The 112,073-nt window shown below is 71.1% G+C and carries 109 protein-coding genes and 1 tRNA gene (1 of these 110 cut by a window edge); 54 read left to right on the top strand and 56 right to left on the bottom strand.

The window, feature by feature from the left end; genetic code table 11:
* The first annotated feature begins 2 nt into the window (after nt 1-2).
* The 8 genes from FHY05_RS04560 to FHY05_RS04525 are packed head-to-tail and all read left to right on the top strand — an operon-like array spanning nt 3 to nt 6,873.
* Nucleotides 3-2,210, top strand: a complete 2,208-nt coding sequence (locus FHY05_RS04560; RefSeq protein WP_183943212.1) for a chemotaxis protein CheA — start codon at nt 3-5, stop codon at nt 2,208-2,210.
* On the top strand, nt 2,207-3,076 hold the full coding sequence (locus tag FHY05_RS04555) for a protein-glutamate O-methyltransferase CheR (RefSeq protein ID WP_183943211.1): 870 nt from the start codon (nt 2,207-2,209) through the stop codon (nt 3,074-3,076). The genes FHY05_RS04560 and FHY05_RS04555 overlap by 4 nt, the downstream gene beginning before the upstream one ends.
* On the top strand, nt 3,073-4,092 hold the full coding sequence (locus FHY05_RS04550; RefSeq protein ID WP_183943210.1) for a chemotaxis response regulator protein-glutamate methylesterase: 1,020 nt from the start codon (nt 3,073-3,075) through the stop codon (nt 4,090-4,092). Before FHY05_RS04555 ends, FHY05_RS04550 begins: the two co-directional genes overlap by 4 nt.
* Nucleotides 4,089-4,643, top strand: a complete 555-nt coding sequence (locus FHY05_RS04545; RefSeq protein WP_183943209.1) for a chemotaxis protein CheD — start codon at nt 4,089-4,091, stop codon at nt 4,641-4,643. Before FHY05_RS04550 ends, FHY05_RS04545 begins: the two co-directional genes overlap by 4 nt.
* Nucleotides 4,644-4,672: 29 nt before the next feature.
* Nucleotides 4,673-5,047, top strand: coding sequence for a response regulator (locus tag FHY05_RS04540; protein WP_183943208.1), 375 nt, complete (start codon nt 4,673-4,675; stop codon nt 5,045-5,047).
* A 40-nt stretch (nt 5,048-5,087) separates the two neighbouring features.
* Nucleotides 5,088-5,528, top strand: a complete 441-nt coding sequence (locus FHY05_RS04535; RefSeq protein WP_183943207.1) for a chemotaxis protein CheW — start codon at nt 5,088-5,090, stop codon at nt 5,526-5,528.
* A gap of 47 nt (nt 5,529-5,575) precedes the next feature.
* On the top strand, nt 5,576-6,577 hold the full coding sequence (locus FHY05_RS04530; RefSeq protein WP_183943206.1) for a chemotaxis protein CheB: 1,002 nt from the start codon (nt 5,576-5,578) through the stop codon (nt 6,575-6,577).
* Nucleotides 6,574-6,873, top strand: a complete 300-nt coding sequence (locus FHY05_RS04525) for a hypothetical protein (RefSeq protein ID WP_183943205.1) — start codon at nt 6,574-6,576, stop codon at nt 6,871-6,873. Before FHY05_RS04530 ends, FHY05_RS04525 begins: the two co-directional genes overlap by 4 nt.
* A gap of 146 nt (nt 6,874-7,019) precedes the next feature.
* On the opposite strand, the gene FHY05_RS04520 is transcribed toward FHY05_RS04525, so the two are convergent.
* Genes FHY05_RS04520 through modA form a run of 3 tightly spaced genes read right to left on the bottom strand, consistent with a single transcriptional unit; the run spans nt 7,020 to nt 9,050 of the window.
* Nucleotides 7,020-7,625: an ATP-binding cassette domain-containing protein gene (locus FHY05_RS04520; RefSeq protein ID WP_183943204.1), complete on the bottom strand. Its 606-nt coding sequence runs from the start codon at nt 7,623-7,625 to the stop codon at nt 7,020-7,022.
* Entirely contained in the window at nt 7,615-8,298 is a 684-nt protein-coding gene (modB, locus tag FHY05_RS04515; protein ID WP_183943203.1) for a molybdate ABC transporter permease subunit, read from the bottom strand. The genes FHY05_RS04520 and modB overlap by 11 nt, the downstream gene beginning before the upstream one ends.
* Nucleotides 8,295-9,050: a molybdate ABC transporter substrate-binding protein gene (modA, locus tag FHY05_RS04510; RefSeq protein WP_183943202.1), complete on the bottom strand. Its 756-nt coding sequence runs from the start codon at nt 9,048-9,050 to the stop codon at nt 8,295-8,297. The genes modB and modA overlap by 4 nt, the downstream gene beginning before the upstream one ends.
* Before the next feature lie 118 nt (nt 9,051-9,168).
* Here modA and FHY05_RS04505 point away from each other — a divergent pair, with 118 nt between their 5' ends.
* On the top strand, nt 9,169-9,417 hold the full coding sequence (locus FHY05_RS04505) for a KTSC domain-containing protein (protein WP_183943201.1): 249 nt from the start codon (nt 9,169-9,171) through the stop codon (nt 9,415-9,417).
* 3 nt (nt 9,418-9,420) lie between these two features.
* Here FHY05_RS04505 and lepA read toward each other — a convergent pair whose 3' ends face one another.
* The 3 genes from lepA to pnuC form a co-directional block, all read right to left on the bottom strand.
* Nucleotides 9,421-11,232, bottom strand: a complete 1,812-nt coding sequence (gene lepA, locus FHY05_RS04500; protein WP_183943200.1) for a translation elongation factor 4 — start codon at nt 11,230-11,232, stop codon at nt 9,421-9,423.
* 63 nt (nt 11,233-11,295) lie between these two features.
* Nucleotides 11,296-11,811, bottom strand: coding sequence for an AAA family ATPase (locus FHY05_RS04495; RefSeq protein WP_183943199.1), 516 nt, complete (start codon nt 11,809-11,811; stop codon nt 11,296-11,298).
* Entirely contained in the window at nt 11,808-12,389 is a 582-nt protein-coding gene (gene pnuC / locus FHY05_RS04490) for a nicotinamide riboside transporter PnuC (RefSeq protein WP_183943198.1), read from the bottom strand. Before pnuC ends, FHY05_RS04495 begins: the two co-directional genes overlap by 4 nt.
* Before the next feature lie 159 nt (nt 12,390-12,548).
* On the opposite strand from pnuC, the gene FHY05_RS04485 reads away from it, so the two are divergent.
* The 4 genes from FHY05_RS04485 to FHY05_RS04475 all read left to right on the top strand — a co-directional run bounded on the left by FHY05_RS04485 (nt 12,549) and on the right by FHY05_RS04475 (nt 14,574).
* Nucleotides 12,549-12,625, top strand: a tRNA-Pro gene (locus FHY05_RS04485).
* A gap of 121 nt (nt 12,626-12,746) precedes the next feature.
* The gene (locus FHY05_RS22400; protein WP_260181213.1) at nt 12,747-12,878 is read left to right on the top strand and encodes a hypothetical protein; all 132 of its coding nucleotides are present in this window, start codon (nt 12,747-12,749) and stop codon (nt 12,876-12,878) included.
* Between the two features lie 118 nt (nt 12,879-12,996).
* Nucleotides 12,997-13,134 carry a hypothetical protein gene (locus FHY05_RS04480; protein WP_183943197.1) on the top strand — a complete coding sequence of 46 codons (138 nt, stop codon included), beginning with the start codon at nt 12,997-12,999 and terminating at the stop codon, nt 13,132-13,134.
* Nucleotides 13,135-13,452: 318 nt separating this feature from the next.
* Nucleotides 13,453-14,574, top strand: a complete 1,122-nt coding sequence (locus FHY05_RS04475; RefSeq protein ID WP_183943196.1) for an NADH:flavin oxidoreductase/NADH oxidase — start codon at nt 13,453-13,455, stop codon at nt 14,572-14,574.
* A gap of 30 nt (nt 14,575-14,604) precedes the next feature.
* On the opposite strand, the gene FHY05_RS04470 is transcribed toward FHY05_RS04475, so the two are convergent.
* Together FHY05_RS04470 and FHY05_RS04465 are read right to left on the bottom strand one after the other, a co-directional pair.
* On the bottom strand, nt 14,605-15,606 hold the full coding sequence (locus tag FHY05_RS04470) for a Gfo/Idh/MocA family protein (protein WP_260181212.1): 1,002 nt from the start codon (nt 15,604-15,606) through the stop codon (nt 14,605-14,607).
* A complete protein-coding gene (locus FHY05_RS04465; RefSeq protein WP_221191003.1) occupies nt 15,599-16,558 on the bottom strand; it encodes a zinc-binding dehydrogenase in 960 nt (319 codons plus the stop codon). Before FHY05_RS04465 ends, FHY05_RS04470 begins: the two co-directional genes overlap by 8 nt.
* A 35-nt stretch (nt 16,559-16,593) precedes the next feature.
* Here FHY05_RS04465 and FHY05_RS04460 point away from each other — a divergent pair, with 35 nt between their 5' ends.
* Nucleotides 16,594-17,103 (top strand): DUF1003 domain-containing protein, encoded by a 510-nt coding sequence (locus FHY05_RS04460; protein ID WP_183943195.1) that lies wholly within the window; start codon nt 16,594-16,596, stop codon nt 17,101-17,103.
* On the opposite strand, the gene FHY05_RS04455 is transcribed toward FHY05_RS04460, so the two are convergent.
* The 6 genes from FHY05_RS04455 to FHY05_RS04430 all read right to left on the bottom strand — a co-directional run bounded on the left by FHY05_RS04455 (nt 17,078) and on the right by FHY05_RS04430 (nt 22,126).
* Entirely contained in the window at nt 17,078-17,995 is a 918-nt protein-coding gene (locus FHY05_RS04455) for a glycosyl hydrolase (protein WP_183943194.1), read from the bottom strand. The genes FHY05_RS04460 and FHY05_RS04455 overlap by 26 nt on opposite strands.
* Before the next feature lie 13 nt (nt 17,996-18,008).
* Nucleotides 18,009-18,800 (bottom strand): TIGR04290 family methyltransferase, encoded by a 792-nt coding sequence (locus FHY05_RS04450; RefSeq protein WP_183943193.1) that lies wholly within the window; start codon nt 18,798-18,800, stop codon nt 18,009-18,011.
* Nucleotides 18,801-18,855: 55 nt separating this feature from the next.
* Nucleotides 18,856-20,046, bottom strand: coding sequence for a tetratricopeptide repeat protein (locus FHY05_RS22770; protein WP_183943192.1), 1,191 nt, complete (start codon nt 20,044-20,046; stop codon nt 18,856-18,858).
* Entirely contained in the window at nt 20,043-20,429 is a 387-nt protein-coding gene (locus FHY05_RS04440; RefSeq protein WP_183943191.1) for a hypothetical protein, read from the bottom strand. Before FHY05_RS04440 ends, FHY05_RS22770 begins: the two co-directional genes overlap by 4 nt.
* Nucleotides 20,429-21,139, bottom strand: coding sequence for a ParA family protein (locus FHY05_RS04435; RefSeq protein ID WP_183943190.1), 711 nt, complete (start codon nt 21,137-21,139; stop codon nt 20,429-20,431). The genes FHY05_RS04440 and FHY05_RS04435 overlap by 1 nt, the downstream gene beginning before the upstream one ends.
* A gap of 324 nt (nt 21,140-21,463) precedes the next feature.
* Nucleotides 21,464-22,126, bottom strand: a complete 663-nt coding sequence (locus FHY05_RS04430; RefSeq protein WP_183943189.1) for an epoxyqueuosine reductase QueH — start codon at nt 22,124-22,126, stop codon at nt 21,464-21,466.
* A 62-nt stretch (nt 22,127-22,188) separates the two neighbouring features.
* Here FHY05_RS04430 and dinB point away from each other — a divergent pair, with 62 nt between their 5' ends.
* Both dinB and FHY05_RS04420 read left to right on the top strand, forming a co-directional pair.
* A complete protein-coding gene (gene dinB / locus FHY05_RS04425) occupies nt 22,189-23,274 on the top strand; it encodes a DNA polymerase IV (protein WP_409321612.1) in 1,086 nt (361 codons plus the stop codon).
* A 343-nt stretch (nt 23,275-23,617) separates the two neighbouring features.
* Nucleotides 23,618-24,427: a shikimate 5-dehydrogenase gene (locus FHY05_RS04420; protein WP_183943188.1), complete on the top strand. Its 810-nt coding sequence runs from the start codon at nt 23,618-23,620 to the stop codon at nt 24,425-24,427.
* Nucleotides 24,428-24,739: 312 nt separating this feature from the next.
* Here FHY05_RS04420 and FHY05_RS04415 read toward each other — a convergent pair whose 3' ends face one another.
* Together FHY05_RS04415 and FHY05_RS04410 are read right to left on the bottom strand one after the other, a co-directional pair.
* The gene (locus FHY05_RS04415; RefSeq protein ID WP_183943187.1) at nt 24,740-25,168 is read right to left on the bottom strand and encodes a hypothetical protein; all 429 of its coding nucleotides are present in this window, start codon (nt 25,166-25,168) and stop codon (nt 24,740-24,742) included.
* 18 nt (nt 25,169-25,186) lie between these two features.
* Nucleotides 25,187-25,921, bottom strand: coding sequence for an OmpA family protein (locus FHY05_RS04410; protein ID WP_183943186.1), 735 nt, complete (start codon nt 25,919-25,921; stop codon nt 25,187-25,189).
* A gap of 4 nt (nt 25,922-25,925) precedes the next feature.
* Here FHY05_RS04410 and FHY05_RS04405 point away from each other — a divergent pair, with 4 nt between their 5' ends.
* Both FHY05_RS04405 and FHY05_RS04400 read left to right on the top strand, forming a co-directional pair.
* The gene (locus FHY05_RS04405) at nt 25,926-26,234 is read left to right on the top strand and encodes a hypothetical protein (RefSeq protein ID WP_183943185.1); all 309 of its coding nucleotides are present in this window, start codon (nt 25,926-25,928) and stop codon (nt 26,232-26,234) included.
* Nucleotides 26,235-26,246: 12 nt separating this feature from the next.
* Nucleotides 26,247-27,011 (top strand): flagellar hook assembly protein FlgD, encoded by a 765-nt coding sequence (locus tag FHY05_RS04400; RefSeq protein ID WP_183943184.1) that lies wholly within the window; start codon nt 26,247-26,249, stop codon nt 27,009-27,011.
* Between the two features lie 184 nt (nt 27,012-27,195).
* Here FHY05_RS04400 and FHY05_RS04395 read toward each other — a convergent pair whose 3' ends face one another.
* Nucleotides 27,196-27,372: a hypothetical protein gene (locus FHY05_RS04395; protein WP_183943183.1), complete on the bottom strand. Its 177-nt coding sequence runs from the start codon at nt 27,370-27,372 to the stop codon at nt 27,196-27,198.
* A gap of 189 nt (nt 27,373-27,561) precedes the next feature.
* On the opposite strand from FHY05_RS04395, the gene FHY05_RS04390 reads away from it, so the two are divergent.
* The gene (locus FHY05_RS04390) at nt 27,562-27,753 is read left to right on the top strand and encodes a hypothetical protein (RefSeq protein WP_183943182.1); all 192 of its coding nucleotides are present in this window, start codon (nt 27,562-27,564) and stop codon (nt 27,751-27,753) included.
* 82 nt (nt 27,754-27,835) lie between these two features.
* Here the strand turns inward: FHY05_RS04390 and FHY05_RS04385 are convergent, their stop codons facing one another.
* The 3 genes from FHY05_RS04385 to FHY05_RS04375 form a co-directional block, all read right to left on the bottom strand.
* Complete coding sequence (locus FHY05_RS04385; protein ID WP_183943181.1) at nt 27,836-28,294, bottom strand: hypothetical protein; 459 nt, start codon at nt 28,292-28,294, stop codon at nt 27,836-27,838.
* A gap of 5 nt (nt 28,295-28,299) precedes the next feature.
* Nucleotides 28,300-29,703 carry a nitronate monooxygenase gene (locus tag FHY05_RS04380; protein WP_183943180.1) on the bottom strand — a complete coding sequence of 468 codons (1,404 nt, stop codon included), beginning with the start codon at nt 29,701-29,703 and terminating at the stop codon, nt 28,300-28,302.
* 76 nt (nt 29,704-29,779) lie between these two features.
* Nucleotides 29,780-30,916, bottom strand: coding sequence for a glycosyltransferase (locus FHY05_RS04375; RefSeq protein ID WP_183943179.1), 1,137 nt, complete (start codon nt 30,914-30,916; stop codon nt 29,780-29,782).
* 133 nt (nt 30,917-31,049) lie between these two features.
* On the opposite strand from FHY05_RS04375, the gene FHY05_RS04370 reads away from it, so the two are divergent.
* Nucleotides 31,050-31,292 carry a hypothetical protein gene (locus FHY05_RS04370; RefSeq protein WP_183943178.1) on the top strand — a complete coding sequence of 81 codons (243 nt, stop codon included), beginning with the start codon at nt 31,050-31,052 and terminating at the stop codon, nt 31,290-31,292.
* A gap of 47 nt (nt 31,293-31,339) precedes the next feature.
* Here the strand turns inward: FHY05_RS04370 and FHY05_RS04365 are convergent, their stop codons facing one another.
* The 3 genes from FHY05_RS04365 to FHY05_RS04355 are packed head-to-tail and all read right to left on the bottom strand — an operon-like array spanning nt 31,340 to nt 34,150.
* Entirely contained in the window at nt 31,340-32,473 is a 1,134-nt protein-coding gene (locus tag FHY05_RS04365; protein ID WP_183943177.1) for a glycosidase, read from the bottom strand.
* A gap of 5 nt (nt 32,474-32,478) precedes the next feature.
* Complete coding sequence (locus tag FHY05_RS04360; RefSeq protein WP_183943176.1) at nt 32,479-33,234, bottom strand: SDR family oxidoreductase; 756 nt, start codon at nt 33,232-33,234, stop codon at nt 32,479-32,481.
* 40 nt (nt 33,235-33,274) lie between these two features.
* Nucleotides 33,275-34,150, bottom strand: a complete 876-nt coding sequence (locus FHY05_RS04355; protein WP_183943175.1) for an alpha/beta fold hydrolase — start codon at nt 34,148-34,150, stop codon at nt 33,275-33,277.
* Nucleotides 34,151-34,187: 37 nt separating this feature from the next.
* Here FHY05_RS04355 and FHY05_RS04350 point away from each other — a divergent pair, with 37 nt between their 5' ends.
* From FHY05_RS04350 to FHY05_RS04310, 9 genes are all read left to right on the top strand, one after another.
* Nucleotides 34,188-35,546: a protein adenylyltransferase SelO family protein gene (locus FHY05_RS04350; RefSeq protein ID WP_183943174.1), complete on the top strand. Its 1,359-nt coding sequence runs from the start codon at nt 34,188-34,190 to the stop codon at nt 35,544-35,546.
* A 287-nt stretch (nt 35,547-35,833) separates the two neighbouring features.
* The gene (gene astD, locus FHY05_RS04345; protein ID WP_183943173.1) at nt 35,834-37,243 is read left to right on the top strand and encodes a succinylglutamate-semialdehyde dehydrogenase; all 1,410 of its coding nucleotides are present in this window, start codon (nt 35,834-35,836) and stop codon (nt 37,241-37,243) included.
* A gap of 67 nt (nt 37,244-37,310) precedes the next feature.
* Nucleotides 37,311-38,252: a DUF808 domain-containing protein gene (locus FHY05_RS04340; RefSeq protein WP_183943172.1), complete on the top strand. Its 942-nt coding sequence runs from the start codon at nt 37,311-37,313 to the stop codon at nt 38,250-38,252.
* 61 nt (nt 38,253-38,313) lie between these two features.
* Nucleotides 38,314-38,802 carry an RNA pyrophosphohydrolase gene (locus FHY05_RS04335; protein WP_183943171.1) on the top strand — a complete coding sequence of 163 codons (489 nt, stop codon included), beginning with the start codon at nt 38,314-38,316 and terminating at the stop codon, nt 38,800-38,802.
* A gap of 44 nt (nt 38,803-38,846) precedes the next feature.
* Complete coding sequence (locus FHY05_RS04330) at nt 38,847-40,049, top strand: hydrolase (RefSeq protein WP_183943170.1); 1,203 nt, start codon at nt 38,847-38,849, stop codon at nt 40,047-40,049.
* Nucleotides 40,046-41,077 carry an arginine N-succinyltransferase gene (locus FHY05_RS04325; RefSeq protein WP_183943169.1) on the top strand — a complete coding sequence of 344 codons (1,032 nt, stop codon included), beginning with the start codon at nt 40,046-40,048 and terminating at the stop codon, nt 41,075-41,077. The genes FHY05_RS04330 and FHY05_RS04325 overlap by 4 nt, the downstream gene beginning before the upstream one ends.
* Nucleotides 41,074-42,327, top strand: a complete 1,254-nt coding sequence (locus tag FHY05_RS04320) for an N-succinylarginine dihydrolase (RefSeq protein WP_183943168.1) — start codon at nt 41,074-41,076, stop codon at nt 42,325-42,327. Before FHY05_RS04325 ends, FHY05_RS04320 begins: the two co-directional genes overlap by 4 nt.
* Before the next feature lie 253 nt (nt 42,328-42,580).
* A complete protein-coding gene (locus FHY05_RS04315; RefSeq protein ID WP_219749479.1) occupies nt 42,581-42,802 on the top strand; it encodes a hypothetical protein in 222 nt (73 codons plus the stop codon).
* A gap of 37 nt (nt 42,803-42,839) precedes the next feature.
* Complete coding sequence (locus FHY05_RS04310; RefSeq protein ID WP_183943167.1) at nt 42,840-45,008, top strand: TonB-dependent receptor; 2,169 nt, start codon at nt 42,840-42,842, stop codon at nt 45,006-45,008.
* Between the two features lie 143 nt (nt 45,009-45,151).
* Here FHY05_RS04310 and FHY05_RS04305 read toward each other — a convergent pair whose 3' ends face one another.
* Entirely contained in the window at nt 45,152-45,736 is a 585-nt protein-coding gene (locus FHY05_RS04305) for a histidine phosphatase family protein (RefSeq protein ID WP_183943166.1), read from the bottom strand.
* A gap of 183 nt (nt 45,737-45,919) precedes the next feature.
* Between FHY05_RS04305 and FHY05_RS04300 the strand changes: the two genes are divergently transcribed.
* The 6 genes from FHY05_RS04300 to FHY05_RS04275 are packed head-to-tail and all read left to right on the top strand — an operon-like array spanning nt 45,920 to nt 52,427.
* Nucleotides 45,920-47,032 (top strand): NAD-dependent epimerase/dehydratase family protein, encoded by a 1,113-nt coding sequence (locus tag FHY05_RS04300; RefSeq protein ID WP_183943165.1) that lies wholly within the window; start codon nt 45,920-45,922, stop codon nt 47,030-47,032.
* A complete protein-coding gene (locus FHY05_RS04295; RefSeq protein WP_183943164.1) occupies nt 47,029-48,078 on the top strand; it encodes an SDR family NAD(P)-dependent oxidoreductase in 1,050 nt (349 codons plus the stop codon). Before FHY05_RS04300 ends, FHY05_RS04295 begins: the two co-directional genes overlap by 4 nt.
* Nucleotides 48,075-49,160: a glycosyltransferase family 4 protein gene (locus FHY05_RS04290; protein WP_183943163.1), complete on the top strand. Its 1,086-nt coding sequence runs from the start codon at nt 48,075-48,077 to the stop codon at nt 49,158-49,160. The genes FHY05_RS04295 and FHY05_RS04290 overlap by 4 nt, the downstream gene beginning before the upstream one ends.
* On the top strand, nt 49,157-50,272 hold the full coding sequence (locus tag FHY05_RS04285) for a glycosyltransferase (protein WP_183943162.1): 1,116 nt from the start codon (nt 49,157-49,159) through the stop codon (nt 50,270-50,272). Before FHY05_RS04290 ends, FHY05_RS04285 begins: the two co-directional genes overlap by 4 nt.
* Nucleotides 50,269-51,357, top strand: coding sequence for a glycosyltransferase (locus FHY05_RS22765; RefSeq protein ID WP_183943161.1), 1,089 nt, complete (start codon nt 50,269-50,271; stop codon nt 51,355-51,357). Before FHY05_RS04285 ends, FHY05_RS22765 begins: the two co-directional genes overlap by 4 nt.
* Nucleotides 51,354-52,427: a glycosyltransferase gene (locus FHY05_RS04275; protein ID WP_183943160.1), complete on the top strand. Its 1,074-nt coding sequence runs from the start codon at nt 51,354-51,356 to the stop codon at nt 52,425-52,427. The genes FHY05_RS22765 and FHY05_RS04275 overlap by 4 nt, the downstream gene beginning before the upstream one ends.
* Nucleotides 52,428-52,534: 107 nt before the next feature.
* On the opposite strand, the gene serB is transcribed toward FHY05_RS04275, so the two are convergent.
* The gene (serB, locus tag FHY05_RS04270) at nt 52,535-53,419 is read right to left on the bottom strand and encodes a phosphoserine phosphatase SerB (RefSeq protein ID WP_183943159.1); all 885 of its coding nucleotides are present in this window, start codon (nt 53,417-53,419) and stop codon (nt 52,535-52,537) included.
* Here serB and miaA point away from each other — a divergent pair.
* The 6 genes from miaA to FHY05_RS04240 all read left to right on the top strand — a co-directional run bounded on the left by miaA (nt 53,418) and on the right by FHY05_RS04240 (nt 59,507).
* Nucleotides 53,418-54,344 (top strand): tRNA (adenosine(37)-N6)-dimethylallyltransferase MiaA, encoded by a 927-nt coding sequence (gene miaA / locus FHY05_RS04265; RefSeq protein WP_183943158.1) that lies wholly within the window; start codon nt 53,418-53,420, stop codon nt 54,342-54,344. The two genes, serB and miaA, sit on opposite strands and share 2 nt — an antisense overlap.
* A gap of 53 nt (nt 54,345-54,397) precedes the next feature.
* Complete coding sequence (locus FHY05_RS04260) at nt 54,398-56,146, top strand: acetolactate synthase 3 large subunit (RefSeq protein ID WP_183943157.1); 1,749 nt, start codon at nt 54,398-54,400, stop codon at nt 56,144-56,146.
* 147 nt (nt 56,147-56,293) lie between these two features.
* Nucleotides 56,294-56,809, top strand: a complete 516-nt coding sequence (gene ilvN / locus FHY05_RS04255; protein ID WP_183919628.1) for an acetolactate synthase small subunit — start codon at nt 56,294-56,296, stop codon at nt 56,807-56,809.
* A gap of 104 nt (nt 56,810-56,913) precedes the next feature.
* A complete protein-coding gene (gene ilvC / locus FHY05_RS04250) occupies nt 56,914-57,933 on the top strand; it encodes a ketol-acid reductoisomerase (RefSeq protein WP_183943156.1) in 1,020 nt (339 codons plus the stop codon).
* 57 nt (nt 57,934-57,990) lie between these two features.
* Entirely contained in the window at nt 57,991-58,803 is an 813-nt protein-coding gene (locus FHY05_RS04245; RefSeq protein ID WP_183943155.1) for a hypothetical protein, read from the top strand.
* A gap of 86 nt (nt 58,804-58,889) precedes the next feature.
* A complete protein-coding gene (locus FHY05_RS04240; protein WP_183943154.1) occupies nt 58,890-59,507 on the top strand; it encodes a YceI family protein in 618 nt (205 codons plus the stop codon).
* Between the two features lie 79 nt (nt 59,508-59,586).
* Here the strand turns inward: FHY05_RS04240 and FHY05_RS04235 are convergent, their stop codons facing one another.
* Nucleotides 59,587-59,976: a BLUF domain-containing protein gene (locus FHY05_RS04235; protein ID WP_183943153.1), complete on the bottom strand. Its 390-nt coding sequence runs from the start codon at nt 59,974-59,976 to the stop codon at nt 59,587-59,589.
* 251 nt (nt 59,977-60,227) lie between these two features.
* Between FHY05_RS04235 and leuA the strand changes: the two genes are divergently transcribed.
* Nucleotides 60,228-61,886 (top strand): 2-isopropylmalate synthase, encoded by a 1,659-nt coding sequence (gene leuA / locus FHY05_RS04230; protein ID WP_183943152.1) that lies wholly within the window; start codon nt 60,228-60,230, stop codon nt 61,884-61,886.
* Nucleotides 61,883-62,527, top strand: coding sequence for an HAD-IA family hydrolase (locus tag FHY05_RS04225; RefSeq protein ID WP_311732369.1), 645 nt, complete (start codon nt 61,883-61,885; stop codon nt 62,525-62,527). Before leuA ends, FHY05_RS04225 begins: the two co-directional genes overlap by 4 nt.
* A 12-nt stretch (nt 62,528-62,539) precedes the next feature.
* On the opposite strand, the gene FHY05_RS22385 is transcribed toward FHY05_RS04225, so the two are convergent.
* Both FHY05_RS22385 and FHY05_RS04215 read right to left on the bottom strand, forming a co-directional pair.
* On the bottom strand, nt 62,540-63,022 hold the full coding sequence (locus FHY05_RS22385; protein ID WP_260181200.1) for a hypothetical protein: 483 nt from the start codon (nt 63,020-63,022) through the stop codon (nt 62,540-62,542).
* The gene (locus FHY05_RS04215; protein ID WP_183943151.1) at nt 63,022-63,225 is read right to left on the bottom strand and encodes a hypothetical protein; all 204 of its coding nucleotides are present in this window, start codon (nt 63,223-63,225) and stop codon (nt 63,022-63,024) included. The genes FHY05_RS22385 and FHY05_RS04215 overlap by 1 nt, the downstream gene beginning before the upstream one ends.
* Nucleotides 63,226-63,422: 197 nt before the next feature.
* Between FHY05_RS04215 and FHY05_RS04210 the strand changes: the two genes are divergently transcribed.
* Nucleotides 63,423-64,448: a sensor histidine kinase gene (locus FHY05_RS04210; RefSeq protein WP_183943150.1), complete on the top strand. Its 1,026-nt coding sequence runs from the start codon at nt 63,423-63,425 to the stop codon at nt 64,446-64,448.
* On the opposite strand, the gene FHY05_RS04205 is transcribed toward FHY05_RS04210, so the two are convergent.
* Genes FHY05_RS04205 through FHY05_RS04195 form a run of 3 tightly spaced genes read right to left on the bottom strand, consistent with a single transcriptional unit; the run spans nt 64,441 to nt 65,912 of the window.
* On the bottom strand, nt 64,441-64,872 hold the full coding sequence (locus tag FHY05_RS04205) for a DUF1178 family protein (protein WP_183943149.1): 432 nt from the start codon (nt 64,870-64,872) through the stop codon (nt 64,441-64,443). The genes FHY05_RS04210 and FHY05_RS04205 overlap by 8 nt on opposite strands.
* Before the next feature lie 7 nt (nt 64,873-64,879).
* The gene (gene grxC, locus FHY05_RS04200; RefSeq protein ID WP_183943148.1) at nt 64,880-65,137 is read right to left on the bottom strand and encodes a glutaredoxin 3; all 258 of its coding nucleotides are present in this window, start codon (nt 65,135-65,137) and stop codon (nt 64,880-64,882) included.
* 31 nt (nt 65,138-65,168) lie between these two features.
* Nucleotides 65,169-65,912, bottom strand: coding sequence for a ComF family protein (locus FHY05_RS04195; RefSeq protein WP_311732368.1), 744 nt, complete (start codon nt 65,910-65,912; stop codon nt 65,169-65,171).
* Between the two features lie 17 nt (nt 65,913-65,929).
* Here FHY05_RS04195 and FHY05_RS04190 point away from each other — a divergent pair, with 17 nt between their 5' ends.
* The gene (locus FHY05_RS04190) at nt 65,930-66,781 is read left to right on the top strand and encodes a class I SAM-dependent methyltransferase (protein WP_183943147.1); all 852 of its coding nucleotides are present in this window, start codon (nt 65,930-65,932) and stop codon (nt 66,779-66,781) included.
* Between the two features lie 180 nt (nt 66,782-66,961).
* Here the strand turns inward: FHY05_RS04190 and FHY05_RS04185 are convergent, their stop codons facing one another.
* The 6 genes from FHY05_RS04185 to FHY05_RS04160 all read right to left on the bottom strand — a co-directional run bounded on the left by FHY05_RS04185 (nt 66,962) and on the right by FHY05_RS04160 (nt 79,557).
* Nucleotides 66,962-67,348 (bottom strand): response regulator, encoded by a 387-nt coding sequence (locus tag FHY05_RS04185; protein ID WP_183943540.1) that lies wholly within the window; start codon nt 67,346-67,348, stop codon nt 66,962-66,964.
* Between the two features lie 74 nt (nt 67,349-67,422).
* A complete protein-coding gene (locus FHY05_RS04180; protein ID WP_183943146.1) occupies nt 67,423-69,822 on the bottom strand; it encodes an ATP-binding protein in 2,400 nt (799 codons plus the stop codon).
* Complete coding sequence (locus FHY05_RS04175; RefSeq protein WP_260181198.1) at nt 69,807-71,099, bottom strand: EAL domain-containing protein; 1,293 nt, start codon at nt 71,097-71,099, stop codon at nt 69,807-69,809. The genes FHY05_RS04180 and FHY05_RS04175 overlap by 16 nt, the downstream gene beginning before the upstream one ends.
* Nucleotides 71,100-71,596: 497 nt before the next feature.
* Entirely contained in the window at nt 71,597-73,066 is a 1,470-nt protein-coding gene (locus FHY05_RS04170; RefSeq protein ID WP_183943145.1) for an NAD(P)/FAD-dependent oxidoreductase, read from the bottom strand.
* Between the two features lie 99 nt (nt 73,067-73,165).
* Nucleotides 73,166-77,416 (bottom strand): translocation/assembly module TamB domain-containing protein, encoded by a 4,251-nt coding sequence (locus FHY05_RS04165; RefSeq protein WP_183943144.1) that lies wholly within the window; start codon nt 77,414-77,416, stop codon nt 73,166-73,168.
* Nucleotides 77,416-79,557 (bottom strand): autotransporter assembly complex family protein, encoded by a 2,142-nt coding sequence (locus tag FHY05_RS04160; RefSeq protein ID WP_183943538.1) that lies wholly within the window; start codon nt 79,555-79,557, stop codon nt 77,416-77,418. The genes FHY05_RS04165 and FHY05_RS04160 overlap by 1 nt, the downstream gene beginning before the upstream one ends.
* Before the next feature lie 307 nt (nt 79,558-79,864).
* On the opposite strand from FHY05_RS04160, the gene FHY05_RS04155 reads away from it, so the two are divergent.
* The 3 genes from FHY05_RS04155 to FHY05_RS04145 are packed head-to-tail and all read left to right on the top strand — an operon-like array spanning nt 79,865 to nt 86,028.
* On the top strand, nt 79,865-81,103 hold the full coding sequence (locus FHY05_RS04155; protein WP_260181196.1) for an efflux RND transporter periplasmic adaptor subunit: 1,239 nt from the start codon (nt 79,865-79,867) through the stop codon (nt 81,101-81,103).
* A gap of 6 nt (nt 81,104-81,109) precedes the next feature.
* Entirely contained in the window at nt 81,110-84,430 is a 3,321-nt protein-coding gene (locus tag FHY05_RS04150) for an efflux RND transporter permease subunit (RefSeq protein WP_183943143.1), read from the top strand.
* Nucleotides 84,427-86,028 carry an efflux transporter outer membrane subunit gene (locus FHY05_RS04145; RefSeq protein ID WP_183943142.1) on the top strand — a complete coding sequence of 534 codons (1,602 nt, stop codon included), beginning with the start codon at nt 84,427-84,429 and terminating at the stop codon, nt 86,026-86,028. Before FHY05_RS04150 ends, FHY05_RS04145 begins: the two co-directional genes overlap by 4 nt.
* A gap of 247 nt (nt 86,029-86,275) precedes the next feature.
* Here the strand turns inward: FHY05_RS04145 and FHY05_RS04140 are convergent, their stop codons facing one another.
* Nucleotides 86,276-86,728 carry a phasin family protein gene (locus tag FHY05_RS04140; RefSeq protein WP_183943141.1) on the bottom strand — a complete coding sequence of 151 codons (453 nt, stop codon included), beginning with the start codon at nt 86,726-86,728 and terminating at the stop codon, nt 86,276-86,278.
* Nucleotides 86,729-86,865: 137 nt separating this feature from the next.
* Here FHY05_RS04140 and FHY05_RS04135 point away from each other — a divergent pair, with 137 nt between their 5' ends.
* Genes FHY05_RS04135 through FHY05_RS04125 form a run of 3 tightly spaced genes read left to right on the top strand, consistent with a single transcriptional unit; the run spans nt 86,866 to nt 89,322 of the window.
* Entirely contained in the window at nt 86,866-87,402 is a 537-nt protein-coding gene (locus tag FHY05_RS04135; RefSeq protein ID WP_260181194.1) for a hypothetical protein, read from the top strand.
* Nucleotides 87,399-88,043, top strand: a complete 645-nt coding sequence (locus FHY05_RS04130; RefSeq protein ID WP_183943140.1) for a peptidylprolyl isomerase — start codon at nt 87,399-87,401, stop codon at nt 88,041-88,043. The genes FHY05_RS04135 and FHY05_RS04130 overlap by 4 nt, the downstream gene beginning before the upstream one ends.
* Before the next feature lie 43 nt (nt 88,044-88,086).
* Complete coding sequence (locus tag FHY05_RS04125; protein ID WP_183943139.1) at nt 88,087-89,322, top strand: M20 family metallopeptidase; 1,236 nt, start codon at nt 88,087-88,089, stop codon at nt 89,320-89,322.
* Nucleotides 89,323-89,431: 109 nt separating this feature from the next.
* On the opposite strand, the gene FHY05_RS04120 is transcribed toward FHY05_RS04125, so the two are convergent.
* Genes FHY05_RS04120 through FHY05_RS04110 form a run of 3 tightly spaced genes read right to left on the bottom strand, consistent with a single transcriptional unit; the run spans nt 89,432 to nt 92,752 of the window.
* Complete coding sequence (locus FHY05_RS04120) at nt 89,432-89,803, bottom strand: DUF1330 domain-containing protein (RefSeq protein ID WP_183943138.1); 372 nt, start codon at nt 89,801-89,803, stop codon at nt 89,432-89,434.
* Between the two features lie 54 nt (nt 89,804-89,857).
* Nucleotides 89,858-90,577 (bottom strand): YafY family protein, encoded by a 720-nt coding sequence (locus tag FHY05_RS04115; protein WP_183943137.1) that lies wholly within the window; start codon nt 90,575-90,577, stop codon nt 89,858-89,860.
* Between the two features lie 36 nt (nt 90,578-90,613).
* Entirely contained in the window at nt 90,614-92,752 is a 2,139-nt protein-coding gene (locus tag FHY05_RS04110; protein WP_183943136.1) for a histidine kinase dimerization/phosphoacceptor domain -containing protein, read from the bottom strand.
* A 151-nt stretch (nt 92,753-92,903) separates the two neighbouring features.
* Here FHY05_RS04110 and FHY05_RS04105 point away from each other — a divergent pair, with 151 nt between their 5' ends.
* The gene (locus tag FHY05_RS04105; protein ID WP_183943135.1) at nt 92,904-93,248 is read left to right on the top strand and encodes a PilZ domain-containing protein; all 345 of its coding nucleotides are present in this window, start codon (nt 92,904-92,906) and stop codon (nt 93,246-93,248) included.
* Nucleotides 93,245-93,787 carry a (2Fe-2S)-binding protein gene (locus tag FHY05_RS04100; protein WP_183943134.1) on the top strand — a complete coding sequence of 181 codons (543 nt, stop codon included), beginning with the start codon at nt 93,245-93,247 and terminating at the stop codon, nt 93,785-93,787. The genes FHY05_RS04105 and FHY05_RS04100 overlap by 4 nt, the downstream gene beginning before the upstream one ends.
* 7 nt (nt 93,788-93,794) lie before the next feature.
* On the opposite strand, the gene FHY05_RS04095 is transcribed toward FHY05_RS04100, so the two are convergent.
* From FHY05_RS04095 to FHY05_RS04085, 3 genes are read right to left on the bottom strand one after another with little or no spacing between them, the layout of a single operon-like run.
* Entirely contained in the window at nt 93,795-95,123 is a 1,329-nt protein-coding gene (locus FHY05_RS04095; protein ID WP_183943535.1) for a sensor histidine kinase KdpD, read from the bottom strand.
* Nucleotides 95,124-95,125: 2 nt separating this feature from the next.
* Nucleotides 95,126-96,214 (bottom strand): DUF2336 domain-containing protein, encoded by a 1,089-nt coding sequence (locus FHY05_RS04090; RefSeq protein ID WP_183943133.1) that lies wholly within the window; start codon nt 96,212-96,214, stop codon nt 95,126-95,128.
* A gap of 36 nt (nt 96,215-96,250) precedes the next feature.
* Nucleotides 96,251-97,432 carry a hypothetical protein gene (locus tag FHY05_RS04085; RefSeq protein ID WP_183943132.1) on the bottom strand — a complete coding sequence of 394 codons (1,182 nt, stop codon included), beginning with the start codon at nt 97,430-97,432 and terminating at the stop codon, nt 96,251-96,253.
* 255 nt (nt 97,433-97,687) lie between these two features.
* Between FHY05_RS04085 and FHY05_RS04080 the strand changes: the two genes are divergently transcribed.
* Nucleotides 97,688-99,889, top strand: coding sequence for a hypothetical protein (locus tag FHY05_RS04080; protein ID WP_311732367.1), 2,202 nt, complete (start codon nt 97,688-97,690; stop codon nt 99,887-99,889).
* A 185-nt stretch (nt 99,890-100,074) separates the two neighbouring features.
* Here the strand turns inward: FHY05_RS04080 and FHY05_RS04075 are convergent, their stop codons facing one another.
* From FHY05_RS04075 to nuoG, 12 genes are all read right to left on the bottom strand, one after another.
* Nucleotides 100,075-100,350, bottom strand: coding sequence for a DUF1467 family protein (locus tag FHY05_RS04075; RefSeq protein WP_183919574.1), 276 nt, complete (start codon nt 100,348-100,350; stop codon nt 100,075-100,077).
* A 10-nt stretch (nt 100,351-100,360) separates the two neighbouring features.
* A complete protein-coding gene (locus tag FHY05_RS04070) occupies nt 100,361-102,001 on the bottom strand; it encodes a ribonuclease J (protein WP_183943130.1) in 1,641 nt (546 codons plus the stop codon).
* 90 nt (nt 102,002-102,091) lie between these two features.
* Entirely contained in the window at nt 102,092-102,880 is a 789-nt protein-coding gene (locus FHY05_RS04065; protein WP_183943534.1) for a type III pantothenate kinase, read from the bottom strand.
* Between the two features lie 11 nt (nt 102,881-102,891).
* Nucleotides 102,892-103,605: a biotin--[acetyl-CoA-carboxylase] ligase gene (locus FHY05_RS04060; RefSeq protein WP_183943533.1), complete on the bottom strand. Its 714-nt coding sequence runs from the start codon at nt 103,603-103,605 to the stop codon at nt 102,892-102,894.
* Nucleotides 103,602-105,062 (bottom strand): NADH-quinone oxidoreductase subunit NuoN, encoded by a 1,461-nt coding sequence (gene nuoN, locus FHY05_RS04055; protein ID WP_183943129.1) that lies wholly within the window; start codon nt 105,060-105,062, stop codon nt 103,602-103,604. Before nuoN ends, FHY05_RS04060 begins: the two co-directional genes overlap by 4 nt.
* Entirely contained in the window at nt 105,062-106,600 is a 1,539-nt protein-coding gene (locus tag FHY05_RS04050; RefSeq protein ID WP_311732366.1) for an NADH-quinone oxidoreductase subunit M, read from the bottom strand. The genes nuoN and FHY05_RS04050 overlap by 1 nt, the downstream gene beginning before the upstream one ends.
* 13 nt (nt 106,601-106,613) lie before the next feature.
* Nucleotides 106,614-108,752 carry an NADH-quinone oxidoreductase subunit L gene (nuoL, locus tag FHY05_RS04045; RefSeq protein ID WP_183943128.1) on the bottom strand — a complete coding sequence of 713 codons (2,139 nt, stop codon included), beginning with the start codon at nt 108,750-108,752 and terminating at the stop codon, nt 106,614-106,616.
* Nucleotides 108,753-108,759: 7 nt separating this feature from the next.
* Nucleotides 108,760-109,074 carry an NADH-quinone oxidoreductase subunit NuoK gene (gene nuoK, locus FHY05_RS04040; protein WP_132910444.1) on the bottom strand — a complete coding sequence of 105 codons (315 nt, stop codon included), beginning with the start codon at nt 109,072-109,074 and terminating at the stop codon, nt 108,760-108,762.
* Between the two features lie 8 nt (nt 109,075-109,082).
* Nucleotides 109,083-109,694: an NADH-quinone oxidoreductase subunit J gene (locus FHY05_RS04035; RefSeq protein WP_183931501.1), complete on the bottom strand. Its 612-nt coding sequence runs from the start codon at nt 109,692-109,694 to the stop codon at nt 109,083-109,085.
* Nucleotides 109,695-109,805: 111 nt separating this feature from the next.
* Nucleotides 109,806-110,291 carry an NADH-quinone oxidoreductase subunit NuoI gene (gene nuoI / locus FHY05_RS04030; RefSeq protein WP_183943127.1) on the bottom strand — a complete coding sequence of 162 codons (486 nt, stop codon included), beginning with the start codon at nt 110,289-110,291 and terminating at the stop codon, nt 109,806-109,808.
* 1 nt (nt 110,292) lies between these two features.
* Entirely contained in the window at nt 110,293-111,339 is a 1,047-nt protein-coding gene (nuoH, locus tag FHY05_RS04025) for an NADH-quinone oxidoreductase subunit NuoH (protein WP_183943126.1), read from the bottom strand.
* Nucleotides 111,336-112,073, bottom strand: the end of a protein-coding gene (gene nuoG, locus FHY05_RS04020; protein WP_183943125.1) for an NADH-quinone oxidoreductase subunit NuoG. 1,257 nt of this gene lie beyond the right edge of the window; the window shows 738 of its 1,995 coding nt (coding positions 1,258-1,995); its start codon lies off the right edge, out of view; the stop codon is at nt 111,336-111,338. The genes nuoH and nuoG overlap by 4 nt, the downstream gene beginning before the upstream one ends.

Here is a 112,073-nt window from a genome sequence, read left to right as displayed (position 1 = left end):
TCTTGGATCTCGACGCAATCCAGCAGATCTTCTTCCAGGAGTGCGAGGAAGGCCTGGCCGGCATGGAGAGCGCCTTCGCCGCGCTCCGGTCCGAACACTATGACGCCGAGACGATCAACGGCATCTTCCGGGCGGTCCACTCGATCAAGGGCGGCGCGGGGGCGTTCGGGCACGAGCGGCTGCAGGCCTACACGCATCAATATGAGACGCTGCTCGACCTGCTGCGCAGCGGGGCGCTGACGCTCACCCCGGCGCTGACCAACCTGATCGTCGCGGCCTTCGACATGCTCGCCGACCATGTCGCCGCCGCGCGCGACTCGGGCGAGGCGCCCGACGACGCGGTGATGCTGGCGCGGCTGATCGCGGCCGCCAGCGGCGACGAGGCGGTCGAGCCCGTCGCCGCCGCCCCCGCGCCGGCCGCGGCGAGCGCGGATGAGATCGCCTTCACGCCCGCGCCGATCAGCCTCGGCGACGACTTCGACGACCTGATGGCGATGCTGGGCGACGTCGCCCCCGCCGCGGCGACCGACGCCGACGCGCCCGCGCCGGGCGCGGTGCAGGACTGGGTGGTCACCTTCAAGCCCACCCCGAACGCGCTGGACAACGGCGGCGAGCCGCTACTGCTGCTACGCGAGCTGGTGCGCATGGGCGGACGAGTGCTGTCGTGCGACACGTCGGCGCTGCCGCCGCTCGCCTCCATCGACCCGGAGATCTCCTATCTCGGCTGGTCGATCGCGGTGCCGGCGAGCGTCGACGAGGACGACATCCGCTCGGTGTTCGAGTTCACCGACGGCTGCGCGGTGACGCTCTCGCAGGGGGTCGCCGCGCCGGCGCCGGTCGTCGAGCCGGCGCCGGCCGCGCCTGCCCCCGCGGCGGCCGCCGCCCCGGCACCGGCGCCCGTGGCGGCCGCCGCGCCGACGCCTGCCCCCGCCCCGGTAGCGGCACCCGTCGTCGCGGCACCGGCGCCCAAGCCGGCGCCGCCCGCGCCGGTGGTCGCCTCGGTCGTCGCCCCCGCCCCCACCGCGGTGGCGCAGACGATCCGCGTCGATCTCGACAAGCTCGACCGCCTCGTGAACCTGGTCGGCGAGCTGGTGATCACCCAGGCGATGCTGGCGCAGCGACTGTCCGAGAACAACATGGCGGGCATCTCCGAGCTCACCGACCTCGATCACCTGACGCGCGAGCTGCAGGAATCGACCATGGCGATCCGCGCCCAGCCGATGAAGACGGTCTTCAGCCGCGTGCCGCGCATCATCCGCGAGCTGGAGGGCGAGACCGGCAAGCGCGTCCGCCTCGACATCGAGGGCGAGATGACCGAGGTCGACAAGACCGTGGTCGAGCGGATCGGGGAGCCGCTGACGCACCTCATCCGCAACGCCGTCGACCACGGGCTGGAGACGACGGAGGAGCGGGTCGCGGCCGGCAAGCCGGCCGAGGGCGTGGTCACGCTGTCGGCGGCGCACCACTCGGGCCGCATCGTCATCACCGTCAGCGACGACGGTCGCGGCATCGACCGCGCGCGCGTCCGCGCCAAGGCGATCGAGCGCGGGATCATCCTGCCCGACGCGGTGCTGAGCGACGAGGAGGTCGACAACCTGATCTTCGCGCCGGGCTTCTCCACCGCGGCGACGGTCTCGAACATCTCGGGCCGCGGCGTCGGCATGGACGTGGTGCGCAAGAACGTTCAGGCGCTCGGCGGCCGTATCGGTATCCAGTCCAAGTTCGGCTCGGGGTCGAGCTTCTCGCTCAGCCTGCCGCTGACGCTCGCGGTGGTCGACGGCATGATCGTCACCGTCGGCGACCAGACCTTCGTGATCCCGCTCAGCCATATCGTCGAGAGCCTGCGCCCGACCGACGGCGCGGTCACCGCGATCGGCGTGGACGGCGCGGTGCTCGACGTGCGCGGCTCCTACGTGCCGATCTACCCGGTGGCCGAGCAGCTCGGCCTGGGCGGCGGCGAGCGCGATCCCGCCAACGCGGTGCTGATCGTGGTGGAGGCCGATCACGGCCAGGCCGCGCTGCTGGTCGACTCGATTCAGGACCAGCGCCAGGTCGTGGTGAAGAGCCTCGAGGCCAACTACCAGGCGATCGACGGGCTCGCCGGCGCGACCATCCTCGGTGACGGCCGCGTCGCGCTGATCATCGACGTCGACGCGCTGACGGCGCACCGCGTCCGCACGCCGCGACCGATGCTGGCGCACGCGGCATGATCCCCGCGATCGCCCTTCCCAGCGAGTCGGCGCTCAAGCGCGAGTTCCACTTCGTGCCGGCGGATCACCAGGCGATCGCGCGGATGGTCTACGACGAGCTCGGCATCCTGCTGCCCGACGGCAAGGCGCAGCTGGTCTATGGCCGCGTCGCGCCGCGCGTGCGCGCGTGCGGGCTCGACAGCGTCGGCGCCTATATCAAGCTGATCGAGCAGGACGCCGACGAGCGGTTGCGCATGTTCGACGCGATCACGACCAACCACACCGCCTTCTTCCGCGAGGCGCATCATTTCGAGGATTTCGTCGAGCGGCTGTGGCCGAAGCTGTCGCAACGCGTGCTAAGCGGCGGGCGCGTGCGGCTGTGGTCGGCGGCCTGTTCCAGCGGCGAGGAGCCGTACAGCTGGCTGATGGCGAGCTTCGGCACCGACCGCGGCCTGGCGCAGCGCGTGCTGCGCGCCGACTTCAAGCTGCTCGCCACCGACGTCTCGCCGAGCGTCCTCGCCACCGCACGCGCGGGCACCTACCCGGCGGCGACGCTGCGCACCGTGCCGACGGCGCTGCGCAGCACGTGGCTGAGCGGCCCGAGCGAGCGCCAGACGGTGGACGCGATGCTGCGCGACGCCATCGCCTTCCGCCCGCTCAACCTGCTCGGCGCCTGGCCGATGCGCGGCCGCTTCGACGCGATCTGTTGTCGCAACGTGATGATCTACTTCGACGAACCAACCAAAGCGCGGCTGCAGGCACGGCTCGCTGACCATCTGGAGACGGGGGGCATGCTCTATATCGGCCATTCCGAGCGGCTCGCCGACGAGGTCGCGCACCGCTTCGAGAGCGTGGGGCGCACGGCGTATCTGAAGGTGGGCGCATGAGCGTCCGCACCCTCGTCGTCGACGACTCGCTCACGATGCAGGCGCTGATCCGGCGCACGCTGTCGGTCGACCCCGCGATCGAGGTCGTCGGCACCGCCGCGAGCGCCGAGGAGGCGCGCGCGAAGATCAAGGAGCTCGATCCCGACGTCGTCACGCTGGACATCGAGATGCCGGGGATGAACGGGCTCGACTTCCTCGAGCGGCTGATGCGGCTGCGGCCGACGCCCGTGGTGATGCTGTCGACGCTCACCTCAGACGGGGCGGAGGCGAGCATTGCCGCGCTCGAGCTGGGCGCGTTCGAGTGTTTCGACAAGCTGGCGCTGCGCCGCGAGGGCGAGGCGATCCGCCTGCCGGCGCTGGTGCGCGCCGCCTCGGGCACGCGCCGCCGCCTCGCGCCGCTGCCGCCGAAGAGCGAGCCGCTCGACGGCAATTACCAGCCGCGCGAGAATTCGCTGATCGCGGTCGGCGCGTCGACCGGCGGGGTCGAGGCGCTGATCGAACTGCTCACCGGCTTCCCTGCCAACTGCCCGCCGACGGTGATCGTCCAGCACATGCCGGCGAGCTTCACCGCGAGCTTCGCGGCGCGGCTCGACCGGCTGTGTCGCCCGAGCGTGGAGGAGGCGCGCGCGGGCGCGCCGCTCCAGGTCGGCAAGGTCTATCTCGCGCCGGGCGGAGACCGTCACCTCGAGGTCGCGGGCAGCGGCGGCAAGCGCCACTGCCGCCTGCTCCAGGGACCCAAGGTGAGCGGTCACCAGCCCTCGGTCGACACCTTGTTCCACTCGGTCGCGCGCTGCGCCGGGGCGGACGCGGTGGGTGCACTGCTCACCGGCATGGGCGCCGACGGGGCCGAGGGCATGCTGGCGATGCGCACGACCGGCTCGGTGACGATCGGGCAGGACGAGGCCACCAGCGTGGTCTACGGCATGCCCGCGGTGGCGCATCGGATCGGCGCGGTGGTCCAGCAGCTCCCGCTGCGCCGCATCGCGCCGCGCCTGCTCCAAGAGTGTCGTGCATGAACAGCATCACGCTCCGCGACGGTTTCCGCCGCCTCACCGTGGCCCAGGGCGAGACCAAGGTCAGCGATCAGCAGGACGTGGTCCTGACCACCGTTCTGGGTAGCTGCGTCGCCGCCTGCTTCTACGATCCGGTCGCCAAGGTGGGAGGCCTTAACCATTATCTGTTAGCCGAGGGGAATGTGTCCGATCCCGCCTCGATGCAGCGCTACGGTGTCTACGCCATGGAAGTGCTGATCAACGCCATGCTCTCGATGGGCGCGGTGCGGTCGCGCATGAAGGCGCGCATCTTCGGCGGCGCGACGATGCGCTCGGGCTTCCGCGACATCGGCGGCGACAATATCGCTTTCGCGCGCCGCTTCCTGCGCGACGAGAAGATCCCGCTGGTCGGCGAGGATGTCGGCGGCAACGGGGCGCGCCGGGTCGAGTTCCGCGCCGCGCTGGGGTTGGCGCGCTGCCGCGTCGTCACAGAAAGCGCGCCGCCACCGGTGCTGCGCGCGAGCCCCGCCCCCGTCTCCGCGACCGCCGACGTCGGCGACGTCGAGTTCTTCTGATCTACCGCATTGCCCAGGAGCCTTTTCCCGTGACCAAGACGATCATGACCGTGGACGACTCGCCCAGCATGCGGATGCTGCTGCGCGCGGCGCTGACCGATCTCGGCTACAACGTCGTCGAGGCCGAGGACGGGGTGCACGCGCTCGAGACGCTGCACAATTTCGAGCCCGAGGAGGAGCCCGACCTGCTCATCACCGACATCAACATGCCGCGCATGGACGGTTTCGGGCTGATCGAGCAGGTCCGCGCCGACGGCCGTCGCACGCTGCCGATCCTGGTGCTCACCACCGAGAGCTCGGACGAGAAGAAGCAGCGCGCGCGCGACGCCGGCGCGACCGGCTGGATCGTCAAGCCGTTCCATCCCGAGAAGCTCGCCGCCGCGATCCGGCGCGTGCTGCACTGATCTCCCTCCACCGTCATCAGCGTCCCCGAGGAGCCGCATCATGTCCCGTCAGCTCATCACTTTCCAGCTCGGCGACCAGCATCTGGGCGTCGACATCATGGCGATCCGCGAGATCCGCGCCTGGTCGCCCGCCACCCCGCTGCCCAACGTGCCGAGCCACGTGCGCGGCGTGGTCAACCTGCGCGGCGTCGTGCTGCCGGTGCTCGATCTGCGCCACCGCCTCGGCTGGGGTGTCACCGATCCGACCGCGCGCCACGTCATCATCGTCGTGCGCATCGGCGAGCAGCTCCAGGGCATCATCGTCGACGCGGTGAACGATATCGTCACGGTGCAGACCGAGGACATGCAGCCGCTCCCCGACATGGGCGACGCCGCCGCGGCACAGTTCCTCGACGGCCTGGCCACGATCGACCAGCGGCTGATCCTGGTGCTCGCGCTCGAGCGGCTGGTGGAGCGCAGCGCGATGGCGGACGCCGCCTGATCGACGTGATAAAAGGTGCGTTTACGAATAAAGTCTAGGACGGGGTCATGGCTGGAACGAAAGTATTGGTGGTCGACGACTCGTTGACCATGCGTGCCCTGATCTCAGGCGCGCTGGAGCGCATCCCCGGGGTGGAAGTGGTCGGCATGGCCGATGGCGCGGCCGAGGCGCGCGCGCTGGTGGCCTCGTCGCGGCCCGACGTGATGACGCTCGACGTCGAGATGCCGGGCATGAGCGGCCTCGAGTATCTCGCCGAGATCATGGACACCAAGCCGATGCCGGTGATCATGTTCTCGACCCGGACGCAGGATGGCGCCGCCGAGTCGATCGAGGCGCTGCGGCTCGGCGCGATCGACTGTTTCCCCAAGCCGCGCGTCGCCGCCCCGGCCGAGCTGGACGCGATCATCGCCAAGCTCGCCAAGCGGCTCAAGGCGGCCAAGAAGGCCGACATCAAGCCTAAGGCACCGCCCAAGACCGCGAAGGCGCCGCCGATCGACTGGAACGGCCGGCTGCTGCTGGTCGGCGGTGATGCCTCCAGCACGAAGTCGCTGTTCGACCTCTTCTCGAGCTTCCCCGCCAACTGCCCGCCGACCGTGGTGGTGCAGCACCTCGGTGCCGGGCTGGTCGAGAGCATGGCGGAGAAGCTGGCCGAGCAGGTCGCGCCCAAAGTGGTGGTCGCCGCTGATGGTATGAAGCCGGAACAGGGCACGATCTATCTCGCCCCGCACGGCGACGCGCATCTCGTGATCGACAGCTGGCCGAACGGCACGTTGCGGCTGCTGCCGCGTGACCCGGTCGCGGGCGAGCGGCCGTCGATCTCGCTGCTGTTCGCCTCCGCGGCCAAGGCGGCGGCGAGCAACGCGGTGGGCGTGCTGCTGCTCGACTCGAACGAGGACGGCGCCGGCGGACTCAAGGCGCTCAACGCCGCCGGCGGTTACGCCTTCTCGCCGTCGGACGAGGGCGGCTACACCCTGGCCCGCGGGATGGTATCACAGCCGGTCGCGAGCGACGCGCTGGTCGCGGGCGTGCTCAAGATGTGCTCGAAATGAGCGCGGCGACGGTCGCGCGACCGCTCGCGCTGGCGCTCGCCGAGGAACTGGTGTTCGCCTCCAACCTGCTCAACGAGCTCGCCTATGATCTCGGCAGCAACAGCGAGACGCTGCGCCGCCACATGGCGAGCATCCAGCGGATCGACTATGTCACGCAGATCCAGCTGGCGGTCGCCGGCCTGCTTCGCGTCGACGACGCGTCGGACACCGCCATCGCCGCGGTGACGCTGCAGGACATGGTCGACCGTCTCCGCGCGACCCTGGCCTCGCTCGAGCAGCCGTCGGCCGCGGCCTGACGGGCCGGCGCATGCGCGGGTAATCGCGCTGGTTGGGGAATGAAGCGTGCCCCGGCGACCGCCGGAGCCTTGACCCGCCGGCACGACGCTCGCGACGCCGGGTCCTGTCCTCGCAGGAGCACGCTGGCGGGAGCGGTCAGTGAAGATCAAGCGATCGCCACCACGCGGTCGCCGAGCCGCTCGGCCTCGCCGCCATCGTGCGTGACCATCAGGATCGGCACCGTTCGCGCGTCGCGCACCCGCTCGATCGCGCGCGCCGCTTCCTCGCGTCGCGCCGCGTCGAGCGAGGACAGCGGCTCGTCGAGCAGCAGGAAGGTGGCGTCGCTCAGCAACGCGCGCCCGATCGCGATCCGCCGCGCCTCGCCGCCCGATAGCGTGCGCGGCCAGCGATCGAGCAGGTGGGTCACGTCGAGCATCGCCGCCACTTCCGCCAATCGCGCCGGGTCGGGCGCGCCGTACAGCAGGTTGGCGCGCACGCGCCGGTGTGGGAACAGCCGCATGTCCTGGAAGACATAGCCGACGCGGCGACGTTCCGGCGGCAGGTCGATCCCCGCGGCCGAGTCGTACAGCGTCCGTCCGCCGACGCGGACATGCCCACGCGCCGGTCGCAGCAGGCCGGCGACCATATCGAGCAGGCTGGTCTTGCCCGCGCCCGACGGACCGACCAACACGGTGAGCCCCTCCCCCACCGCGAAACGCGCGCCCACGTCGGATCCGCCGCGCGTGGCGGTGACGTCGACGTCAAAGGACACGGACGCCCCGCCCGGCGCGCCGCACCAGCCACTCCGCCACCACCAGGGCGGCGAGCGACAGCGCCACCGACGCCGCCGCGAGCCGCCACACCGCCGCCTCGCCGCCGGGTGTCTGCAGCGCCGCGTAGATCGCGAGCGGCAGCGTCTGGGTCTCGCCCGGCACGTTGGAGACGAAGGTGATGGTCGCGCCAAACTCGCCGATCGAGCGCGCGAAGCCGAGTACCGCGCCGGCCGCGATCCCCGGCGCCGCGAGCGGCAGCGTCACCGTCGCGTAGCTGCGCCAGCGTCCCGCGCCGAGCGTGCGCGCGGCCTGCTCGAGCCGACGGTCGACCGCCTCCAGCGAGAGCCGGATCGCGCGCACCATCAACGGCAGCGCCATCACGCCGGCGGCGATCGCCGCTCCCGTCCAGCGGAACAGGACCGAGACGCCGAACCATCGCTCCAGCGCGCCGCCGATCGGGCCGGCCGGGGCGAAGGCGAGCAACAGCAGCCAGCCGGTCACCACGGGCGGCACCACCAGCGGCAGGTGGATCAGCCCGTCCAGCAGCACCTTGCCCGGGAAGTGCCAGCGCGCCAGCACCCAGGCGAGCGCGAAGGCGACCGGCAGCGTCGCCAGCGTCGCGCTGCCCCCCACCAGCAAGCTGAGCCGCACGATCGCGGCGAGCTCGCTCACCGCGGCACGAAACCGCGGCGTGCGAGGATCGTCTGCCCCGACCGCGAGAGCAGGAAGCGACGGAAGCCCTCCGCCTCGCGCGCCGCGGGACCGTCGGTGAGCCGCGCGACGGGGTAGACGATCGGCGGGTGGCTGGCGCGCGGGAAGACCCCCGCGACCCGGACCTTCGCCGACGCGCGCGCGTCGGTAGCGTAGACGATGCCGTAGGGCGCCGCGCCGCGCTCCACCAGCACCAGCGCGGCGCGGACGTTCTCCGCACGTACGACACGGCCGCTCACCGCGTCCCAGGTGCCGAGCGCACGCAGCGCGGCCTCGCCGTATTTGCCCGCGGGTACCGCCGCCGGGTCAGCCATCGCCAGCGGCGCGCCGCCAAGCCGGCGTGCCAGCGCGGCGCCGCGGCGCGCGCTCACGTCGGGTGTGCCGGGGCGCGCCACCACCACCAGCCGGTTGCGCGCCAGCACCGCGCGCGTGCCCGGGACGATCCGGCCGCGACGCTCGACCTCGTCCATCCAGTCGGCGTCGGCCGAGGCGAACAGGTCGGCGCGGCCGCCCGCGACGATCTGTCGCGCCAGCGCTGAAGAGGCGGCGAACGAGAGCACCGGGCGCGGGTGACCCTGCCCGGCCCAGACATCGGCGGCGTCGGTCATCGCCTCCTGCAGGCTCGCGGCGGCCAGGACGAGCGGCGCGGCGCGCTCCTGCGCCAGCGCAGGGGCGGCGAGCAGCAGCAGGAGCAGCGAGAGGAGGGCACGCATGCGGGTGCCATCGCATCGTCTTGGCAGGGATTCAACAAGTGCGCGCGCTCCGTCGCCCTGATGATTCGGTTCGTCGCGATGACGGGAACGTCGTGCCCGTGCGCGGCGCTCTCACGGCATGCGTGCGCATCGCCCCGCCTCGTCGCTGATCGAACGGCTCGTCTACGATGACGACACGCGCACGCTGTTCGTCACCTTCCGCGCCGGGCGGCGCTACGCGTATCGTGACGTTCCGCGCACGACCTACGACGCCCTGGTCGGCGCGCCGTCGGCCGGCGCCTATTTCAACGCCGAGGTGCGCGACCGCTTCGAGGGCGCGCCGGCGGACGGGCGGCGGCGCTACCCGCTCGACGAGCGCGCCGCCTGACCCTCAGTTCTCGTCCCCCATGCGGAGCGCGGCGATGAAGGCTTCCTGCGGGATGCTGACGCTGCCGTACTCGCGCATCTTCAGCTTACCCTTCTTCTGCTTCTCCAGCAGCTTGCGCTTACGCGTCGCGTCGCCGCCGTAGCATTTGGCGGTGACGTCCTTGCGCATCGCGCTGATCGTCTCGCGCGCGATCACCTTGCCGCCGATCGCCGCCTGGATCGGGATCTTGAACAGGTGGCGTGGGATCAGCTCCTTGAGCCGCTCGCACATGCCGCGCCCGCGCACCTCGGCGGTGCCGCGGTGGACGATCATGCTGAGCGCGTCGACCGGCTCCTCGTTGACGAGGATCGACATCTTGACCAGGTCGCCCTCGCGGTAGCCGATCTGGTGATAGTCGAAGCTGGCATAGCCCTTCGACAGCGACTTGAGCCGGTCGTAGAAGTCGAACACGACCTCGTTGAGCGGCAGCTCGTACGTCGCCTGCGCGCGCCCGCCGACGTAGGTGAGGTTCTTCTGGATGCCGCGGCGATCCTGGCACAGTTTCAGGATCGAGCCGAGATATTCGTCGGGCACGTAGATCACCGCCTCGATCCACGGCTCGCTGATGCTCTCGATCTTGTTGGGATCGGGCATGTCCGCCGGGTTGTGCAGCTCGACATGCCCGCCGCCGTGGGTCAGTTCGATCTGGTAGACCACCGAGGGCGCGGTGGTGATCAGGTCGAGGTCGTACTCGCGGGTCAGCCGCTCCTGGATGATCTCGAGGTGAAGCAGCCCGAGGAAGCCGCAGCGGAAGCCGAAGCCGAGCGCCGCGCTGGTCTCCATCTCGAAGCTGAACGAGGCGTCGTTGAGCCGCAGCTTGGAGATGCTCTCGCGCAGCTTCTCGAAGTCGTTGGCGTCGACCGGGAAGAGGCCGCAGAAGACGACCGGCTGGACTTCCTTGAAGCCCGGCAGCGCCTCCGCCGCGGGACGCTTGGCGTCGGTCAGCGTGTCGCCGACGCGCGCCATCGCCACGTCCTTGATCTGCGCGGTGATGAAGCCGATCTCGCCCGGGCCGAGATCGGTCAGCTGCTCGATCTTGGGGCGGAAACAGCCGACGCGGTCGACCAGATGCTGCGTGCCGGCCTGCATGAAGGTGACCTGCTGGCCCTTCCGCAGCGTGCCGTCGATCACGCGCACCAGGATGACGACGCCGAGATACGGGTCGTACCAGCTGTCGACCAGCATCGCCTTGAGCGGCGCGTCGGCGTTCCCCTTGGGCGGCGGGATCTTGCGCACGATCGCCTCGAGGATGTCGGCGATGCCGATCCCCGACTTGGCGCTGGCGAGCACCGCCTCGGAGGCGTCGAGCCCGATCACGTCCTCGATCTCCGCCCGCACCTTCTCGGGCTCGGCGGCGGGCAGATCGATCTTGTTGATCACGGGCACGATCTCATGATCGTGCTCGATCGACTGATAGACGTTGGCGAGCGTCTGGGCCTCGACGCCCTGCGCGGCGTCGACCACCAGCAGCGCGCCCTCGCACGCGGCGAGGCTGCGGCTGACCTCATAGGCGAAGTCGACGTGGCCCGGCGTGTCCATCAGGTTGAGCGTGTAGGTCGCGCCGTCCTGCGCCTTGTACGAGAGGCGCACGGTCTGCGCCTTGATCGTGATCCCGCGCTCCTTCTCGATCTCCATGTTGTCGAGCACCTGCTCGCTCATCTCGCGGTCGGTCAGTCCGCCGGTGGCCTGGATCAGCCGGTCGGCGAGGGTCGACTTGCCGTGGTCGATATGGGCGATGATCGAGAAATTGCGGATCGTGTCGAGCGGGGTGGCCATGATCCGCGGGTGCCTAGCGCAGCGTGACCGAGCGCGCCAGCCATTCGGCGGCCGACACCCGTCTCACCCCGCGGCGTGGATGGCGTCGAGCGCGTTGAGGTAGCGGCGGCTCCCCTCGCCGCTCACCAGCGCCCAGCGCACGCCGCGGCGCTCCAGCTCGCGCTTCGACAGGTCGAAGAAGCGCTGGCGCGCCGCCCGGTTGCCGAACAGGCGGGTGCCGTCCGGCTGCCACGGCAGGTCGATGTCGAACAGCAGGTACAGGTCGGCCACGTTGTCCCAGCGCGCGAACCAGGGATCGCGACGGCCGAACATCATGTCCGCCCAGACCGCGGTCATCAGCGGGTCGGTGTCGAGGATCACCGGACGCGCGCCCGAGTCGACCGCCTTGCGCGCCTTCATGTCCTGCGTGTGCGCGATCACCACCAGGTCGGCCATGGTGAGATCGGTGCCGTAGCGCTCGCAATAGGTCCGCCCGAACTCGGCGACGCAGACCGAGTCGAACTGCTTGGCGAGCCGCGGCGCCATCGTCGACTTGCCCGTGCTCTCGGGCCCATGCAGGCAGATCGTGCGGAGGGTCACGCCGGCACCGCCAGCGCCGGCGCGGGTTGGCGCGCACGCCGCCACTCGATCAGCCCGATCACCGATAGCGCGAGATAGACCAGGTAGAGCGCGGCGAAGAGGTACAGCTGCTTGGCGAGGTAGAGCGGCACCGACGCGATATCCACCGCGATCCACAACCACCAATGCTCGATCGCGCGACGCGCCATCAGCAGCTGCGCCGCGACGCTGGCGGCGGCGATAGCGGCGTCCCACCAGGGATAGGCCGCGTCGGTGAGGCGATGCATCGCCGCCCCCCACAGCAGCGCCGCGGCGACGATCGCGCCCGCCCAGCCGAGCCGCGCGGGCGCGCCCAGCCGCTCCACCGTCACCTCGCCCGCGAGTCGTCGCTCGCGCTGCCAGGTTGCCCAGCCGTAGAAGTTGGCGACCACGAAGAAGGCCTGGAGCAAGGCGTCCGAGTAGAGCCGCTGCGCGAAGACGACGGTACCCAGCAGGGCCACCGAGCCGATGGCAGTGGGGAAGGTCCACACGCTGCGCCGCGCCGCGAACGCGACACAGGCGATTCCCAGCAGCGTGGCGACCCACTCGATCAGCGACATGGCGCCGGTCTTTCCACGCCCGCGCGCCGCCGCCAAGAGGCTTGCGCGCGGGCACGCACAGCAATCGTTCGGAGCCTGCGATTAGCCGCTTGCGCGCCGACGAAGCGCTGATATAAGCCGCGCCCTGTCGCCGGCCTCTGGGCTCGACGGCACCCTGGTCGGGGAATAGCTCAGCCTGGTAGAGCACTGTGTTCGGGACGCAGGGGCCGGAGGTTCGAATCCTCTTTCCCCGACCAATTATCTCCTTGTGAGATCAGATCAGATCTAGGTCGATCGCGGGTACCGCCCGCACCGGCGGCTGCGCTCGCGACGTTTGCCGTCGTCGCGCGTTCTCCGGGCTTCCGCAGGAGGACGACCATGGACGATCACCGCCAGCCCGAGCCGAACGACCTGGATGAGCCGCCCGCGGGTTCGGACCGCGCACCCGCGCCCGCGGTTCCGGTCGAGCGCACCCCCGACGTGCAGGAATCAGAGGCGCACCCGAGCTGAGCCTCGCCATGGCGCGCGGTCGGTCGCGCCGGACCGCGCGCGACGGGAACAAAGCGAGAGCGACCCGGTTCTCCTCGCATGACGAGCGACAGATGTCCTGTCCCGTTGTGAGGTAACCATGAAGAGCAAGACGCTGAGCCTGTTCCGCACCAAGCCCGTCGCGAGCGCGACCAAGCGCGTCAACGACGACCCCCGCGCCGGCCTTACGCCGGTCGAGGTGGCGATGCTCGAGCGCGCTGGCGGTGCGCGCGCCTGAGCGCCGTCGGCCCCGTCCGATCGTCGCGGCCGCGTCACCCCATGGGTGGCGCGGCCGTGTCGTGTCAGGCGAGGCCGCGGACGAGGGTCGGCGCGGGCCGGCGCCGCAGGCGCCAGCAGGTCCGCGCCACCGCGGCGAGCGTGAAGCCGAAGCCCATGGCATAGCCGGCAGCGATGATCATCTCGGGTGTCTCCGTCGCGCTCGAGTGCGTCGACCGGGCTGATCGCACATTAGGGTAAATATTCCCTCTCTGCCTGCCGCGCGGCACCGGCACGCGGCTGATGCGTATCCCTCGCTCATCCCATTGAGGAGCCTCGCGTGAGCGGACCCAAGCTATTCGAACCACTCGAGGTCGGCGGACTGTCGCTGGCCAACCGAATCGTCGTCGCGCCGATGTGCCAATATTCGGCCGCGGACGGCTGCATGACCGACTGGCACCTGATCCATCTCGGCCAGCTCGCGTTGTCGGGTGCGGCGCTGCTGACGATCGAGGCCACCGCAGTCGAGCCCGAGGGCCGCATCACCTACGCCGACGTCGGCCTGTGGGACGACGCCACCGAGGCGGCGATGGCGCGCGTGCTCGAGTCGGTGCGGCGTCACTCGGACATGCCGATCGCGATTCAGCTGGCACACGCCGGTCGCAAGGCGTCGACCGACCTGCCGTGGAAAGGCGGCAAGCAGCTCGCGCCCGATCATGCCAACGGTTGGCAGACGCTCGCCCCCTCGCCGCTCGCCTTCGCCGGTGACGAGAACCCGCCCACCGCGCTCGACCGTGACGGACTGGCGCGGGTGCGCGACGCCTTCGTCGCGGCGGCACATCGCGCGGCGCGGCTCGGGATCGACGCGGTCCAGTTGCACGGCGCGCACGGCTATCTGCTGCACCAATTCCTCTCCCCACTGTCGAACCGGCGCGACGACGACTATGGCGGCAGCCTCGAGAACCGGCTGCGCTTCCCGCTCGAGGTGTTCGACGCGGTCCGCGCCGCCTTCCCCGCCGAGCGATCGGTAACGATGCGGGTGTCGGGCAGCGACTGGGTCGAGGGCGGCTGGGACGCCGAGCAGACGATCGCCTTCGCCCAGGCGCTGCAGGCGCGCGGTTGCGCCGCGATCCACGTCTCGAGCGGCGGCCTCGACCCGCGCCAGGACATACCGGTCGGGCCGAGCTACCAGGTGCCGCTGGCGCGCGCGGTGAAGCGGGCGGTGTCGATCCCCGTCGTCGCGGTCGGGCTGATCACCGACTATGAGCAGGCCGAGGCGATCGTCGGCACCGGCGACGCGGACCTGATCGCGCTGGCTCGCACGATCCTCTACGACCCGCGCTGGCCCTGGCACGCCGCGGCGCATCTCGGCGGGCGAGTGAAGGCGCCCGACCAGTATCTGCGATCGCAGCCGCGCCAGTATCGCTCGCTGTTCGACGTGGAAGGCAGCGCGGAGAGCTGAGCTCCGGGCGGGGCGGCGTGATCCGCCCCGCTACCGCTCCCGCGCCCGCGCGTAGATCGAGTCGAGCAAGGCAGCGGTGCGCACGAACCGCTCCGCCCCCTCGTCGAAGCGCGCGCCCGCGGCCAGCCGCTCGGCCCAGTCGACCGCGGCGCGGCCGCCCCAGTCGTCCGGCGGCAGCGCCAGTGTCTCGCGCGCGGTGCCGCGGAAATGCTCGGCCGTGAAATCGTAGAACGAGCCGCCGACGTTGCGCAGCGCCGCGCCCCCCGCCGCGCCGTAGAAGGCCGCCTCGATCACCGCGTCCTGCCCGGCGTGGAGCCGCCAGGAACAGGCCAACCGCAGCGTCACGCCACTGCCCAGCCGGACCGTCGCGACCGCATAATCCTCTACCGCCTCCGCATCGAGCGGTGCGCCGCCGGCATAGAGCGCGGCGTCGGTGACCTCCGCCTCCGGGAAGCCAGTGAGCCACAGCGCCAGGTCGGCGAGATGGATGCCGAGGTCCATCACGCAGCCGCCCCCCGCCTGTGCCCGGTCGTAGAACCACGGCTTGTCCGGGCCGTAGGCGTTGTGGAAGGTGAGATCGATCGCGAACAGCCGGCCGAGCGCGTCGCGGGCGAGCAGCTCCCCGATCTGGCGCACCCCCTCGGTGAAGCGGTACGACAGATCGAGCCCGAGCAGCCGATCGGCCGCGCGCGCTGCCGCCACCACCGCCGCCGCCTCGCCAGCGTCGCGCCCCAGCGGCTTCTGGCAGAACACCGCCGCGCCCGCCTCGAGCGCCCGGATCGACTGGTCGGCGTGGAGCGCGCTCGGCGTCGCGATCACGACGCCGTCGAGTTCGAGCGCGAGCAACGCGTCGAGCGACTCGACCGCCCGCAGTCCCGGCGCGAGCGCGAGCGCCTCGCGCCGGTTGTCTGATCCCGGCTCGCAGACCGCGACCGGCTCGATGCTGCCGCTCGCGATCATCGCCGCCATGCGGTGGCGCCCGATCCAGCCGGTGCCGAGGAAGCCGACGCGCGGCTTGGCCGCCCTACCCAAGGTCGATCACCGCCTTGACGAAGCCGAGCGGCTTGTCGCGCGTCGCCGCGATCGCGGTGTCGAGCTCGCCGAGCGGGTAATGATGAGTCAGCAGCGGCGCGAGATCGACCCGCCCGCTCGCCACCGCCTCGACCGCTTCTTCCAGGCCGCGCCGGTTGACGCGCGGGTCGCGCTCGTGCGCGTTGATCACGTCGATGCCCTTCCAGTTCCAGTCCTGCATGTTGACCTGGCGCGGCCCGTCCTGGTGATAGCCCGCCACGATCAGCCGCCCGCCGAATCCGGTGATCGCCGAGGCGAGGTCGAGCGGCCATTGCTTGCCGACCGCCTCGATCACGCGCTCGCACAGCGCCTCGCCGGTGAGCTGCCTGACGCGTTCGATGATCGCCCAGTGGTCGTCCATCGCGATCGTCTCGGCGGCACCGTAGCGGGTCGCGAGCGCGAGCGACTCAGGCCGCCGCGAGATCGCGATCACCCGCGCGCCCGCGTCGCTCGCCAACTTCGTCAACACCGCGCCGAGGAAGCCGATGCCGACGATCGCCACGGTCTGACCGGGCTCGATCGCGCTGCGGCGGAAGATGTTCATCGCGCACGCCAGCGGCTCACCCGGGAAAGCGCTCCCGTCGAGCGCCGCCGGGAGTCGCACCAGCTGGTCCACCGCCGCCACGTCGTACGGCGCGAAGCTGTGGGCCGACAGCATCGTGACCCGCTCGCCGAGCGAGACATCGCTGACGCCCTCGCCCAGCGCGTCGACGACGCCCCAGCCCTCATGCCCCATCCCGCCGGCCTCGGTGGGATAGGTCGACCACGGCTGCCCCTCCCACGGCTCGACGTTCGAGGCGCACACACCGCAGCCTTCGAGCCGCACGCGCACCTCGCCCGCGCCCGGCTGCGGTAGCGGTGCGTCGCGCACCTCGAACCGTCGCGGCGCCACCAGCACGGCGGCGCCCATCATGCTTCCATTATCGTACGACAATCGTTGGACTTTCCATGAATGAACCGCGTGATCTCAACGGCGCTCTCGCCGACAACATCCACCGCCTCGCCGAGCGCCAGCGCCGTGTCGAGGCCGAGGCGCCGTGGTCGGACCGACTGGCGGGACGGATCACCGCCTTCACGGGGTCGATGATCTTCGTCGCGCTGCACCTGACCTTCTTCGGCGGCTGGATCGTGTGGAACCTGTGGCTGTCGCCCAAGTTCGACCCGACCTTCGTCGTGCTGGCGATGATCGCGTCGGTGGAGGCGATCTTCCTGTCCACGTTCGTCCTCATCAGCCAGAACCGCATGGCCGCACAGGCGCAGGCCCGCGCCGACCTGGACCTCCACATCAACCTGCTCGCCGAGCATGAACTCTCGCGGCTCACCGCCCTCGTCCGGCAGATCGCCGAGCGGGTCGGTGTCGAGCCGCCGGAGGATACCGCCGAGATCGAGCGCGACGTGCGCGCCGAGGACGTGCTCGACACGCTCGACCAGGTTACGCCAGCGCCGCCTGGCGCGTGACGTCGGCGGGCGCGTAGCGGTCGATCATCCACGCGCAGAAATCGGCGAACGCCTGCGGGTCGCGCGCCGCGCTGGTGTGATGCGGCTGGATGCCGAGATGTTCGGGCGTGAAGCAGAAGGTCACCGTCGTATCGAAGTCGGCGAGCGCCTCCATCTGCCGGTCGAACCAGTCGACCGCGTTGGGCCGGAAGCTGTCGGCCCAGCTCAGACCGGTGCGCAGCTTCTTCGTCCCCAGCCGCTTCATCCACTCGACGGCATCATCGAGCCGCGGGTCCTCGAAATGGAACCATTGCATCAGCCCCATCTCGCTCGCCACCTTGGCATAGCTGTCGAGCGACGGCTTCGGCGTGCCGTCGGCGCGGATCAGCCCCATGTAGAAGTGGCGGTAGTAGCTCGACCCCTCGGCCTCGCGGTGGCGCGTGGTGGCGCCCCACTCCTGCGGCAGGTCGAACAGCGAGTACCAGTAGATCCGCGGCACGCGCCCGATCAGCAGCTCGGCGGTCTTCTCCACGCCGAACACCTGCACCTCTTCCGCGCCGAAGGAGCCGACGCCCACCTCGGTGACCCACACCGGCTTGTCGGTGACTGCCTCGATCTCGGCCACCTTGGCGGGCCAATCGTGGATCGACCACAAATTCCAGTCGAGCGGGAATCCGTGCACCGCGAGCACGTCGACGGCGTCGAGGCAGCCGTGCGCCTCGAGCCGTCTCACCCACAGCGGATCGATCGGCGACATGCCGCCGAGCACGCGGGTCACGCCGGGGTTGACCGACGCGATCGCCGCCCCGGCGCGCGAGACGGTGTCGGCGAACTTGCTCCAGTCGGGATCGACTTCCGGATCCCAGTGCGACTTGTTGTTGGGCTCGTTCCAGATCATCGCGGCTTCGATCACGCGCTCATTCCCCTCACGCTCGTGGCTGGGCCGGATAGACGGCGGCGGGCCCATGCTGCGCAAAGGGCACGTCGGCGACGCGGCAGAGATAGACGTCATCCTGCGGATGCGCCACCACCGCGAAGCCCGCGGCACGCAGCATCGCCTCCGAGCAGGCACGGTTGGGCGCCCACCAGTTCGTCCAGTCGCCCGCGAACTTGCGCTCGATGAAGTGCATCTTCGGATAGGCCGGATCGTCGAAATAGGGCGGCGGCGTATAGGTGCCGGGCAGGAAGAACGGGTGGTCCTCGGGCACGTCGCTGAGGCCGGTCGAGCCCTGCTGCATCGTCTGGAACAGCATCAGGTCGCGCGCGACATGCTCGCGGATCAGGTCCAGCGCGAGCAGCGGGTGGCGCAGATGGTAGAGCACCCCCATGAAGATCACGAGGTCGAAGCGCTCGCCCAAGGTCGTCACGTCATAGACCGAGAGTCGGCGGAACTCGACGCTGTCGCCGAAGCCGAGCGCATCGGTGGCAAGTCGCGCCTGCGCGAGATAGCGCTCGTCCCAGTCGATACCGACGACGCGCGCCGCCCCGCGGCGCTTCATCTCGACCGAGTAGAAACCGGCGTTGCAGCCGATGTCCAGCACCGACTTGCCAGTGAGATCATCGGGCACGCAACTGGCGAAGGCGCGAAATTTCTCGCGCGGATAGTCGCCCAGGAAGTGATCGGGAGCGGTGGTCAGCCCGCCGCCGAGATCGATATTGTGAAACCATGGCGCGAGCGCGTCGACCCGCTCGCGCAGCCCCTCCCCGGCAGATGGCATTCGATCCCCTTCACCCGTTCGTTACGCCAACGAACGATTTCGAAGGGCGTTCCATCTACTTAGCCGCGAGCCGCACGCCCCTGCGCCACGGTGCGGGGCGGTCGCCGGCGGCCAGCCGGACGAAGCAGCGACCGCCGCGCGCGCGATAGCCGCGGCACAGCTCGATCGCGTCGCCGCGCGCGATGCCGCCGACGGACAATCGATAGCGCGTGCTGCCCTTTCCCGCGGGGATCCCTGTCGGACGCAGCCGCGCGAGCACGGGCCAGCGCCGCAGTGCGCCGCGCCAGCCGTCACGTGCCACCGCGACGTTCTCATAGGCGCCGAGCTGGATGACGTAGCCGCCCGACCTGAGCGGCCGCTGGTACGACGCGACCGGCGCGCGCGAGGTCGGTGCGGTTGCGGCCGGCGGGACCGGGCGAGACACCAACGGCGGCGCAGTCGGCGGGACGATCTGCGACACGAACGCGGGTGGCGGCGGGGCGGCGACCGCGACCGGAGCCGCCGCCGGGACGGGCGCGACGAGCGCGAGGGCGAGCGGTAGACCGGGGTCGCTCACCGGCGTGATGCCGAGCAGCGCGGCGACCTGATCCGACGCCGCGCGCGGCTGTGCCAGTGCTGCCCAGGCGGCGAGCCGGCGGTCCACCGCGTCGGCCGGCAGATCATAGGCCGCGAGCGCGCGCGCCTGCGGCCACTGCCCCGCGAGCGCGAGCGTGAGCGCGAGGTTCTGTCGCGTCTTCGCATCGGCCTCGGCGCGGCGCACGGCGGGCATCAACACCTGCAGCGCTCCCGGCAGGTCGCCCGCGAGTGCGAGCGCCAGCCCATGGTCCGACGCGGCGATGCCGCCGGCGTGCGCCGCCAGCGTGGCGCGCGCGCGATCCCATCGCCCTAACGCGACTTGCGCCAGCGCGAGGTCGAGCGCGGCGGCATGGTCGTCGCCGCGGAGCGTCAGCGCGTCCTCGAAGGCGCGCGCCGCCGAGACGAAGCGGCCGGCGCGCAGATAGGCGACGCCGAGCAGCCGGCGGTGCTCGCCGTCCGCGGGGGCATCGGCGACCGCGACCTCGCTGTCGCGCACGGCGCGGTTCCACCGCTGCTGCGCGAGCGCCTGGCGCGCGCGCTCGGCGTACTTCGCGGCATCGGCGGTGCGCACGCCGCCGTCGCTCGTCGCCGACGCGGGCACGACCACCTCCGCCAGACCGACGCCGAGCAGCGCCAGGCTGAGCGCGCCGATCAGCGCGACCCGCCTCACGCCGCGTCCGCCGCGAGGCGATCGAGCGCCTCGGTCAGCAGGGCCTGTGCCGAGACGCCGCGAGCCGCCGCCGCTTCTCGCAGCCGCCGGTGGCGCTCGCCGTCGAGCCGCAGCGTGAAGGCGACCCGCTTCCCCGCTGCCAGCGCTGTCGCGCGCGCGGCCGGCGCCGGCGCGATGCCCAGATGGGCGATCAGCCGCTCGCGTGCGGCGAGCACAGCGGGCGGTGCGGCAGGCGTCGCCTCTCCCATGTCGTTCCAGCCCAGCTCATCACCCGCGCGTGCCAGCTCCGTAAGCGTGTCGACGCGCCGCATCGCCGGGCGCGCCTGCCCCTTGCGCGCGAGCAGCCCGGCGCTGAGCGAGGCCATCGGTTTGGTCCCGAACATCACGCCACCACACGCCGGCCGAAGCCAGCCCCTTGCGGCCGCGTCGGCGTCGTGCCCGGCTTGGGCGCCGCAAACACCGTGCGGCGGAAGTTCTTCTCGAGCCGGTCGGAGACATAGCTCCACAGCTCGACGATCTCACCGGCGGAGCGGCCCTTCGGATCGACCTCCATCACGGTGCGACCGTCGATCATCGAGGCCGCGAAATCAGTGCGCTGGTGGACCGTGATCGGCGCCACCGTGCCGTGCTGCGACAGCGCGATCACGGCATCCGAGGTGATCCGCGCCTTCGGCGTGGCGGCGTTGACGACGAACAGCAACGGCTTGCCCGAGCGCTCGCACAGATCGACCGTGGCACCGACCGCGCGCAGGTCGTGCGGGCTCGGGCGCGTCGGGATCACGATCAGCTCGGCGACCTGGACGACGCTCTGGATCGCCATGGTGATCGCGGGCGGAGTGTCGATCACCGCCAGCTTGAAGCCCTCCCCCCGCAGCACCTCGAGATCCGCGGCAAGACGGGACACGCTGGTCTGCGCGAAGGCGGGGAACTCGTCCTGCCGCTCGTTCCACCAGTCGGCCAGCGAGCCCTGCGGGTCGATGTCGATCAGCACGACGGGCCCGGCGCCGGCGCGCTGCGCCTGCACCGCGAGATGCCCCGAGAGCGTGGTCTTGCCCGATCCGCCCTTCTGCGATGCCATCGCGAGTACGCGCATGTCGCCGCCATGTCCCCCGTTGTTCCGTCGCCGGCATGCCAGCGCGAGGTGGACGAAGCGTTAACGACGGGCGCGAACCAGTCTGTCCTCTCGATCCTCTCCGCGCGCGGGAAGGATAGTGCCAGCCGCCCTGCCGCGGACAACGCCGCGATCGCTGGGAGCGATCTCAGCTGCACAACGGCCGAACGCGGTGTTGGAGGACGTCGGCGAGCGGCAGGCCACGTGAAGGCGCGGGCTCTCCACCACTCGCCGTCGCCGCTGAGCCTCAGGCGGACGTGGTGCCGTGGCGACAGGCCCCTCCCCGCCGAACCGGGAGGATCACCCTCAGCCCTTCGGCTCGTCGCCGTAATAGAGTTCGCCGATGCGGATCTCCTCGCGCCCCTGCGAGACCCGGTGCGCGTTGGTGTCGCGCAGCGAGTAGACGCAGCCGCAATATTCCTGCTGGTAGAAATGCTCGCGCTTCGAGATCTCGATCATCCGCGCCGCGCCGCCGCCCTTGCGCCAGTTGAACGTCCAGTAGCTGATGCCCGGGTAAGGCGCCGCGGCGCGCTCGCCGCAGTCGTTGATCTGGGCCATGTTCTTCCAGCGCGAGATACCCAGCGACGAGGTGATCACCGGGAAGCCGTGCTCGTGCGCGTACAGCGCGGTGCGCTCGAAGCGCATGTCGAAGCACATCGTGCAGCGGATCCCGCGCTCGGGCTCCTGTTCCATTCCGCGCGCGCGCTTGAACCAGTTGGCGGTGTCATAGTCGGCGTCGACGAACGGCACGTCATGCGCCTCGGCGAAGCGGATATTCTCCTCCTTGCGGAGGAGATACTCCTCCTTGGGGTGGATGTTGGGATTGTAGAAGAAGATCGTGTAATCGATCCCGCTCGCGGTCATCGCCTCCATCACCTCGCCCGAGCAGGGCGCGCAGCAGGAGTGGAGCAGCACCTTCTGGGCACCGTCGGGGGGCGTGAGGATCGGTCGCTGGAGGTCGCTGGTCATGCCCCGCGCTCTAGCCGATCGCTGCGCGAAAGTCATCGCATCGCGGCCACCTGACACCCTATATCGCGCGCGTGAGCGCCCCCGCGACCCGCAAGATCATCCATATCGACATGGACGCCTTCTACGCGTCGGTCGAGCAGCGCGACGCGCCGGAGTTGCGCGGGCGCCCGGTCGCCGTCGGCGGCGCACGCGCGCGCGGCGTGGTGGCGGCGGCGAGCTACGAGGCGCGCGCCTTCGGGGTCCGCTCGGCCATGCCCTCGGTCACCGCGCTGCGGCGCTGCCCCGAGCTGGTGTTCGTGCCGCCGCGCTTCGACGTCTATCGCGCGGTGAGCCGACAGATCCACGCGATCTTCGCCGACTATACCGCCCTGATCGAACCGCTCTCGCTCGACGAGGCCTATCTCGACGTCACCGACGACCCGCGCGGACTCGGCTCGGCCAGCGCGATCGCCGAGCAGATCCGCGCCCGCATCGCCGCCGAGACCCGCCTCACCGCCTCGGCCGGGGTCAGCTACAATAAGTTCATCGCCAAGCTCGCCTCCGACCAGAACAAGCCAAACGGCCTGTGCGTGATCCCGCCCGGGCACGGTGCCGCCTTCGTCGCCGCGCTGCCCGTCAAGCGCTTCCACGGCGTCGGGCCGGTGACCGCGGCGAAGATGGCCAGGCTGGGGATCGAGACCGGCGCCGACCTGCGCGATCGCGACATCGCGTTCCTGCGCGCGCAGTTCGGCAGCCACGCCGACTATCTCCACGCCGCGGCGCGGGGGATCGACGAGCGCCCGGTGCGCGCGCACCGCGAGGCCAAGTCGGTCGGCGCCGAGCGCACGTTCGAGAGCAACCTGTCCGAGACGGCCGCGATCGAGGCGGCGCTCGAGCGCGTCGCCGACGCGGCATGGGCGCGGATCGAGCGCGCCGAAGCGCGCGGCCGCACCGTGACGCTCAAGCTGCGCCGCGCCGACTTCGCGACGATCACGCGCGCGCGCTCGCTGGCGACGCCGATCCGGGACCGCGCGCAACTGGTGGCGATCGGTCGCACGCTGTTGGCGCCGCTCCTGCCGGTGGAGGGTGGAGTCAGGCTGCTGGGCCTGACGCTCTCGGGGCTGCAACGCGACGAGGTGCCGGCGCAGGCGGCGCTGCCGCTCGGGTGAAGGCCCATGCGGCGGCGCGGGGAGCGACGGGAAAGACGTGAGCCGACCTCGTCCGCCGCGCCGATAGCCCTGCTGATGTGCGCGCGGTTGCCGTCGCCACCCGTGACGCGACCGTTCGACCGCTTCTCGAGTGTTCACATGGTCTGCACGGTGTCCCCGCCTCCAGCCGGTGTGCGGGTGCCCGACGCGCTATGACGAGCACGGCGTCTCGACCCTGGTCGCGGCCGAGGCTTCGCGCGAGGCGCGGTGCAGCGACGTCGCCGAACCGCATCTTCGGCTCCGTTGACGGAGGAGAAGCCCTCGCTCATCGGCTATCGCGGCTCGCAGACGAGGAGAATCAGCGATGAAGCCACCGATCGGCCCGACCACCCGCCTGTGCATGTCGCTCGCCGCGCGCCCCGGGACCTTCGGCTCACGCTTCCACAACCACCTCTACGACGCGCTCGGGCTCGACTATGTCTACAAGGCCTTCACCACCGCCGACCTCGAAGGCGCGGTGCGCGGCATCCGCGCGCTCGGTATCCGCGGCTGCGCGGTCTCGATGCCGTTCAAGGAGGACGTCATCCCGCTGCTCGACGGGCTGCGCGACTCCGCCGCGGCGATCGACAGCGTCAACACGATCGTCAACGACGACGGACGGCTGTTGGGCTACAACACCGACTACAGCGCGGTGCGCGCGCTGGTCGAGCCGCTCGTGCGCGCGCCGTTCCTGCTGCGCGGCAGCGGCGGCATGGCGAAGGCCACCGCGACCGCGCTCGTCGACGCCGGCTTCGCCGCGGGCGTGATCGTCGCGCGCAACACGGCCAAGGGGCGCGCGCTGGCGGAGGCGCTGGGCTGCGACTGGGGGGTCGATGGGGAGACGCTGCGCGCGCCGGTGCTGGTCAACGTCACCCCCCTCGGCATGACCGGTCCGGACGCCCAGGCGCTCGCCTTCACGCCCGCGCAGGTCGAGGCGGCCGAGGTGGTGATCGACGTCGTCGCCAAGCCGGTCGAGACGCCGCTGCTTGGGCTGGCGCGCGCGTTGGGCAAGCGCGTGATCACCGGTGCCGAGATCGCCAAGCTTCAGGCGCTCGAGCAGTTCGTGCTCTACACCGGGGTGCGGCCCAGCGCGGCGCAGGTCGCGGCGGCGGAGGCCTATGCGTTGGCGGCATGATCGGCTGGGTCGCCGTGCACCGATCCCGTTCCAGCCAAGCGTCGGCGGCGACATGGCTCCGCCGGCGTGAGCGAGGGCGCGGCCTCGCGGCGCCGAGATGCAGAGGCATCGCGTTGAGGTCAGGAGGCGCTCGCGGAGCGGCTGATCGTTCCTGCGCCGGCGCTCGGCCGGCTGGTCCTCCGTCGGTGCGTTGGGCCAACCCTTCTCTCCCCAGATCGGCTCATCGATGCTCCACTGCTGCCTCGCGCCCGACGGCGCAACCAGGCGCGGGTCGGAGACGAGACGAGCGGCGCCCGTGCGGTCGGAGCCCGCTCAGGTAAGAGCGGCGCGCGTGATGACCGTGCGCGACACCACATCGGGGCCATAGGTCTTGAGCGCCGCGGCGTGGACGAGTTCTCGCAGCACCTGCAGTTGCGGAACGTAGCCGTCCGCCGGACCGGCGATGGGCGCGGCGAAACTGGTGCGGTTGACCGCGTCGGCGAGCACCGGCAGCCCCGAGCGTATCTCATGCTCGTGCCGGACCGGCACCTCGATCTCCGCGTCGAAGCTGAGATAGCCGAGCAGATGACCGTCGGTCCCGACCAGCGGCGCGGTCAGCGTGCCGATCGGCATGAACTCGCGCCGCGGGGCGGCCGCGAATATATTGTCACCTGCCACCCAGTGACTCACTTCGATGGCGCTCAGGCTGCCGACGGCGACACCGCAGAGTAACACGAGCAGACGACGCGCGAATGGAGGCACCGCGATGTTCCTTGAAGCTCAGAAGCGAAGGCTGACGTCGCGCGGCAGCGCGGAAGGTTCGGACAGCACGATGATCGCGATCCGTCGATTCTCGGGGCGGCTCGGCTGGTCGGGATAGACCGGCTGCGTACCGGCGCGCGCGACGATCTGCGCGAACCGGTCCGGCGACAGTCCGTCCGCCACCAGCGCGTCGCGCGCCGCCTCCGCCCGGGCGCCCGATAATCGCCAGTTCGCCGCGCTCTGCGCACCACCCTCGGCGCTCGTATGCCCCTCGATCGCGAGCTGCGCCTCGACATGCTGGAGCCGGCGCGCGACGTGCGCGAGCAGCGCGCGGCCGTAGCCATTCAGCTCGGCGGTCGGCCCGGCGAAGATGCTCTGCTGCGCGGTATCCATCAGCGTGATGCGAATGCCGTCACGCTCGCGCTCGACCTGCACCGCGCGCGGCCCCAGGGTAGCGTTGGGCGCGAGTTCGAGCGCGATCCTGAGCTCGTCGGCAAGCGCGCGCCGGCTGGCGGCCGGGATGTTCGCGGTGCCGCCGCGCGACGCGCCGACGGTGCCGGCCTCCGCGCTCAGGATACCGGAGGCCTCTGACTGGTCACCCTGCGCACGCCGCAGTCGCCCCCCGGTGCCCGGCTCGAGTTCCGGCTGATCGGACTGCGCCGCCGGCGCCATGGTCGTCACCGCGGTGGAGAAATATTGCGCCAGCCCCTTGAGCCGACCCTTGTCGGGCGTCGCGATCAGCCACAGCAGCATCGACGTGCAGCTGAGCTTCGGACCCGAGGGCGACCTCCGCGCCGTGGTCGCGAGCGACAATCGCGCCGCGCTCGACCTGCTGCGTCACGACCTCGATCAGCTGCAGCGGGCCCTGGCGGACGCGGGTGTGCGCGCGCACGCTCAGTCGTTCCACTTCTCGGAACGGCAGTCGGGGGGCGGTCAGCGGTGGGAGGCGGCCGTCGCGCGCGACCAGCGCTATGCCGCGCTCACGGAACCCACCGCGGACCGCCCCACCGCCACTGCCACGCCCCGCCGGCTGCGCTCGAGCGGCCTCGTCGACGTCTTCGCCTGAGGAATCGCCATCATGACCATCCCGATCAGCACGTCCGACACAAAAGCCGCTGCGGCGACCGTCGCCGCGCAGAAAGCCGCCGCACAGAAGGCAGCGGCCGACCGCGCCTCGCTCGACACCAGCGGCGACGCCACCGCCGCGCCTGAGACCAAGCCGGTGATCAGCGCCGACTTCAACATGTTCCTGAAGTTGCTGACGTCGCAGATCCAGAACCAGAATCCGCTCAGCCCGATGGACACGGCGCAATTCACCAATCAGCTGGTGCAGTTCGCGCAGACCGAGCAGTCGATCCAGCAGAACAGCACACTCAAGACGATAGTCGCCAAGCTGACCTCACAGGAGCTGGCGCAGGCGTCATCCTATATCGGGCGCGAGGCGCGGTTCGACACGCAGGTCGCGGGACTGACCGCCGACAAGCCCGCGACCTGGTCGTACCAGTATAGCCAGATGCCGGCGACGCTGCTGGCGGAGATCAAGGACAGCAAGGGCTCCGTCATGACGACGATCGCGCTGGATCCCGCCGCCAAGGGCAAGATCGTGTGGGACGGGCGCAGCGCACTCGGCGGCAAGGCGCCCGAGGGCAATTACACGCTCTCGCTCGTCGCCAAGGACGTCAACGGCGCGACGATCAACGGCGCGGTCACCGCGGCCGGTACGATCACGTCGGCGATGATGCTGGACGGCCGTGCCATCGTCACCGTCAACGGCGCCAATTACCCGCTCGACGCGCTGCTCTCGATCGACACCGCCGGCGCTGCCGCGAACGTCACTGCCTGAACAAGGAGGCACCGCGCCGGCCGCGGAGCATAGCAGATTTTACCGGGCCCAGTGTCATGGTGTGTCAGCGACGCGTGCCCGATCGCTCTTCGGGCCGGTTCCTCAGCGTCGCGCCGGGCCGAGCCCCCGATCACCATCGATCGGGGCTGGCCGGCGTACGTGATCCCGAAGGTCCGATCGCGGCTCAACCGCGCCCGCGAACCGCATCACCGAGCACCAGGGCGGCGAGCAGCCGGCCGATATAGCGCAGGCATAGTTCCTGGTGGATCGCCGCGGCCGCATCGCTGCTGGCGACGATGGCGCGGACCGCCTCGGCGCGCGCTCGAGCGGCGTGATAGTCGGCGTCGTGGTCGTGGTGCATGCGCGATCTCCTCGCACGCTCCCTCGCCCTCCCCTTTGTCGCCGGCATGTCAGCGATGTTGCGCCGGCGTCATCATTGTCGCGCGGCTGAAGGCTTGTCGCGGCCCGCGCGTGACGAAAGGTTGCGCGACGGAACCCATCGCCTCGCGCGTCATTGGAGCGGGCATCCCACAGCACAGGAAGTTGATCCATGCGTAAGATTCTTCTCTCCACCCTGCTCGTCGCCTGCGCGGTGAACATGTCGGCCTGCTCGACGCTGCGCGGCGCGGCGATCGGCGGCGCGGGCGGCGCCGGTGTGGCGGCAGCGACGGGCAAGAGCGTCGAGAAGGGCGCGGCCGTCGGCGGGGTCGGCGGCGCGGTCGTCGGCACCGTGGTCGACTGAGTCCGATCACTCCGGCGAGAACGGGGAGACGGCGGCCGCCGCGCGTCTTGATGACGCGCAAGCGGCGCTTCTCCCCGTCCTGCTAGGAACGAGCGGAAGATCGCCCGGCGGGTCCGCGGAGCAGATCGGCCCGAGCACGATCCTTGGGTCGGCCGAACAGAGCGAAGATCGCCTCGAGCTCCGCTCGCTCGGGCACATAGACGTCGCCCACCGACTGCCGCGTGGCGGGCCAAACCGCCACCCACCGATTTGCCGAACGGACCTGGAGTCCCGGCATCAGCTCGATCGGCAGCGTCGCGCCTTCCAACCGCGCGAACGGGACCGAGCGAAAGCGTTGGCCCGCCTCACCGACCACCACGTCGCCGCGCCAGGCCGACATCGCGTCACGCGCGTCGCGCGGACTGAGCAGCACGTCGACGTCGGCGACCGATGTCGCGGCCCCGTGCAGCCATGCCGCCGCGCTGCCGATCACCCACCATGCATCGCGCGCGCCGCGCAGCAGCGCCGCCAGCTCGTCCAGCGCGGCGGCGAGCGGCGTCACTCGCCTCAGTCGCCGGTGAGGATGCGGTCGACCAGCTGCTGCACCGTCGGCACGAAGCCGTTCGAGTAAAAGGGGTCGCGTTTGAAGTTATACGCGGCATGGCCGGCGAACATCAGGTTCTGGTCGGTGTCGCCGCCGTGCGCGATGTCCTGCAGCGTCTTCTGGATGCAGAAGCTTCGCGGATCGGCGAGGCGGCCGGTCGAGTTGGTCTCGGTGTCGGCCCAGCTCGAGAAAAGGCACTGGCTGAGGCAGCCCATACAGTCTGCCTGGTCCTTGCGGATCTCGGCCTTCTCGCCGGGCGAGACGAAGACCAGCGTGTTATCGGGCGTCTTGAGCGCGTCGGTGAAGCCCTCGCCGAACCACTGGCGCGCGCGCAGCAGGTCGTTGCGGGTCACCCAGAAGTTCTTGCCTTTCACGCCGACGTCGAGCTGGAAGACGTGGTCACCCGCCTCCTGCGTCGAGAAAGCGATCTGGCGCTCGGATCGAGCCTCGAGCGAGCGGAGGAAGGGGTTGCGCACCGCCGAGGAATAGAAGCCGGTCGGCGAGAAGCGGTGGAGCAGCACCTCGCCCTCCTCGATCTCCATCAGCTTGGCCTTCCAGCCCTCCGGGATCGGGCTCTCGCGCGTGAGCAGTGGGCGCGTGCCGTATTGGAAGGCGATCGTGCCGAGCTCGGGATTGTCGATCCAGTCGTTCCAGTCGCGCAGGTACCAGACGCCGCCCGCCATCACGATCGGCGTGCTGTCGGGAATGCCGCCCTCGCGCATCGTCTCGCGCAGCGCCTTCACGCGCGGATAGGGATCCTCGGGGGCGAGCGGGTCCTCGGCGTTGGACAGGCCGTTGTGCCCGCCGGCGAGCCACGGATCCTCGTAGACCACCGCGGCGAGCCACTCGCTCGCCTTGGAATAAGCGCGCTTCCACAGCGCGCGGAAGGCGCGTCCCGAGCTGACGATCGGCAGATAGCTGACGTTGTAGGAAGCGGCGATCTCGCTCAGCTTGTAGGGCATGCCGGCGCCGCACGTCACGCCCGAGACCAGGCCGCGGGTACGCTCGAGCACCCCGTGGAGCACGCGCTGCGCCCCGCCCATCTCCCACAGCACGTTGATGTTGATCGCGCCCTTGCCGCCCGCGATCTCCCACGCGCGCTGCACCTGCTGGACCGCGCCGTCGATCGCATAGGCGATCAGCTCCTCGTGGCGCTCGCGCCGGGTCAGTGCGCGGTAGACCTGCGGGATGATCTTGCCTTCCGGGTCGTAGCTGTCGGCGTTGACGGCGGAGACCGTCCCGATCCCGCCGGCGGCGGCCCAGGCACCGGCCGAGGCATGGTTGGTCGCGGCGACGCCCTTGCCACCTTCCACCAGCGGCCACACCTCGCGACCTCCATAGACGATCGGCTTCAGCCCCTTGAACACGCTCTTCCCACTTCCATCACTGACGTAGCGCGCGTCCGTATAAAGCAATCGGGCGGAAGCGCGACAAAATTGCGACTCAACCGAGACAAGCCGGGCGCCCCGCGGCCTCCGCATAGAGCCCCGCGTAGCGGGCGATCATATCCGCCTCGTCGAACTCGGCGCGCGCCTTCGCGCGGTTGGCAGCCCCGACCCGTCCGCGCAGCGCGGGGTCGCCGGCGAGCGCCTGGATCGCGTCGCGCAACCGCACCTCGCCGTGATGTTCGGTGACGAAGGGAAGATTCTCGGGTGCCACCATCTCGGCGACATCCCCGACCGGCGGGCTCACCACCGGCAGCCCCGCCGCCATCGCCTCGACCACGCTGGTCGGCGACTGCTCGCTCGTCGACGACAGCGCGAGGACGTCGAACAGCCCCATGTAGCGATAGGGCCGCTCGACCGCGCCGGTGAGCACGACCCGGTCGTCGATCCCCATCGCCAGCCCGGTCCGCTCGATCGCGTCGCGCTCGGGCCCCTCGCCCACGACGACCAGGCGGAAGCGGGTCGACAGCCCGCCGACCGCGCGCACCAGGGCGGGCAGGTCCTTGTGCGGCAGCAGCGCGCCGACGGCGCCGATCGTCAGCTCGCGCTCGTTGCGCGCGAAGCCAGGTAGCGCGCGCGGGTCGGGTCGCTCGGCGTAGAGCGCCGTGGCGACGCCGTTCGCGATACGATGGACCCGCGCGCGCGGCTGTCTCCACGTCTCGAGTGCGATCCGCTCGATCGCGCGGCTCGGCACCACCAGCGCGTGGGCGGCGGAGAGTGCCAGACGACGATAGATCGTTCGGTCGCGGCGTAGTCCGCCCGCCTCGGCGTCCGCGAAGCCGTCCTCGTGGTGGATCACCGGCGGGAGCCCGCGCGCGAAGACGCGGCGCGCCATCACCGCGTCGATCGCGGCCCAGTCGTAGGTGAGAACGAGATCGTGGCCGCGCATCAGCTTGGCCAACGCCTCGTAGCGCGCCAGCGAGGGCCTGCCCGCGAGCGGCGGTGCCTCCTGCGCGATCTCGTACCGCACCCCCTTGCCGATACGTTGCCGCGCCGCGAGCCGGGCGGCGTCGGCGACCACGAGACGATGCCGCGCACGATCGCCGAACGCGCTCATCAGCCGCGCCACCCGTGCTCCGCGCGCGTCGAGGTCGAAGCTCGGCAGGACATGCAGCAGGGAGAGCGGCTGTGGCATGGCCGCCACATAGCGGCGGGAAAGCGTCGACGCACCATGTTCTGGATGCCCTGTGCCCACCTCCCGTGCTTAAAGCAATTTGCGAGAGGTTCGGCCTTCGTCGTCGCTCGTGGAACCAAGGGAGTTCGTTTCTATGCTGAAGTCGATCATCGCAGCGGGCAGCGCGCTCGCGCTCACCGCCACCCCGGCGCTCGCCGCCGCCAACCCTGCTGCCTCGCTCTCCGTCGCCAAGTCGGCGCGTGCCGCGACCGGCGCCAAGGGCAAGAGCGAGCTCGCCGCGCCCGGCGCGATCGTTGGCCTGGTGCTGGCCGCCGCGGTCGTGGTCGCCGGCGTGATCATCGCGGTCGACGACGGCGACGATTCGGACAGCAACTGAGCTGTCCGCCGGCACCGCTCCCGGGCGGTGCCGGCTTCCCGGCACGATCAGCCGATCGCGCCCTTCGGTACGTGCGTGATCCGGCACGCCAGGTCCGCCTCCCCGCTCGCCACGACCCAGTGATCGCCGCCGTCGGCGATGCCGGTGGTGAAGACGACATTGTCCAGGTACATCTGCTCCTTGAGCGGCTCGGTCAGCGCCGGTGCCGGCTCCAGCAGCGCGTCGTCGCTGGTGGCGAGCGGGCGCGACGGGTCGTCGCGGTCGAGCAGCGTCCAATAGGTGCGATAGATCCCGACGACGCCCGAGGGCTCGACACCGTGCCACAGCGTCAGCCAGCCCTCCTGCCCGTTCACGGTCGTCAGCACCGGCGGCGCCCCGCCCCCCATGCGCGCGGTCGCCATCGTCTTGGCGTGCGGGCGGATGCCCGGCGCGTCGAGCGGCTTCCAGTAGAGCGCGTCGGGTGAGGTGGCCAGGTTGATCGACGGGCCGGCGCGCCACTCGCTGTCGGGCGGGTAAGCGAAGTACAGGTCGCCGAGCGGCCGAGTCTGCGCCCAGAAGGTGCCGCGCACCTTGCCCTCGAAGATCAGCATGTCCTTGTTCTGATGGTCGAGCACGATGCCCTCCAGCCGCCAGTCGAGCGCGTCGTCGCTGGTGTAGAGCGTGGTGCAGTGGCGCTCGGGGCTGACCGAGCAGCTCGTCATGTAGTAGCGACCGTCGACGCGGCTGATCCGCGCGTCCTCGACGCCATAGCACTGATAGGCGGCGCGTGGTGCGATCGCGCGCTCGTAGTGGACCGCCTCGACTTGCGTACCGCTCGCGTCGAGCTCGACCGGCAGGAGCCAGGACAGCGAGGTCAGCGCCATCACCTTCCAGCCGCCGCCGCGCATCATGAACTTGCGCGGGTCCGAGGTGTCGACCAGCGACAGCGGCCAGGCGTCGAGCACGTATCGCTCGCCGTCCCAGCGGATCGCGTGGATCTGCTGGTCGCGCACCGGGTGGCGCAACGCCTCGGCGACGCGCACCATCAGCAGCAGGTTACCGTTGGCCAGTCGCGTCATGCCCGGGTTGAAGGCGCCGAGCACGTAGGTCTCGGCGTCGAGATGCCCGGCGAGCGGCGAGCGCGACAGGTCGACGTCGCCGGGGCCGAACACCAGAGCGTCGTGCGGGAAGCCGGTCGCCATGGCGGTCAGTCCCCGTCCTGCACGCGCGGGCTGATCGTCAGCCGCTGGATCACCGCGCGGCGCGGCTGGGTGAGCAGGTAGTGCACCCCCACCGCGATGTCCTCGGCACGCAGCATCTTCTCCTCGCCGATCATCTCACGCTGCTTCTCGGGTGAAAGGTCGGGCAGTTGCATGTCCGAGCCGGTCAGGCCCGGCTCGACCAGCGCGACCCGCACGCCCCTGGGTCCGAGCTCGCGCCGCAGCGCAATCGAGAAGCCCTGCAATCCGCTCTTGATCCCGGCGTAGACGGTGGAATGCGGCCCGAGCACATAGGCGCTGGTCGAGCCGATCATCACCACGTCGCCCGCGCGCAGGTCGCGCGCGGCGCGCTGCGTCAGCAGCAGATAATGGGTGAAGTTGAGCGCGATCGCGTGCAGCAGCGCGGCCTCGTCCATCTCGGTCACGCCGCTCGCGGCCTCGGCGGCGTTGGCGACCACCACGTCATAGCCGCCCAGCGCCGCGCTCGCGGCGTCGACCGCGGCGCCGACCTGGTCGGGCTGGCTCAGATCGAACAGCCCGCCGTCGCCCGTGCCCACCTCCCGCACCCGCGCCAGCGCGTCGTCGAGATGCGCCTGATCGGTGCCCACGAGGTAGACGTGCGCACCCTCGGCGGCGAGCAGCACCGCGACGGCGCGGCCGATCCCGGTGGTGCCGCCGGTGACGATCGCGCGCCGCCCCTTGAGCGACGTCTGGGCGCTGTGCGCATCACTGATCTCGGTCATGCTGGTCCTCTCGCTCGCCCCGACCGAGCGAGACGAACCGCTAGCGCGCGGGTTCCGCGATGGCGGCGAGCAGTTGGTCGATCGCGGGCCGTAGCGCCGGCTCGTCGAGCAGCGGCGCGTGCCCAACGCCCGGCACCGTCACCAGCTCGGCGCGCGGCAGTGCCGCGACCATGCGGCGCGCGGTGGCCTCGCCCAGGATGTCGCTGCGCTCGCCGCGCGTCACCACCACGGGTGCCTCGCCCAGGGCCGCATAGGCGCGCCACAGGTCCGGCCCGGCCTCGCCGCCGGGCAGGCGGAACGGCTCGGCGATCTTGAGGTCATAGTCGAGCACGATGCGCCCCGCGCTGTTGAGCCGGTACAGCCGCTTGGCCATCGCGAGCCACTGGTCGATCCGCCAGCCCGGGTAGACGTCGCCGTTCGACTCCTGCAACCCGCGCGCGGCGTGGAGCCAGGTGGGGTAGACGCTGGGCCTGCCGACATAGCCGCGGATGCGCGCCAGCCCGCCGGGTTCGATCACCGGGCCGATGTCATTGAGCAGCGCGCCGGCGATGCGCCCGGGCAGCATGCCGGCGAGCAGCATCGTCACGATCCCGCCGAGCGAGGTCCCCACCGCGACGACGCGCTCCAGCTGCTGATCGGCGAGCAACGCCACCACGTCCTGCGCGTAGGTGAGCGGCACGTAGGTCATCGGATCCTTGGCGTAGCCGCTCTCGCCGCGGCCGCGGAACTCGACCGCGAGCACGCGCCGCCGCCCGTCCAGCGCGGCGACCAGCGGCTCGAAGTCGCGGACGTTGCGGGTCAGCCCGGGCAGGCACAGCAGCGGTGGGGCGGCGTCGCCCTCGGGGCCGGGATAGTCGCGCGCGTGCAGCCGCAGTCCGTCGGCGGACCACCAGTAGACGTCGCGAAATCCCGCCATGCTTGCCTCCCCGCTCCGGCGCCCCCCATATCCACGCATGCCCTTCGACCCGCAAGCATATCGCCCCGAGCGCCGGATCCTGTCGCTCGGTGAACCTTTCTACGATCCCGTCCGCGCCGCGGACTTTCCCGAGACGCGGCTGCGCTTCCGCAACGATCGCGCCGCGGCTGAGGTCGGGTTGCGCGGTCTCGACGACGCAGAATGGGTCCGGCATCTCGGCCGCTTCGCGCCGCTGCCGGACAGCCTCGAGCAGCCGCTGGCGCTGCGCTACCACGGCCACCAGTTCCGCTCGTACAACCCCGATCTCGGCGACGGACGCGGCTTCACCTTCGCGCAGCTGCGCGATCGCGACGGGCGCCTGCTCGATCTCGGCACCAAGGGATCGGGGCAGACCCCGTGGAGCCGCTTCGGCGACGGCCGGCTGACGCTCAAGGGCGGGGTACGCGAGGTGCTGGCGAGCGAGATGCTCGAGGCGCTCGGCGTGCCGACCTCGCGCAGTTTTTCGCTGATCGAGACGGGCGAGGCGCTGGAGCGCAACGACGAACCCTCGCCCACGCGCGCGGCGGTGCTGGTCCGGCTCAGCCACGGTCACATCCGGATCGGTACCTTCCAGCGGCTCGCCTACCACCACGACGAGGACGCGATGCGACGGCTGGTGCGCTACGTGCTGTCCGAGCTCTACGGCGAGCCCGGCGACGATCCGGTGCGGCTGCTCGAACTCGTGGTGGCGCGCACCGCGGTGCTGGCGGCGCGCTACATGGCCGCCGGCTTCGTCCATGGCGTGCTGAACTCGGACAACATCAACGTCACCGGCGAGAGCTTCGACTATGGCCCGTGGCGCTTCGCCCCGACCTGGGATCCGGCCTTCACCGCGGCCTATTTCGATCACGCGGGGCTGTACGCCTTCGGCCGTCAGCCCGAGGCGATCCTGTGGGACGTGATGCAGCTCGCTTCCTCGCTGCGGCTGATCGCGGAGAGCGACCCGCTGGTGGCGGCGCTCGACCGCTTCGCCGAAGCATATCAGCCGGCGGTCGCGGAGGCGCTGCTGTGGCGCATGGGACGTGCGGCCAAGCATGACTCGAGCGACCGCGCGCTGGTGCAGGCGGTGGAGCGCGCGCTGCGCGCGACCGGGATCGGGCTCGACCGCTTCTTCTTCGACGTCTTCGCCCAGGAGCTGCCGGGAAGCTACGGCGCCGAGTGGGACGCCGTGCGCGCGGCGCTGGCGGACCACGCGCCGCGCAAGCCGCGCGACCATGCTTACTGGCGGGGCGAGCCGTGCGCGATGCTGATCGACGAGGTCGAGGCGATCTGGGCGCCGATCGCCGAGCGCGACGATTGGGCCGCGTTCGACGCCAAGCTGGCGGCGATCCGCCAGATGGCGGCCGCGCTGGAATGAGATGGACGCGACGGGGTCGCGCACGCCGGCGCCCGGAGCAGCGAGTGCCGCGCTCCCTGATGTGGGCTCCTGCGTGCGCGGGAGCGCGGTCCGCGAAATAGCCGTCCCGTCCCCTCGCATCATCCCGAACTCGTCTCGGGATCCATCGCGGGCGAACATCGCACGGTCTGCTCCTGCCGCGCCGTGGATCCAGAGACGAGCGCGGGGGTGACGCCAGCAGAGCGGAGCGAGCGCCCCCTCCCGCGCACCCGATTGGCAAGTTACGCAAAGTGCGCGAAGAGGACGCCATGGCAGAACTGATCTCGTACGAGCCCGCCACCGGCGCCGAGCTCTGGCGCGGCCCGACGAGCGACGTCGATCAGGAGGTCGCCGCGGCGCGCGAGGGCTTCGTGCCCTGGGCCGCGCGCTCGCTCTCCTTCCGCATCGAGACACTGCGCCGCTTCGCCAACGTGGTGCGCCAGCGCGCCGACACCTTCACCGAGGTGATCGCGCGCGAGACCGGCAAGCCGTTGTGGGAGGCGCGCACCGAGGTCGACAGCGTGATCGCCAAGGTCGACATCTCGGTCACCGCCTACGCCGAGCGCACCGCGCAGCGCCGCATGGACGCGCCGATGAACAGCCGCATGGCGCTGCGCCACAAACCGCACGGCGTGCTCGCGGTACTGGGCCCGTACAATTTCCCGGCGCACCTGCCCAACGGCCACATCGTCCCGGCGCTGATCGCGGGCAACGCGGTGGTGTTCAAGCCATCCGAGAAGACCCCCGCGACCGGCCTGTTCCTCGTCGAGTGCCTCCACGCCGCGGGCGTGCCGGCGGAGACGATGCGCGTGGTGGTCGGCGGGCCGGCCGAGGGACGCGCGCTCGCGGCGCATCCGGACATCGACGGGCTGCTGTTCACCGGCTCGGCGCGGACTGGCATCGCGCTCAACCGCGCCTTCGCCGAGAAGCCCGAGAAGATCCTCGCGCTCGAGATGGGCGGCAACAACCCGATCCTGGTGTGGGACACGCCCGACCTGCACACCGCCGCGGTGCTGGTGGCGCAGTCGGCCTTCACCACCGCGGGACAGCGCTGCACCGCGGCGCGGCGGCTGATCGTGCAGGACACGCTGGCGGACGGGCTGCTCGGCGAGCTGACCAAGCTGACCAACCGGCTGATCGTCGGCGCGCCGTACGACGAGCCCCAGCCCTTCATGGGCCCGGTGATCGACAATGAAACCGCCGACGGGCTGAGCGAGAGCTTCCTCGCACTGATGATGAAAGGCGGCCGCCCGGTCCGCCACATGGCGCGGCCCGATCCCGAGCGGCCGTTCCTCACGCCCGGCATCATCGACGTCACCGACGTCGCCGAGCGGCCCGACATGGAGCTGTTCGGCCCGCTGCTCCAGGTCGTGCGCGTCGACGATTTCGACGCCGCGATCGCCGAGGCCAACGCGACGCGCTACGGCCTGTCCGCCTCGCTGATCAGCCAGACGCCCGCGCTGTTCGACCGCTTCTGGGCCGGCGCCCGCGCGGGTATCGTCAACTGGAACAAGCCGACCAACGGCGCCTCCTCCTCGGCACCGTTCGGCGGCATCGGCTGGTCCGGCAACCATCGCCCGAGCGCCTATTACGCCGCGGATTACTGCGCCTATCCGGTGGTGTCGAACGAGGCCGACGCGGCGCGCGCCTCGATCGGCATCGGCCTCGCCGACGGCTGAGTCCGCGCCACCCCTCGACAGCCCCGGGCGCGCCGGGCATCAGCGCGCGCGAACAGGGAGATAGATGATGCCCAGCGGATTGGTCGCGCTGCTCGACGACGTCGCCGGCCTGACACGGCTCGCCGCCGCCTCGCTCGACGACGTCGGCGCCGCCGCGGCCAAGGCGGGAACCAAGGCGGCGGGCGTGGTGGTCGACGATACCGCCGTGACGCCGCGCTACGTCACTGGCCTGTCGCCGCAGCGCGAGCTGCCGATCATCGGCAAGATCGCGCTGGGCTCGCTCCGCAACAAGATCGTCTTCCTGCTGCCGATCGCGATCGGGCTGAGCGCCTGGGCGCCCTGGGCGATCACGCCGCTGCTGATGCTGGGTGGCGCTTACCTGTGCTTCGAGGGCGCCGAGAAGGTGATCGAGGCGCTCTCGGGCCAGCACCACGACGACACCGCCGATATCGCGACCGACCCGGCCGAGCTCGAGCGCCAGAAGGTGTCGGGCGCGATCCGCACCGATTTCATCCTCTCCGCCGAGATCATGGCGATCGCGCTCGGCGAGGTCTCCGACACGCCCCTGCTGACTCAGGCGATCACGCTGGCGTTGGTGGCGGTGGCGATCACCGCGGGCGTTTACGGTGTGGTGGCGTTGATCGTGAAGGCCGACGACGTCGGGCTGCACCTCGCCAAGAGCACGTCCTCGCCGCTGCGCGCGATCGGGCGCGGGCTGGTCAAGGGCGTGCCGGTGCTGATGCGCTGGCTCGCGGTGATCGGCACCGCGGCGATGCTGTGGGTCGGCGGCGGCATCCTGCTCCATGGCGCGGAGACGCTCGGGTGGCGCGCGCCGCAGCATCTCGTCCACCACCTCGCCGAGCGGGTCGAGCACGGCGCGCCGGCGCTGGGCGCGGTGCTCGGCTGGCTGCTCACCGCGACGCTGTCGGGCGTGGTCGGGCTCGCGATCGGCGGCGCGATCGCGGGGCTGCTCCACCTCTTCCACCGCGGCGAGGCGGCGGCGCACTGACTTGCGCGAGCGCGCCGGCCGGCGCTTCACCGCGTCGCTCGGCCGCGCTAAGGCGAGCCGCATGACCGATCCCAGCACCCTTCCCTATCGCCCCTGCGCAGGCGTGATGCTGCTCAACCGCGAGGGCCGCGTCTTCGTCGGCCAGCGGCTCGATAACGTGTTGGAGGCCTGGCAGATGCCGCAGGGCGGGATCGACCCGGGCGAGGACGCTCAGGCCGCCGCGGTCCGTGAGCTATGGGAGGAGACCGGCGTCACCGCGGACAAGGTGACACTGATCGCCGAGGCGCCGGAGGAGCTCTACTACGACCTGCCGCCCGAGATGATCGGCAAGGTATGGAAGGGGAAGTACCGCGGCCAGCGCCAGCGCTGGTTCCTGTTCCGCTTCGACGGCACCGATGCGGACATCCGCATCGACACGCCGCACCCCGAGTTCCGCGCCTGGCGCTGGGCCGCGCCCGCGGACCTGCCGTCGCTGATCGTGCCCTTCAAGCAGCAGCTGTACCGCGACGTGCTGCACGCCTTCGCGGCGCACCTCGATCTGCCGGGCTGACGCCCGGCTGGCCTCGCGCCGCGGACCCCGCTAGGCTGCCCGCCATGGGGGAACTCACGAGAGTGGAGAGGGGCGCGGTCGAGCGGCTCGACGCGGCGCGAATGCTGGCGCAAGTCGAGCGTTGGGCGGCGATCAACAGCGGGACGCGCAACCTAGCAGGGTGCGCCGCGATGGCCGCGGCCCTCGCCGACGCCTTCGCCGCGCTGCCGGGCGAGGTGACGCTGGTCGAGCCCGGCGCGGCGGAGAGCGTCGGCGCCGACGGCAGCGTCGCTGCGCTGGCGCACGGCCACCACCTGCGCGTGACGGTGCGACCCGAGGCACCGGTGCGGCTGCTCCTCACCGGCCACCTCGATACCGTCTATCCGGTGGATCACCCGTTCCAGTCGCTGGAGTGGCGCGAGCCGGGCGTGCTCAACGGCCCCGGCGTTGCCGACATGAAGGGCGGCCTTGCGCTGATGCTCGAGGCGCTGCTCGCGGTGGAGGCCGAGGGCGCGCGCTTCGGCTACGACGTGGTGATCAACTCGGACGAGGAGACCGGCTCCTTCTCCTCCGCGGCGCTGCTCGCGGACGCGGCGCGCGGCAAGGTCGCGGCGCTCACCTACGAGCCCGCGCTGCCCGACGGCACGCTGGCGGGCGCGCGCGGCGGCACGGGCAATTTCTCGATCGTGGTGCGCGGACGTGCGGCGCACGCCGGCCGCAACCCCGCCGACGGGCGCAATGCCGTGGTGGCGGCGAGTGCGCTGGCGCTGCGGCTCCACGCCGAGCGCTCGCCGCGGCTCGCGGTCAACCCGGCGCGGATCGACGGCGGTGGGCCCAACAACGTCGTCCCCGATCTCGCCGTGCTGCGCGTCAACTTCCGCCCTGCCGACGCGGGCGAGATCGCGCGCGCGCAGACGCTGGTCGAGCGCGCCGCGGCCGAGGTGGCCGCGGTGCACGAGGTCTCGGTGGAGGTGCACGGCGGCTTCAACCGTCCGCCCAAGCCGATCGACGCCGGCGCGGCACGGCTGTTCGAGCTGGTGCGCGCGAGCGGCGCCGACCTCGGCCAGGCGATCGCCTGGCGCGATACCGGCGGCGTGTGCGACGGCAACAACATCGCCGCCTGCGGCGTCCCCGTGGTCGACACGATGGGCGCGCGCGGCGGCGCGATCCACTCGGCGGAGGAATATCTGATCGTCGACAGCCTGAGAGAGCGCGCGGCCCTGTCCGCGGTGACGATGCTGCGGATCGCCGAGGGAGCGCTGGCATGAGCTTCGTGATCCGCGCCGCGCAGCCGGGCGACCTGCCGCACCTGTACGAGATGGCGAAGCTGACCGGCGGCGGCTTCACCAACCTGCCGCCCGACCGCGCCGCGCTCGGAGCCAAGCTGGCGCGCTGTGCCGAGGCGTTCGGGCGCGACACCGCGAGCCTCCGCGACGAGCTGTTCGTCCTGATGTTGGAGAACACCGCCACCCGCGACGTGCGCGGCACGTGCCAGCTGATCACGCACGTGGGGCAGAAGCATCCGTTCTACAGCTACCGCATCGGCACGCTGACGCAGCACAGCCGCGAGCTGGAGCGCACCTTCCGCGCCGAGATGCTGACGCTCACCACCGACCTGGAGGGGGCGAGCGAGGTAGGCGGGCTCTTTCTCCATCCCGGCGAGCGCGCCGGCGGGCTCGGGCTGCTGCTCGCGCGCAGCCGCTACCTCTTCATCCGCGCGCACCGCCAGCGCTTCGCCGAGCGGACGCTCGCCGAGCTGCGCGGCGTGATCGACGAGGCCGGCGGCTCGCCTTTCTGGGACGGGCTGGCGGGGCGCTTCTTCGGGATGAGCTTCCAGCAGGCGGACGAGTTCAACGCGATCAACGGCCACCAGTTCATCGCCGACCTGATGCCGAAACACCCGATCTACACCGCGATGCTGACCGACGGCGCGCGCGCCGCGATCGGCCTGCCCCACCCGTCCGGTCGCGCCGCGATGCGGATGCTCGAGCACGAGGGGTTCGCCTTCGAGAATTACGTCGACATCTTCGACGGCGGCCCGACCATGACCGCGCGCACCGACCAGATCCGCACCGTGCGCGACGCGCGCGACGCCGCGCTGGTGACGATCGACGCGGCCGAGGACCGGGCCGGCGGCGGTACCGAGGCGCTGGTCGCGACGGGGCGGCTCGGCGCGTTCCGCTGCGCCTATGGCGCGGTCCGCGAGGTCGAGGGTGGGATCGCGCTCGATCGCGCCTGCGCCGCCGCGCTGGCGATCGAGCCGGGCGCGACGGTGAGCTGGATCGGGCGAATATGACGGTGCTGCGCGAGATCAATTTCGACGGAATCGTCGGGCCGAGCCACAATTACGCCGGGCTCAGCCCGGGCAACCTCGCCGCCACCGCCAACGCCGGCGCGGTGGCGCATCCGCGCGCCGCGGCGCTGCAGGGCGTGGCGAAGATGCGCGCCAATCTCGCGCTCGGGCTCGTACAGGGCGTGCTGCTGCCGCACCCCCGCCCGGACCACGACTGGCTCGCCGCGCTTCACACCGACTACGCCGCGGCAGCACCCTTCCTGCGCGCGCGCGCGCTGTCCGCCTCGGCGATGTGGGCCGCCAACGCCGCGACCGTCTCGCCGGCGGCCGACACCGGCGACGGGCGCTGTCATCTCACTGTCGCCAACCTCGTGACGATGCCGCATCGCAGCCACGAGTGGCCCGCGACGCTGGCGCAGCTGCGGCTCGCCTTCGCGCATCCCGCCTTCGCGGTGCACGCACCCATCCCGGCTCCCTTCGGCGACGAGGGCGCCGCCAATCACATGCGGCTGTGCGCCGGCCATGGCACTCCCGGGGTCGAGCTGTTCGTCTACGGCGCCACGGGCGGCCCCTTCCCCGCGCGCCAACACCTGGAGGCGAGCCGGGCGGTGGCGCGCGCGCACCGGCTCGACCCGGCGCGCACCCTGTTCGTCGAGCAGGCCGAGGCGGCGATCGCGGCGGGCGCCTTCCACAACGACGTCGTCGCGGTGGCGAACGAGCGCGTGCTGCTGGCACACGAGCAGGCCTTCGCCGATCGCGCCGGCGTGCAGCGGGCGCTCGCCGCGCTGCTGCCCGAGGCGGAGATCGTCGAGGTCCCCGCCGCCGAGGTGTCGCTGGAAGACGCGATCGGCTCCTATCTCTTCAACGCACAGCTGGTCACCCCGCCGGGGGGCATGACGACGCTGGTGGTGCCCGAGGAGACGCGCGCCAACCCGCGCGTCTGGGGCTGGGTGCAACGCCATGTCGCGGGCAACGGCGCGATCCGCCGCGTCGAGGTGGTCGACGTGCGTGAGTCAATGGCCAACGGCGGCGGGCCGGCCTGCCTTCGCCTCCGCGTCGTGTGCGATCCCGCGACGGTCGACCCTCGCTTCCTGGTCGACCCGGGCCGGCTCGACGTGATCGCGGCGGTGATCGAGCGCCACTGGCCCGAGTCGATCGCGCCCGACTCGATCGGCGACCTGCGGCTGATCGCGCAGATCGAGACGGCGCGGCGCGCGTTGCTGGAGGTGCTGGGGCTGGAGGAGCTGGGGTGAGGTGTGGTCTGAATGGCCCGTGCCCCGGCGAAGGCCGGGGCCCAGTTGGGAGACGTCCGCGAGACTCACCGCCGCCTTCTCAGCTAGGCCCCGGCCTGCGCCGGGGCACGATCGGCGAACTCGGAATGCAGCTCCGCTCCATCTTTGCGCTTGATTGACCTTCGACCATTATGAGCCACGCGTGACCCGCCGCACACCGCCTCATTCTCAAAGCGCGCCCGCCCGCCCCGGCCTTTGGCACCGGTTCAAGCGACTGTTCGCGGTCAAGACCAAGTTCGAGGCCTTTCTGGTGATCTACGCGCTCGCCACCGGCGCGGTGGAGCGCGGCTTCGGCTATGTGCATCGCCTCCCCGGGGCGAGCGGCTGGCTGATGTTCGCCGCCTGCACCGGGGTCGTCTTCATCGCCGGCGGCAAGATACTCGATGCGGTGGAACGCGACGAGCACGACCGCGATGCCGGCCTTGATATGTTGTAACATTGCGCTAGAGGAGCGGCTCCAGTCGGAGTCGTTCATGAAGAAGATCCTCCTCGCCGCGGTCGCGCTCGCGCCGCTTGCCTGCCCCGCCGCCGCTCAGACCAACCCCGTGCCTGCCGCGCCGAGCGAGGCCGATCCGAGCGGCGGTGCCGGGAACACCCGCCAGCGCGACCCGCACCGCTCCGACGACGTGATCGTCACCGCGCCGATCCGGCAGAGCGAATCGGACGTGCTGCAGGGCACCTCGGTGCTGAGTGGCGCCGAGCTGACCCGCGAGCTGCGCCCGACGATCGGCGAGACGCTGGCGCGGCTGCCGGGCGTCTCCGCCACCTCGTTCGGACCGAGCGCGTCGCGCCCGATCCTGCGCGGCTTCCAGGGCGATCGCATCCGCGTGCTGACCGACGGCATCGGCTCGATCGACGTCTCGAACACCTCGGTCGACCATGCGGTCGTGATCGATCCGCTGCTCGCCGAGCGAGTCGAGGTGCTGCGCGGCCCGTCGGCGCTGCTGTACGGCTCGTCAGCGATCGGCGGCGTGGTCAACGTGGTGGACCGTCGCATCCCGCGCGCTATCCCCGAGAACGGCTATCGCGCCGACGCGATCGGCAGCTACGGCAGCGCCGCGGACGAGCGCTCGGTCGGCGCCGCGGCGGACGCGCAGGTCGCCGGACCGCTCGTGCTCCACGTCGACGGCTCGTACCTCAAGAGCAACGACCTGCGCACCGGACGCGGCTATCTGCTGTCGCCCCAGGCGCGCGCCGCCGCGCTGAGCCAGGTCGGCCTGCCGCAGGACAGCGACGAGCCGATCGACTTCGCCGCCTCGGCCGCGCTGCGCGACCGGCTTCCCAACTCGGCCGCGGAGACCTGGACCGCGGGCGTCGGCGCCTCGATCATCACCGACACGGGCGACCTCGGCGTGTCGTACAGTCACTATGACAGCCTCTACGGCGTGCCGATCCGCTACGCCACCGCGGTCGGCCAGGAGCAGGAGGCGCCGCGGCTCAGCGTCGTGCAGAACCGCGTCGACCTGCGCGGCGAGGTGCAGACGGGCGGTGGCTTCCTCGATCGCATCCGCGTCCGCGTCGGCCACGCCACCTACCGCCACTTCGAGCTGGAGGAGGACGGCAGCGTCGGCACCGCCTTCTACAACAACGGCCTCGAAGGTCGGCTCGAGCTGGTGCAGGCCAACCGCGGCGGCTGGCAGGGCGCCAGCGGCGTGCAGTTCTTCAATCGCCAGTTCAACGTGGTGGGTGACGAGGCCTTCCTGCCGCGCAACGAGACCAACCAGGTCGGCCTGTTCACGCTGCAGCAGGTCTCGCTCGGCGGCTTCCGCGCCGAGGGCGGGCTGCGCTACGAGACCACCGATCTCGCCGCGCGCGCGCCCGGCGTGGACACGCGCTTCTTCAACGGCACGCGTTCGTTCGACGCGCTCTCCGGCTCGCTCGGCGCCTCCTACGAGGTCGCGCCCGAGGTGCGCATCGGCGTCAACGGCTCGCACACCGAGCGCGCCCCCTCGGCCGAGGAGCTGTTCGCCAACGGGCCGCACGCCGGCACCCAGGCCTATGAGCTCGGCAGTCCCGACTTCAAGGTCGAGAAGTCCTGGGGCCTGGAGGCGACGCTGCACGCGCACGGCGACGGGTTCAGCCTCGACGCCTCTGCCTATTACAACTGGTTCAGCGACTATATCTCGGAGAACCAGGTCGACCAGTCGGTCTGCCTTGCCCGATCGGCCGACGTCGACCTCCCCTGTTTCCAGTACCAGCAGCAGGACGCGCGCTACTACGGTTTCGAGGCGGACGCCTCGCTGCGGCTGGCGCAGGTGGGCGGCTACACGATCAACGCCGACGTGCTCGGCGACTATGTCCGCGCCAATATCGTCGACCAGGGTCCGGTACCGCGCATCCCGCCGGCGCGCGTGCTCGGCGGCATCGAGGCGCAGGGCGAGCGGGTCGGCGGGCGGGTCGAGGTGGAGCACGTCTTCCCGCAGAACCGCACCGCCGCATTCGAGACGCGCACCGACGACTATACGATGACGAACGCCTCCCTGTCCTTCCACCCCTTCGGCAGCGCCAGCGACCGCACCAGCATCCTGCTATCGGCGAACAACATCTTCGACGTTCTGGCGCGGCGCCACTCGAGCTTCCTCAAGGACTTCGCCCCGCTCGCCGGACGCGACGTGCGGGTGACGCTCAAGGTCGGGATCTGAGCCGGGCGCTCCTGGTCCTCTCCAGCGAGCGTCAGCCACCGGCGTACTTCTGCGTTCTCAGGAGCCCAGGACCACGAGCGCTTCGCTCGCGGTCCTGGGCTCCGGCCCGCGCCGAAGCACGCTCTACGTAGCAGGGTGAGTTGTTAACGCGGCCGCTCGTTGAGCGCGACCAATGTCGCACCGCCGCGCGCGTCGAGCGCCAGTGTCGTCACCGAGCCGGGGTCGCAGCCGAGCTGGAACATCCGCTCGACGCCCAGCCCGAGCCAATGCGTCACCGCGCCGCGGATGATGTCGCAGTGAGTGACGCACAGCGTCGTCCCTTCGCCAGCAGAGGCGAGGAAATCGACAGCGCGCGCCACCGCTTCCCCCATCGTCTCGCCGCCCGGGCAGCGCGCGCTGCCGCGCTCCGCGTTCCACCGCTGCCAATTGGGATCGCCTGCCAGCGCGGCGAAGTCATGACCGGTGAAGGCGCCGAAGTCGATCTCGTCGAGCGCCGGCGCGTGGACCACCTCGATCCCGCGCGGCCGCGCCACCGCCACCGCGGTCTCGACCGTGCGCCGGCGCGGGCTGGCGTAGATCGCGCCCAGCTCGACGCCGGCGAGGTGACGCGCGAGCGCGACGGCTTCATCGCGCCCGCGCTCGCTCAACGCGATCTCCGAACGCCCGCTCAGCACATGACCGACCTCGGCGTGGGTGCCGTGACGGGCGAGCAACAGGATCCGTGTCATGCCGAACCCCTAGCACGACTCGCGCCGCTCAAGGGAAAATTTCGGGTGCGCAATAAGTTAGGGAACCAAGCTAAGTAGAAGATGTTCCTCTTCCTGTAACCAAGCGGCAACGTGGCCGCCTGTCGTTGATCTCGATCAGTCGGACCGGGGCGGCCCGAATGGTCGAGCGAGTGGGAGGGTGGAATGGAGACGGTTCTCATCACCGGCGGCGCCGGCTTCATCGGGCGCTTCGTCGCCGACGAACTGCTCGCGCGCGGCAACAAGGTGCGCGTGCTCGACAGCCTGATCGAGCAGGTCCACGGCGACGTCGAACGCCCCCCGCTCCTCAACGACGAGGTCGAGCTGATCCGCGGCGACGTGCGCAACGGCGACGTCGTGACCAAGGCGCTCGACGGGGTCGACAGCGTCATCCACCTGGCCGCCGAGGTAGGGGTCGGACAGTCGATGTACGAGGTCGAGCGCTACACCTCGACCAACGACGTCGGCACCGCGGTGCTGTTCGAGAAGCTGATCGACAAGCCGGTGCGCCGCGTCGTCACCGCCTCGTCGATGTCGATCTACGGTGAGGGGCTGTACCGCGACGCCGACGGCGCGCTCGTCCAGGATGCCGAGCGCAAGGGGCTGCGCGACGGGCTCAGCAACTGGGAGCCGGTCGACGCGCAGGGGCGTCCGCTCGCCCCGGTCGCGACCCCCGAGTGGAAGCAGCCCAACCTCGCCTCGATCTACGCGCTCAACAAATACGTCCAGGAGCGCACCACGCACATCATGGCCGCGCCCTACGGCATCGAGGGCGTCTGCCTGCGCCTGTTCAACGTCTACGGCCCCGGCCAGGCGCTCTCCAACCCCTATACCGGCGTGCTCGCGATCTTCGCCTCGCGCCTGCTCAACGGCCAGAAGCCGATGATCTTCGAGGACGGCGAGCAGCGGCGCGACTTCGTCCATGTCTCGGACGTGGCGCGCGCCTTCGCCGACGCGCTGGTGCTGCCGCAGGCGGTGGGCGGCACGTTCAACATCGGCTCGGGCCATGACCGTTCGGTGACCGAGGTCGCCACCGAGCTGGCGCGCGCGATGGGCAAGAACGACCTCACCCCCGAGATCGTCGGCAAGGCGCGGATCGGCGATATCCGACATTGCTTCTGCGACACCTCGCTGGCGCGGGACAGGCTCGGCTTCGCCGCGACGCAGGACTTCCAGCAGGGCCTCGCCGAGCTGGCCGAGTGGGTCGCGCAGCAGACCGCGGTCGACAAGGTCGCGACGATGCGCGCCGAGCTCGAGAAGCGCGGGCTGGTGGCATGACGGCGCCGATCCTCGTCACCGGCGGGGCCGGCTTCATCGGATCGAACCTCGTCGACCGGCTCGCCGCCGAGGGACATGACGTCACCGTCTACGACGCGCTCGCGCGCGCCGGCGTCGAGCGCAACCTGGCCTGGCTGCAGCAGCGCCACGGCCAGCGCGTCCGCTTCGTCCACGCCGACGTGCGCGACGCCGCGCGCCTCGCCGACGAGGTGGCGCGGTCGCGGGCCGTCTTCCACTTCGCGGCGCAGGTGGCGGTGACCACCAGCCTCGACGACCCGGCGGACGATTTCTCGATCAACATCACCGCCACCTTCCAGCTGCTCGAGGCGCTGCGCACGCGCGCGCCGCACGTGCCGCTGATCTTCGCCTCGACCAACAAGGTCTACGGCGACCTCGCCGACCTCGACTTCGCGCTCGAGGACCGTGCCTATGTGCCGACCGACGCCGACGTGCGCGCGCACGGCATCGGCGAGGCGCGCGCGCTCGACTTCCACACGCCCTACGGCGTGTCGAAGGGGGCGGCCGACCAATATGTGCTCGATTACGCCCGCAGCTTCGGGCTGAAGACCTGCGTCTTCCGGATGAGCTGCATCTACGGCCAGCGTCAGATGGGCACCGAGGACCAGGGCTGGGTCGCGCACTTCCTGATCCGCGCGCTCAAAGGCCTGCCGATCACGCTCTACGGCGACGGCCACCAGGTACGCGATATCCTCGACGTGCGCGACGCGGTGAGCGCCTATCTCGCGGCGTGGCAGCGGATCGATCAGGTCGCGGGGCGCGCCTTCAACCTCGGCGGCGGCCCCGCCAACGCGGTCAGCCTGCGTCGGCTGCTCGACCATATCGCCGCGCTGATCGGCCGCCCGGTCGACCTGCGCCTGTCGGACTGGCGGGCTGGCGACCAGCGCTATTTCGTGGCCGACGCGCGTGCCGCGATCGCGGCGCTCGACCTGCCCGAGCGGCGTGACTGGCGCGACGGTGTTGCCGCGCTGACGGAGTGGCTGCGCGCCGAGCACGCCGAGGCGCCGCGGATCGAGGTCGCCGCATGACGCGACGGTTGCTGATGACCGCGGACGCGGTCGGCGGCGTGTGGCAATATGCGATCGAGCTGGCGCGGGGCCTGGTGCGCGACGGCTGGGCGGTCGACCTCGCCACGCTCGGGCCGGCCGCATCGCGCGCGCAGCGGCTCGAAGCCGACGAGGCGGGCGTCACGCTGCTCGACACCGGCCTGCCGCTCGACTGGCTCGCGGCCGACGCGGGCGAGGTGACCGCCGCCGCCGACGCGGTCGCGCGGCTGGCGCGCGAGCGCGGTGCGGATCTGGTCCAGCTCAACCAGCCGGCGCTGGGCGTGGCGAGCTTCGCCGTGCCGGTCGTCGCGGTGGTGCATAGCTGCGTCGCGAGCTGGTGGGAGGCGGCTGGCGACGGTCCGCTGCCGCCGAGCCTGCGCTGGCAGACCGACTTGGTGCGACGCGGACTGGGCCGTGCCGGTGCGGTGGTGGCGCCGAGCACGGCTTTCGCCGCCACCGTCTTCCGGCTCTATCCCAAGGCGCCGATACCGCTCGCGATCCACAACGGGCGGTCGCTGCCGCCCGCGAGCGGACCGATGCACGACTTCGCTTTCACCGCCGGCCGACTGTGGGACCGTGGCAAGAACGTCGCCACGCTCGACCGCGCCGCCGCCCGGCTCGGCATCCCGTTCAAGGCGGCGGGCGCGATCACCGGTCCGAACGGCGAGCAGATTCGCGTCGAGCACCTCCACTCGCTCGGTCACGTCGGCGACGAGGTGATCGCGGGCTGCCTCTCGGCGCGCCCGGTGTTCGCCTCGGCCGCGGTGTACGAGCCGTTCGGACTCGCGGTGCTCGAGGCCGCGCTGGCGGGCTGCGCGCTGGTGCTCTCCGACATCCCGACCTTCCGCGAGCTGTGGGAGGGCGTCGCCACCTTCGTGCCGGCGGACGATGCACGGGGCTTCGCCGCGGCGATCGAGGAGCTGGCCGGCGACGTGCCGCTGCGGGTGGCGCGCGGGGCGCTCGCGCGTCGGCGCGCACTGACCTACACGCCCGAGCGCAACCGTCGCGCGATGGCGACGCTGTACGACCGGGTGCTCGGCGGCGGCACCAAGGTCGCGGCATGAGGATCGTCTATCTCACGCACAGCCTCGACTCCTGCTGGAACCACGGCAACGCGCATTTCCTGCGCGGCGTGCTCTCGGAGCTGATCGCGCGCGGACACGACGTCCGCGTTCACGAGCCCGCCGACAGCTGGAGCCGCGCCAATCTGGTCGGCGACCATGGCGAGGAAGCACTCGCCGCCTACCGCACCGCCTATCCCGAACTCTCGTCGTCGCGCTACGCGGCAGAGGTCGACCCCGCCGCGCTGGTCGACGGCGCCGACGTGGTGATCGTCCACGAGTGGAACGACCATGGCTTAGTCGCGGCGCTCGGCAGCCTCCGCAAGGCCGGGGCGAGGTTCACGCTGCTGTTCCACGACACGCATCACCGCGCGGTCAGCGCGCCCGAGGAGATGCGCGCCTACGACCTGTCCGGCTACGACGGGGTGCTCGCCTTCGGCGAGGCGCTGTCGCGCGTCTATCGCGACTGGGGCTGGGGCGACCGCGTCTGGACCTGGCACGAGGCCGCCGACACGCGCCGCTTCTTCCCCGTGGCGGGCGAGCGATCGGGGCTGGTGTGGATCGGCAACTGGGGCGACGGCGAGCGCACCGCCGAGATCGAGCAGTTCCTGCTCTCGCCGGCGCATGACGCCGGGCTGCCGCTCGACATCTACGGCGTGCGCTATCCCGACGAGGGCAAGGCGATGCTGGCGCGCTATGGCGCGCGCTATCACGGCTGGGCGCCCAACGCCGCCGCGCCCGCGATCTTCGCGCGCGCGCTGGCGACCGTGCACGTGCCGCGGCGCTATTACACCACGATCCTGCCCGGCATCCCGACGATCCGCGTGTTCGAGGCGCTCGCCTGCGGCATCCCGCTCGTCTCCGCGCCCTGGGACGATGCGGAGGGACTGTTCCGCCCCGGGGAAGACTTCCTGTTCGCGGCCGACGGCGAGGCGATGACGCGCACGCTGGTCGCCCTGCGCGACGATCCCGACCTGCGTGCCGCGCTGGCGCGTTCGGGCCTGGAGACCATCCTCGCCCGCCACACCTGCGCGCACCGCGTCGACGAGCTGCTCGCGATCCTCTCGCGGCTCGACGCCCCTTCCCTTTCCGCTGCCCGGAGCACCGCCGCGTGAAAATCGCCTTCTACGGTTCCAGCCTCGTGTCGTCCTATTGGAACGGCGCCGCGACCTATTATCGCGGCATCCTGCGCGCGCTCGCCGAGCGCGGCTACGACATCACCTTCTACGAGCCCGACGCGTTCGAGCGCCAGCAGCACCGCGATATCGACCCGCCGCCCTACGCCAAGTCGGTCGTCTACCCAGCGACGGTCGAGGCGATGCGCGCGGTGGTCGCCGAGGCGGCGGGCGCCGACATCGTCGTCAAGGCCAACGGCGTCGGCGTGTTCGACCGCGAGCTGCTCGAGGGCGTCACTGCCGCGGCGCGGCCGGGCGCGCTGAAGATCTTCTGGGACGTCGACGCCGCCGCGACGCTCGACGAGATGCGCGCCGACGCCGACCATCCGGTACGCGCCGCGCTGCCGTCGATCGACATGGTGCTGACCTATGGCGGGGGCGCGCCGGTGGTCGACGCCTATCGCGGCTTCGGCTCGGCCGAGTGCGTCCCGGTCTACAACGCGCTCGATCCCACCACGCACCACCCGGTCGCGCGCGACGAGCGCTTCGCCTGCGACCTCGCCTTCCTCGGCAACCGCCTGCCCGACCGCGAGGCGCGCGTGGAGGAGTTCTTCCTGCGCCCCGCCGCGGCGCTGCCCGACCAGAGCTTCCTGATCGGCGGCAACGGCTGGGACAGCAAGGCGATGCCCGCCAACGTGCGCCACCGCGGCCATGTCTTCACCGCCGAGCACAACGCCTTCAACTGCACGCCGCGCGCGGTGCTCAACGTCGCCCGCGACTCGATGGCGCATGTCGGCTTCTCGCCCGCGACGCGCGTGTTCGAGGCGGCGGGGGCGGCAGCGTGCCTGATCACCGACGCGTGGGAGGGGATCGAGCTGTTCCTCGAACCCGACCGCGAGGTGCTGGTGGCGCGCGACGGGCAGGACGTCGCCGACCATCTCGCCGCGCTCACGCCCGAGCGCGCGCGCGCGATCGGCGCCGCCGCGCTGGAGCGCGTGCTGGCCGAGCACACCTATGACCTGCGCGGCGCGCAGGTCGACGCGCTCTTCCAGGCGCATGCCGCGCGCGAGCGGGTGGCGGCATGAGGCTCGTCGTCCTCGGCCTGTCGCTCAGCTCATCCTGGGGCAACGGCCATGCCACCACCTTCCGCGCGCTGCTCCAGGCCTATGCCGCGCGCGGCCATCAGATCCTGTTCCTCGAGCGCGACATGCCCTGGTATGCGTCGCACCGCGACGAGCCGGCGCCCGAGTACTGCCGCCTGGAGCTGTATGACCTCTTCGGGACGCTGGCCGACTGGCGCGAGGTGATCGCCGAAGCGGACGCGGTGATGGTCGGCTCCTACGTGCCCGACGGCATCGCGGTGGCGCGGCTGGTGCAGGACTGGGCGACCGGCGTCACCGCCTTCTACGACATCGACACACCGGTGACGCTCGCCAAGATCGAGGCGGGCACCTGCGACTATGTCTCGCCCGAGGTGATCCCCGGCTATGACGTCTACTGCTCCTTCACCGGCGGCCCGACGCTGCGGCTGATCGAGCGGCGCTACGGCAGCCCGGCGGCGCGCGCGCTCTACTGCTCGGTCGACGCCGAGCGCTACCGGCCCACCGGCGCGGCGACGCGGTGGGACCTCTCCTATCTCGGTACCTACAGCCTCGATCGCCAGCCGACGCTCGACCGGCTGCTGCTGGAGCCGGCGCGGCGCCACCCGGAGATGCGCTTCGTCGTCGCGGGGCCGCAATATCCCGACGATATCGACTGGCCCGCGAACGTCGAGCGGATCGAGCATCTGCCGCCCGCCGACCACCCCGACTTCTACTCGGCGAGCCGCGCCACGCTCAACGTGACCCGCGCCGACATGATCGCGGCGGGCTGGTCGCCCTCGGTCCGGCTGTTCGAGGCGACCGCCTGCGGCACGCCGATCGTCTCGGACCGCTGGGAGGGGATCGACGAGCTGCTGACGCCCGGTCGCGAGATCGTGCTGGCGGACTCACCCGAGGACGTCGAGGCGATGCTGGCGCGCGACGATCTCGCGGCGATGGGCGCCGCCGGGCGCGAGCGCGTGCTGGCGGAGCATACCGCGGTCCACCGCGCCGCCGAGCTGGAGGCCCATCTGGAAGAGGCGATGGCGGCGAAGCGCGAGGCGGTCGCGGCGTAGCCGGGCGTGCTCCTGCGCACGCAGGAGCACAGCCCCCCAGTGGCGTCCTTCGCCACTCTGGGCTCCCGCGTTCGCAGAAGCGCGGGCCTGGTTGATGGCGGTGAGAGCTAAGCCTCCGCCGCCCACTCCGCCTTCGGCACGCCCTGCGCCCAGAGCAGCGCGGTGAGGTCGCCGTGCTCCACCCGCGCCCCCGCGGCCGCCGCGACGATCGGCTTGGCGCGATAGGCGACCCCCAGCCCCGCCACCTCGATCATCGCGAGGTCGTTGGCGCCGTCACCCACCGCCAGCGTCGCGCTCTCCGCGAGCCCGAGCGCGGCGCGCGCCTCCAGCAGCGTCGTCCGCTTGGTCGCCGCACCGACGATCGGGCGCGCCACCGTCCCGGTCAGCGCGCCGTCCTCCAACTCCAGCACGTTGGCGATCGCGCGGTCGAAGCCGATCGCGTTCGCGACCGGCTCGGCGAAGCGCGTGAACCCGCCCGACACCAGGACCGCTGTCGCACCCCACGCGCGCATCGTTCGCACCAGCGCGATCGCACCCGGCATGAGCCGCACACGCTCGTCGAGGCACTCCTGGATCACGCTGCCGGGCAAGCCCCTCAGCAGTCCGACGCGCGCATCCAACGCCGCCTCGAAGTCGAGCTCGCCGCGCATCGCGCGCTCGGTGATCGCGGCGATCTGCGGCTTGAGCCCGGCGTAGTCGGCCAGCTCGTCGATGCACTCGACCGTGATCATGGTCGAGTCCATGTCGGCCACCAGCAGCATCTTGCGCCGCGTCTCGCGCGGCTGGACCACCACGTCGACGGCGTCGAACATGCCCTCCAGCGCGGTGCGCGCGTCGGCGGGGGCGAGTTCGAAGTGAAGGTCGGCGGCGTCGCCCTCGTCGATCCAGCCGAGCGTCGTCGGCGCGCAGCCCGCCGCGGCGAGCCGTTCCTGCGCCGCGGCGACGATGTTGGGCGTCAGCCGCCCGGCTGCTATCAGCGTCGCCGTGAACATGGGTTCTTCCCCTGAGACTTGTCGGAAACCGCGGGTCGCGCTCATCGCAGGGCCGACCGCGAGCGGCAAGAGCGCGCTGGCGATCGAGCTGGCGGAACGCGCCGGCGGCGTGGTGATCAACGCCGACGCCAGCCAGGTCTATCGCGACCTGCGGCTGCTCTCCGCCCGGCCGTCCGAGGCGGACGAGGCGCGCGTGCCGCACCGGCTGTTCGGCTATGTCGACGGCGCGGAGGCCTGCTCGGCCGCGCGCTGGGCGGCGGACGCGCGCGCGGCGATCGCGGCGGCGCACGAGGAAGGTCGGCTTCCAGTGCTGGTCGGTGGTACCGGCCTGTACCTGCGCACGCTGCTCGACGGGATCGCGCCGGTGCCCGAGATCGACCCGGCGGTCCGCACGGCGATACGCTCGCTCCCGGTCGCCGAGGCTCACGCCACGCTCGCGCGCGAGGACCCGCCCGCCGCCGCTCGGCTCGCGCCGGGCGACACGGCGCGGGTGGCGCGCGCGCTCGAGGTGGTGCGCTCGACCGGTCGCCCGCTTGCCGACTGGCAGCGCGAGCGGGCCGGCGGGATCGGCGCGGCGATCGATCTCAGCGCGCTGGTGCTGCTGCCCGGGCGCGACCGGTTGGTCGAGGACTGCGACGAGCGCCTGGAGGCGATGTTCGCCGCGGGCGCGATCGACGAGGTGGCCGCGCTGCTCGCGCGCGTCGACGTGCCCGAGGTCGCGCCCGTGCGGCGCGCGATCGGCGTGCCCGAGATCGCGGCGCACCTCGCCGGGGCGCTCACGCGCGACGAGGCGCTCGCCCGCGCGCAGCTCGCAACCAGGCGCTACGCCAAGCGTCAGTACACCTGGTTCCGCCACCAGCCACCGGCCGATTGGCACCGGAGCGAAAACGCCACTTTGGAATTTTATTTCTCTAAAGCGTGTTGACGGGCAACTTTCGATGCCGTAGCGCGCCCCGACTTCAGTTGAGGAGACGTGACGTGACCACCGAGAAGAGCGGAGCCGATATCCTCGTCGAGGCGCTGTGCGATCTCGGCGTGGAGGTCGTGTTCGGCTATCCGGGCGGCGCCGTCCTGCCGATCTACGACGCGTTGTTCCGTTCGCAGCGGATCAAGCACATCCTCGTCCGCCACGAGCAGGCCGCGACGCATGCCGCCGAGGGCTATGCGCGCTCTACCGGCAAGCCCGGCGTGGTGCTCGTCACCTCCGGCCCCGGCGCGACCAACGCGGTGACCGGCATCACCGACGCGCTGCTCGACTCGATCCCGATGGTGGTGATCACCGGCCAGGTGCCGACCAACCTGATCGGCAGCGACGCCTTCCAGGAGGCCGACACGGTCGGCATCACGCGCCACTGCACCAAGCACAATTACCTGGTGAAGGATCCGGCGCGGCTCGGCCCGGTGATCCACGAGGCGTTCCATATCGCCACCTCGGGTCGCCCCGGCCCGGTCGTGGTCGACATCCCCAAGAACGTCCAGGTCGCCACCGCGGCCTACGGCGCGCCCGGCCCGATCCAGCACAAGACCTACCGTCCCGCGCTCGCCGCCGACCCGGCGCTGATCGAGCAGGTCGTCGACATGCTCGCCGCCGCCGAGCGCCCGGTGTTCTACACTGGCGGCGGCGTCATCAACGCCGGCCCGCGCGCGTCCGAACTGCTGGTCGAGCTGGCGCATCTCACCGGCGCGCCGGTGACCTCGACGCTGATGGGGCTCGGCGCCTATCCTGCCACCGGTCCGCAGTGGCTCGGCATGCTCGGCATGCACGGCACCTATGAGGCCAACATGGCGATGAATCAGGCCGACCTGGTGGTGAACGTCGGCGCGCGCTTCGACGATCGAGTCACCGGGCGGCTCGACGCCTTCTCGCCCCATAGCCGCAAGGTCCATATCGACATCGACCGGTCGAGCATCAACAAGACGGTGCGGATCGACCTGGCGATCGTCGCCGACGCCGGCCACGCGCTCGCCGACATGGTGCGCGTGTGGCGCGAGCGCGAGCACCCGCGTCCCGACCTCGCCGGCTGGTGGCAGCGGGTCGAGGAGTGGCGCGCCAAGAAGTCGCTCAGCTTCCCCGAGAGCCGCACCGAGATCATGCCGCAGCGCGCGGTGCGCGCTCTCTGGGAGGCGACGCACGCGCGCGCCCCGATCATCACCACCGAGGTCGGCCAGCACCAGATGTGGGCGGCGCAGCATTTCGGCTTCGAGGCGCCCAACAAGTGGCTCACCTCGGGCGGGCTCGGCACGATGGGCTATGGGCTGCCCGCGGCGATCGGCGCGCAGCTCGGCAACCCCGACGCGTTGGTGATCGACATCGCCGGCGAGGCGTCGATCCAGATGAACATCCAGGAGCTCGCCACCGCCACGCAATACCGGCTGCCGGTGAAGGTCTTCATCCTCAACAACGAGTATATGGGGATGGTGCGCCAGTGGCAGGAGCTGACCTATGAGAGCCGCTACTCGGAGAGCTATTCCGACTCGCTGCCCGATTTCGTCAAGCTGGCCGAGGCCTATGGCTGGAAAGGCATCCGCATCGAGCATCCCGACCAGCTCGAGCAGGGCATCGCCGACATGCTCGCGCACGACGGGCCGGTGATGGTCGACTGCATGGTCGCCAAGCTGGCCAACTGCTTCCCGATGATCCCGTCGGGCGCGGCGCACACCGACATGATCCTCCAGGCCAACGAGGTCTCGGGGACGATGGACGACGAGGCCAAGGCGCTGGTGTGAACTCCAAGCTCCTCCCCGACACGGGGAGGACCGGGTGGCGGGAAGCGTACCCGCGCGACGTCGCGGCGCGCGCTTGCCTCCGACCTATCCTTCGGCCTTAACCCTCCCCCGGCCTCTCCCTTGCTGGGAGGGGAGTGAGATGATGACATGCAGATACGAGAAGAGAAGGCCGAGCGGCACACGTTGGCGGTGATCGTGGACAACGAACCCGGCATCCTCGCGCGGATCGCCGGCCTGTTCACCGCCCGCGGCTACAATATCGAGAGCCTCACCGTCAGCGAGATCACGCTCGACAAGGCGGTGAGCCGGATCACCATCGTCACCTCCGCCAGCCCGGCGACGCTCGAGCAGATCGTCGCGCAGCTCGAGCGGCTGGTGCCGGTCCACCAGGTGACCGACCTCACCGCGCGCGGCGCGCACGTCGAGCGCGAGCTGGCGCTGGTGAAGGTGGCGGGCAGCGGCGACCACCGGATCGAGGCGCTGCGCCTCGCCGAGGTGTATCGCGCACGCGTCGTCGACGCGACGATCGCCTCCTTCGTGTTCGAGGTGACCGGCACGATCGAGAAGATCGACAAGTTCGTCGAACTGATGGGCGAGGTCGGCTTGGTCGAGGTGGCGCGTACCGGCATCGTCGCGATCGCGCGCGGCGCCGAGGCGGCGTAACGACCGCCACATCTTCCGTCATCCCCGCACCGGCGGGGATCCACTACCACTAGCGTGTGCGGGTCTGGTTTCCCGCCTGCGCGGGAATGACAAGGGGTTTGAACATGAAGGTCTATTACGATCGCGACGCCGATCTGAACCTGATCACCGGCAAGAAGATCGCGATCCTCGGCTATGGCTCGCAGGGCCACGCGCACGCGCAGAACCTGCGTGACTCGGGCGTGAAGGAGATCGCGATCGCGCTCCGCCCCGGCAGCGCCTCGGCGAAGAAGGCCGAAGACGCCGGCTTCAAGGTGCTCGCCAACAAGGAGGCCGCCGCCTGGGCCGACGTGCTGATGATCCTCGCCCCCGACGAACACCAGGCCGCGATCTGGGAGAGTGACCTCAAGGGCAACATGAGGCCGGGCAGCGCGCTCGCCTTCGCGCACGGCCTCAACGTGCATTTCGGCCTGATCGAGCCCCCCGCGGACATCGACGTGATCATGATCGCGCCCAAGGGTCCGGGCCACACCGTCCGCTCCGAATATGTCCGCGGCGGCGGCGTCCCCTGCCTCATCGCCATCCACCAGGACGCCAGCGGCAACGCGCATGACGTCGCGCTGGCCTATGCCTCGGGCGTGGGCGGCGGCCGCTCGGGCATCATCGAGACCAACTTTCGCGAGGAGTGCGAGACCGACCTGTTCGGCGAGCAGGCGGTGCTGTGCGGCGGCGCGACCGCGCTGGTCCAGGCCGGGTTCGAGACGCTGGTCGAGGCGGGCTACGCCCCCGAGATGGCCTACTTCGAGTGTCTCCACGAGCTCAAGCTGATCGTCGACCTGATGTACGAGGGCGGCATCGCCAACATGCGCTACTCGATCTCGAACACTGCGGAGTACGGCGACATCAAGACCGGCCCGCGCATCATCACCGACGAGACCAAGAAGGAGATGAAGCGGGTGCTGGCTGACATCCAGTCGGGTCGCTTCGTGCGCGACTTCGTGCTCGACAATCGCGCCGGCCAGCCCGAGCTGAAGGCCAGCCGCAGCGCCGCCAAACGCCACCAGATCGAGCAGGTCGGCAGCGAGCTGCGCGCGATGATGCCGTGGATCGGCGCCAACAAGCTGGTCGACAAGGAGCGGAACTGACGCTCCGCGCGCGCGCGGCGGATTGAAGCCGCGCGCGCGCTCCTGTAGGCGCGCGCGATGCGGACGGCGACGTACCGAGACTCGTCGTATCGCACGCGCGCCGACACCGGCAGCCGGGCGCTGTCCTGGGCGCTCGCGCTCGGCATCGCCGCGCTGCTGCTCTACGCGTTGCTGCGCATGGGCGGCGTGGTGCGCGGCGACTTTGGCGACCACCGTCCACTCAACACCTTCGACGTCAGCGCGCAGGGTCAGCGCGCCGAGAGCGCGGCGACCAAGCGGACCGAGCGCGCGCGCCAGTCGGGCCGCCAACGCACCGCGCCGGCCGCGCGCGAGCGCCCGGTCGAGCGTACCGCCGAGACGCCGCCCCCGCCGCTGGCCGAGCTGAAGCTGCCCGGCGTGATGATCCTCAGCCGCAGTGACTATGCCGCCTCCGACATCGGCAAGATCAAGGGCACCGCGCCCGCTCCCGGCTCGGGCGCGGACGGGCAGCAGAGCGCCAGCGCCGGCGCCGGCGACGACACGCCCTCGGTCGGTGCCGGCCCGGGCGGCGAGCCGCTCTACGCTGCCGAATGGTATCGCGAGCCGACCCACGCCGAGACCGCGCCGTTCCTGCCGCGGGGTCAGGCCGGCTGGGGGATCGTCGCCTGTCGCACCGCGCCGCGCTACCACGTCGAGGACTGTCGCGAGCTGGGCGAGTCACCCGGCTCGGGCATCGCGCGCGGGCTACGCCGCGCCGCGTGGCAGTTCCTGGTGCGGCCGCCGCGTCGCGGCGGTCAGCCGCTCATCGGCGCCTGGGTCCGCATCCGCTTCGACGTCACCGTCGAGCGCGTACCGGGCGAGCCGTCGCGCGACTCGTCGGGCGGCGAGTAAGCGGGTCGAAAACGTCCGTTTCGCCGCGGCCCCTAGCCGCCCGAGCGATACTATGGTGCAAGAGGCGCACCACAGGAGGAACCAACATGCGTCATCTTCTCGCCGCCGGCCTCGTCGTCGCGCTCGCCGTCCCCGCCGCCGCGCAGCTCGCGACCGCGCCGGGCCAGCCTGGCCAGCCGAGCGCCGCCCGCGTCGCCGCCGGCACCTATCAGGTCGATCCCGCGCACACGCAGGTGACCTGGGAGGTGAACCATCTCGGTTTCTCGATGTTGCAGGGCCAGTTCGGCGCCTCGGGCGGCTCGATCACGATCGACCCGAAGAAGCCCGCCGCCACCAGGGTGGAGGTCACCTTCGCGGTCGACCAGCTCTCCGTGACCTCGCCGCAGTTCGCCAATCACCTCAAGTCGAAGGACTTCTTCGACGCGGCCAACAATCCCACCGCGCGCTTCGTGTCGACCACCGTGGCGCCGCGCGGGCCGAACAAGGCGACGCTCAACGGCGAGTTGACGATCAAGGGCATCACCAAGCCGGTCACGCTCGACGTCACCTTCGTCGGCGCTGGCGACAATCCGATGAGCAAGAAGGCTAATTTCGGCTTCGTCGGCACCGGCACGATCAAGCGCAGCGACTTCGGGCTCGGCTATGCCGCGCCGGCGGTGTCGGACACGGTCAAGCTCAACGTCAACGCCGCCTTCACGGCGTAAACGGAGGCACTCTCCCATCGTGGCGTCATCCTGACCTCGTTTCAGGGTGACGCTTGGGGAAGAGCGCCCGCTTCCGCCCTCAAGCCGCGCGTTGCAGCCGTGCGAAACTATCGAAGGTCGCGCGCACCGCGGGCGAGGCGTTGGCGACCAGGGCGGCGACGCGGCGCGTGAACGCCTCTCCGTCGGAGCCCGGGACGCGCTCGGCCATCGCCCAATCACCGAACTCGCGCTGCGCCACCTCGCGCCGCGACAGCACCACCAGCGCGCGGTGGCGCGGATCGGCGCCGATGCGCACGAAGGCGCGCTCCACCATCGCGGGCTCGCCCTCGAGCGCCTGGAGGAAGCGGCGTCCGTCGCTGAAGAGCAGGCCGGTGATCCGGTCGCGCGTGTTGTTGGTGCGCGACGCCGCCAGGATCGGGGCGGTGGCGACCTGCCCGACCGCGGTGCTGATATAGACCAGCTGCAACATGGTGAACTCCCTCTGACGCTTCCCTCTCGCCCACAAAGGTTTCGTTTTACTCAAGATTTTGCGAGCGCATCGACGCGCTGGACAAGTTGCGCCACCGCGCGCTACTCAGACCCGCGATGACCATGGCCCGCGGCCTCGCCCTGCTGCTTCGACTTACGCGCCCTTAGGCGCGTCACCGCTCGCGCGCTCGTCGCGCCGCGCCTAAGGGCTTGACCGTATCCCCTTCCGCTCCTGTCGAGAGAGCCACCGTCATGCTGCGCGACCCCGCGACCAAATACCGCCCCTTCCCTCCCGTCGAGCTGCCCGACCGGCGCTGGCCCTCGGCCACGATCACGCGCGCGCCGCGCTGGCTCTCCACCGACCTGCGCGACGGCAACCAGGCGTTGATCGATCCGATGGACGCCGAGAAGAAGACGCGCTTCTTCGACCTGCTGGTGAAGGTCGGGCTCAAGGAGATCGAGGTCGGCTTCCCCTCCGCCGGCGCGACCGAGTTCGACTTCATCTCGGGCCTGATCCGCGACGATCGCGTGCCGGAGGACGTGCAGATCCAGGTGCTCACCCAGTCGCGCCGCGACCTTATCGAGCGCAGCTTCGAGAGCCTCGAGGGCGCACACAGCGCGATCGTCCACCTCTATAACGCTGTCAGCCCGGCGTGGCGCAAGATCGTCTTCGGCATGTCGCGCGAGGAGGTGAAGCGGATCGCGGTGGAGGGCGCCAAGGTGCTCCGCGACGAGGCCGCCAAGCGCCCGAACACACGCTGGCAGTTCGAATATTCGCCCGAGACCTTCTCCACCGCCGAGCTCGATTTCTCGCTCGAGGTCTGCGAGGCGGTCGCCGAGGTGCTGGCGCCGACCCCCGAGGCGCCGATCATCTTCAACCTGCCCGCCACGGTCGAGTGTGCCACCCCCAACGTCTACGCCGACCAGATCGAATGGTTCGCGCGCCACCTGCGCCAGCGCGACGCCGCGGTGATCTCGCTCCACACGCACAATGATCGCGGCACCGGCGTCGCCGCCGCGGAGCTCGGCATCATGGCGGGCGCCGACCGGGTCGAGGGCTGCCTGCTCGGCAACGGCGAGCGCACCGGCAACTGCGACCTCGTGACGGTCGCGCTCAACATGTACACGCAGGGCGTCGACCCCGGACTCGACCTCTCCGACATCGACGCGATCGTGAAGACGGTGGAATATGCCACCAACATCCCGGTCCACCCGCGTACGCCCTATGCCGGCGACCTCGTCTTCACCGCCTTCTCGGGCTCGCATCAGGACGCCATCAAGAAGGGCTTCGCCGCCCAGGCGGCGCGCAACGACGGCCTGTGGGAGGTTCCCTATCTGCCGATCGACCCGGCCGACCTCGGCCGCAGCTACGAGGCGGTGATCCGGGTCAACTCGCAATCGGGCAAGGGCGGTGTCGCCTGGGTGATCGAACAGGACAAGGGGCTGCGGCTGCCCAAGCGGCTCCAGGCCGACTTCAGCCGCCACGTCCAGGCGCTGGCGGACGAGACCAGCCGCGAGCTCAACGCCGCCGACATCTGGGGCGCGTTCGAGCGGGCGTATCTGCCGGGGACGAGCGATCGCTTCGTGCTGCGCGACTATGACGAGAGCGGCGCCGCGGGCGAGCGCGTCTTCGTCGGCCGGATCGCCATCGACGGCGAGGAGCGCTCGCTGTCGGGCCGCGGCAACGGCCTGATCTCGGGCGTGATCGCCGCGCTCGCCGACAGCACCGGACCGACGCTCGACGTGGTCGACTATGCCGAGCACGCGATCGGGCACGGCGCGGGCGCGCAGGCGGCGGCCTATCTCGAGTGTCGGACACCCGACGGACGCACCGTCTGGGGTGTCGGCATCGACAGCGATATCGCCACCGCGAGCGTCCGCGCCGTGCTCTCCGCGGCGAACCGCGCGTGACGCGCCGCTACGCCGCCTTCCTGTTCGACATGGACGGGACGCTGATCAACTCGATCCCGTCCGCGGTCCGCGCCTGGACCGCCTGGGCCGAGCGACACCGCGTCGACGTCGACGAGCTGATGGCCGTGATGCACGGCGTAAAGGCGATCGAGACGATCCGCCGCTTCGCCCCTCCCGGTGTCGACCCGCAGCGCGAGTTCGAGCTGCTGCTCCAGGCCGAGATCGACGATGTCGCCGACGTGGTCGAGATCGCGGGCGCGGCGGGTTTCACCGCGGCACTGCCGCCCGAGCGCTGGGCGATCGTCACGTCGGCACCGCGCTCGCTCGCCGAGGTCCGCCTCAAGGCGGCGGGCGTCACCCCGCCGGCGGTGATGGTCACGGCGGACGACGTCGAGCGCGGCAAGCCGGCGCCCGACTGTTTCCTGCTCGCCGCCGAACGGCTCGGGGTCGACGCGCGCGACTGTCTCGTCTGGGAGGACGCGCCCGCGGGCATCGCCGCGGCCGAGGCGGCGGGCGCCGACGTGATGGTGATCTCGGCGACCCATCACGAGCCGCTGGACACGCGCTGGCGCCAGGTCGTCGGCTATGAGGCGCTCACCGTCGCGCTGGAGCAGGATTGGCTGGTACTCGGCGGGCGGTGAGCGCTCCCGAGCTCAGCGTCCCGGCGTCGAGTAGGACGGCGGGTCGCTCGCGGGGAAGGACTCGTCCGACCCCTCGTCGACCAGGTCCCAGCCGCGCGGCTCGACATCGGCCATGTTCTCCGGCCCGGCGTCGCGCACCGGCGGCGTGGTCGTCCGTGGGGGCGTCGCCTCGCGACGCGGTCGCGCTGCACGCTGGCCGAGTAGGAACCCGAGCGCGCCCGCGAGCAGCAGCGTGCCCCAGTCCGGCCCGGGCACCCGTACCGCCTCCATCGTCGTCGAGCGTCCACTCGCCGGACCGCTCGCCTCGACGAAGCTCACCCCGGATTGCTCCTCCAGCGTGAGCGTTCGCCCGTCGCTGGACGTGATCTCGTGGGTCAGTGACTGACCGGCGTCCTCGGGCGTCGCATTGCCCTCGCCGCGCATCCCGCCCGCCGGCGGTGCCTGATCGTTCTCGGGATCGGCGGTGCCGTAGAGTCGGAAGCCCTCGCCGCCCATCAGCCCCGCTCCCGGCAATCGCGCACCACGGCGGCGGCGCAGCCGATCGCGCCGCCGACCAGCGCGAACACCAGCACGTTGTCGGGACCGCGCGCCGGCGCGACATGCCACTTCACCGCGTACACGATCAGCGCCACCACGACGCCGATGGCGAACAGCGTCACGGCACCGCGCGGCTCACCTTTGATCGTCTCGAGCGACATCACTCGACCTCCTGCGACACGCGCCGTACGGCACGCGAGCGGGTCAACGTCGTGGTTTGATAAGCGTTCAAAAACAAATGACTGACGTGGATCACCCGGCTCTTGATCTGGCTCATGTGAGCGCGCGATGACAGGCTACCGCGGCGCTGGTAGGCAGGACCGCGACGGTACGAACCGGGCTTGGGGGCAAGCGACAGATGGGGGCACGCCCTCGCATCATAGACCGTCTGCCGTATGGCAGCGGGAGCGGGCTCCTCGGCCTGGCCGGGGCGGTGGTGCTCTCGCTGGCGGCCGCCGGGCTGCGCCACGCGCTCGACGATCAGTTTCCTCCGGGTTTTCCCTATATCACCTTCTTCCCGGCGGTGATCCTCTCGTCCTTCCTCTTCGGCGCGGGCGCTGGCGCGCTGGCGGGGCTGTTGTGCGGGCTGCTCGCCTGGTACTATTTCATCCCGCCCTTCCAGAGCTTCGCGTTGGAGGGCGGGACGTGGATCGCGCTGCTGTTCTACGCTGCCGCGGCCGGCCTCGACGTGCTGCTCATCCTCTGGTTACAGCGAGCCAATCGCCGACTGCGGGCCGAGCGCGAACGCAACCAGGCCCTGGCGGCGCGCAGCGATCTGCTGTTCCGCGAGCTGCAACATCGCGTCGCCAACAACCTGCAGATGGTCGGCGCGGTCCTCCACCACCATGAGCGCGACGTGACCGATCCGGTCGCCCGCGCCGCGCTCAGCGAGGCGGGGAACAAGCTCGAGCTGATCGGGCGCATCCAGCGCCAGCTCTACGGCAGCGACGGCAGCCCCGTCGCGCTCGACGGCTTCCTCGCGCAGCTCGTGGATGATGTCATGGCAGCGGGTGGTAGGCCCGGGATCCGCCACACCTTGCGCGTCGCGTCGGGAATCGTGCTCGCGCCCGAGGTGGCGATCCCACCCGCGCTGATCCTCGCCGAGGGCATCGCCAACGCGGTCGAGCACGGCTTCGCCGGTCGGACGAGCGGCTGCGTGGCGGTGACCGTGACCCGCGAGGCCGGCGCGATCGCGGTGGTGGTCGCCGACGACGGCGAGGGAGTCCCGCCCGACTTCGCCCTCGACGCCGCTTCCAGTCTCGGGCTGCGCGTGTCGCGCACGTTGGCGCGCCAGATCGGTGGCACGCTCACCTTGAGCGATCGCCCGAGCGGCACCGCCCTCCGGCTGGTCATGCCCGATCGCGCGGGTGGGGCGCTCAGTTGATCTGATCGGGCGGTGCGACCGGGAAGAGCAGCGGCGCGACCGGCACGCCGTCCTCGATCAACTCGCTGACCTCGGCGGCGCTCGCCTGGCCGTGTATCGCGCCCTCGGACCGCTCGCCCTCGTGGAGCGCGCGCGCCTCGGCGGCGAAGTCGCTGCCGACCCAGCGCGAGCGACGCAGCAGCTCGGCCTGGCGCGACGCGAGCTGGCGCAGCACCTCGGCGGGCGACCCCGGCGGCACGACCGCGGGCGCGCGGTTGCCTTTGGCGCCGACGTTGGGTGCCATCACCGCCTTCTCCACCACGGTGTCGCCGCATGTCGGACAGGAGACGAGGCCGCGCTCGCGCTGCTCCTCATAGGCGGTGGTGGAAGCGAACCACGCCTCGAATACATGGGCCTGGGTACAGCGGAGATCGAAGACGATCACGTCCCGCTCAGACGGCGAGCATCGCGTCGAGCCTGCCCGCTCGCTCCAGCGCCGCGAGGTCGTCGGAACCGCCGACGTGGATGCCGTCGATGAAGATCTGCGGCACGGTCGAGCGGCCCGCCGCTCGACCGATCATCTCGGCACGCTTGTCGCGTTCCACCCCGATATCGGTCTCCTCGACCGACACGCCCTTGCGCGCGAGCAGGTTCATCGCGCGCGAGCAATAAGGACAGAACGCCTTGGTGTAGATCTCGACCCGTGCCATGCCGCTTAGTTGTGGTCGCACTCGCGCCGTGTCAATCCGTCCGCGGCAGCACGCGCGCCCAGACCAGCACGGTCACCCGCGCCGCACCCGCGGCGAGCAGCGTCGCGGTGCAGGCGTCGGCCGTGGCACCGCTGGTGTAGACGTCGTCGACCAGCACGATATGCGCCCCGGCGAGACGCGCGCGGCGGCGCTCGGGTACACGGAACGCGTCCGCTACCGCGCGATGCCGCTCGCCCGCGCCGCGCTCGCGCAGCATGGGCGTGGCACGATGACGCTCGAGCAGACGGGGGTGCCACGCCACGCCGCTGCGTCGCGATACGGCGGTGGCGAGCAGCGCTGCCTGATTGTAGCCGCGCGACCACATCCGCCAGCGGTGCAGCGGCACGGGGACCAGCAGCGTCGCCCCGGCCGGTACCCAGCGGGTCATCAGTCGCGCGGCGGTGACGGCGTAAGCGGCGCGACCGCCATGCTTCAGGCGCAGCGCGAGCGTTCGCGCCACCTCGCCATAGGCCACTGCCGCGCACACGCCGGCATGGCGCGGCGGCGCGGCTCGGCAATCGCCGCAGCGCGCGCCGGCGCCCCGCGCGGCGACGAGCGGGAGATGGCACGACTCGCACCAGGGCGGTCCGAGAAAGTGGAGCGTGGCCCAGCAGTCGGCGCAGAAGCGGCCCTGCGCCGAGACGATCGCACCGCAGCCGGGGCAGCGCGGCGGCAGCACCTGATCGATCAGCCGGGTGAGCACGTCGCGCTTGTGGGCGGCGCCGCGAGCGGGCACAAGCGATCGGGCGACCCATGCAGCCTCCCGAGATCTTCGACCGCGCCGCGCGACGCCGGCACCGTGACCGTGCCGCTGCCGGCTATGCCGCGCACGACTTCCTACGCGCGGCGATGCTGGACGGCATCGCCGACCGCCTCGATGCGGTGAAGCGCGACTTCGCCGACGTGCTGGATCTCGGCTGCTTCCGCGGCGAGTACGCCCCTCCGCCGGACGCGCGCGTCGCGCGGCTCGACCCCGGCTTCGCCTTCGCGCGCGCCGCGGGTGGTGTGCAGGCCGACGAGGACCGGCTGCCCTTCGCGGACGGATCGTTCGACCTGGTCGTCGCCGCCGGCACGCTCGACGGGGTCAACGACCTGCCCGGCGCGCTCGCGCTGGCGCGCCGCTCGCTTCGACCGGACGGCCTGTTCCTCGGCGCGTTCGTGGGCGGGGGCAGCCTGGCGCAGCTGCGCGCGGCGTTGCGCGGCGCGGAGGAGCAAGCCGTGGCGCGGCTCCATCCACTGGTCGACGTGCGCTCGGCGGGAGACCTGCTCGTCCGCGCCGGCTTCGCGCTGCCGGTCGCCGACGTCGAGACGCTGAGCGTCGGTTATGCCGGCCTCGGCGGGCTGATCGACGACCTCCGCGGCACCGGTTCGAGCAACGCGCTGGCGGACCGCCACCCGCTGCGCCGCGACGCGCTGGCGCGCGCCGCCGCGGGCTTCGCCGCGCGCGCCGACGCGGATGGCCGCGTGCGCGAGCGGGTCGACCTCGTCTTCCTCACCGGCTGGGCGCCCTCGCCCGATCAGCCGAAGCCGGCACGGCGCGGCAGCGCGAGCACGTCGTTGGCAGCGGCATTGCGCGGGGATGGCCAACGCGCGTCGGAGGCGTAACGCGCGCCTCTACTGCGATCGCGCAGATCCTCTCCTGGCGTCATCCCGAACCGGGTTCAGGCGTCACACCGCCGCTCACGCGTCCGTCGCGGCGCGCGCGGCCCAGTGGATCCTGCGACGAGTTCAGGATGAGGCGCGATAATCGGCCGCCGCCTTCGCGGACGCGCCGCGATGACCGCCTCAGATCAGCTCGTCGTCGTCGCCCTCGGCGAGCAACCGGCCCATCGAGTCGAACAGCGCGTCCATCGCCACCGGCTTAAAGATGACGTCGTCCGCGCCCGCCTCCAGGCAACGCTGGCGCAGGTCGACCGCGGTATCGGCGGTGACGACGATGATCGGCAGGCGCGCCTTGACGTCGCCGCGGGCACGGATGTGGCGGATCGCGGTGATGCCGTCCATGCCCGGCATCCGCAGATCGACGAGGATCACGTCGAACTCGTCGCGGTCGATCAGCTCGAGGCCGAGCTCGGCGCTCTCGGCCTCGACCATGGCGACGCCGGCGACATCGAGCATGTCGCGGACGACGCGCCGGTTCATCCGGTCGTCCTCGATGAACAGAGCCGTCAATGCCGTCACTTCCGCGACCCCCTCCCGCTTCGGCAATGCGACCCGGCTTCTTCTCTCACACCGATCCTACCACATCATGCCGCGTCGCGCACCGTCGCGCGGGGCATCGCCAGCACTGCCGCGACCAACGCTTTCTTGGCTATCGGTTTCTCGATAACCTGGGTGATTGACGCGCCCCATTCGGCTCGCCGTGCCGCGATCTCCGCGGTGGCGAGCACCGCCACCGGCGCGCCCTGCGCCGCGGCGGCGATCGCCGCCAGTTGCGCCGGCAGCGCGGCGGTGTCCAGCGAGGAAGCGTCGACCAGCACGCGCTCCGGAGAGGCGTGCACCACCGCCGCGACCGCCGCCTCGCCGAGGTCATCGACGAAGCGGATCGTACCATGCGCCTCGAACAACGTCTTGTACATGGCGCGGGTGATCGGGTTGCGCTCGACCACGACGAGCGCGACCGCCTCGACCTCCTGCTCGATCCCAGCGGCGGCGACATAGGGCAGGTCGAGCACGAAGGTAGCGCCCTCGCCCAACCGGCTCGTCACGCTGACGTCGCCGCCCATCGCGCGCGCCAGGTTGCGACAGATCGCCAGCCCGAGGCCGGTGCCGCCGAACTGGCGCGTCGTCCCCGCATCGGCCTGGCGGAACGACTCGAAGATGAGCTCCTGCGCCTCGGCAGCGATGCCGATGCCGCTGTCCGAGACCGTCACGCGCAGCCGCTCGCCGGCGACCGCCACGTTCAGCGCGACGTGCCCCGCAGGCGTGAACTTCACCGCGTTGGACAGCAGGTTGAAGATGATCTGCCGCAGCCGCGCGGGGTCACCCATGATCCAGTGCGGCGCGTCCCCGGCGTCGACCTCGAACGCCAGCCCTTTGGCACGTGCGGGATCGCGCCACAGCCGGGTCGACTCAGCGAGGACCGCGCGCAAGTCGAGCGGCACCGTCTCGATCGTCATTCGTCCGGTCTCGATCTTGGCGACGTCCAGGATATCATCCACCAGCGCGCGCATCGTCACGCCGGCGCCATGGACGATGCCGAGCCGGTCGCGCGTCGCCGGATCGAGCGTGGAGTCGGCGATCATCACCTGGGTCATGCCGAGGATGCCGTTGAGGGGCGTTCGGATCTCGTGGCTGGTGGTGGCGAGAAACTCGGTCTTGGCGCGGAGTGCCTTGGCCAATTCGGCGTTGCTGGCGGCGAGATCGGCGTTCGCGGCGCGCACCTCGTTGCGGCTGCGCCGGATCGTGAAGAGGCCGATCGCGAGCAGCGCGATGATCAGCAGCGTGCCCGCGACCGTGCCGTAGAGCAGCAGCCGCTGCGTACGCGCGGTCTGTCGCTCGAACGCGACGGTCTTGGCGAGATCGGCCGCCTTGAGCCGCGCGATCCGCAGCTCCTGGTTGGCGTAATCGAAGCGCGCCGCGGCGAGCGCGGCGCTGTTCGAGCGCGCGATCTCGGTGGCCTGATCGTCGAGGCGCTTGACCGCGCGCAGCTGGGTCAGCGCCGCGGCGGAATCGCCGCTGGCGACGTAGATGCGGTAGGCGATGTCGTGCACGTCACGGTCGACGATCAGCGTATGCTCGGGGTCGACGCCGTCGAGTCGGCGACCGATGAGCACGCGTGCCTCCGCGACGTCACCGGACTGTAACGCGGCCTCCGCGGCGAGCGCGACGAGCTGCGGGCGCTGCACCTCCGCCCCGTCCCTGCGGGTCAGCGCCAGGCCGCGCTGGATCGTCTGGCGCGCGCGTTCGATCTGCCCCTGGCGCAGCTCGGCCTCCGCGACCCCGCTGAAGGCCTGCGCGAGCGCGAGCGGGCTGCGCAGCGTCGCCGCGGCCGCCACGGTGCGTCGGAACGCCGCCTCGGCCTCGGCATAGCGGCCGAGCGCGGTGAGCGATTGGCCGCGACCGTTCTCGATCGCCACGGTCAATCCCGGATCGTCGGCATAGCGTTCCGAGGCCTGCGAGAAGTAGCGCAGCGCCGTGGCATGGTCGTTGGCGCTACGATAGAGCAAGGCGATGTAGGTCAGCGCCTTGGCTTGGCTGCGCAGGTCATGCAGCGCGACATAGCGCTCGTGCGCGCGCTGCAATGCGCCGAGCGCCTCGGTGATCTGCCCCGAGTCGGTCAGCGCGCCGCCCTGCGACAGCAGGATGTCCGCGGCCAGATGCGAGCCGCTGTCCGCTCGCTCCACCTGGCGCTGCGCCGCGGCGAGCAGCGGCAGCGCGCGACGGGGCTGATCGATCCGGGTGAAGGCCTCCGCCTCCAGCCAGTTGAGCGTCGCCGAGCGGATGTAGTCGGCGCGCGTCGACACCGCTCCCAGCGGGCGCCGCGCCTGTTCGACCAGCGTGATCGCGCCGCGCGGGTCGACCAGCATCTGCTCCTGGACCCGCGCGACGAGGGGATCGCTGGTCTCGGCGCTCGCCGGCGTGCCCGTGACCGAGGCGAGCGCCAGCGCGAGCGCCGCGACGAGCCGCGTCAGGCGCGTTTCCACGTCGCGCTCAGCCGCGTGAACGACTCGCGCGTGTCGGCCGAGGCGCGATGGTGGCGCTCCTCCGCGAGGAAGCCGGCGAGCGTCTCCAATTCGACCGGGCGGCTGAGCACATAGCCCTGCACCATGTCGCAGCCCATCACCGAGAGCAGCGCCAGCGCGGCGTGCGTCTCCACCCCCTCGGCGACCACCTCCATGTCGAGCGCGTGCGCGAGGTCGATGGTGGAACGGACGATCAGCGGGTCGCGGTGCGAGCTGGTGATCCCGGTGATGAACAGTTTGTCGATCTTCAACTCGCGCGCGGGCAGCTGCTTGAGATAGGCCAGGCTCGACAGGCCGGCGCCATAGTCGTCGATCGAGACGGTGATGCCGATCGAGTCGAACCGCTGCAGGTTGGCGATCGCGCCATCGGGGTCGCGGATCACCGCGGTCTCGGTGATCTCGAAGCCGAGCCGCGCGTCCGGTGCCGCCGCGACATAATGACACACCGCCTCGGCGAAGGCCGCGTCGGCCAGCACCTGACCGGATATGTTGATGAAGATGCGGACGTCCTGGCCGAGCCGGCGCAGCCGGCGCTGATCCTGGATCGCCCGACGCACGGTCCACAGCGTCAGCGGCCCGACGCGACCGCCCTCCTCGGCCAGGGGGATGAAATCGGCGGGGGGGATCAGGCCGCGGGTCGGGTGGCGCCAACGGATCAGCGCCTCCGCGCTCTTGATCACCTGCTGACGGACGTGGAGCTTGGGCTGATAGAACAGCTCCATCTCATCCTCCGCCAGCGCCCGGTCGAGCTCGCTCGCCAGGTCCTCGCCGGCGACCAGCGCGGCACCGATGGCCTCGCCGCCGGGTGCCGCGAGCGCCTGGGCCAGCGCGGCCTCGCTGGTCTCGGCCAGCGTCACGTCGTCGACCTCGGGCGCCGCGACCGCGCTGCCCACCGCCCAGCCATGACGCGCGGCCGCGTCGCACCGCTCGTCTGCCGGATCGAAGAAGGCCCGCACTGCCGCCGAAACATGCTCCACCTCGTCGAGTGCGCCATCGCACCTAACACGTATCACATCCTGCCCTACCGCGACGACCTGCGCCAGCGGCAGCACGCGAGCGAGACGCGCGGCGACCGCGCGCGTCAGGTCGGCCGCGGCCGCGGCACCGAGCAAGCGCCGCACCACGGCGAAGTCGCGCAGTCCTGCCAGCCATTCGCCGCGGCGGAGGAGACCCGCGGCCTGGCTGATGCGTGCTTCGTCGACCGGTCCGGACGGCGTCGAGGGGCAAGGCATATCCATTCCGGAGCCACCCTAGGCAGGCGAGCTTAATGAATAGCTTAAGACGTCCCACTTTGGGTTAACCACTGGTTAACGTCGTTGAGAAGTGGTGAAAAAAGCGTTACCTGCGCGTTACCCTTCGGGGGGGTTGAGCAAGAAATAGGGAGAAGACCCATGTTCGCATTCGTTCTCGCGCTGATCGGTTTCGTCGGCACCACCATTCGCCCCTGGTAATCGGGAGTAGATCGATGCTCGCTTTCGTTCTCGCGCTGGTCGGCTTCGTCGGCACCACCATCCGTCCCTGGTAATCGGAGGCACGTGATGTTCGCTTTCATTCTCGCGTTGGTTGGCTTCGTCGGCACGACCATCCGTCCCTGGTAATCGGAGACAATCGATGTTCGCTTTCATTCTCGCGCTGGTCGGCTTCGTCGGCACCACCATCCGTCCCTGGTAAGCGGATCCTTGGCCCGGTGCGCGTCGCGACTGCCGCGCCGCCACCGGGACCAAGTATTGGGACATTATCTCTTCATCCGAGTGCCTGATCGGTCCGCGCCGAACTCGACGGCCTCGGCGACCGAGCCGAAGCGGAGCGCCAGCACGTCGAGCGCGTAATTCTGGTTCAGCCGCCATGGTCTACGATGCCCCTGGCGCGGCAACGACGACAGCGCGCGCCGGATATAGCCCGAGCTCAGATCCGCGAACGGCACCTCGGTCACGCTGCCAAGCCGCACGCGCGGTGTCGCACTCACCGCCCCGCGCCGCCGCATCGTACGGCGCAGACGACAGAGATAGGCGGCGACCAAGTCCGCCTTCAGCGTCCACGAGGCGTTGGTGTAGCCGAACGCGAAGCTGAAGTTCGGCACGTCGGACAGCATCATCCCCTTGTACTGGAGCGATCGGGCCGGATCGATGATCGTCCCGTTCCGGGACAAAGCGAGTCCGCCGAACAATAAAATGTCGAGGCCGGTGGCGGTCACGACGATCTCGGCCTCGACATGGGTGCCGTCGAGAAGCAGCAGGCCGTCGCGGGTCAGACGGTCGATGGTTCCGGTGGCGACGCTGGCGCGCCCATCGCGCAGCGCGGCGAAGAGATCACCGTCGGGGACGAGACAGAGCCGCTGGTCCCAGGGATCGTAGCGCGGGGTGAAATGGGTCGCGACGTCATATCCGGCGCCGAGCTCGTGGCGCACCATCGCGATCAGACGCCGCGCGACCGCACGCGGTCGCCTCCTCGCCAACCGATAGAAGAATTGCCCGAGCAGCACGTTCTTCCAGCGCGTGGCAGCATAAGCCGCGCGTTCCGGCAGCACCTTCCGCAGGCGGTCCGCGATGCGGTCGCGCGCCGGTCTCGACACGACATAGCTCGGTGAACGCTGCACCATCGTGACATGCGCCGCCGTGCGCGCCAGCGCCGGCACCAGCGTCACCGCGGTCGCACCGCTGCCGATCACCGCGATGCGGCGTCCGGCATAGTCGAGCCGCTCGGGCCAGAATTGCGGGTGGACGATCGTGCCCGCGAACGCTTCCTCCCCGGCGAAAGCGGGCCGATGCGCGCGATCATAGGAATAATAGCCGGTGCAGGCGTGGAGCCAGTCGCAGGCGAGCGAGACCGGCGCTGCGCCCTCCCGCTCGATCGTGAGGGTCCAGCCCGACTCGGCGCTCGACCAACCCGCCGCGGTGACGCGATGACCGAAGCGGATGTGCTCGGCGACGCCCTCCTCGCGCGCGGTCTCCTCGATGTACGCGCGGATCGCGGGGCCGTCGGCGATCGCCTCGGCGGCGCGCCAAGGGCGGAAGCTATAGCTGAGCGTGTGCATGTCCGAGTCCGAGCGGATGCCGGGATAACGGAACAGGTCCCACGTGCCGCCGATCGCGTGCCGGGCCTCGAGGATCAGGAAGCGTTGGTCGGGTAGTCTCCGCCGCAACTGGCAGGCCGCACCGATGCCCGACAGGCCCGCGCCGATGATGATGACGTCGTACCGCTCCACCGCGCCTCTCCCCGTGACGCGGTAGAGATAGCGGTTGGGAGCGGCGACGCCAGCGAGCGGGCGGCCGAGCGGGCACCGCCCCTCGGCCGCCTCGCTGCGCTAGAAGTCGCGCGAGTAGCGCAGTTGCACGTTCGACCCGCCGAACGACCCCGCCTGCGACAGCACGCTGATCGCCCGCGTCAGCGCGATCGTCAGCTGCGTCGCGGTGAAGCCGCGCGCGTCGGTGACGATCTCGACGTAGATGTCGTCGGTCAGATACTTGCCCGCGGCCAGCGCCGAGCCGCGCCCGCTCGCCTCGTCCGCGCCGAGGATGCGCAGCCGGTCGAAACCGGTGGCGGAGCGCAGCTTGCCGAGCGGGTTGAGCCCGCCGCCCGAGCCGCGCAGCGAGTTGAGCGCGCTCGCCAGCTGGATCGCCTCGGTCGCCGAGAGATTCTCCGGGTTGGTGCCGAACAGCAGGCGGCTCAGCACCTCGTCCTGCGGCAGCGAGGGAGTCGAGGTGAAGGCGATCTGCGGTCGCTGGCCGGTACCGGTAATGGCGATGTTGAAGGTGACGTTGTCGTTGGTGGTGGTCGCCAGGATGTTGATGTCCGGATCGGTCAGCGCGCCGCCGCGGAAGCGCACCTGCCCGCGCTCCACCTCGAAGCGCTTGCCCGCGAAGGAATAGGTGCCGCGCACGAGGTCGAGCCCGCCGTTGATCACCGGCGCCGCCGAGGTGCCGCCGACGCGCATGTCCATCTGCCACTCGCTCTCCAGCCCCATGCCCGAGACATAGAGCTGGTTGTCAGCGCGGAGACGCAGGTCGAGCTTGAACAGGCCCGGCGGCGACGCGGGCGCGGGCGGCTGTCCCGCCGCCTTCGCCGCGGCCGCGGCGGCCTGCTGGGCGAGGACCTCGCTCTTCTTGCGCACGCCGGTGAGCTCGGGCACCTCGGCGGCGCCCTGTCGGATGATCTCGTAGCGCGCGTTGGGCACGTTGATCTGGCCGCTGATCAGCCCGCCGCTCGCGCTGTTCTGGATGCGGATGTCGCCGCTGGCGGTGGCGCCGAGCGCGTCGGAGCGCGCCAGCTGCGCGTCGCGCATCGCAACGCGGAGGTCGAGCGGGAAGCCTTGCGCCGCCGCGAGTCCGACATTGCCCTGCGCCTGCACGCTCCCCTGCCCGGCGCGCGCCTGCAGCTGCTGCAGCTCGAGCCGGTCGTTGTTGAAGCGCGCCGCGATCTTCATGTTGGTCAGGCGCGTGCCATAGGCCTCGTTGTCGTAGGTGAGGTTGTCGGCGCGGATCAGCCCGATCACGCGCGGCGCCGAGACGGCGCCGCCGAAGTCGGCCGCGATCGCCATCGGCCCGGTCAGCTGCTGCTGCGCCAGGCCGGCGAAGCTGAACAGCACGCCCGCGGGCCCGTTGTAGCGGATCCCGCCGCCGAGCGGCCCCTGCATCAGCCGGGTCGTCCAGCTGCCGCTGCCCGACGGGGTCAGCGTCGCCACCAGGCGCCCGACCGGCGTACCGGCGCGCTTGATCAGCGCGCGCCCCTCGCCCGCCGCGCTCGACAGCCGGCCCTGGAACACGACGTCGACCGGCTCGGACACCGCGACCAGGCTCGATCGGGTAAAGTTGGTGACGTTGAGCCGCGCATCCGCGCGCGGGAACGCCTCGCCCTTGTCCTGGACATAGTCGAGGCTGCCGGTCGCCTGACCGTTGACGCCGAGGTTGGGCACGAGCGCGCTGATCAGCGACAGGTCGAGCCGGTCGAGCCGCATCTGCGCCTGGGTCGCGCCGCCGCCGAATCGACCGGCGAGCCGCAGCGAGCCCTTGTCGAAGTCGAGCCGCGCCGGCTCGAGCCGGTAACCGCCGTTCGCCGGCACGATCCGCGCCGGCTGGGCGGTGCGGAAGGCGACGTTGTTCGCCGCGCCGCTCAGCGCGACCAGATAGAGGCTGGGCGACAGCCGCGAGTTGACGGCGAGGCGGAAGGGCACGCCGTTGGAGCCGTTGAACAGCGCCTGAGCGGTCCCCGCGCCGTCGCGATAGTTCACCTTGACGCGGCCGGTCTGGAGCAGCGTCGCGCCGTAGCGCAGGTTGGCGACCTGCGCGTCCGCGACGATCTGCGGCTTGTCGTAGAGCACCGCGTCGGCCGTGACGATCGCGCGGCCGATGCTGAAGCCGGCCATGCCCGGGATCGTCGCGCCGGCGGCGCGCGCGTCGACGCTCGCGCGCTGATACTTGCCCTGCGCGCCGAGCGCGACATTGCCGTTCAGCCCGTTGCCGGCGAAGCGCACCTGCCCCGCGAAGGGGCCGGCGGCGGTCTGTACGACGCGGCCGGCGAAGTCGATGCCGGCGAACAGCACGCGGCGGATGTCGACCGCGAGCCGGTTGCCCGGCGTCACCAGCACGTCGGCAGTGAAGGCGCCGTAGTTGGTGCCACCGCTGGCGTTGACCTGATAGGCGCCGCCGCGACCCACCACGCGCGCGTCGAGGTTGGCGAGTCCAATCCCTACGCCGGGTCGTGGCGCCCGCAGCCGCACGACGGGCGCGGTCGAGGAGCCGGTCACGCGCGCGTAGAGCGGGCCGTACTGGGTCGAATAGGCGTCGGCGTCGACCAGCAGCGCGCCGTTGGCGGGGTCGAAGCGACCCTGCCCGCGGGTGACCCGGAACTGCGGCGCGTTGAGCGACAGGCTCTGGAACGTCACCACCCCCGTCGGCGAGTAGCCGAAGCGCGTGCTCATCACCGCGTTGCCGCCGAGGAAGTTGCGGACGCCCTCGTTGAACAGCTGCTTGGTCTGGAGCGCGACCTTGCCGGTGATGCCGAACCCGCCGTCCGGCCCGGGCACGAGCTTGGCGTCGGTCTGGACGTTGATCACGCCGACGCTGTCGACGCGGAAGTTGTTGACGCGGCCCTGCAGGCCGCCGGTGTAGCGGCCGGTGGCGGTGTTGGCGGCGATGATCGCGGTCGCGTCGATCGTGTCCGAGCGGATGCGGAGATTGTCGGACAGGATGTTGGGCATGGCGATCGCGAGGTCGCCGTCGATCCGCGCGTTGGTGGTGAGCCCGCCGAGCGCGGCGTTGAGCCCGGCGATGCGGCGCGCACGCGCGTGCACCGGCACCAGGATGCGGTCGCTGTTCACCCGCGCCAGACCCTCGGCATACAGCCCCTGCACCGAGGTCTGCTGGAAGCCGAGCGCGGCGGCGCGGATCTTGTAGTCGACCGTCGGGGTCGCGAAGGCGCCGTTGAGCACCACGCGCGCGAGCACGTCGCGCCCGCTCACGCCCGGCATGATCGCGCCGGGCGTCAGCAGCTTGGCATCGACCGCGAAGTTGCCGAAGCTGCTGTTGGCGAGGTCGAGCAGACCGCCCGCGTCGACCGCGAGCGCCTGCGAGGCGAGCTTGATCCGCGTGTCCGCGCGGCGCTCGGCGAGCGTGACGTCGGCTGCGACGGTGAGCGCGGGCGCGGTCAGCCGCTCCACCGGCCCCTCGATGTAGAGGCCCGGCCGCGTCGGGCCGCGCACCTCGATATGGCCGTCGCGCGCGGTGATGGCGAGGTTGGCGAGCTCGCCGCCGCCGAGGTTCGCCAGCAGGCGCCCCTGCCACGCGGCCCAGCTGCCGCGGCCGCCGATCGTGGCGGTGAGCGGCGCCTTGAGCCCCGCGAGCTGCGCCACCGCACCGTTGGCGGGGGCGCTGAGCCGCACGTCGAGGTCGAGCTTGTCGTCGTCGGGCACGGCGTCGAGCCGCACCCGCGCGACGTCGCCGCCGGCGACGCCGGGGGCGCGCAGCGTCGCCGCGTCGACCACGAGCTGCGCGCGCCGGTCGGCGATATGTGCCTGACCGTCGAAGCGTGCGACATGGCGCGCGCCGGCGACCGGCGGCTCCATGACGAAGCGGCCGACGCGGAGCCGGTCGATGTCGATGTCGAGGTCGGGCAGCAGCGGCGCGTTCTCGTCCTCGGGCGTGGTCGGCGTCGGCTTCAGCTCGGGGTTGCGCCGCAGCGTGATCAGGTCGGCCGAGACGCTGCGCACGTCGACGTGGTTGCGGACGAAGGCGAACGGGCGCCAGTCGAGGTCGAGCCGCGGCGAGGTCAGGAACACGCCCTTGGGATCGCTGACCCGCACGTCGCTGAGCCGGAGCTGGCCGTAGAGCGAGCCGTCGATCCGCCCGACCTTGATGTTGAGGCCCGAGGCGGTGGTGTAGCCGCCGATCTTGTCGGCGACGAAGCGGCGGCCGGGGTCGGTGTTGATCCCCAGCACGATCGCGACGACGAGCAGCACCAGCGCCACGATCGCGATGCCGACCCACTTCAGCACGCGTTGCCAGAGAGGACGGCGGACGACGACGGTCTCGCCCGCGGTCGGGAGCGTGTCCTCGGCCATCAGAATGCCTGCCCGATCGAGATGTAGAGCGCGATCTTGCCGTCCCCTTCGCGCGGGTTGAGCGGGGTCGCCACGTCGACGCGCAGCGGCCCGAAGTTGGTGTAGAAGCGGCCGCCGATGCCGGCGCCGATGCGCAGGTCGCTGCCCTTGGGCAGGCTGCTCTCATAGGCGTTGCCCGCGTCGACGAAGGGCACGATCCCGAAATTGCCGAAGCGGTAGCGCGCCTCGAGCGCGAACTCGTTGATGCTGCGGCCGCCGAGCGGGCGCAGGTCGGCGCGGTCGACGTTGCCGCTCGAGTCGGGGGTGAGCGAGGCGACCGGCTCGAGCGGCCCGAGCCGCTGGAAGCCGTAGCCGCGCACCGAGCCGCCGCCGCCGCCGTAATAGCGCCGCGACGGCGCGATGTCGTCGCGCGCGATGCCGAAGATGCTGCCCGCGCGCGCGCGGCCCGCGATCACCAGGCTGTCGCTCACGGGGTAATAGGCCGTGCCCTCGATCAGCGTGCGCGCATAGGGCTTGGTCTGGCCCGAGACCGACACCTCGGGGCTGACGTTGAGCTTGAGGCGGTAGCCGCGGGTCGGGTTGAGCAGGTCGTCCGACGTGTCGAACAGCACCTGCCCCGGCAGCGCGAACACGCCGTAGGTGCGGCGGTCGCGGTCGAACTTGTCAAAGTCGAACACGCTCTCGTTGGTGCCGACCAGCTCGAACCCGTAAGCGTAGGTGAACTTCTTCTGCCAGATCGGAGTCGAGTCGTAGCTCACCCGGCCCGACAGCGTGCCGGTGAAGGCGTCGAACGCGTCGTAGCTGGAGTGGTTGGCGCTCGCGAGCAGGCTGACGGTGCGGTCGCGCTTGCCCGCGTTCTGGCGCCGCAGCCCGACCGACAGGCCCTGCTGCTGCGTGCCCGCGATCACGCCGAGGATCAGCGCGCCCTCGGGCGGGAAGCGGTTGCGGTTGGTGAAATTGGCCTCGGCCTTGACGCCCTCGCCCGTGTTGAAGCCGACCGAGCCCGACAGGCTCTTCGCCGGCCCCCGCGTCTGCCGCACCAGCAGGTCGACCTGCTCGGTCCCGTCCGCCGCGGTGACGCCGGTGCGCACCGGCTCGACTCCGACGCCGTTGAACAGACCGGTCGCGACCAGCGCCTCGCGCAGGTCGTCGGTGAGCCGCGCGTCGTACAACTGCCCCTGGTCGAAGCGCGGAAAGACGTTGAGATGCTTGAGATCGAACACCGGATCGCCCTCGGTCCGCAGCACGCCGAAGGAGGAGCGCGGGCCGGTGTCGACCGGCAGGGTGTAATCGCCCTTGCCGGTCTGCTCGTCGAGCAGCACGTCGCGCTCGCCGACCTTGACGAACGGATAGCCCTGCTGCGGCAGGCGCAGGCTCACGTTGGCCTCGGCGCCCTGGATCCGCGCCGCCTCGATCGGGTCGCCGACCTTGAGCGGGAGCTCGCGACGGACGAGCTCGGGCGGCTGGGTAGCATCGGCCTTCACCGTGACGCTGCCGAGGTTGTACTGCTGCCCCGGCGAGGCGGTGACCAGCGCGCGCAGTCTCGCCGGCGTACCCGCGACGGTCTCCACCGTCGCCACTGCGGTGCCGTCATAATAGCCGAGCGACTTCATCAGACGCAGCGCCAGCTGCTCGTCCTCGCGCGCGCGCGCCGAGACCTGGGTGGCATTGTCCGCCTTGCCGCCGCCTTTCTTGAGCGCGGAGAGCGAGTCGAACTCGTCGGTCAGCCCGAGCGGATCGAGCCCCTGCACCTCGCTGGCGTAGCGCACGTCCGGCTGGTCGCCGCTCGCCGGGTCGGCGACGGTCTGCAGCGGCGCGGTGTTGAAGGTGGAGAGCGGCTCGAGCGGCTGGGCGAGTTGCGGGTCCTGCGGCGGCGCCGGCGGCAGCGCGCCGGGCGTGATCGGCTGCTGCGCCGCCGCCCGCGCGGGAGCCTGGGCGGGATCGGCGGCGGTCGGCGCGGGCGTCGCCGCGGCATCGGCCGGAATCGGCTCGAGCGGCGCGTTGAGATCGCCCGACAAGGGCGGCAGCGCGGCGTCGAACTCGGTCTCGGGAACGATCGGCGTGCTGTCGGCAGACGGCGCGGCCTCGGCGGGCTTGGGCGTATCGGGGCCCTGAGCGGGGGCGGTGCCCGGCTTCTGCATCTGCGCCGAAGCGGCCGCACAGCCCAACGCCAAACCCGCGGTGGCGAGCAGCAGGCGCGAGCGACGAACAGAAAAAGACAAGAATTACGCCCCTTTAGGTGAGGCATGCGGCGTTCCGCTGAGCCCCCGTCAACCGTTAACGTACCAGCGCGGGATCGGTTGCCTCGCGCTGTCCCGGCGGCAGTCGGCCCGATCGCCGAACGGGGTCGGCGAGCCGGAAAATTCTGGCACCGCTGCGAAACATTTGCGACAAATTGCGGTTAGGCGCCGGGGCAGCCCGAAGTCTCTCGCGGGGAAAAGACTGAGAATGCGTATCGAGGTTCGGCCGGGCCGCCAGGTCATGGGTGGTGCGGCAGTGTCGGCGCTGCTCGCGCTCGCTGCCTGCGGCGGCGGCGGGGGTGACGCGGCGAACGCCAAGGAGAAGGGCGGCGCGCCGGGCCAGTCGGGCCCGGTGACGGTCGGCTATGTCGTCGTCCAGCCTACGTCGGTGCCGACCACGAGCGAGCTGCCCGGCCGAACGGTCGCCTATCAGAGCTCGGAGGTGCGCCCGCAGGTCTCGGGCGTGATCCAGCGCCGCTTCTTCACCGAGGGCGCGATCGTGAAGCGCGGCCAGCCGCTGTACCAGATCGATCCGTCGCTCTACCGCGCCAGCGCCAACCAGGCGAGCGCCAACGTCGCCAACGCCCAGGCGACCTACGAGGCCGCCAAGATCCGCGCCGACCGCTACAAGCCGCTCGCTCAGATGGAAGCGATCAGCGCGCAGGATTATACCGACGCTGTCGCGACACAGCGCCAGGCGGCGGCGACGATCGCGGTGAACCGCGCGCAGCTCGATACGGCGCGGGTCAACCTGCGCTTCACCACCGTGCCGGCGCCGATCACCGGGCGCATCGGTCGCTCGCTCTTCACCGTCGGCGCGCTGGTCAGCGCGACCCAGACCGACCCGCTCGCGACGATCCAGCAACTCGACCCGATGTTCGTCGACATCCAGCAGTCGAGCGCCAACCTGCTCGCGCTGCGCCGCAGCCTCGCCGCCGGCGGCGCGGTCCCGGCGCGCGCCGAGGTGACGCTCAAGCTGGAGGACGGCAGCGATTATGGCATCAAGGGCGCGGTCGAGTTCGCCGAGGTAGTGGTCGATCCCAGCACCGGCACCGTGACGCTGCGCGCGCGCTTCCCGAATCCGAACGGTCTGCTGCTGCCGGGGATGTTCGTCCGCGCGGTCTTCTCCCAGTCGATCCAGCAGAACGCCTTCCTGGTGCCGCAGACCGCGGTCACGCGCGATCCGAAGGGGAATGCCACGCTCTACGTCGTCGGCGCCAACAACCGGGCCGAGCAGCGCACCGTCACCGCCGAGCGCACGCAGGGCGCCTATTGGGTGGTCACGGCCGGGCTCAAGGCCGGCGACAAGGTGATCACCCAGGGCCTCGCCAACGTGAAGCCCAAGACGCCGCTCCAGCCCGTGCCGGCCGACACGCCGCAGAAGGTACAGGCGCCCTCCCCCGAGCAGATGGACAAGATGTCGTCGGCCAAAGGCAAGGCCGGCTAACCCACCATGTCGCGCATTTTCATCGATCGGCCGATCTTCGCCTGGGTGCTCGCCATCATCGTGATGCTGGCGGGCGTCGGCGCGATCCTCTCGCTGCCGATCGCGCAATATCCCGACGTCGCGCCGCCGCAGGTCTCGATCCGCGCGACCTTCCCCGGCGCCAACGCGCAGACGCTCCAGAACAGCGTCACGCAGGTGATCGAGCAGCAGCTCACCGGCATCGACGGACTGCTCTACTTCCAGTCGAGCTCGTCGAGCCGCGGCTCGGTGACGATCACCGCGACGTTCAATAAGGGCACCGATCCGGACATCGCGCAGGTCCAGGTGCAGAACCAGGTCCAGCAGTCGCTCAGCCGCCTGCCGCAGCAGGTGCAGCAGCAGGGACTGGTGGTGCGCAAGTCCAACCCGGACTTCCTGCTGATCGTCGGCGTCTATGACGTCACCGACAAGCTGACCAACCAGGACGTCTCGGACTATCTCGTCTCGAACCTCCAGGACCCGCTCGGGCGCATCCAGGGCGTCGGCGACACCAACGTGTTCGGCTCGCAGTATGCGATGCGCGTGTGGCTCGATCCGGAGAAGCTCAACAGCTACCAGCTGATGCCCGGCGACGTCGTCACCGCCATCACCAACCAGAACACCGAGGTGGCGGCGGGCGAGATCGGTGGCCAGCCGATGCCGTCGACGCAGATGCTCAACGCGATCGTCACCGCGCAGTCGCGGCTGCAGACGCCGGCCGAGTTCGCCAACATCATCCTCAAGACGCAGAGCAGCGGCGCCACGGTGCGGCTCGCCGACGTGGCGCGGATCGAGCTGGGCGCGGAGAGCTACAACGCGTTCAGCCGAGTCAACCGCCACCCCGGCGCCGGCATCGCGGTGCTGCTCGCCCCGGGCGCCGACGCGCTCAAGACCGCCGAGCTGGTCAAGGCGCAGGTCGCCGCCGCGGCCAAGGGCTTCCCGCCCGGGCTCGAATATGCCTTCGCCAACGACACCACCGACTTCATCAAGCTGTCGATCGAGGAGGTGGTGAAGACGCTGATCGAGGCGATCATCCTCGTCGTCATCGTCATGTTCGTCTTCCTCCAGAGCTGGCGCGCCACGCTGGTGCCGGCGATCGCGGTGCCGGTGGTGCTGCTAGGGACGTTCGCGGTCTTCTACGTCGCCGGCTTCTCGATCAACACGCTGACCCTGTTCGGCCTCGTCCTCGCGATCGGCCTGCTGGTCGACGACGCGATCGTCGTCGTCGAGAACGTCGAGCGGCTGATGGACGAGAACCCCGGCATGACGCCGCGCGAGGCGACGATCGAGTCGATGAAGGAGATCACGGTCGCGCTGGTCGCGATCGCGCTGGTGCTCTCCGCGGTGTTCATGCCGATGGCCTTCTTCGGCGGGTCGACCGGCGTGATCTACCGTCAGTTCTCGCTCACGATCGTGTCGGCGATGGTGCTCTCCGTGCTGGTCGCGGTGATCCTCTCGCCCGCGCTCACCGCGACCCTGCTCAAGCAGAGCCACGACGAGAACGGCGATCCGATCGAGCAGAGCTGGCTCGGCCGCAAGTTCCCCAAGGTGGCGCACTTTCTCGAGCGCGCGCGCGACAAGTTCAACGACACGTTCGACAGGGGCGTGGCGCGCTACGTCGCCGGCGTGCGCCGCGTGATCGACCGCAAGTGGATCTTCCTGCTGGTCTATGCCGCCACCGTGGCGCTGCTGGCGATCCTGTTCCTGCGGCTGCCGACCGGCTTCCTGCCGACCGAGGACCAGGGCAGCGCGCTGGTGCAGTTCCAGCTCCCCGCCGGCGCGACGCGCGCGCGCACCGAGGAGGTGCAGCACCGCGTCGAGGACTATCTCGCCGGCAGCGAGGGGAAGAACGTCACCACCATGTTCACCGTCAGCGGCGGCGGCGGCGGCGGCGTCAGCGGGCAGAACACCGGCCAGGGCTTCGTCAACCTGACGCCATGGGACGACCGCAAGGGCAAGGAGAACACCGCGGACGCGATCGTGGCGCGCGCCTCGGCGGCGTTCCGGGGGCTGCGCGACGCGCGCGTCTTCGCGCTGGTGCCGCCCGCGATCCGCGGGCTGGGCCAGTCGAACGGCTTCACCATGGAGCTGCAGAACACCAGCGGCATGACCGCGGAGAAGTTCAACGACGCCAAGGACCGGCTGCTCGCGCTCGCCAACGCCGACCCGGCGCTCACCGCGGTGCGCCTGACCGAGCTGCCCGACGTCGGCACGCTCAAGGTCGACGTCGACCAGCAGAAGCTCGCCGCCTTCGGGCTGAGCCAAGCCGACGTCAACACGACGCTGTCGACCGCCTGGGGCGGGCGCTACGTCAACGACTTCGTCGACCGCGGCCGGGTCAAGCGCGTGTTCGTCCAGGGCGACGCGCCGTACCGTGCCGCGCCGACCGACCTCAACCAATGGTTCGTGCGCGGCAGTGGCGGGCAGATGGTGCCCTTCTCCGCCTTCGCGCGGATCGGGTGGAGCCAGGCGCCGGTGATCCTGTCGCGCTTCAACGGCGTGCCCTCGTTCGAATTCCAGGGCTCGGCGGCGGCGGGCAAGAGCTCGGGCGACGCGATGACGCGGATCCAGGAGCTCGCCGGGCAGATTCCGGGCACCAGCGTCGCCTGGGCCGGCCTGTCCTACCAGGAGCGGCTCTCCTCGGGGCAGGCGCCGCTGCTCTACGGCCTGTCGATCCTCGTCGTCTTCCTGTGCCTCGCCGCGCTGTACGAGAGCTGGTCGATCCCCTTCGCGGTGCTGCTGGTGATCCCGCTCGGCCTGGTCGGCGCGATCCTGTTCACCACGCTGCGCGGGCTGGTCAACGACGTCTACCTCCAGATCGGCCTGCTCACGACGATGGGGCTGGCGGCGAAGAACGCGATCCTGATGATCGAGTTCGCCGAGCAGGAGGAGAAGAAGGGCAAGCGCGTGATCGACGCCGCGCTCTCCGCCGCGCGTATCCGGCTCCGCCCGATCATCATGACCAGCCTGGCCTTCATCTTCGGCGTGCTGCCGCTGGCGATCTCGACCGGCGCTGGCGCCAACAGCCGGATCGCGATCGGCACCTCGGTGATCGGCGGCATGCTGACCGCGACGGTGCTGGCGATCTTCTACATCCCGCTGTTCTTCGTGCTGGTGCGCCGCGGCTTCCGCGACGGACTCAAGGGCCTGCGCCGCGGTGCCGACCCGAGCCCGGACGAGGGCGAGGGTGGTGGGGGTGACGACCGCGGCGGTCCGCAGGGTGGCGGCGGAGCCGGCGGCGAGCGCCCGCCGCAGCTGCCGCGCCCGATCGACCACCCCGCGCTGCCCGCGCCGGAGCCTGCCCGATGACCCGCCTCCCCGCGCTCGTCGCGCTCGCCGCCGGCACCGCGCTGGCAGGCTGCTCGCTCGCGCCGACCTATGTCCGCCCCGCCGCGCCGGTGCCGACCTCCTGGCCCGTCGGTGACGCCTATCTGCGCCAGTCCGAGGCGCGGCTGCCGAGCGTCACCTATCGCGACATCTTCCGCGACCAGCGGCTGCAGGCGATCATCGACCAGGCGCTCGCCAACAACCGCGACCTGCGCGTCGCGGTGGCGAACATCGAGGCGACGCGCGCGCAATACCGGATCCAGCGCGCCGACCTCTTCCCGCAGGTCAACGCGACCGGCGCCTACAGCTATCGCGACAGCGGCAGCAGCGGCGTGGTGACTGGCACCAACGGCGGCGGCACGACCGGGACCGGCACGGGTACGGGCGGCACCGGCACCGGCACGGGCACCGGCGGCACGGGCGCGGGCGGAACCGGGACCGGGACCGGCGTCACCACGGTCTCCTCGGCGCGGAGCACCTTCCAGGCACAACTCGGCGTCACCGCCTTCGAGATCGACCTGTTCGGCCGAGTCCGCTCGCTCACCAGCGCGGCACTGTCGCGCTATTTCGCGCAGGCGGCGGCGGCGCGCGCCACCCGGCTGACGCTGGTGGGCGACATCGCCAACGCCTGGCTCACCTACGCCGCCGACCGCAGCCTGCTCGCCGTCTCGCAGCAGACCGCCGAGGCGGCGCGCGCGAGCGTCAAGCTCACCGACGCGCGCCTCCGCGGCGGCGTCGCGCCGCGCACCGACCTGCGCCAGGCGCAGCAGATCCTCGCCACCGCCGAGGCCGATCTCGCGCAGCAGACGACGCTGCTCGCACAGGACGTCAACGCGCTCCAGCTGCTCGTCGGCGCGCCGGTCGACCCCGCGCTGCTGCCGGGCTCGATCGAGCAGGCGGCGGCCACGATCGGCGAGCTGCCCGCGGGGATCGACTCGGGCGTGCTGCTGCGCCGCCCCGACGTGGTGCAGGCGGAATATTCCCTGCGCGCCTACAACGCCGAGATCGGCGCGGCGCGCGCCGAGCTCTTCCCGCGCATCTCGCTCACCGGGCTGGTCGGTTTCGCCAGCACCGCGCTGCGCACGCTCTTCAACAGCGGCTCGTTCAACTATTCGGTCGCGCCCAACGCGAGCTATCCGATCTTCCGCGCCGGCGCGGGCCGCGCCGGGGTCGCCTATAGCGTGGCGCAGCGCGACGCCGCGCTGGCGAGCTACGAGCAGACGATCCAGACCGCCTTCCAGGAAGTGTCGGACGCGCTGGCGCGGCGCGGCACGATCACCGAGCAGCTCGCCGCCAACCGCCGTTTCTACGAGGCCGCGCTGGACACGCTCAACCTCACCAACGCGCGCTACCGCGGCGGCATCGACACCTTCCTGTCGTCGCTCGACGCGCAGCGCCAGCTCTACTCGGCGCAGCAGATCCTGGTGCAGACCCAGCTGACCCGCGCGACCAACCTGGTGACACTGTACCGCACCCTCGGCGGCGACTCGCTGCTCGACGCCACGCCGCAGGGGCCGACGACGGCGACGGGCGGCGAGGCGGACGCGGCCGGCGTGCGCGCACCGGCGGGGGCACGGTAGCCGATCTACTTGCCCTGCTCCTGCGGAAGCAGGAGCCCAGGGCCGAGATCGCGCCGCCATGTCGCTCTGGGCTTCTGCGTCCGCAGGAGCACGGCCTCAGGCATCGAGCGCCCTCTCGGCCACCTCCGTCATCCTGAACTCGTTTCAGGATCCACCGTGCCGCACCCTCAGATCGCGCGGTGCGTGCGGGACGGTGGATCCTGAGACAAGCTCAGGATGACGCCAGGACGGGCGCGGGCGGGATCCACTATTCCTCCCGCTTCGGCTCCTCGCCTCGCACCTCGCCCCGTCCGCCCGGCTGGATCGCCTCGCGACCGAACTGCATGATCAGCTGCCCGATCTCGCGCGCTTGCTCCATCGAGCGCTGGCCCTGTTCGCGGAGGTACTCGCCCTGGATCCGCATCACCTCGGTGAGGTCGCGCGCGCCCGCGGCGGAGCGGAGCGCCGCGAACGCCTCGCGCGCGTTCGCCTCCGCCTGGTCGATGATCGTCGTTCCCAGCGCCGACCCGTTCTGCACGACCCGCTCGCCCGAGGCGCGCATCGCCTCGCCGGCGCGGCGCGCCGGATCAGCGACATGCTCGTTGAAGGCGTCGCGCATCTGCTCGGCACCGCGCCATGCCGCGTTGGCCGACCCTCCGCCAAGCGAACCGGTGCCGCCCTCGCCTGCTTTGCCCGCGCCGTCCTCGCTCGAGTCGCTCATGCTCGCTCTCCTGTGCCGGCGGCCTCGCACGAGCGTGATCGCACCGTCTCGGGTCGCCTCAATGGAACAACGCCGAACTCGCGGGCTGGATGCGCACGCGGCAAGGGCGTAGAGAGAGGCTCCCCATGGAGCCCTAGATGTCCACTGTCTCGCTGCTGTTTCCCCTGCTCGCCGCGGCCGCGCCGATCGCGCAGGCACCGGGGGTCGAGCCGACCGGCGATCAGCGCTGCTCTGTGTCGCGGCCGGCGCTGCCCGCCGGGATGACCGGTTGGGCGCGGCGCGCGCCGCTCGCCGCCGGGACGAGCACGCGCAGCGCGCCGGTGATCGTCGTGGGCCACGGCGCCGACCTGCGGCTCGCCCCGGTCGAGCAGGTCACCCCGGCGGTCGCGCCGCAGCGCGAGCCCGACATGGGCGAGACCGCGGGCCTCGCCTTGTTCCAGGTCGCGCGTCCCGGTACCTATCGCGTCGCGCTGGGTGACGCCGCTTGGATCGACGTGGTGCGTGCCGGCCGCGCGCTCGCGGCGAGCGCCCACGGCCACGGCCCGGCCTGTTCGGGTATCCGCAAGATGGTCGATTTTCGGCTCGAGCCGGGGCGCTACGTTCTTCAATTGAGCGGGACCAAGGCGTCGTCGCTGCCCGTGATGATCGCGCGCGCGCCGCAGGTGGCGGCATGATCGCCGCGCTCGCGCTGCTGCTCGCCGTACAGGGCGCGCCGGCGACGTCGCCCGGCGCTCCGCCCCAGGCGCCCGTCGCCGCGCCCGCGATCCAGGCGGCTGCCCCGACGCCTGCTCCCGACGCCGAGGCGCTCACGCGCGTGCGCCTCAGCACCGAGGCCGGCGACATCCTGGTCGGTGTCGACACCAAGGCCGCGCCGATCACCGCGGGCAATTTCCTGCGCTACGTCGACCAGCACAAGCTCGACGGCGTCGGCTTCTACCGCGCGGTCAAGGTGGCCGACGGCTACGGCCTCGCGCAGTTCGGCACGCGCAACGATTCCAAGCGCACGCTGCCGCCGATCAAGCACGAGCCGACCACGCTCACCAGGCTGAGCCACCGCGACGGCACGCTGTCGATGGCGATGGCCAAGCCCGACACCGCCGCGGGCGACTTCTTCATCACCGTCGGCGACCTCAGCTCGATGGACGCCACCGCCGACACTCCCGGCTTCGCCGCCTTCGGCCGCGTGCTGGAGGGGATGGACGTGGTGCGGCGCATCCTCGCCGCGCCGACCTCGCCGACGCTGGGCGAGGGCGTGATGAAGGGACAGATGCTCGCGCCCGTGATCAAGATCACGGCGGCGCGCCGCGTCGACTAGCGCCGCGCCAGGGTCTAAATCGGGCCGAGAAGGAGTGTCCCCGATGTCCCCACCGCTCGACTCGCCCACCGACTGGACCGCGCTCGGCACCGAGCAGCTCGCCGACGTCATCGCGCTGCGCCGCGCGATCCATGCCGAGCCCGAGATGGGGCTGCACTGCCCGCTGACGACCGCCAAGGCCAAGGCCGCGCTCGCCGGCCTGCCGCTCGAGATCCACGACGGCACGCGCACCACGGGCTTCGTCGCGATCCTGCGCGGCGGCCGGAGCGACGGCGGCGCCGGCTCGAACGCGCGCACGGTGCTGCTGCGCGGCGACATGGACGCGCTGCCGATCACCGAGGAGACCGGCCTGCCCTTCGCCTCGACGCTGCCGGGCACGATGCACGCCTGCGGCCATGACGCGCATACCGCGATGCTGGTCGGCGCCGCCAAGGCGCTGTCGGCACGACGCGACCAGCTCGCCGGCACCGTCGTCTTCATGTTCCAGCCCGGCGAGGAGGGGCATCACGGCGCGCGCGAGATGATCGCCGACGGCCTGCTCGACCGCGCGCGGCCCGACGCCGCCTTCGCGCTCCACGTCCTGCCCAACGCGCCCGCGGGCGTGTTCATCGGGCGCGAGGGCGCGCTGCTCGCCTCCACCGACACGGTGCGCGCCACCGTCCGCGGCCGCGGCGGCCACGCCGCCATGCCGCACGACGCGATCGACCCGATCCCGGTCGCCTGCGCGATCGTCACCGCGCTCCAGCAGCATGTCGCGCGGCGCGTGCCCGTCGCCGACCCGGCGGTGCTCACGATCACGCAGATCCACGCCGGCGCCTCGCACAACATCATCCCCGACGAGGTCCAGCTCGCCGGCACGCTGCGGACCTTGTCGCCGGGCACGCGCGACGCGATGCGCGCCGCCTTCCACCAGGTGGCGCGCGGCGTGGCGGAGGCGCACGGCTGCACCGTCGCGTCGAGCATCGACGAGGGCTATCCCGTGACGATGAACGACCCGCGTGCCACGCGGCTGATGCGCGAGCTGGCGCAGGAGATCGGCGGCGCGCAGGGTTGGGCGACGATGCCCGCGCCGATCATGGGCGGCGAGGACTTCAGCTACGTGCTGCGCGAGTTGCCGGGCGCGATCGCCTTCGTCGGCGCGGCGGCGCCGGGCTCCACGCCCGAGACCAACCCACCGCTCCACAATCCGCGAATGACGATCGACGAGCAGGTCTTCGCCACCGGCGTGGCGATGCATTGCGCGCTGGCGGAGCGCTTCCTGGAGCGCGGTTTCGACTAGGCGCGGGCCGGGTCGGTCGACGCGACGGTGCTCCTGCCTACGCAGGAGCACGTAGATGACGTGAGCGGGTCAGCTCTCGGCCTCGGCCGCCGAGCGCATGACCTCGTCGTCAGAGCCAGTCCGGCCTGGGCCGCAGCGGCTGGAGCACGATGTCGGCCAATGCCGAGCTGCCGACCTGGAAGGCGCGCTGATAATCGGGATCGTCGACCATCGCCTTGAACGCGGCGCGGCGCGGATATTCCACCAGCAGCGCCGCGTCCCACCCCGCGTTATCACCGGCGGTCAGCACGGGCAGGCCCTCGCCGCCGACGAGGATCCGCGCGCCGAAGCGCGCCAGGATGGGGCGCGCCAGTCCTAGATACGTCGCGTAGCGCTCGCGACCGCCGTCTTCGGCGAAGCGCAGGAGGTTGAGCATGACGACGGGCGTGTCGTCCTCGTCGGCCAGGAAGGCGGCGAAGATGTCAGGGGAGAAGGCTACCATCTGGACTATCGCTCCGATCACGCCGCCCCGTACGAGCGGCCGGTGCGATGTCCTTTAGGTGGGCGGAGCGTCAGAAACTGTCAGCAGCGAGCGCCAGTCGCGATCCTGCTCGCGCCATCGCAGGAACAGCGCGTGACGGCGGCCCGGGTAGCGCTCGTCCAACACCGCGCGTACCGCGACCCGGTCGACGCGGAAATGCCGGAAGGCCGACCGCCGCTCGCACCAGGCCGCCAGCACGCGCGCCTCGTCGAAATAGACGACCGCGATGGGCCAGATCACACGCTCGCTGGCGGTGCCGGCAACGTCCCGGTAGGTGATCTCGAGCTTGCGCTGGCGGCGGATCGCGTGCCGCAGCACCGCGACCTGCGCGGCATCGGCTCGCCGCGACAGCGAGGCCGCGGCGAGCAGCGCGGGCGAGGCGCCGTCCGGCGTCGCATCGCTGGCGCGCGCCGCGTCGATCTTGGCGAGCGCGCTCTCACCGGAGCGGACCAGATCGGGGTCGCCGCGCTCGCGCACCCAGCCGAGGCCGAGCGCCAGCACGTCCAGCTCGTCCTGCGTGAACGCGAGCTGGGGCAGGAAGAAGCCGGCGCCGAGGCGATATCCCACGCCCGCCTGCCCCTCCACCGGCGCCCCGAGCGAGCGAAGCATCTCGATGTCGCGATAGATGCTGCGCGGCGACACGCCCAGCTCGGCCGAGAGCTCCAGCGCGGTGACCGGCAGCCGCCGCGCGCGGAGCACCCCGATCAGCTCGAACAACCGGCCCGTCCGCGACATCGCCGTCCCGCCCTCGACGCCGCACCGCGGCTACCGTCAGTCGCCCTCGATCGGCGCGGTGAGCAGCGCGCGCGTGCCAGGATCATTGGCCTGGAACTCGACCGTGCCGCCGATGCGCTGCACCACCGCGGTCATCATCCGGCTGCCGAAGCCGCCGTCGCCGCCCGCGGCCTTGCCGACGCCGCGATCCGCCACGATCAGCCGCAGCAGATGGCCGTGCTGCTCCAGCACCACGTCGATGGCGCCGCCGTTCTGCGCCGGGTAGGCGTATTTGGTCGCGTTGATCACGAGCTCGGCGGCGATCAGCCCGACGCTGACGGCGCGGTCGGTCGGGATCAGCACCGGCGCGAGGTCGAGTGTGAGATGCCGTCCCCATTCCTCGCCAAGCGAGGAGCGCAGGTCCTGCATCAGCTCGCCGATGTAGCGGCTGAGGTCGATCACCTCGATCTGATCGTCGCGGTAGAGGCGCCGGTGCACCAGCGCCACGGCGGAGAGCCGCGAGCGTGCCTCGAGCAGCTGGTCGGCCACGGCGCCCGCGCCGGCGTCGCGCGCCTGGATGGCGAGGAAGGACGAGACCAGCTGCAGGCTGTTCTGCACGCGGTGGTCGACCTCGCGCATCAGCAGGTCCTTCTGCGCGAGCAGCGAGTCCTTCTCCGCGCCGGTGCGCTCCAGCTCGCGGTTGAGCCGGCGCAGCTCGGCCGCGGCGCGCGCCTCGCCCAGCAGGCGGCGCAGCCGGGCCGCGCCGTCGACCTGCTCGAGCGTCCAGCGCCGCGCGCGCCCGCGCACCTGCTCGCGCCACGATTCGAACGAGGCGCGCGGGCGCAGCGTCGCCTGTGGGTCGTGCGGTACCGCCTTGTGCGGGTTGCCGGCCCACTCGATCTCCTCGATCTTCTCGGCGCGCAGCCACAGCAAGGCGTCCCCCTCGCCGAGCGCGAAGCCGAGCACGCCCGCGATCGGCGCGGCCCGCTCGGCCTCGGCCCAGTCCTTGCCGAGCTCGCGGGTGGCGAGCGGCGCGGCGTCGTCGCGCGTGCCGAGCCAGCGCGCCAGCGCCACCAGCGCGGCCGCATCAGGGACGATCCCGACCGTCGTCGCGCGGCCGTCACGGACCAGCGCGAGCCCGTCGGCGCCGAACGCCTGGCGGACGTCCTCGGCGCGCGCCTGCACCACGTCGAGCGGCGAGTCGCTGGTGAGCAGCAAGGCGCGCAGCGAGTCCTCCTCGCCGCGCAGCGCGAGCCGCTCGCGATAGGCCTCGGCCTCTTCCTTGGCCCGGAGTTGGCGTGCCAGGCCGCCCGCGAGAGCGGCCGCCGCGGCGCGGACGGCGCGCGGCAGCAGCCGCGGTGTCTCATGGTGACAGGCCACCAGTCCCCAGAGCAGCCCGTCCTTGACGATCGAGATCGACGCGGAGGCGGACACACCCATGTTGCGGAGATATTCGACGTGGACCGGTGACACGCTGCGAACCGCGACGTCGCTGAGGTCGGTCAGCTCGAAGCCGGCGGGGCGCAGCGGTGCGGGGATATAATCCACGTCCGGGATCACGCGGGTGCGGTTGCGCACGTAGAGCGCACGCGCCTGGCGCGGGATGTCGCTTGCCGGGAAGTGGTGGTGGAGGAAGGTCCCCAGCCGCGGTGCCCGGTCCTCGGCGACGACGCAGCCCGCCTCATCGTCGAGGAAGCGGTAGATCATCACCCGGTCGAAGCCGGTGAGCGCGCGGAAGGCCACCGCGGCGCGCTCGCACAGCGCGACGAAGGTCGTGGTGCGCTCGAAGCCCGCCGCCATCGCGTCGAGCCAGCCGAGCGTCTCCGCGACGCTGCCGCCGCCTTCCCCCATCGGCTCCAGCTCGGCGAGCAGCCACTGGCCGGTGCGGTGCAACGCGACGTCGTGCCCGTGCACCGGTGCCGCCAGGATCGTCCCGCCGGGACCGATCGGAACTGCCTCGGCCAGCGCGTTGACATCCTGTGCGAGCAGCGCGTCGAGTCGCGCGCCGAGCCAGTCGTCACCGAACAGCGCCTCGAGCGCACCGGCGCCCGCGACCACCTCGAGCGAGAGAGCGTCGGCGACGAGCAACAGCCCGTGGGGCTGCACCGCGCCTGGAACATGGATCGGCTCGCGGTCGCAGGCCGTCAGGTTGAGCGACTCCCCGTTTGGGTCGCGTTGCACGATGGGACCTGCCATCGCGTGCTTATGGCAGTATTCGTCGGGGGAGCAACTGATACAACGCTACTTTACATACTTTATGCCCGATCCTGAGACAGCCTCTGCTTCGTCGCCGCGTCGGGAGAAAACGGATAGCGCTCGTTAGGGAACTGGATCTAGAGCTGCCCGCATGTCGACTCCTCCCCGCGAACCGCGCAGCAGCGTGATCCTCTACGCCTTGGTCGATACTGGCACCCAGGCCGTCGAGTGCCGCGTCCGCAACCTCTCGATGACCGGCGCGTGCGTCGACAACAGCGCGGCGCTGACGCAGGGGGACGAGGTGCGCGTGACGATGGGGACACTCGAGCAGCTCGCTGCCCGCGTGATGTGGGCCAAGGCGACGCTGGCGGGTCTGCATTTCGAGACTCAGGTCGATATCGCAGAGGCGCGCCGCCCGCGCGCGCGCCACACCAGCGTTCAGCCCAGCGCCGGCTGGATGCAGCATATCCGCGACGCGTACCGCGAGCGCGGATGACTCGGCTGACGGTCAACAACGAGGCGGTCGAGTATCGCCTTTCCCCCGAGACGCCGCTGCTCTGGGCATTGCGCGACGCGTCCAACCTGACCGGCGCCAAATATGGCTGCGGCACCGGGAGCTGCGGTGCCTGCACGGTGGACGTCGACGGCCGCGCGGTGCGCTCCTGTCAGCTCACGCTCGCCGCGGCGGAGGGGACGTTCGTCACCACGATCGAGGGCCTGTCGCGCGATCGCACGCACCCGGTCCAGCTCGCGCTACTGGCCGAGAATGTGTCGCAGTGCGGCTTCTGCATGCCGGGCATCGTCATGGCCGCGGCGGTTCTGCTGCGGCGCGACCCGATGCCGTCCGACGACGCGATCGCGGCGGCGATCACCAATATCTGTCGTTGCGGCATCTACCCGCGGCTCACCGCAGCGATCCAGCGCGCCGGACGCGCGATCCGCGGCGAGGAGCGCCTGCCCACCGGCGCGCGGCCCGGGATCGAGCCCGCCGGCGCGGCGCGGCAAGTCCCCGCGCTCGACCCACGCCAGCGCTGAGCGCGGCTCAGCCGGCAGGCAGCGCCAGCGTGAAGCGCGCGCCTTCTCCCGGCGCGCTGTCGACCGTGAGCGTGCCGCCCATCGCCCCCGCGAGCCGACGCGCGATATAGAGGCCGAGTCCGCTGCCGCCGGGCTCGCCGGGATCGACCCGCTCGAACTTGCCGAAGATCCGCGCCTGGTCGGCCGCCGCGATGCCCTGGCCGGCGTCGGCGACGGTGAGCAGCGCGCGCGCCCCCTCGCGTCGCAGCGCCAGCACGACCGCGCTGTCGCGCGGCGCGTAGCGGACCGCGTTGGCGATCAGGTTCACGGCCACCTGCAGCATCCGGCGGAACTCGCCGACCGCGAGCAGCGCCCGCTCGCAGCCGGATCGGTCGATCGTCACGCCCGCCTCGACGGCGCGCGCCGAGAGCAGCGCGGCGGCGCGGCGCGCGACGTCGGCGAGATCGACCGGCGCGCGCTCGGTGGTGAAATCGGCGCGCTCGATCGCCTCCAGGTCGACCAGATCGTCGATCAGGCCGAGCAGGTGGCGACCGGCGCCGGCGATATCGGCGGCATAATCGACGTAGTGGCGGTCGAGCGGGCCGTCGCCGGCGGCGCTGATGCCATCGGCATTGGCGATGATGCGCGCCAGCGCGCCGCGCAGCAGCGAGTCGAGCCGGTGATCGAAGGGACGCAACTGCGGCGACGCCGGCTCGCTCGCCGTGGCATAAGCGCCGCCGACGAAGCCGCCGAAGCCGCCCCCGCCGTCGAGCCGGACATGCCCCGCGAGCGTCACGCGCTTGCCGCCGCCGTGCAGGCGCGCGGGCTGGTCAGCGAAGTCGCGCCGCTCGGTCAGCGCGTCGAGCAGCGGCATCGTGCCGTCGCGATCGGGTTCGAGCACGAACAGTCGGCTGAGCGGACGGCCGAGCGCGGCGGCGGGATCGAGCCCGCTCCGCGCCGCGGCGCCGAGCGACAGCCGCGTCACGCGCAGTTCCGAGTCGACCTCCCAGATCCAGTCGGCGTCCTCGGGCGCGGTCACCTCGCCGAGCGTCGCGGCGCCGGCGCGAGCATGGCCGGCGGCGCGCTCGCGCAGCAGCGAGATGGTCAGCGCCACCCCGTTCTCATCCGGCAGCGCCTTGACCCAGCAGTCAAGGTCTCGCTCGCCGTCGGCGATCGTCACCGCGCGCGCCACCAGGATGTGCAGGCGCCGTGCCAGCCGTACCAGCACCGCCACCTGCGGGATCGCGACGAGTGCGCCGGGGCGCCCGCCGGCACGGGCGTTGAGCGCGGCGAAGGCGTCGTCGGCCTGGGCAAGCCGGTCGTGGCGGTCCACCGCCGCGTGCAGCGTCGCCGGCATGGTCACGCGCGCGGGCTGCGGGCGAGCGCGCGCACCGCGGCGCGGAAGTCGCGGTGCAGCCGCAGCGGCGCCACCGCGCGCGCCGCGGTATCGGGCGTGAGCGCGACGACCCGATCCAGTGCCTCGGGCAGCGTCTCGACGTCACGCTGGGGATCGGCCTCGCACAGCACGAAGCCGATCTGCGCGATCACATGGCGCTCGATCCCGAGCGCGCGCAGCGCCAGCCACAGCCGGTCGCTCTCCCCGTCGAGCGCCAGGCCGCGCGCCTCGGCGGGCTCGATCCCGAGCGCATGGGCGAGCAGCGCGACGAACAAGGTGGTACGAGACTCACCGAGCGATCCGATCATCAGCTGCGGCAGCGCGCTGGCGGCCGGGTCGAGCGCGCCGGCGAGCTGCGTCGCGGCGGCCTCCACGCGCTCGGCGTCGTCATGCGCGGCGATGCTGCGCTGGCTCGCCTCGGACAGCGCGCGGTCCACCTCGGGCGGCACGCCGTGACCGAGCCGCTCGCGCAGCGCCGCCGCCACCCACCAGGCGAGCCGCTCGTGCAGTGCGGCGGGCAGTTCGGCGCGACGGTCGGCGTGCGCCAGGCGCCGCCGGCTGTCCGCCACCAGGTAGGTCACGGTGCGAGCACGCACCACGCCGTCGGCGCTCTCCGCGAGGCCGGCGAGCAGCGCGGCGCTGCTGCCGGGCGCGCGTTGCGCCGCCAGCGCCTCGTCGATCAGATCGATCCGCGCCTGGGCGATCAGCTCGCCCATCACCTCGGGGTCGCGGATCAACCCCGATTCGACCAGCCGCGGCAGCGTCATCGCGCGATTGCCGGCGAGCAGCGCGGCGGCGTCGGGCAGGCCGCGCGCCTCCAGCAGCCGGGCGGCATGCGCCGCGATATCGCGCTCGATCGCGGCGACGGTCGTCTCGGCGAGCCGGTTGATCGCGACCCGGCTGCGCTCGTCGAGGCGATCGCGCTCGGCGGCGAACACGTCCGCGATCGCCGCCCCCAGGCGCGCGCCCGCGCGACCGTCGGCCGACGCCGCCTGTGCCGCGACTCGTGCGGCCAGGTCCGAATCGATCGCCTGAGAGGGTTGGACGGGCATCTCCCCACCCCTTAGCGAACGATCCTTAACCACGCTCTAAGTCACTCGCCGCAGCCACTCGACCGCGGCCACCAGCGTCAGCGCGGCGTAAGCGGCGACAAGGCCGAGCCCGAGGGTCGGCCAGCCGAGCAGCGTCGCCAGCGACAGGAGCGCGAGATACCCCGGCGCGGTGCCCCACCAGGCGCGCCGGGGCGCGGCGCCGGCGGCACGCTCGCCCACCCCCGCCGCGACCAGCGCGCCGAGCGCGAGCAGACGCGCGCTCGCGGTCGCCGCCTCGCGGTCGACGACATGCGCGAGCAGCAGCGCCGCGACAGCGGGGACCGCCATGATCAGCGCGCGGCTGGCGCGCAGCAGCGCGGGCTCGTCGCGGAACAGCGCCAGCGCGCCGGCGATCTCCGCGAGCAGCACCGCGGCGAGCGCCACCACCATGCCGGGGCCAGGCGCGCCGAGCGCGATCGCGGCGCAGCCGACCAAGCCCGCCGCTCCCGCCGCCGCGGTGCACGTGCCGGTGCCGATCGCGCGGCGCGCGATCACCGGGATCACCGCGCGTGCCAGCGGGCGCAACACCAGCCGCTCGAACCAGCTCGGCCGCACCGCCATCGAGGCCGACAGCACCGCCCGGCCGCGCTCCTCCAGCGCGCTGGCGCGGCGCTCGATGCCGTGGCCCAGCTCCATGTCATCGATCCGCAGGGAGATATGCCGTGCCCCCGCCTGATCGGCGGCGCGCAGCAGCGTCGACTGCAGGTCATAATCGTCGGGCAGCCGCGCCGCCTCGGCGATGCGGCGCGCGTCGAGCCGCGCCACGCCGGCCCAGGCCGATCCGCCACCGACGCGCTCGAACAGCGGCGAGGCCTGCGCGCCCGGGACGACCAGCAGCGCGTCGCCGCCCTCGCCCGCCAGCGCGTGGACGACCCCCTCGGTGGTGACCAGCCCGTCGGCCATCATCACCACGCGCGCGAGCGGATGCAGCCGGGCCAGCGCCTCGGCCGCGGTGTGCACGACGTCGACGGCGACACCGCGGCGCCCGATGCGCGCGAGCGCGCCGACCAGTTCGGGGGTCTGACGTGCGACCACGACGACGATCTGCGCGGCGTCACACGCCACCAGCAGCCGCGCCTGATACTCGATCAGCGACGCCGCGGCGAAGGGCAGCGTGGCCGCGAGCGTCCCCGGTCGGTCCTCTGCCTCATGGATCGCGAACAGGAGCCCGGCCAGCATGGCATGGCTGTTACGGGGTGGCGTGTGCTGCGGCAACATCCGTGACGCGGCGCAGCGACGCGCCGGGCCGAACGGCTGTGCCCCTTCGAGACGGCTTCCCGATGCGGGCAAACGTGTTAGATGGAGCGGATGAACGGGGGGCCGACTTCACTATCCGACGCGCGTGCGGCCGAGCCAGGCGCACGCTGGCCAGAGCATTGGCCGGAGAGCTGGCCCGATCCCGCCACCACGCCGTCTTCGGAGCCAGCGCCGCACGTGACCGACCCGTTCTTCTCCGACGACGCTACCGACCGCCCGGCGCCGGGCGGGCCGCGGCCGGTGCTCGGCTGGATCGCGATCGCGCTCGCGGCGCTATGGGTCGCGGCGCTGCTGTGGCTCGCGCGCGGCTCGTTCGGGACGATGACGCCGCTGGCGCTCGCACAGTTCAGCGCCGCGCTGGCGACCGTGCCCGCGCTCGCGGGAGTGATCTGGCTCGCCGCGCTGCGCAGCAGCACGGCCGAGGCGCAGCGGTTCGGCGCCACCGCGCGCGCGATGCGCGGCGAAGCCGTGGCGCTGGAGAACACGGTAGCGGTGCTCGGCACCACGATCGAGGAGCAGCGCACCCAGATGGCCGAGCAGGTGCGCCTGCTCACCGCCCTGGGCGACGCCGCGACGTCGCGGCTCGCCGACATCGCCGGCACGCTCTCCGCCGAGGTCCAGCGCGTCGACGCGCAGACCGGCGCGCTCGCCGCGACCGCCGGCGCGGCGCACGAGCGGCTCGACGCCCTGCTCGCGGCGCTGCCCCGCGCCGCGGACGAGACCCGCGCGCTGACCGAGACGATCGACCAGGCCGGTCTGGTCGCCTATGAGCATAGCGCCGGGCTCGACGCGCAGGTGGCGGCCCTGGTGGCGCGCGGACGCGACGCCGAGGCGATCGCCGGCGGCGCGGCGGAGAAGCTCGCCGCGTACATGCAGCGGATGGAGTCGACCAGCCACACCGCCGGCGCGCGGCTCGAGGCGGTCACCTCCGCCGCGGCGGGGGCGGTCGACGCGCTGCTCGATCGCACCGCGCGCGCGATCGACGAGTCGCGCAAGGCGATCGCGGCGCAGGGCGACGCGATGCTGGCGATGGTCAGCACCAACCAGACCGCGCTCGACCATGCCGCGCGCGAGAGCGCCGAGGCCCTGGCCGAGCGGATCGGGCTGATCGAGGTGGTGATCGAGCGGATCGCGGCGCGGCTCGACGCGCAGCAGGGCGCGGGGCGCGAGTTGTTCGACTCGCTCGACGACGCGATCCTGCGCGTCGACCAGCGTTTCGTCGCGCTCCACCGCGACGGCGGCGAGCGCACGCAGCAGCTCGCCGCGTCGGTGAGCGCGCTCCACGCCTCGGCCGAGGCGCTGGCGCGCGCGATGGACGCGGGCCACGCCTCGGCGCAGCACACGATCTCGACCACCGAGCACCTGCTCGTCGCGCTCGACGCCGCCGCGCGCGAGATGGACGAGACCATGCCCGAGGCGATCTCGCGGCTGGAGAGCCGCGTCGCCTCGACCAAGCAGGTGATCACCGCGGCCAAGCCCGAGCTGCTCGCGCTGGTCACCGCGGCGGAGAGCACGCACGACGCGATCGAGGCGGTGGCGCAGGTCGTCGCGGAGCAGCGCCAGACGGTCGAGTCGCTCACCAGCCGACTCCACGACGGGCTGGCGCGCGGGCGCAGCCAGGCCGACGAGATCGGCGAGGCGATGGGCGACGCCTCGCGCCAGATCGACGACCTGACCGAGCAGGCCGCACCGCGGCTGGTCGAGGCGCTGCTGCGCGTGCGCGAGACCGCCTCCGCCGCCGCCGACCACGCGCGCGAGGCGATCGCGCGAGTCATCCCCGAGGCCGCCGACGCGCTGGAGAGCGCGGGCGCCGCCGCGCTCAGCCGCGCGGTGGAGAGCGGCGTCCAGGGACAGGTCCGCCAGGTCGCGCAGGTCGCCGAGGCGGCGGTCGCGGCCACCAATCGCGCGGGCGAGCGGCTCCAGCAGCAGCTCGACGCGATCGAGGCGACGATCGCGCTGATCGACCAGCGGCTCGAGGAAGCACGCGCGGCCGGCGAGGAGAACGAGCGCGACAGTTTCGCGCGGCGTGCCTCACTGCTGATCGAGTCGCTCAACTCCGCCTCGATCGACCTCACCCGCACCTTCGCGCCCGAGATCTCGGACAGCGCCTGGGCGGCCTATCTCAAGGGCGATCGCGGCGTGTTCACGCGGCGCGCGGTGCGGCTGCTCGACGGCGGCGAGCAGCGCGACGTGGCGCGGCTGTACGATGAGGACGGTGCCTTCCGCGAGCAGGTCAACCGCTACATCCACGACTTCGAGGCGATGCTGCGCACGATCCTGGCGCAGCGCGACGGCTCCCCGCTGGGCGTGACGTTGCTCTCATCGGACATGGGCAAGCTGTACGTCGCGCTGGCGCAGGCGATCGAGCGGCTGCGCTGATCGCGGTGGCCTGACACCTCGCTCTCCCGTCATCCCGGGCCAGCTCCGAGCCCCACCGCGCCGCTGGAGCGACAAGCGCCAGCCACGCGGAACAGTGGACCCCGGCCCGGGTCCGGCCTGACGCGTCGCAGGATGGCGGAGGCGCGAACGGGAGGCGCGAGCCTCCGTGCCTCCGGCGCCGTCTTCTACACCGCGTTGGCCGGGTCGGCGAAGTCGAGCATGCCCGCCGTCACCCAGCCGAACTCGTAATTGGCCACGAACAGCCCGAACAGCAGGGTCGCGACGATCGTCGTGCGCACGAGCACGCGCTTGAGCGAGAAGCTGTGCGGCGAGCTCTCGGCGGTGCCGGGGACGTGCTCGGCGCCCATCTCGGCCGAGGTGCGCACGCCCCAGGGCAGCACCAGGAACACCGAGAAGGCCCAGAACAGGATGTAGATCGCCAGCAGCGACGTCCAGCGCATCCGCCCCTCCTCAGACCTGGACGATCACCACGTCGATCACCGGCTTCTTGCCGGTCCAGCGCGTGGCGACCTTGCGCACCGCGAGCCGCACGTCCTCGCGCAGCCGCTCGCGGTCGCGCACGCGGCCCTTCATCGCCTCCGCCGCCGCCTCGGCCGCCTCGGCGAGGAAGGGCTCGCGCTCCTCCTCCACCGGCACGCCCTGGATGCGGACCTCGGGCGTGCCGCCGGCGCGGCCGTTGCGGTCCACCGCGATGCCGACCGAGACCTGGCCGTTGACCGCGATGCGCCGCCGATCGTTGATCGTGCCGCCGTCGGACGGCAGGATCACGTCGCCGTCGAGCACCAGCCGCCCGACCGGCACGTCGCCGATCTTCCTGGGCGCACCGGGCGCGAGCCGGACGAGATCGCCGTTGGTCTGCACCAGCACGTCGCGGATCCCCTGCGTCTGGCCGTAGCGCGCATGCTCCATCAGATGGCGCATCTCGCCGTGCACGGGCAGCAGCGCGCCGGGACGGATCCAGCCGTACATCTGGGCGAGCTCGGGCCGACCCGGGTGGCCCGAGACGTGGACGTGCGCCTGCTTCTCGGTGACCATCTCGACGCCCTTGGCGGCGAGCTGGTTCTGGATGCGCCCCACCGCCACCTCGTTGCCGGGGATCTGCTTGGCGGAGAAGATCACCATGTCGCCCATGTCGAGCCGCACCGGGTGCGAGCCGTCGGCGATGCGCGCCAGCGCGGCGCGCGGCTCGCCCTGGCCGCCGGTGGCGATGATCAGCACCTTGTTGCGCGGCATCCGCATCGCCGCGTCGACGTCGATCGTGTCCGGGAAGTCCTTGAGATAGCCGGTCGCCTTGGCGACGCGGATGATCCGGTCGAGCGAGCGTCCGGTGACGCACAGGCGCCGTCCGCTCTCTTTGGCGACTTCGGCCAGCGTGTGGAGCCGCGCCGCGTTGGAGGCGAAGGTGGTGACCACGACGCGGCCGCGCGCGCGCGCGACGCTCTCGCTCAGCCCCTGCCGCACGCTCGCCTCGCTACCCGAGGCCTCATTGTTGAAGACGTTGGTCGAGTCACACACCAGCACGTCGACGCCCCGCTGGCCGATCGCGGCGAGCTCGTCGGGGGTGGAGGGCTTGCCGATCACCGGCGTGGGATCGAGCTTCCAGTCACCGGTGTGGAAGACGCGCCCGGCGGGCGTGTCGATCAGCAGCGCGTTCGCCTCGGGGATGGAGTGCGACAGCGGCACGACCTCGACCGAGAAGGGGCCGACCTTGAAGGGCTTGCGCGCGTGGACCAGGCGAATCTTGACGCGGTCCTCGATCCGCTCCTCCTCCAGCTTGCCGCGCACCAGCCCGGCAGTGAACGGCGTCGCGTAGATCGGCACGCCGAGATCCTCGGCGAGATAGGGCAGCGAGCCGATATGGTCCTCGTGCCCGTGCGTCAGCACGATGCCGACGAGCGAGTCGAGCCGCTCCTCGATGAAGCGCAGGTCGGGCAGGATCACGTCGATCCCGGGATAGTGCGAGTCAGCGAAGGTGACGCCACAGTCGACCATCAGCCATTTGCCGGCATGGCCGTAGAGCGTGACGTTCATCCCGATCTCGCCCGAGCCGCCGAGCGCGCAGAAGAGCAGTTCCTTGTTGTTGGGAGTCATTGAAGTCCTTTGTCGTCTCGCGCGGGGCGCCGGATGCGCCGATGAAGCGAGAGGGAGTGAGAAGGGCCGGACTGCGCGCCGGCCGGGCGTTCACTTGGATATATGGGCGCGTTCGTACATGATCGCCAGCCCTTGGATGGTGAGATCGGGCTCGATCGCGTCGAACGCGTCGGTGTGGCGCTCGAACAACGTGGCGAGTCCGCCGGTAGCGATCACCTTGACCGGACGCGCGATCTCGCGGCGCATCCGGGCGACCAGCCCCTCGATCATCGCGATATAGCCCCAGTAGATGCCGATGTTCATCTGATCGACGGTGTTGCGCCCGATCACGCTGTCGGTCGCGGGCGCCTCGATCGCGACGCGCGGCAGCTTGGCCGCTGCCATCACCAGCGCGTCGAGCGAGAGATTGATGCCCGGTGCGATGATCCCGCCCTTGTAGGCACCGGTGTAGTCCGAATGGTCGAACGTCGTGGCGGTGCCGAAGTCGATCACGATCAGGTCGCCGGCGTGGAGCGCGTGCGCCGCGATCGTGTTGACCGCCCGGTCGGCGCCGAGGCTCCTGGGCTCGTCGACGTCGATCGCGATGCCCCAGTCGAGCGGTGCACGGCCCGCGATCAGCGCGTCGGTGCGGAAATACTTGGCGGCGAGCACCTCGAGATTGTGGAGCGCGCGCGGCACCACGGTGGAGACGATCACCGCGGCGACATCGTCGCGGCTATAGCCCTCGAGCGCGAGCAGCTGGCTGAGCCACACCGCATATTCGTCGGCGGTGCGGCGCGGGTCGGTGGCGATGCGCCAGCGCGCGCGGATCGCGCGGGTGGCGGTCTCGACCAGCGCAAAGACCACGTTGGTGTTGCCGGCGTCGACCGCGAGCAGCATCGCACCCTCTCTCACAGCAGGAATATATCGCCCGCGTGCATGACACGCGCGCTGCCGTCCGCCAAGCGCAGGACGAGCGCCCCCCCCGGTTCGAGCGTCTCGTAGCGCCCGTGCCACTCGCTGCCGTCCGGCAGGCGCGCGCGCAGCTCGGTGCCGGGCGAGTGCGCGCGCTCGCGCCAGCGCTCGGCGACGGGGGCGAGCCCCTCCTCGCGCCAGCGCGCGTGCCAGTGCGACAGCGCCGCGGCGAGCTCGCCCTGGAGCGCCGCGGCGTCGATCGTCGCGCCCGCGGCGTGGAGGCTGGTGGTGGCGCGATCGGCGAGATCCGGGTGATGCGTCACGTTGACGCCGAAGCCGATGACCACCCACTCGTCGACGCGCTCGAGCAGGATCCCCGAGAGCTTCGCCCTGCCCAGCAGCAGGTCGTTGGGCCATTTGATCCGGAGCGCACCGGCGTCGGCCAGCACCGCGCGCACCGTCTCCTCCAGCGCCACCGCGGCGACCAGCGCGAGCGTCGGCGCGGGCGGGTCACCCGCGGCGAGGCGGACGAGCGTGCTGGCGTATAGGTTGCCGACCGGCGAGTCCCACGCCCTGCCCTCGCGCCCGCGCCCCGCGGTCTGGCGGTCGGCGCGGAGCCAGAGGCCGTGCTCGCCGTAGCCGTCGCGCGCGAAGGACCGCAGGTCGGCGTTGGTCGAGCCGGTCTCGGGTACGTGGAGCGTGCGCGTCAGAACAGGCTCGCGGCCGCCGCCAGCGTCCAGGCCGACAGCGCCGGGATGGCGAGGTAGCCGAGCGGCGAGACGATCACCGCCGCCGCGGCGATCAGCCCGCCCTCGAGCCGGTCCCCCTCACCGAACACGCCGACCGGCTCGTCGAAGTACATCGTCTTGACCAGGCGCAGGTAGTAATAGGCGCCGATCACGCTGAACACGACGCCGACCACCGCCAGCGGGAACAGCCCCGCCTGCACCGCGGCGTAGAACACCGCGAACTTGGCGTAGAAGCCGAACAGCGGCGGGATGCCGGCGAGCGAGAACATGAAGATCGCCAGCGCCGCCGCGAGGCCCGGCCGCGTGCGCGACAGGCCGGCGAGGCTGGCGATCGTCTCGATCGGCTGGCCGTCGGCGTCGCGCATCTGCAGCACGACGAGGAAGCTGCCGAGCGTCATCGCGATATAGATCGCCATATAGGTCAGCACCGAGGCGACACCCTCGGGCGTGCCTGCGGCGAGCCCGATCAGCGCGAACCCGACATTGTTGATCGACGAGTAGGCGAGCAGGCGCTTGATGTTCTGCTGGCCGATCGCGGCGACCGCGCCGAGCAGGATCGAGGCGAGCGCGGCGAAGATCACGATCTGGCGCCACTGCCCCTCGGCCGGTCCCATCGCCTCGACCGCGACACGCACGCCAAGCCCGATCGCCGCCACCTTGGGCGCCGAGGCGAAGAAGGCGGTCACCGGCGTCGGCGCGCCCTCGTACACGTCGGGCGTCCACATGTGGAAGGGCACGGCCGAGATCTTGAAGGCGATCCCCGCGAACACGAACACCAGCCCGAACAGCAGCCCGGTCGACTTGGCGTCGCCGGTCAGCGGCGCGGCGGCATAGGCGCCCGCGATCTCGTCGAACAAGGTCGAGCCGGTGAAGCCGTAGACCAGGCTGATGCCGTACAGCAGGATCCCGCTCGCCAGCGCGCCGAGCACGAAATACTTGAGCCCCGCCTCGGCCGAGCGCTGGTCCTGCCGCATGAAGCTCGCCAGCACGTACGCCGCGAGGCTCTGCAGCTCGAGCCCGACGTACAGCGTCAGCAGGTCCGCGGCGGAGACCATCATCCCCATGCCCGCCGCGGACAGCAGGATCAGCACCGGATATTCCGGGCGAAGGTTGTCGCCCGCGGTGCGGCGGAAGAAGTCGGGCGCCATCACGATCGCCACCGCGGCGGCGACGTAGATCAGCACCTTCGAGAAAGCGGCGAAGCTGTCGGCGCGGTAGAGGCCGTAGAAGGCCTGGCCGCCCGACGACGCCGGGCCGATCAGCGCGACACAGGCGCCGGCGAGCACCGCCACCGCGGTCCAGGACACCGCCTTGGTCGAGGCCGGTCCGCCCCAGGCGGCGACCAGCATCAGCGCGATCGCGCCCAGCCCGAGCACCACCTCGGGCAGCGTCATCGCAAGATTAGCGGCATAGTCCATCAGTGCGCGCTCCCCTGCGCGTGAGTTTCGGCATGGGCGGCGGGCACGATCCCGCTGCCTTTGGTGGGCAGCGAGTCACCCGCCGGCCGCGCGCGATCGATCCGCGCGAGCAGGATCTGCGTGTCCTTGCGCATCGGCGCGAGGAAGCTCTCCGGATAGACGCCCATCCACAGCACCGCGGCGGCGATCGGTGCGAGCAGCCACAGCTCGCGCGGGCTGAGGTCGGACATGGCCGCGACCTCCTCCGACTTGATCTCGCCGAACACGACGCGACGATACAGGTACAGCATGTACGCCGCGCCCAGGATGATCCCGGTGGTGCACAGCAGCGCCACCGTGGTCGAGACCTGATAGGTCCCCATCAGGCTCAGGATCTCGCCGACGAAGTTGCTCGTCCCCGGCAGGCCGATCGAGGCCATGGTGAAGAGCAGGAACAGCAAAGCATAGCGGGGCATGTTGATCGCCAGACCGCCGTAGCGGCTGATCTCGCGGGTGTGGAGCCGGTCGTAGATCACGCCGACGCACAGGAACAACGCGCCCGACACCAGGCCATGGCCCAGCATCACCATCATCGCGCCCTCGATCCCCTGCGCGTTGAACGCGAACAGCCCGATCGTCACGATCGCCATGTGCGCGACCGAGGAATAAGCGATCAGCTTCTTCATGTCGGACTGCACCAGCGCGACCAGGCTGGTATAGATCACCGCCACCGCGCTCAGCCCGAACACCAGCCACACCAGCTGCGCCGACGCCTCGGGGAACATCGGCAGACTGAAGCGCAGGAAGCCGTAGCCGCCGAGCTTGAGCAGCACGCCCGCCAGGATCACCGAGCCCGCGGTCGGCGCCTGGACGTGCGCGTCGGGCAGCCAGGTGTGCACCGGCCACATCGGCATCTTCACCGCGAACGAGGCGAAGAAGGCCAGCCACAGCCAGGTCTGCACCTGCGGCGGGAAGTCGTAGTTCATCAGCGCCGGGATGCTGGTCGTCGCCGCGGTGATGCTCATGTAGAGCATCGCGATGAACATCAGCAGCGAGCCGAGCAGCGTGTACAGGAAGAACTTGTACGAGGCGTAGATCCGGTTCGCGCCGCCCCAGATGCCGATGATCAGGAACATCGGGATCAGGCCGGCCTCGAAGAAGATGTAGAAGAGGAACAGGTCCTGCGCCGCGAAGGTGCCGATCATCAGCACCTCGGTGAACAGGAACGCGCTCATATATTCGGGCACGCGCTTCTCGATCGCCTGCCAGCTCGCGCCGATGCAGATCGGCATCAGGAACACCGACAGCACGATCAGCAGCAGCGCATAACCGTCGATGCCGAGCGCCCAGCCGAAGCGGCCGAACAGCGGCGCATACTCGACGAACTGCCACTGCGCGCCGCCGACGTCATAGGACAGCCACAGCACGACGCCGAGCGCGAGGTTCACCAGCGTCGCCGCCAGCGCGGTCCAGCGCGCGGTCGAGGGTGAGAGGAAGAGGCACGCGACCGCCGCGGCGGCCGGGATCGCGAGCATCAGCGAGAGGATCGGGAACGACACGTGATGGAGCCCCTCAGCCCGCGATCGCCCAGGTGATCGCGGCGGTGAGCCCGATCAGCATGACGAACGCGTAGGTATAGACATAGCCGGTCTGCAGGCGGCCGGCGACGCGGCTGCCGACCTGCACCACCCAGGCCGAGCCGTTGGGCCCGAACCGGTCGATCGTCCCCTCGTCGCCGCGGTGCCACAGCAGGCGACCGATCGCGAAGGCGGGGCGGACGAACAGGAAGTGGTACAGCTCGTCGAAATACCACTTCCGCAGCAGGAACTGATAGAGCGGCTGGAAGGTGTCGGCGAACTTCGCCGGCGCCTCGGGCGAGCGGATGTAGGTCAGGTACGCGATCAGCAGGCCCGTCAGCATCACGATCGTCGCCGCCAGCTGCACCAGCAGCGGCACCTGGTGCATCTCGTGCATGAGATGCTCGTTGAAGTAGAGCGCGCCCTTCCAGAAGCCGCCCGCCGTCTCCGGGTCGATGAACCAGTGATGGAAGACGAAGCCTGCGGCGACCGCGCCGATCGACAGCACGATCAGCGGGATCAGCATCGGCAGCGGGCTCTCGTGCGGGTGATAGCCGCCGGTCCCCTTGGGGATCTCGTTGAACCCGCGCGACTCCACTGCCGGCGCGTGGCCCGAATTCTCGCCCGCGGGATCGGGCTGGTGCGCGTCGTCGTGCCCGTGCGCGTGCGCGCTGCCGTGCTCGGCCGCGTGCGCCTCGTGCCCGTGCGCGTCATGCGCGTGGTCGTGGCCGTGCGCGTCATGCAGCGCGTGCTGGATATGCTCCGACGCGGCCCAGCGCGGCTCCCCCCAGAAGGTGAGGAACATCAGGCGCCACGAGTAGAAGCTCGTCAGCAGCGCGGCGAACACGCCCACCATCGACGCCACCGGCGAGCCGGCCGCCCAGGCCACCTCGATGATCGCGTCCTTCGAGTGATAGCCGGCGAAGCCGCCCACGCCGTAGATGCCGACGCCGGTGATCGCCAGCGTGCCCAGCAGCATGCCCCAGAAGGTGATCGGGATCGCCTTCCGCAGCCCGCCGTAATAGCGCATGTCCTGCTCGTGGTGCATCGCGTGGATCACCGAGCCCGCGCCGAGGAACAGCAGCGCCTTGAAGAAGGCGTGCGTGAACAGGTGGAACATCGCCGCGCCATAGGCGCCGACGCCCGCCGCGAAGAACATGTAGCCCAGCTGCGAGCAGGTCGAATAGGCGATCACGCGCTTGATGTCGGTCTGCGTCGTGCCGACGGTCGCGGCGAACAGGCAGGTCGCGGCGCCGATGAAGGTCACGAAGCCCATCGCGGTCGGCGAGGTCTGGAACATCGGCGACAGGCGGCACACCATGAACACGCCCGCGGTCACCATCGTAGCCGCATGGATCAGCGCCGACACCGGGGTCGGGCCCTCCATCGCGTCGGGCAGCCAGGTGTGGAGGCCGAGCTGCGCCGACTTGCCCATCGCGCCGACGAACAGCAACAGGCACAGCACCGTCATCGTGTCGGCGCGGAACCACAGGAAACCGATCGTCGAACCCGCCATCGACGGCGCCGCGGCGAGGATCGCCGGGATCGAGACGGTGTTGAACACCAGGTACGTGCCGAAGATGCCGAGCATGAAGCCGAGGTCGCCGACACGGTTGACGACGAACGCCTTGATCGCCGCGGCATTGGCGCTCGGCTTGCGGAACCAGAAGCCGATCAGCAGGTAGCTCGCGAGGCCCACGCCCTCCCAGCCGAAGAACATCTGGATCAGGTTGTCCGCGGTCACCAGCATCAGCATCGCGAAGGTGAACAGCGACAGATAGGCGAAGAAGCGCGGCTGGTCCGGGTCCTCCGCCATATAGCCCCAGCTATACAGATGGACGAGCGCCGAGACGCTGGTGATCACCACCAGCATCACCGCGGTCAGCGCGTCGACGCGCAGCGCCCAGGACACGTCGAACGTGCCCGAGTGGATGAAGTGCAGCACCGGTGTCACCGTCGCCGCGTTGGCGCCGGTGAGGAAGCCGATGAAGATCGGCCACGACAGCGCGCTCGCGAGGAACAGCCCGCCGGTGGTGATCGCCTTGGGCAGCGTCGCGCCGAACGACTTGTTGGCGAAGCCGGCGACGATCGCCGCGACCAGCGGCACGAAGACGATGAAGTGGATCGACGTCACGGGCGGATTACCCCTTCATCCGGCTGGGATCGTCGACCGAGATCGAGCCGCGGCCGCGGAAGAAGATCACGAGGATGGCGAGCCCGATCGCGGCCTCGCCGGCCGCGACGGTCAGCACGAACATCGCGAACACCTGGCCGACCAGGTCGTTGAGCGCCGCCGAGAAGGCGACGAGGTTGATGTTCACCGCCAGCAGGATCAGCTCGATCGCCATCAGGATGACGATGATGTTCTTGCGGTTCAGGAAGATGCCCAGCACCCCCATGGTGAACAGCAGCGCCGCCACCACCAGATAGTGGATCAGGCCGACCCCGCCCGACATGGCTCCGCTCACAGCTGTACCCCCTGGCCGATCTCCGGCCGCATGTTGCGCGTCGCGTCCTGCGGCCGCCGCGCGTTCTGCCGCGCGATATTCTGGTAGCGCGAGCCCGACCGCTCGCGGTGGGTCAGCACGATCGCGCCGATCATCGCCACCAGCAGCACCAGCCCTGCCCCCTCGAAGATGAAGAGGTAGCGCGTGTACAGCAGCTCGCCGATCTGGACGATGTTCGACTTGGCCGCGACGGTCGGCGCCGCGCGCCGCGCGAGATCGATCCCGCCCGCGCTCCACGCGCCGACGCCGATCAGGATCTCCGCCACCAGCGCTACTGCCAGCACCAGGCCGATGCCGAAGTAGCGCACAAAGCCCGCGCGCAGTTCGGCGAAGTCGATGTCGAGCATCATCACGACGAACAGGAACAGCACCGCGACGGCGCCGACGTAGACGATCACCAGCAGCATCGCGATGAACTCGGCGCCGACCAGCACCATCAGCCCCGCGGCGTTGAAGAAGGCGAGGATCAGCCACAGCACCGAGTGGACCGGGTTGCGCGACGAGATCGTCATCGCGCCCGAGACCAGCACGACGAGCGCGAAGAGATAGAAGGCGATGGCCTGGATCATCTCACGCTGCCCCCACGTCGGCACCGCGGCGGCGCGCGGTCGAGAAAACCGCGGCCGTGGCCGCGGTGGTGTCCGTCAGAATCATGTCGACCCCTGAAATCACGCGAGCGCCTACCGGTACGGCGCGTCGGCGGCAAGGTTGGCCGCGATCGCGCGCTCCCACCGGTCGCCGTTGTCGAGCAGCTTCGCCTTATCGTAGATCAGCTCCTCGCGCGTCTCGGTGGCGAACTCCAGGTTCGGCCCCTCGACGATCGCGTCCACCGGGCAGGCCTCCTGACACAGGCCGCAGTAGATGCACTTGGTCATGTCGATGTCGTAGCGGGTCGTGCGGCGGCTGCCGTCGTCGCGCGGCTCGGCCTCGATCGTGATCGCCTGCGCCGGGCACACCGCCTCGCACAGCTTGCACGCGATGCAGCGCTCCTCGCCGTTGGGATAACGGCGCAGTGCGTGCTCGCCGCGGAAACGCGGGGACAGCGGGTTCTTCTCGAACGGATAGTTGATCGTCGCCTTCGGCTTGAAGAAGTACTTCAGCGTCAGCGCGTGCGCCTTCACGAACTCGTAGAGCGTGAACGCCTTGATCGTCTGCGCGATACCCATCTTAAACTCCCACGCGCATGAACATCAGCACGCCCGACACCAGGAACACCCAGAACAGCGACAGCGGCAGGAACACCTTCCACCCCAGCCGCATCAGCTGGTCGTAGCGGTAGCGCGGCACCGTCGCCTTGATCCACGAGAACACGAAGAAGAAAGCGAGGATCTTGATGAACAGCCAGATGATCCCCGGCACCGCGTACAGCGGCGCCCAGTCGAACGGCGGCAGGTAGCCACCCCAGAACAGCGTCGCGTTGAGCGTGCACATCAGCAGCACGTTGGCGTACTCGCCGAGCCAGTAGAGCGCGAACGCCATCGAGCTGTACTCGGTCTGGTAACCCGCGACGAGCTCGCTCTCCGCCTCGGTGAGGTCGAACGGCGCGCGCTGCGTCTCCGCCAGCGACGAGATCAGGAACACGATGCTCATCGGGAACAGCAGCGGGTTGAACCCGAAGCCATTGATGAAGCCGTACAGCCCCTTCTGCGCCTCGACGATCGTGGTCAGGTTGAACGAGCCCGCCCACATCACCACCGAGATCAGCACGAAGCCGATCGCGACCTCGTAGCTCACCATCTGCGCCGCCGCGCGGATCGCCGAGAAGAACGGATATTTCGAGTTGGACGACCAGCCCGCGAGGATGATGCCGTACACGCCCAGCGACGAGGCCGCGAGCACGTAGAGCAGCCCGACGTTGATGTCGGCGAGCACCACGCTCGGCTGGAACGGCACCACCGCCCAGACGATCAGCGCCACGGTGAAGGTGATGATCGGCGCGAGCAGGAACAGCCCGCGGTTCGCCGCCGAGGGGACGATCGTCTCCTGTAGGAACACCTTGAGCCCGTCCGCGAAGGACTGGAGCAGCCCGAACGGGCCGACCACGTTGGGGCCGCGGCGCAGCGCCATCGCCGCCCAGATCTTGCGGTCGGCGTAGATGATCATCGCCACCGACAGCATCAACGGCAGCGCGATGGCGAGGATGCCCACGATCGTCGCCAGGAACCACGCCCAGCCATAGGGCAGGCCGACCGTCGTGTTGAAGAAGCTGGTCACTCCGCCGCCTCCGCGAAACTCTCACCGTGGACCAGTTCGGCCGAGCAGCGCTGCATCGTCGGCGACGCGCGGCAGATCGCGTTGGTGAGGTAGAAGTCCTTGATCGGATAGCCGTCGAGCACGCCCTCGGCGCTGCCGCCGAGCGCCGGCGGGTTCCACGCGAAGGTCTTGAGCCCCAGCGTCGCCAGCTCGGGGCAGTCGAGCGCCATCGCCGCGCGCAGCTCGTCGATCGTGTCGAACGCCAGCGTGCGACCGAGCTTCTCGCTGAGCGCGCGGAAGATCGTCCAGTCCTCGCGCGCGTCGCCCGGGGGGAACACCGCGCGCTCGCCGCGCTGCACGCGCCCCTCGAGGTTGACGTAGGTGCCCGACTTCTCGGCATAGCTCGCCGCCGGCAGGATCACGTCGGCGTGGTGCGCGCCGCGATCGCCGTGGTGGCCGACATAGACCTTGAAGCCGGTGAAGCTCGCGTGATCGCACTCGTCCGCGCCGAGGAAGAAGCTGAGCTTGGCGTCGTACAGCGCCGAGATACCAGCTTTCTGCGCGTAGCCGAGCATCAGCCCGCCCATCCGGCTCGCGGCCATGTGGACGACGTTGAAGCCGTTCCACCCATCCTTCACGAGACCCAGCGTCTCGACCAGACCGAGCGCCGCGCCGTGTGCGCCCTTGAGCGCGGCGCCGCCGACGATCACCATCGGCTTGGCCGCCTTGCCGAACGCCTCGGTGACGCGCTCCGG

The sequence above is a fragment of the Sphingomonas sp. BK580 genome, assembly GCF_014194975.1.
In the GTDB taxonomy this organism is placed as follows: domain Bacteria; phylum Pseudomonadota; class Alphaproteobacteria; order Sphingomonadales; family Sphingomonadaceae; genus Sphingomonas.
This window is presented reverse-complemented; position numbering and strand designations above follow the sequence as displayed.

Excerpts from the sequence above, each read along its gene's own strand:
- FHY05_RS04215 (WP_183943151.1), bottom strand. The coding sequence starts at position 63,225 with ATGTCGCTCGAGACGATCAAAGGTGAGCCGCGCGGTGCCGTGACGCTG.
- FHY05_RS04090 (WP_183943133.1), bottom strand. The coding sequence starts at position 96,214 with ATGCCCGTCCAACCCTCTCAGGCGATCGATTCGGACCTGGCCGCACGA.
- FHY05_RS04065 (WP_183943534.1), bottom strand. The coding sequence starts at position 102,880 with ATGCTGCTCGCGGTCGACGCCGGCAACACCAACGTGGTCTTTGCGCTG.
- FHY05_RS04535 (WP_183943207.1), top strand. The coding sequence starts at position 5,088 with ATGTCCCGTCAGCTCATCACTTTCCAGCTCGGCGACCAGCATCTGGGC.
- grxC (WP_183943148.1), bottom strand. The coding sequence starts at position 65,137 with ATGGCACGGGTCGAGATCTACACCAAGGCGTTCTGTCCTTATTGCTCG.
- FHY05_RS04075 (WP_183919574.1), bottom strand. The coding sequence starts at position 100,350 with ATGCGCTGGACGTCGCTGCTGGCGATCTACATCCTGTTCTGGGCCTTC.
- FHY05_RS04460 (WP_183943195.1), top strand. The coding sequence starts at position 16,594 with ATGAATGAACCGCGTGATCTCAACGGCGCTCTCGCCGACAACATCCAC.
- FHY05_RS04550 (WP_183943210.1), top strand. The coding sequence starts at position 3,073 with ATGAGCGTCCGCACCCTCGTCGTCGACGACTCGCTCACGATGCAGGCG.
- FHY05_RS04095 (WP_183943535.1), bottom strand. The coding sequence starts at position 95,123 with ATGCCGGCGACGCTGCACGCGGCGGTGGACCGCCACGACCGGCTTGCC.
- FHY05_RS04035 (WP_183931501.1), bottom strand. The coding sequence starts at position 109,694 with ATGATCCAGGCCATCGCCTTCTATCTCTTCGCGCTCGTCGTGCTGGTC.
- FHY05_RS04435 (WP_183943190.1), bottom strand. The coding sequence starts at position 21,139 with ATGCGCGTACTCGCGATGGCATCGCAGAAGGGCGGATCGGGCAAGACC.
- FHY05_RS04150 (WP_183943143.1), top strand. The coding sequence starts at position 81,110 with ATGTCGCGCATTTTCATCGATCGGCCGATCTTCGCCTGGGTGCTCGCC.
- FHY05_RS04300 (WP_183943165.1), top strand. The coding sequence starts at position 45,920 with ATGGAGACGGTTCTCATCACCGGCGGCGCCGGCTTCATCGGGCGCTTC.
- modA (WP_183943202.1), bottom strand. The coding sequence starts at position 9,050 with ATGCGTGCCCTCCTCTCGCTGCTCCTGCTGCTGCTCGCCGCCCCTGCG.
- FHY05_RS04465 (WP_221191003.1), bottom strand. The coding sequence starts at position 16,558 with ATGATGGGCGCCGCCGTGCTGGTGGCGCCGCGACGGTTCGAGGTGCGC.
- FHY05_RS04140 (WP_183943141.1), bottom strand. The coding sequence starts at position 86,728 with ATGAGCGACTCGAGCGAGGACGGCGCGGGCAAAGCAGGCGAGGGCGGC.
- FHY05_RS04100 (WP_183943134.1), top strand. The coding sequence starts at position 93,245 with ATGACTCGGCTGACGGTCAACAACGAGGCGGTCGAGTATCGCCTTTCC.
- FHY05_RS04370 (WP_183943178.1), top strand. The coding sequence starts at position 31,050 with ATGCTGAAGTCGATCATCGCAGCGGGCAGCGCGCTCGCGCTCACCGCC.
- FHY05_RS04325 (WP_183943169.1), top strand. The coding sequence starts at position 40,046 with ATGAGCTTCGTGATCCGCGCCGCGCAGCCGGGCGACCTGCCGCACCTG.
- FHY05_RS04360 (WP_183943176.1), bottom strand. The coding sequence starts at position 33,234 with ATGACCGAGATCAGTGATGCGCACAGCGCCCAGACGTCGCTCAAGGGG.
- FHY05_RS04070 (WP_183943130.1), bottom strand. The coding sequence starts at position 102,001 with ATGACTCCCAACAACAAGGAACTGCTCTTCTGCGCGCTCGGCGGCTCG.
- FHY05_RS04395 (WP_183943183.1), bottom strand. The coding sequence starts at position 27,372 with ATGCACCACGACCACGACGCCGACTATCACGCCGCTCGAGCGCGCGCC.
- FHY05_RS04165 (WP_183943144.1), bottom strand. The coding sequence starts at position 77,416 with ATGGCCGAGGACACGCTCCCGACCGCGGGCGAGACCGTCGTCGTCCGC.
- FHY05_RS04440 (WP_183943191.1), bottom strand. The coding sequence starts at position 20,429 with ATGTTCGGGACCAAACCGATGGCCTCGCTCAGCGCCGGGCTGCTCGCG.
- FHY05_RS04430 (WP_183943189.1), bottom strand. The coding sequence starts at position 22,126 with ATGACCAGCGACCTCCAGCGACCGATCCTCACGCCCCCCGACGGTGCC.
- pnuC (WP_183943198.1), bottom strand. The coding sequence starts at position 12,389 with ATGTCGCTGATCGAGTGGGTCGCCACGCTGCTGGGAATCGCCTGTGTC.
- FHY05_RS04295 (WP_183943164.1), top strand. The coding sequence starts at position 47,029 with ATGACGGCGCCGATCCTCGTCACCGGCGGGGCCGGCTTCATCGGATCG.
- nuoI (WP_183943127.1), bottom strand. The coding sequence starts at position 110,291 with ATGGGTATCGCGCAGACGATCAAGGCGTTCACGCTCTACGAGTTCGTG.
- FHY05_RS04340 (WP_183943172.1), top strand. The coding sequence starts at position 37,311 with ATGCCCAGCGGATTGGTCGCGCTGCTCGACGACGTCGCCGGCCTGACA.
- FHY05_RS04245 (WP_183943155.1), top strand. The coding sequence starts at position 57,991 with ATGCGGACGGCGACGTACCGAGACTCGTCGTATCGCACGCGCGCCGAC.
- FHY05_RS04555 (WP_183943211.1), top strand. The coding sequence starts at position 2,207 with ATGATCCCCGCGATCGCCCTTCCCAGCGAGTCGGCGCTCAAGCGCGAG.
- FHY05_RS04410 (WP_183943186.1), bottom strand. The coding sequence starts at position 25,921 with ATGCTGCTGTGGCTGATCGCGACGCCCGACAAGGGTCGGCTCAAGGGG.
- FHY05_RS04400 (WP_183943184.1), top strand. The coding sequence starts at position 26,247 with ATGACCATCCCGATCAGCACGTCCGACACAAAAGCCGCTGCGGCGACC.
- miaA (WP_183943158.1), top strand. The coding sequence starts at position 53,418 with ATGGGTTCTTCCCCTGAGACTTGTCGGAAACCGCGGGTCGCGCTCATC.
- lepA (WP_183943200.1), bottom strand. The coding sequence starts at position 11,232 with ATGGCCACCCCGCTCGACACGATCCGCAATTTCTCGATCATCGCCCAT.
- FHY05_RS04240 (WP_183943154.1), top strand. The coding sequence starts at position 58,890 with ATGCGTCATCTTCTCGCCGCCGGCCTCGTCGTCGCGCTCGCCGTCCCC.
- FHY05_RS04420 (WP_183943188.1), top strand. The coding sequence starts at position 23,618 with ATGAAGCCACCGATCGGCCCGACCACCCGCCTGTGCATGTCGCTCGCC.
- nuoN (WP_183943129.1), bottom strand. The coding sequence starts at position 105,062 with ATGGACTATGCCGCTAATCTTGCGATGACGCTGCCCGAGGTGGTGCTC.
- FHY05_RS04450 (WP_183943193.1), bottom strand. The coding sequence starts at position 18,800 with ATGCCATCTGCCGGGGAGGGGCTGCGCGAGCGGGTCGACGCGCTCGCG.
- FHY05_RS04135 (WP_260181194.1), top strand. The coding sequence starts at position 86,866 with ATGTCCACTGTCTCGCTGCTGTTTCCCCTGCTCGCCGCGGCCGCGCCG.
- FHY05_RS04085 (WP_183943132.1), bottom strand. The coding sequence starts at position 97,432 with ATGCTGGCCGGGCTCCTGTTCGCGATCCATGAGGCAGAGGACCGACCG.
- FHY05_RS04145 (WP_183943142.1), top strand. The coding sequence starts at position 84,427 with ATGACCCGCCTCCCCGCGCTCGTCGCGCTCGCCGCCGGCACCGCGCTG.
- FHY05_RS04390 (WP_183943182.1), top strand. The coding sequence starts at position 27,562 with ATGCGTAAGATTCTTCTCTCCACCCTGCTCGTCGCCTGCGCGGTGAAC.
- FHY05_RS04120 (WP_183943138.1), bottom strand. The coding sequence starts at position 89,803 with ATGGTAGCCTTCTCCCCTGACATCTTCGCCGCCTTCCTGGCCGACGAG.
- FHY05_RS04310 (WP_183943167.1), top strand. The coding sequence starts at position 42,840 with ATGAAGAAGATCCTCCTCGCCGCGGTCGCGCTCGCGCCGCTTGCCTGC.
- FHY05_RS04130 (WP_183943140.1), top strand. The coding sequence starts at position 87,399 with ATGATCGCCGCGCTCGCGCTGCTGCTCGCCGTACAGGGCGCGCCGGCG.
- FHY05_RS04210 (WP_183943150.1), top strand. The coding sequence starts at position 63,423 with ATGGGGGCACGCCCTCGCATCATAGACCGTCTGCCGTATGGCAGCGGG.
- leuA (WP_183943152.1), top strand. The coding sequence starts at position 60,228 with ATGCTGCGCGACCCCGCGACCAAATACCGCCCCTTCCCTCCCGTCGAG.
- FHY05_RS04290 (WP_183943163.1), top strand. The coding sequence starts at position 48,075 with ATGACGCGACGGTTGCTGATGACCGCGGACGCGGTCGGCGGCGTGTGG.
- FHY05_RS04155 (WP_260181196.1), top strand. The coding sequence starts at position 79,865 with ATGCGTATCGAGGTTCGGCCGGGCCGCCAGGTCATGGGTGGTGCGGCA.
- FHY05_RS04285 (WP_183943162.1), top strand. The coding sequence starts at position 49,157 with ATGAGGATCGTCTATCTCACGCACAGCCTCGACTCCTGCTGGAACCAC.
- FHY05_RS04375 (WP_183943179.1), bottom strand. The coding sequence starts at position 30,916 with ATGCCACAGCCGCTCTCCCTGCTGCATGTCCTGCCGAGCTTCGACCTC.
- ilvC (WP_183943156.1), top strand. The coding sequence starts at position 56,914 with ATGAAGGTCTATTACGATCGCGACGCCGATCTGAACCTGATCACCGGC.
- FHY05_RS04235 (WP_183943153.1), bottom strand. The coding sequence starts at position 59,976 with ATGTTGCAGCTGGTCTATATCAGCACCGCGGTCGGGCAGGTCGCCACC.
- FHY05_RS04335 (WP_183943171.1), top strand. The coding sequence starts at position 38,314 with ATGACCGATCCCAGCACCCTTCCCTATCGCCCCTGCGCAGGCGTGATG.
- FHY05_RS22400 (WP_260181213.1), top strand. The coding sequence starts at position 12,747 with ATGGACGATCACCGCCAGCCCGAGCCGAACGACCTGGATGAGCCGCCC.
- FHY05_RS04330 (WP_183943170.1), top strand. The coding sequence starts at position 38,847 with ATGGGGGAACTCACGAGAGTGGAGAGGGGCGCGGTCGAGCGGCTCGAC.
- FHY05_RS04545 (WP_183943209.1), top strand. The coding sequence starts at position 4,089 with ATGAACAGCATCACGCTCCGCGACGGTTTCCGCCGCCTCACCGTGGCC.
- FHY05_RS04525 (WP_183943205.1), top strand. The coding sequence starts at position 6,574 with ATGAGCGCGGCGACGGTCGCGCGACCGCTCGCGCTGGCGCTCGCCGAG.
- FHY05_RS04320 (WP_183943168.1), top strand. The coding sequence starts at position 41,074 with ATGACGGTGCTGCGCGAGATCAATTTCGACGGAATCGTCGGGCCGAGC.
- FHY05_RS04505 (WP_183943201.1), top strand. The coding sequence starts at position 9,169 with ATGCGTGCGCATCGCCCCGCCTCGTCGCTGATCGAACGGCTCGTCTAC.
- nuoK (WP_132910444.1), bottom strand. The coding sequence starts at position 109,074 with ATGTCGGGCGGGGTCGGCCTGATCCACTATCTGGTGGTGGCGGCGCTG.
- FHY05_RS04115 (WP_183943137.1), bottom strand. The coding sequence starts at position 90,577 with ATGTCGCGGACGGGCCGGTTGTTCGAGCTGATCGGGGTGCTCCGCGCG.
- FHY05_RS04305 (WP_183943166.1), bottom strand. The coding sequence starts at position 45,736 with ATGACACGGATCCTGTTGCTCGCCCGTCACGGCACCCACGCCGAGGTC.
- FHY05_RS22385 (WP_260181200.1), bottom strand. The coding sequence starts at position 63,022 with ATGGGCGGCGAGGGCTTCCGACTCTACGGCACCGCCGATCCCGAGAAC.
- FHY05_RS04530 (WP_183943206.1), top strand. The coding sequence starts at position 5,576 with ATGGCTGGAACGAAAGTATTGGTGGTCGACGACTCGTTGACCATGCGT.
- FHY05_RS04175 (WP_260181198.1), bottom strand. The coding sequence starts at position 71,099 with ATGGATATGCCTTGCCCCTCGACGCCGTCCGGACCGGTCGACGAAGCA.
- FHY05_RS04275 (WP_183943160.1), top strand. The coding sequence starts at position 51,354 with ATGAGGCTCGTCGTCCTCGGCCTGTCGCTCAGCTCATCCTGGGGCAAC.
- ilvN (WP_183919628.1), top strand. The coding sequence starts at position 56,294 with ATGCAGATACGAGAAGAGAAGGCCGAGCGGCACACGTTGGCGGTGATC.
- FHY05_RS04350 (WP_183943174.1), top strand. The coding sequence starts at position 34,188 with ATGCCCTTCGACCCGCAAGCATATCGCCCCGAGCGCCGGATCCTGTCG.
- FHY05_RS04480 (WP_183943197.1), top strand. The coding sequence starts at position 12,997 with ATGAAGAGCAAGACGCTGAGCCTGTTCCGCACCAAGCCCGTCGCGAGC.
- astD (WP_183943173.1), top strand. The coding sequence starts at position 35,834 with ATGGCAGAACTGATCTCGTACGAGCCCGCCACCGGCGCCGAGCTCTGG.
- FHY05_RS04125 (WP_183943139.1), top strand. The coding sequence starts at position 88,087 with ATGTCCCCACCGCTCGACTCGCCCACCGACTGGACCGCGCTCGGCACC.
- FHY05_RS04110 (WP_183943136.1), bottom strand. The coding sequence starts at position 92,752 with ATGGCAGGTCCCATCGTGCAACGCGACCCAAACGGGGAGTCGCTCAAC.
- FHY05_RS04105 (WP_183943135.1), top strand. The coding sequence starts at position 92,904 with ATGTCGACTCCTCCCCGCGAACCGCGCAGCAGCGTGATCCTCTACGCC.
- FHY05_RS04190 (WP_183943147.1), top strand. The coding sequence starts at position 65,930 with ATGCAGCCTCCCGAGATCTTCGACCGCGCCGCGCGACGCCGGCACCGT.
- FHY05_RS04355 (WP_183943175.1), bottom strand. The coding sequence starts at position 34,150 with ATGGCGGGATTTCGCGACGTCTACTGGTGGTCCGCCGACGGACTGCGG.
- FHY05_RS04365 (WP_183943177.1), bottom strand. The coding sequence starts at position 32,473 with ATGGCGACCGGCTTCCCGCACGACGCTCTGGTGTTCGGCCCCGGCGAC.
- FHY05_RS04160 (WP_183943538.1), bottom strand. The coding sequence starts at position 79,557 with ATGCAGAAGCCGGGCACCGCCCCCGCTCAGGGCCCCGATACGCCCAAG.
- serB (WP_183943159.1), bottom strand. The coding sequence starts at position 53,419 with ATGTTCACGGCGACGCTGATAGCAGCCGGGCGGCTGACGCCCAACATC.